An 81,189-nucleotide genomic window follows, 5' to 3' on the forward strand; every position below is an offset into this window, starting at 1 on the left:
CGTCCGGCTCGGCCTCGGCGTTGGCCACCGGGGTGACGTCCGCGGGGTCGACGATGCCGATCAGGCGGCCCTTTTGGTCGTAGACGACGACCACGGGCGGCTTGTCACCGTCGGCCTTGGCCAACGGCTCGCCGTCGGTCTCAGGCGCGTCGGTCTTCTCGACCTCGGTGGAGTCCTCGGAGGGGGTGGGTGTGGCCATGTCGGGCTCCTCGTGGGCGGTCTTGGCGACCGGGGCTTCAGGTAGCGAGGCGAGGACCCGCTGGAGGTGCTCGGTGGCGGTGCGGATCGCGGTCTCGTTCGCGGCGGACAGGACCCGGCCGGCCTTCGTGACCTGGCCGAGGGCTTCGACGGTGTCCAGGGCGGCGGGGTCGAAGCCGCCGAGGGCCTTGCCGACCTGGGCCATGGCCTCGCCGCAGAGTTCGGCCTCCGCCTGCTCGCCGACGGCGAAGCTGGCGAGGGTGTCGATCACGTAGTCGAGGGCGCACTGCGCGTCCTGGAGGTCCCATGCCGCCTCGGCGTCGTCAGGGTCGGCGCTGGCGGCTTCGAGTAGTTCCCGTTCGGCCAGCACGCCGAGGGCGTTCCGCAAGCGGACTGCGATCGAAGTCCACTTCTGGGCGGTGGCGGCGTCGATGGCCTCCCACGCCGGGCTGCCGGGATCGTTGGGGTCGCCGGGCGCGTCGTCGTCGGGGGCGGCGAGGACCATGGTGGGGTCGAGGCCGTCGTCGCTGTCGTCAAGGTCGGCGCCGATTCCGGCGTCCTTGGCGACGTCGGCGCGGTGGCGTGCGCGCTGCGCGGCTTCGTGCATCAACTTGGCGATGGCCCCGGGGCTGCCGGTCATGGTCACGGTCTCCTCTTGGGGCGTGGGCTCGGGTGTGGACTTGCCGATCAGGTCCCGCACGAAGCCGGGGTCCATCAGGCCTCGGCCCTCGTCGGCGTGCTTGGCGATGATGAAGCGGGTGCCGTTGGCGGCCTTGTCAACAAGGTCCACGCGCGGAATGTTGGCATCCACGAGCTGGGTGAACTCGTCGTCGGGTGTGGTCATCAGCTGCTCCGGTTGGGGATGCGCCGCGCCGTGCCCTGCGGCGAGAAGCCGGTGATCCGGCCGGACTTGTAGAGCTGCCAGGCGGGTTCGTCGAGGATCGCCCCGACGAGCCAGTCCCCGGCCTTGACGACCAGGCCATCGCCGATGTCCCAGTCCGGGCCGCGGTAGATGTACGACTCCACGACCGTGGCTGCACCGGTCGTACCGTCGGTGTGGAACAGCCCGACCTCGGCGCCCAGGGGGAGGTAGCCCCATGCGGCCTTCTCCAGCTCGTCGGGGGAGAAGTAGTCGCGGCCGCCGTCGGCACCTCGCTGGATGCGGGGGTCCGGGCCGGCCTGATAGGCAACGCCGAGGACGTAACGCTGCTCGGACACGGGCCACCTCCTATCCGGGGAGAACGGCGCAGCGGCACCGGGGGTGGGCGGGCGGTGTGGTGTCACCGCTGGGGTAGGCGTGGCCGATGGGAACCGGCCCGGCCGTGGCGTTGGCATCGCAGACCGGGCAGACGCTGCCATCGGGCTCGGTCTGCCACCGGCCGAGCGCGATCCCGTTTCGCCGGTAGTTGTCGGCTGTGCCGGAGGCGATGCCGCGGGTGGTTTCGGTGATGGCGGCGGCGTAGGCCCGGTCGGGGTCGGTCATGGCCGCGTGCATGGCCGCGCCGATGGTGTGCGGCGTATCCCCGGCCATGACTCCGGTGGAGAGGGCCTTGGCCGCGTCCTTGATGCGGGATGCGGTCAGGGCTGCTGCGGCGGCCGCGGCGCCGGCGGTGAGCACTGCGAGGGCTGGGCCTGCGCCGGGCTCATCGCTGCGGCTCTGGACGGCAGCCGGGTCGCCGGGCTCCCAGCCGTCAAGGCCGGCTGGCTCGCTGCCGGTCACGACTGCTGCGGACGCCGTGCCGACGAGGTAGGCGTCTGCGTAGAGGCCGGTGAGCGTCTCCGCGAGCGCGGGCCCGGCGGTGATGCCCTGTCCGGCGAGCCAGGTGACGGCGGCCGCGGTCAGAGCCTGCTGGTCCACGCTCCGACCGCTGTTGCCCGCACTGAAGGTACGGGCAAGCCGGGTCGCTGCCGTCGCGGTGAGGGCCGTGCCGAGCGCGGCGGCGATCACCGGTGCCCAGTAGCGGGCGGTGCGATCATCCTGCTCCCAACCTGGCCAGTCAGGACTTTTGGGCCGACATCACCGGCCTTCGCCACGTCCGCCTGCTCGTCCTGGCCGAGCACGGCAAGGACGTCGGACAAGCCGGCCAGCAGCTCCGGCCGCACCGCGGGGTTCCCAGCGAGAAGCGCCGGGTCCCACCATGCGATCGCCTCCACCTGGTCGCCGTCGGGGTCGTCCGGGTTGTCGACCCGGTCGCGGCCACTGGCGACGGGCACCATGTCCTCAGAGTCGACCGCCCACACGAGGCCCTGGTAGATGCCGTCCGCACTGATCCACGAGCCTGCGGAGGATCCCGGGGGAGGGATGCATCCCGTCTCCTCGGCCCACTCACGCCACGCGCCCTGAAGGGGCGTCTCGGCGCCTTCGAGGTGGCCGCCGGGGAACTCCCACATGCCGGCCGCGGGGTCGTCCGGGTCGAGGGCCCGTTGGATCATCAGAACCCGGCCGGTGTCGACAGCCTGCACGGCGAGCCCGGCGACGGCGACCTCGCCGGCGGTCTTGCGAACTGCGAGGCGACCGCTCTGGTTGAGCCGCCGCGCACGTGACGGCACGACGTGCTGGAAGGCGAAGTCCCGCCAGCGGCCGTCTCGGCGCCTCGCACGGGCGAAGCGGTGGAAGGCTGCCAGCTCCTGCTTGGCCAGCTGCGCCCGGTCGTCCTCTTCCTCGTCCTCGCCGGTACGTACGAGGTCGTAGCCGGTGATGCCAGTGGCCGAGGTGATACCGGCCGTGGGCGCCGTCGGTTCCGCGGCTGGGCTGCCGGCCTCGGCGTCCTTGGCGACGTCCGAGGCGTGAACCAGCTTGTTGTACTGGGCCTGGTAGGCGTCCTCGGCGGCCGCAGATGCGGCCTGGTCGGTGGTGCCCGGCGCCGGGACGGTGCCTGGCGGAGGAACGAACGGCTGGTCGAGGATCCGCTGATCCTTGGCCGGCCCGTACGTCTCGGGATCGACCTTGCCGGCGATGCCGTCGATGGCGAGGAGCGGGATCGGTCCGACACGGGGCGTGGAGAAGAACCGGGGGGTGGGCCGGGTCGGGTCAGCGGGCAGGCCGAGCAGGGCTTCGCGGCCCTCGTCGGCGGAGGCCATGCCTGTCTCGATGTACACCTGCCAGGCCTGAGCCAACACCAAGCGGTCTTCCTTCTCCTGGCCGGTGTCGAAGGAGAAGCAGACCGGCAGGCCAAGGTCGTCCCGAAGGAAACTGCTGAGGACCGACTGGATGTGGGCGATCAGCGGGAGGTCGCCGACGCGGTGTTGGACGTCGCCCTGGGACTCAGACGAGCTGAGGTTGACGGTCTCGGTGAACCCGAGGTCCGAGGGGACGACGTGGTAGGCGGCGCAGGTCTTGCGCATCAGGAAGAGAGAGAAGGTGTCGGAGAAGTCCTTCTCGTTTGACCAGGTGATGCCGGAGCCGCCGGGCATCCACTTGATCTGGTGCTTAGCGGCCTGGTCACCCATCATCAGGGCGTCCCAGGCGACCTGCCATTCCTCAATCTGGTCCGGGGTCCACGTCTCCGGCGCGGACGCGAACGCCTCCGGCACGTTCCCTTCCGTGAAGCGCTGCAGGAAGTGCGCCTGGAACCGAAGGTCAGTGTTCGCGTTGAGGAGGATCGACTCCAAAGGGGCAGTGCCGTACGGGCTGTTGGCCCGCGGCCGGAACGGCTCGTAGATGAGGTCGTTGCGTGTCAGCCAGTTCCACGGCAGGCCCTGAACGTACTGGACGTACGCCTCAGCCTCGGTAGGGACGTTGCCCCAGTAGTCGAGCAGCGGGGCGATGGTGGTGCCGTCCACGACCATGAGGCCGATCGCGTCGCCTCGCCGGTTTCGCATCCTGTAGAGGGCGCCAGCGTCGTAGGCGAGGACGTCGTACAGCCACTTGGCGAGCCAGTTCGCGAACGGCGTCTGACGGTCGGGCTTCTCCAGGACGACCATGCCCTGGGCGATGGCTGCGGTGGCGTCGCCGTGGAATCCCGGCATGGGGGTCAGGGACCAGTCGAGGGCGCGGATGGAGTCGATCCGGTGCCAGATGCAGGTCTGCGCGACGTCGTAGGCCTCGATCAGGCCGCGCAAGGTGGGGAAGGAGACGCGTTCGTGGAGGCGGGGCCGGGAGGCGATGTTGACGCCGGTCTGGAAGTCCCGGGCGCGGGGCTGCCGCGAGTAGCCGTCGAAGGGCAGCTGCGGGGTGCCCGGCGAGAACGGGGACTGCGGGGTCATCTGGGCGGCCTGTTCGGCGGCCACGATCTGCGCGGGCACCTGGTTTCCGCTTCCGAAGACCTTGCTGATGCGATCCCGGATGCCCACGCCGCCTCCCATCAGGGGTTATTGGCGTTGCTGGCGGATCGCGGCGTCGCGGGCTCGCTTGCGTGCCGCGGCTGGGTCGTCGGTCACCTGTTGGGGCTCGTGCGCGGGGCTTTCCGCCGCGGTGGTCGACTGGGCTTCGGCTGCCTTGCGGCGGCCGTAGGCCAGCCAGGCGTGCGCGTCCATGCCGCTGCCGCTGTAGAACGCCAGGAGCAGGGCGTCCGCGTTGTCGGGTGAGCGGCCGATGCGCTTCTTCGTTTCGGCCTTCGGTTCGACGACGATTCGGCCGGCGGCGTCGGTTGAGTACTTCGGCGCGGTGAGCTGGGAGACGAGCCGTTCCCGGTCGTCCGGGTCGAGCTCGGACAGGTCCCAGCCGCGGTCTTCGGACAGCTGGCGGCCGATCTGCCACCAGATCTGGGATCGCAGTCGGGCGAACCGGGCGGGCTCGCTGCTGGCTTCGGACACGTTGACGCCGATGATCTCGGCGTCGTGCTCGCCGCGGGCCCGGCGTTCCCGCAGGGTCCCGACGATGCCCCAGCCGATGCCGATCGAGTCGACCTTCACTTTGACGGCTTTCGACTCGCGGATCGCCGCCACGATCGCATTCACGGACTTGGTGGGGTCCTTCTCGCGGCTGCGCCACTCCCTGCCGACCCGCATGCCGCGGCGCTCGCGGATGACGGTTTCGTCGCCGCCGGCGCCGAGGTCGACACCGAGCTCGACCGGCGCGAGGTCCGTGTACTTGAGCGCCTGCTCTGGCGGGAGCACGCAGGCCCGGATCGCGGACAGTCGGACGACGCCGTCCTCCGCATCGGACGGGAACTCGCCGAGGACTTTGGAGATGTACGTGGGGGACTGCTCGCCGAACTCGGCCCGCATGTCCGCTTCGTAGGCGCTGGAGACGAGCATGGGCCGCAGCTCGTCTGGAACGGGCTCGCTGGTGAAGTTCGGGGTGTCGAACGCCGAGATACGGATGACGTTCCACCGCTCGGTGTTGGCACATACCCGGGCGAATTGCGACCCGGGATCGTCGGGGTTGCCGATCGCGAGGATCCGGCAGTGCTCGCCCGTGGCGATGGCGTTCGCCGCGGTCCAGAACTGCTTGTTGATGCCGCAGGCCTCGTCGAGGATGACCAGGACGTATTTGGCGTGGATGCCCTGGAACGCGTGCGGGTTGTAGTCGCTCGGTTTGCGGCCGAAGGCGATGAGCCGCTTGCCGAGCTTCCAGTCGGTCTCGTTGATCCGCCCGGGCAGCGGGGTGCCGCGTGCGGCGGCGGTGGAGAACGCCGCGTTGATCTCGGACCACAGAATGGCTTTGACCTGGTCGCCGGTCGGGGCGGTGGTGACCACCCGGGCCTCACCAGGTGGGTGGATGTCCAACCACCACGCCGTCAATCGTGAGGCTACGAACGACTTGCCGACGCCGTGACAACTCTGCACGGCCGTCAGCCGGTTGTCCCTCACCGAGGAAGCGATCGCCACCTGCTTCGACCACAGGTGCTCGCCGAGCTTCTCCCTCGCCCACAGGGCAGGGTCTGCGGCGTACTCGTCGACTCGCGCGTGCTGCGCACCATGTTCTTCGAGCCTTTGAGCGGCGAGAGCGAGAGGGTCGGCCCGCACCGGCCACCTCCTCGCCGCCTACACGGAGCGCAGGTGCCGTGCCGCGATCTTCTTGGCCTCCGCTGCCTGGACGCCCGTGACACCGAGGTGCGCAAGAAGCGCATCGATCGCGCTGAGGACCCGATCGGCTTGGGCCTCAGAGATCGCCGCCAGCCTCGCTTCGATGTCGAGGCGGGCGATGGAGGACAGGACGGTGTTCGCCCGGTCCATGGCTCGTTCGTAGAGCTGGACTTCGGCGCGGAGTTGTTCGGCGCCGGCGTGTCCCTCGTAGCGGATCTCGTCACCGATGCGATTGACCAGGGCGGCGGTGGCGGTCTGCCAGGCGACGACCTGGCCGGCGAGCTGCATGAGGGCTGTGAGTGGGTCGTCGACCGGTTGGACGTCGAGTTCGGCGAGCACGGCCCGGACCTCCCGTTCGGCGGCCTCTTTAGCTGCCTTGACTCGCTGGCCTGGGGTGTTCCCGCCGTGCAACTTGCACGTGCCAGTACCGGGGTGGTCGGTGCCCCAGCCAGCAGGCAGGCCGCAGTGCTCGGCGGACTCCTCTTGCCGGGTGGCCGCCCCGCAGACCGGCTTGTTGCCTTTGGCCATGGTCAGACCGTCGGGCTGGGCTTCTCGACCTGCTCGGCTACAGCCTTGGCGTCGGCAACGGCCTCAGCACCCATGGCCTTGGCCTCCTGCGCGACGTCCTCGCCGATGGAAGCGGCGTCGGCCTTGACCTCGGCGACGACGGGGCCCGCAGTCACGGCGATGTGCCGGGCGTCGGCGCCGACCTCCGTGGTGAGGGCGGCCTCGTCGCCACGCAGGCGGGCCCACAGCTGGTGGGCCTCGTCGGCGAGGTGGTGGCCCTCCTCGCGGAGCTTGGCGGCAAGGGCGTGGAAGTCGTCGGCGATGGACATGGGGTTCTCCTTGCGATGAGGGCAGTTGTCAGCGCGGGTCGGGGATGAACTCGGCGGGTACGGGCGCGGTCAGGCGGTCGGTGCGTCGCGCCCGGCAGGGCGGGCCGTCGTGCCACCAGCGGCGTTCGCCGAGCCAGGCGGCGCGTCCGCAGCGGGAGCAAGTGCCGGGGATCGGATCCCATTCGTCCGGGGCCGTGAACGGGGCGTCGAGGGCGCGCCACGTCTTGGGGTCCAAGGTCACCTCCGAGCGGGGCCCGCGGCCTGGCGGATGGTGGGGCCAGGCCGCGGGACTGGGGCCCGCCGCCCTCAGGGCGGGCCGTCCCCGCCGGCCGGCTCGCGCGGGCGGCACACGGCGGGGAGTTCAGGGGGTCAAGCAGCCTGCGCCCGGGCGGTGCGCATCTCGGCTTCGACCTGCAGCACTTCGGCGGCCCGGTAACGGGGCCTGGATGCGTGGGGGTTGACCGGGCGGAGTTTGCCGCGGTGCGCCCAGATGCGGATCCGGCCGGGCGGGACCCGGGCGGCTTCGGCGGCCTGCTGGGTGGTCCAGGTGAGGGTGCGGAGGTCGGCGTCGAGGTGGATCACGGCGGCGGCCTCTCCTCCGGGAATGACGAAGGCCCCGTGCTGCGTGGGGCAGCCGGGGCCTAGTCGAAGACATGGGGGTACGGGCAAAAGTGTTACACCGATTTCGAAAAGGTCAAGCCGCGTTCCGGTTCGGTGCGTTCGCGGCGACCTCGCCGGCCCAGTCCTGGTACTCGGCGGGGGTCATCAGCAGCCCACAGTTTCGGCACTCGACGTAGTCGGCGCCGTCGGCGTATGCGAGGGCCCGCCAGTCGCAGCGCTTGCACGGCGCGGCTTTCTGCTCCATGCGGTTGTCGCGGGCGGTGAATCGTTTCGCCGTCCGCGCGTAGTGCCGAATCTGGGCCGCCGGGTTGCCACTCTGCCGCTCGTGAGTCTCACCGGCCGCGGGGTGGTGTTCGAGGATCCAGTCGAGATGGGCGGCCAGGAACCGGACGGTCGCTGTGATGGTGGCGCCTTCGCGGACCGCGGCTGGGCGTGGGGCGAGGCCGCGCAGTTCACGGACGTCGTCCTCGATCTCGGTGAGCCCGCCGAGGATGTGGTCGACCAGGAGGCGGGACGCCTGCCCGGGCCAAGGTGCGACGCCTGCGGGACGGCTGGTGATGACGTCCGCAGGCCGGGCGGTGCCGTGAACCGCCTCTAGCTGTATGGCGGCGAGGAGTTCGGGAAGTTCGACGAGGTCGGCCCGGGTGCGGTCCTGGCAGGTCTGGCAGTGGACGGGCTGACCCCAGGTGGGGGTGTAGTCGTGGGGGAGGCCGGTTTGTTCGGCGTCGCGCCAGGCGCGGTTGCACGGTCCGGGGCAGGGGGTGGGGGTGGTGTGCATGCTGGTCCTCCCGGGGCGGCGGGGTGATCAACCCAGTGTGGCACCGATCATGCAGGAGCCCCACCCGCGTTGTTGACGGGTGGGGCCTTGCTGCTACTCGGTCTCGGTGCCGGGGATGAAGAACTGCTCCGCGCGTCCTTCCTTCCGGACCTGGATCCCGTGAGTCAGCCAGACGTCGAGCGCCCGCCGGACAGTGTCGCGGGAGCCGAACGGGCCGTTGTTGACGAGGTCGTCCTTCGTCGCGTGGCCCTGCTCCTCGCAGAGCTTCGTGAACACGTAGAAGAGGTTGGGCCATTCGCCGCGTGGAACCGATTGCCCGTCGGGGTAGCGGAGGAGGTTCTGGTTCGAAGGCACCGGGCGGGGACTGCGAGGAGCGGTCGGCCTGTGGGTGGCGATGAAGTCGGCGACCGGACCATCCAGGGTGAACCACTCAGTGTTCTTGATCCGCACGTCAGCGAACCGTCGGTGCAGTGCCTTCTCCAAGTCCATGCCGCCGTGAAGCAAGAACACGATGTCGTCCTCGCGGAGAGCCAGAGCGCTGATCCGCTCCTTGAGGTTGGTCGAGTAGCCGATCTTCACTCGGGACCCATTCGCCAGGAAGTAGACGGCTCCGTCGTGGCGGCCGCCCAGGAATGCGGCTGGGGACAGGACCGTGGCCCTGCGGATGAGCTGCTCACCAGCAGGGCCGGACGGCGTGACCCCCCTTGCTGCGATGAAGGTCTGCGTTGCCTGGTGCACGACCTCGGCCAGGTGGCGCCGGCACAGCGGGACCGGCTTCACGATCACCGGCCCGGACGTGCACGGGGCTCCCCGGTCGGCCGCGAGGCAGTCGAGTCCGTTCATGATCACGCCGCCTTCAGGTGACTCGCGACGGCAAAGATCTTGGAGCGGTCCTCCGCCACTCCGACCTCGACCACCCAGCCGCGCGCCTTCCACGTCTGGACCGGGTCGGAGATGGAAGTCCGAGTGTTCAACCCAGTCAACCCGTCAGCGAGAAGTCCGTTGATGGTGACGCCGGATGCGCCGCGCCGGTCGATCGCCTGCCACAGCTCGACCCGGTTGTCCGGAATCCTGGTGCCGTCCGGGTATGCGGGTACTGACTTGAGGAACCGGCCGCCCGGGCCGCCGTTCGGCGGGGTGGGCCGCATGCCGGTCTTCGGGTGCAGCCGGGATGTGGCCAGGATCTGCGCGTCCGAGATCCAGTAGCAGCGGCCCTCGCGGGGCCTCTTGTGCGTCTTGTTGGAGATCATCAGCTTCCCGGGCTTGTCGAGGTCGTCGAGCGTCCAGCCAGCACCATAGGAGCCGGGCCCGAGGATCAGGTTGACGGTGATCGGCTCGTTCACGCCAAGGCCGATTCGCGTGCCGTACTGCTGCCGGGCATCGGTGCCCTGGCCCCCGAAGGCCTTCTCCGAGGGGGACTGGGTGGCCGCGATGATGCGAATGCCCAGGGCGCGGGCGACCTGGTTCAGGGAGAGCAGTTCCTTCACCAGATCGGGGGCCTGGCGGAACAGCTCGGCCAGCTCGTCGATGATCAGGTACCAGAACGGACCATGCCCCCACTCGGCGGAGTCCGTCGGCGCTTCCGGGTCGCCGGCCACCCACTTGCGCACCCGCTCGCCATCCGGGCCGGTGAGTGTCGCAAGGTACTTACCCCGCCGGATCATCTCCGCCTTGACGGTGGAGAAGACCTCGGCGGCCTGGTCGGCATCCTCGGCGAGCATCATCATCGTGCTCTCCCAGGGGCCGAGTTCCAGCGCGCCCGGCTTCATGTCGATGCCGAGGACCATCGCGTCGGAACAAGCCGCCAGGTTCCCGAGGATGGCGTTCTCGACACCGGACTTGCCAGCGTCAGTGGCACCACCGATCAGGATGTGATCTTTCGCCAGGTCGAGCAGGATCTCCTCGCCGTCCTCGAAGAGGCCGAGCGACATCGGCTCCTTCACAGTGGTGATGGAAGGGCCCGGCCAGGGGATCGGGTCCGCGAGCGCGTCATGCAGATCGACCTTCACGAGGAGCTGGTTGCCGCTTGGGCCCGTGCTGAGCCGAAGGCGACCGGACAGGCCCATGTTGTTGGACAGCTGCTCGCGCTGCGCCTTGACGGTGGCAGGGCTGGTGCTGCGCCCGGCTGGCAGGGTGACGAGCGCGGACCAGCCGTTGGCATCGGCGGTGTAGTTGTCGACTGCCAGTGGCGCGATGCCGAGTGCTGCCAGGGCGTCGCGAAGGTTCTGGGTTTCGCGGATGCCAACGGGGCTGTCTGCCAGTGCCAGGCCTTCTGCAGCCTCCAGCTCGGGGCTGCCAGTGCCAGGGGTGACGACTGCCAGCGCGGGAGCGTCAGCGCCAGCCGGGGTTGCCGCCAGCGCGCCAGGGGTGGCTGCGGGTGCCAGCTTGCGGCGGCGCTCCAGCAGCCACGGCCAGTAGAGGGTGTAGCTGCCAATGGCTGCCACAGCGGTGGTGACGAGGCCGGTGGCACCGGGACCGACGACGGCGTTGATGCCGGCCTCGGCGACCGCGGCGGCAGCCGTGCCGGTGCCGACGGCGAGCTTGGCGTGGCCCTTCTGGAGGGCCCAGCCGGTCGCGCTTCCAAGCGCGAGCGTGCCGAGGGTGTAGGCGAGGCCGACTCCCGGGGTGACACCGGCGAGGTGCTGCGCCCAGGCGAGTCCGGTGATGGTGGCGTGGGCGCCTGCGGGGGCGATCTCGTATCGGCGCCGGGTGCACCAGGTGCACAGCCGGGCGATGGTGGAGGGGGTTTGGCCTGCGGTTTCTGTCTTGACGGGACGCGACGTGACGCGGCCCTGCACGGCCGCCTGCGGGCCGTTCTCGGCGATTTCGGCGCGGATGGTCAACGTCACGTCACTGTCCTTAGGATGCGGCCCGGAGAGGCTTTTCGAGGTCGGTGTGGCCCGCCTTGATGGCGGCAGTGCGGAGCTGCTGGGCGCGGGAGCGGCCGACGCCGAGCTCGTCGGCGAGGGCCTGGTCGGAGGGGTTGCGGCCAAGCCGTTCGCGGAGCCCGCGGAAGGTGTCGGCGACCTCGTCGAGGTCGCGCTGCTCGCCGCTGGCAGAGGCCTTGGTGGCGGTGGCGCGCGGCTTGCTGGCAGGGGCTCCCGGAGCGTTGGCAGGGGCAGCGCTCTCGCTGGCGGCCGGGCCGGTCTCGTTGGCACTGGCAGCCTCGATGGGCTCCGGCAGCGGTTCGGGGCTGGCACTGGCAATCGGGGTGGCAGCGGGCGCGCTGGCACTGGCAGTTGCGGGGGTGGCAGCGCTGGCAGGCTCCAGGGTGGGCCTGGCAGTGCCAGGGCTGGCAGCCTTGCGGTGGCTGGCAGGTCGGCTGGCAACGCCGGTCTCGTAGCGGCTTGCCAGGGTGTCCCGCACGGGTGTGCCAAGGCGTGCCAGCCGCAGCGCGAGAATCTCGCGGTCGTCGGCCTCCTTCTTCCACTTGCGGCGGCCATGCCGGGTCTTGAGGGTGGCCCGCAGGACTTCGGCCTGGCGTTCCATCTCGACGACCTCGATGTAGGAGCGAATGCCCCACAGGCGCATGCGCCGCCAGATCCGGTAGGTCGGCCATGGAGCGAGGAACCAGCGGGAGACCGGCGGGTTCTCGTAGTGGGTGTCGGCGTGGAGCTTGGCGAGGCGGCCGACGGCGTGGCGGGCGGCTTCGACGACGATGGCGAAAAGAGCGGGGATGGCGGCGTGCATGGCAACGGCAAGGTCATCGCCCCATGCGGCTGCGGCATTGAAGGCGATGGTGGCGCCGGTGAGGGTCCACGCGGCCTGCCGGAGGAGGGGGTAGGGGATGCGGAGCCAGGTGAGGAGCAGGTCGAGCGCGAGGAGGACGCCGATACCGGCGTCGATGCCGATAGGGAACCAGGTGGCGAAGTCGCCGAAGTGCTTTTGCTCGGCGAGCTTGGCGACGGCCTGGTAGGAGCCAGCGAAGCCGATGCCGGCGATGGTGATGGCTCCGGCGAAGACGGCGCCGATCAGGCCCTTCTGGGGGCGGTTGAGGACGAGTCGGGGTGCCTCGGCCGGGGCGGCCGGCTGGTCGGGTGTGGCGGTCACGGCTGGGCTCCTTTACGTGGTTAGCGGTGGGCGGGTGGCTGGGCGGGGGCTACTTGGTGGGCGGTTTGGGTGAGGGCCCACAGGATGGCGGTGGTGGTGACGCGCAGTGCGAGGGCCGCGGTGAGGAGCAGTGCGGCGGCGGTGGCGCGGAGTTGCCGGTGGTGGCCGGCGAGGAGATCGGGGAGCCGGAGCCTGAGCGCGGCGGCGGCGAGGGCGAGGACCGCGTACTGGGTGAGGACCGCGGTGAGGAGGGTGGTGACCGCCGCCCCGGGGGTCAGGTTGGCGGTCAGCAGGGCGAGGGCCACGCTGATGGTGGTGAGTGCCTGTTGTTCGGATGGGGCGGCGGTGCGGGCCATGGTGGGCTCCGGTTAGTTGGTCCGGCGGTAGTAGGCGGACGTGACTATGGCGGCAAGGAGGGACAGACCGGCGAGGTGGGCAAGGCGGAGGGCTTCGCCGTTGGCGTCGCGCTGGGGCTTGATGAGGAAGATCAGGTAGTCGGTCATGTCGGCCCTTTCAGTTCAGGTCGTAGGGATCGTGGGCGTGCATGTGGGTGCCGTGGATGGTGGTGGAGACGTAGTCGCCACATCGGGCGCAGTCGCCGCTCATGTAGGCGTCAACTAGGCCTTTGCCTAGGTCACGGCGTTTGCTGGCTGGGTGGTAGACGGTGGCCATGTTGTGGAAGCCGTATGAGCCGCAGGGGCAGCGGAGTGCAAGGTCTTGGCCGGGCTCGACGGTGGTCATGGTGTCCTCGCTGAGCTCAGGCTGCGGCGTGCGCAGCAGAGTGGGACGTGGTGTTTCGGGTGGAGCCGCTCGCCAGGGACGGGACTCAGGAGAGTCCGCGGCGGAGAGTGCCGCAGTCCCGGCAGTGGTACTCGGTGAACCAGGGCCGCATGAGTTCCTTCTCGGCGTGGATGTCGGTACTGCCGCAATCGGGGCAGGTGGTGAAGTCGGCGTCGGCGTCGGTGTCGTGGGTGGCCCCCGTCAGGCGCGGGCTGCGGCTGAGCGCAGCAAGTGGTGGACGTCGTGCTGGGTGGTGCTGGGCTGGTCGTTCCAGGTGTCGACGTGCATGAAGTGGCCGGCGTAGCCGAGGGTGTTGCCGATCAGGAGGCGGGCTTGCCACGCGGTGGCGGCGTCGCCGTAGCCCGCCGCGAGAACCCGGATGTGGGCGCCGAGGACGCACACCGCGCCGGTGTCGTCCCACAGTTGGTGCTGGGTCCAGCCGTGTTGGCGGATGTAGCGGTCCATGAGCTGCAGGTGCTGGCGGGCAGTGACGTGGGTGACCGGCTGGCGGCGCAGGATCCGGTCAGTGAGCGTCCGGGTGGGTGCGGCCGGTGCCGCGTGCCACCACGGTTGGTTGTCGCCAGCGTTGGTGCCGGGTGTGGCCGGGCCCGGCAGGTGGGCGTCCGCGATGGCGCTGCGGAGCCGGGTACGCCAGGCGGGTTCGGGTGCGACGGTGGCGAGGTAGGCCTCGATCTCGCGGACCAGGAGGGGGCCGTACAGGTCCGGGTCGAGGTCGAGCGCGGCGGTGGCCATGTACGGCCTCCCTTCGAGGTCTAGCGGCCGGCAGGTTCGGGGCGATTGGCGAGCACGGTGGCGTTGATGCCGACGCTGTACCAGCGGGTCTCGGGGTCCCGGAACTCCACGTACGTCGCGCCGATGTGGACCGAGGACACGACGATCTGGCGGCCGTTCCACAAGACGGTGTCGCCGGCAGCTAGCTGGTCGGCGCGGATCTGCTTCACTGGTTCTCCTTTCATGGCGGTGCGCTCAGCGGGGTGCGATCTCGGCGGTGGCGGGGTCGAGGGTGACCTCGTGTCGCGCGGCGAGTTCGACGGCGACGATCCAGGCTTTCTCCCTGGCCAGCTCCTCGGTGAGGGCCCGGACCGGGATGACGTAGCGGCGGCTGTTCTCGGGGGATCCGGCGACACGGAAGGCGACCTGGTAGCCGTGCATGTCAGCTCCCGTGGTGGTTGCAGCGGCGGATGGTGATAGGCCCGTAGTCGGCGATGGAGGTGACGGTGCACCAGCAGGTCTCGCAGATGGCTCCGGCGACCGGCAGCGTCTCGGTGCTGTGGGCGACGCGGACAGGCTGGCCACAACAGGTGAGAGTGTCGTAGGCGTCAGCCGACAAGGCCGCGCCGTCGGTGAGCCGACTGATGGTCTGGTTCATGAGGCAACCCTTTCGTGCGTGGAGTGCGAGGTGTCGGCCTCCTCTGCCCGCAGGGCCGGGTAGGCGGCCAAGCGGTACTCGTCGAGCAGCTCGCCATCGCGGTGCAGGTCGACCGCGAGCGGCAGGCTGGCCTCCAGGTCGTCGGCCGCGGCACGCAGCCCCGCGATCACGGCAGCGACGTCGGGGCGCTGCGGAAGGGTGATGGTGGCTCGTCGGAACATCGTGTCCTCCTCGATGAAGCGGGCTATGCGGTGTCTCGCACGGCTCGGAAGCGGACAGGCCTCCCGTCAGGCGAACAGGGCGCCGGAAGGGCAAGGTCGTGCGCGGCGGTGGTGGCTACGCCGTCGGCCGGAGGGTCAGCTCGGTGACGTCGGCGACGTCGATGCCGTGCCGCTCGGCGACCCGGCCGGCGACCGTGCGCACCAGGACGGGGGCGTGAGTCGTGAGCGTGCCGCTGTAGATGGGCTCGCACTGGTCGGCGGGGGTGATGCAGTAGGTCCAGGTGCCGGGCGGCATGACGTCGTACGGATGGGCCAGGTCGTACATCTGGTCTCCTCGGCAGGGGTGCGAGGGGTGCGACATGTGCGGTGCGCTGCACCCCTCGCGGCTGGCGGGCGGTCAGGCCCGGGGTGAGCGGCCGGTGAGGAGCTGGCGCAGCGCGTCCATGCCGTACTCCTCGCCGACGATCTCGATGGTGTCCTCCAGGCCGTCCCGGCCGTCGAGGGTGCCGGTGCGGCCGGCTTCCTCCTCGGCGTCGCAGGCCTGGCTGAACAGGTCGTAGATCCGGGGCCAGTTGCTCATCTGTTCTCCTGTAGGTGTGGGTGGTCGAGGGTTTCGGGGACGGCTCAGGCCGCGAGGGCGGCGACGGTGGCCGGGTACTCATGCTCCAGGCGGCGCATGCGGGCGGCGTACTCCGGGGAGGCCTCGAAGCGGGCCAACGCCTCGTTCGCGGCGTAGCCCAGGAAGTCCGCCTCGATCTTCGCTTCCAGCAGGTTCTGGTCCGCCTGCGTGAACCGGGGTTCGAGGATGAACGGCCCGCACTCGCGCCACAGTGACCAGGACGGGGAGTTGCTGCCAGCCGCCAGCCACTGGCCCGCCAGCGGGCCGAACGACGAGCGGCGGTCGAACACGAAGCTGGCGTGGATGTTGGCCCGGATCGGTAGCGCCGCGTAGTACCTGATGCCGGGCTTCACGGTGTCTGCCCACTTGTTGTGCTCGCGGCGCATGTCGTCGAGTGCCCGCTGGGACGGGGAGCGATGGACGCTCGTGGCGGCCTTTCCGGCACGCGTGAGGAACTCACCGAGGCGCATAATGGGTACTCCTTCTACTCAGTTGGGTTGATAGGGCCCGGGGCGGCCGGCGTGCTTGGCGGCTTAGACGGCCGCCCCGGGGCGTAGTCAGTTGCTGCTGAGGCCGAGGCGGCGCGCGGCGGCGTTCAGGGCCCGGAGGGTGCGATCGGTGGCGTTGGGACCCGTGAACTCGGACTCGGTGACCGTGGCGACGGTGAGCGTCGCGGCGCTGTCGATGTCGCCTCGGTCCTTGGCGCTCTTGATGTCGAGGAATCGCTGCTCGTAGAAGCGGTCGTCCTCGGCGTCGTTTGTGCGGGCCATGCGGTTCCTCTCGGATTGGGGTCGGACTGCCACGGCGGCAGGATCGGGCTAGTTGAACGGGACAGGGCGAGTGTGGAAAGGGTCGTTCTCGCACTCCGAGGCCCAGCACTGGTGGGTCCAGCAGGTGTTTCGCTCGTCGGGGTGCATGCCGGCGTCCTCGGCGTCGTCGTCCCGCTTCAAAGCTGCGGCGAGCTTCTGCTCCATTCGGCTCCTCAGGTTCGTGCGGGGAGGTCAGGCGAAGAGCTGCTGAAAGAGGTGGCCTTCGCCCTTCTGGTGCTTGACGCTGCTGTAGTGCTGGACCTCGGCCGTGAACCGGCGGTTGGTCTCCCAACTGCGGTGGGCGTCTTCGATGTTGGTGGCAAGAATCGCGGCGGCGTCGGGGTCCTTGTTGATGAGGTCCTGCCGGTTGGCTTCCATGCGGCGCGCGTCGTCGAGTTCGAACGGCTCGCACTGCATCCGGTCGCGGCGGGTGATTCGGTCGAGGAGTCCCATGCCGGCGGCTTAGGCGGCCTGGACGCGGTAGACGTCGACCTGCCCGGCGGGCAGGTGCAGCTCCTGCTCGGCGAACGCGCAGATCTCCTCGTCACTGACCGGCCCGTACGTGTGGACCGGCTTGTACAGCGGGTCCTGACCGTCGGGGTGGCGCAGGATCAGGTAGGCGGGCTCGCCGAGGATCTTGTCGATCGCGGGCATAACGGGTTCCTTCCTGGTGAGTCGCGGCTGTCAGCCGCGGGTCTGCTCGACGTGATCCGAGGCAAAACGCCTCGCGTCGGCGAGGGCCGGGATGAAGCGGTCGCGACCCTCCTGCGTGAGGTGGTAGAGCCTCTCCAGGGCACGAGCGGCCCCACACGTGAGGCATTCGGCCCAGATGTCGACGACCTGGTCGGGCATCGTGCTGATGTACCGGGTGACAGCCACGTGGCTGCCGTCCCCGTACGCCCGGAACACCCCGTCGGTGTGCTCGGGGAGGCCATCGGGCCACTGCCACTTCTCGACCTCATGCGGCAGAGGCCACTCGTAGTTGCTGGACGGCATCTCAGGCCGCGGCCGGGTAGTAGTCGCCCGCGCCGAGCCGGTGGAGAAGCTCGGTGGCGTGCGCGTCGACCAGGTCCTCGTTCGCGTCGAGGACGGCGTTCACCGCGGCCTCACGCTGCGCCTGGGTGGCGTTGGCGGGCAGCCGGCCGAGGGCGATCTCGACGCTGGCGATGCCGTCGTAGCGCTCCTGCATGGTGGACATCGGATTCTCCTTTCAGGACTGGCTGTTACTGCGTTTGACCTCAGTCAGATGGGTGATTGCCGCACGGACCTCTGCGTCGAGAGCCCGGCGGACGTGCGGCGGTTCGTTGTAGCCGTCCGCGTAGGCGGTGTACGCCTTGTCGAGGCGAGCCTCAGCGGCCTGCAACTCGATGCTGGCGGGACCGCCGTCACTGGCGAGGATGATCGCGACCGGGTCGAACCCGGGATCCTCGAAGCTGGCGGTCACCTCTCGGCCAGCGGGGTGTCGAGGTTCGCCTTGTACAGGGCGGCCAGCTCACTGCCGTCCGTGGTCCGGGTGTTGAACCTGTCCGTGACCTCCTTGACGATGGCCTGGCACAGCGCGTCGTCGCCGGCGCGGCGGGCGGCACGGTAGGCGTCCGCGGTCTCGTGGGGCTCCATGGCGGGCTCCTTTCAGAGTTGAGCGGCCGCCTTACGGACCGCCTTGACGGTGTCGAGCGGGGAATCCTCCAGCGCGAAGACCTCCGCGCCGGGGAGAGCGGCCAGCATCCGAGCCGCGTGAGCAACACACCCGGAACCGTGAGACGGGGGCGTGCGGCAGGTGACGTGAGCGACCACCGGGCCGTCGCAGTCCGGCTGCGCCAGGCGGCTATGGTGTGCGGCAGCCCGCGCCGCGTCACAGAAGAGGCGGCTCACTCGGAGCCATCCTCGGCCTCCAAGAGGATGTCGAGATACGGAGTGCCGTCCGCGGCGGTCATGCCAGCGAGGAGCTCGGCGAGGTCCCGGCCGGTCGGGTCGTACAGGTCCAGCGGAACGACCTCGGCGTCGAACGGGTCCTCGAACCCGGCCATCAGCCAATGTCCAGCTGGGCCCGAGAACGTCCATTGCGCTGCGCCTTGAGCCGGTTCAGCTCGTTGCGCTGCCCGACGAGCTCGGCGTGGAGACGCTTCCGCTCACCCGGGTCGTGAGCCGCCTCAATGAATCGGCCGGCGGTGTCCAAGGCCTGGGCCTCCAGGACAGCGATCTGCTCGTCGAGGTTCACTGGGTCGGCTCCTGCGGCGGCGGGGTCGTGATCGGCTGGTGGCCGTAGCCGCCATTCGCCGAATAGTCACCCTTCGGATCGTCATTCGCGAGCACGATGTCCTCCTTGCAGATGGAGTGGCGCTGGCCGATGTCCGGCGCGCCGAACGCGGGGGTAGGGCGAGACGGCTGCGGGCCAGACTCGACAGGGTCGAGACCGTCCCACAGGCGGGGGTTGAGGCCGGCCATCAGGCGGCCTGGCTGAGGCGGAAGTCGTCCTCAAGTGCGATCACGTGGGCTTCGTCGATTTCGATCGATCCACGTACGTTGCGCTTGGGCTTGACCGCGCTGGGCTTTCTCTTTCGGGTGGCCGGGAGGGCGCCGTCGTCGACCCACCGGTAGACGGTGGACGGGCTGACGCCGAGGCGGTCGGCCACCTCCTTGACGGTGAGCACAGATGTCTCCGGAGGGGTTGTTTGGTGCCTTCCAACGCTTGAACCTTACCGCCTTACCGCTATGGACACAAGGGCGCAGCGCTATGCCGCTTCCCCGGTTAGGGCACAAGGGGCTACCTTTGAACGCACGAGCGAGGGCGAAGGGGTGTCGTGACCAGGGCAGATAGTCAGTGGGTAAGCAGTTCGACTGCCTACCTGCGACCGCAAACAGGACCCGACGCGTGGACGGTCGAAGCGGAGCAAGTGGGTGGCGTCGGCACCCAGGCCCTGCTGGTAGCGAATCTGGCGTCCCCGCCACAGCACATACGTCGAGGTCTCCGTCTCGGAGATGTCGATCAGGCCGTGCTTCGGCGCCGGCTCATCTCCCTTGATGGGCGCCCGGTGGAGCTAGCGGATTCCTGGTATCCAGCGCCAATCGCCGAGGGCACCGGCCTGGCGGAGCTTCGGAAGATTCGCGGTGGCGCGATACGGCTTCTGGCCGACCTGGGCCACCTGATCGCCCGCGTCACGGAAGACGTGGAGAGTCGCCTGGCGGCCAGCGAAGAGGCAAGTCTTCTAGAGCTGGACGAACAGGCCCCCGTGCTAGTCCTAACTCGCCTGGCGTACGACAAAGAAGACAGGCCGATCGAGGCCAGCGTGATGGTCACGCCAGGCAGTGAGCGGCGCCTCCGATACGAGATGAAGGTCGACTGACGTGGGACTGCGAAAGACTCCTGAGGATCGGCAGCGGGCTGTTGACGGAGACCTCCGGGCGGCGAGTCAGCGCATCGCTGCATACATCCGAGACAAGATCCTCTCTGGTGATATCAAGCCCGGAGAAGACATCTCCTCAACCAGTAGCCTCGTCGAGAAGTTCGACGCCTCCACGACTGCGGTGCAGAACGCTATGCGCACCTTGCGGGAAGAGGGTCTCATCACGAGCCAGAAGGGGCGGGCAACGACCGCCAGGGAGAGCCGGGTTAGGGTTGTGAGGCCGGCTGAATTCTTTGCTCCGGCTGAGCCTGGCCAGCCGTACCGCTGGATCGCCGAGGCCCAGAAGAAGGGCATGGCGGCCGCAAGCGAGCTGCTTGACGTCGAAGAGGTCGTTCCTCCGGCTTCCGTGGCAGAGGCATTGGGGATCGCGCAGGGCGAGACCGCCATGCTGCGTCGGCAGCTGCTGAAACTCGACGGTGAGCCGGCCGAGCTGGTGGAAAACTACTACCCGATCGAGATCGCGCGGGGCACTCCGATCGCGGAGGGGAAGAAGGTCAAGGGGGGAGTGCCGACCCTGCTCTCCGAACTGGGCTATCCCTTCCGGCGGTCGGTCGACCGAGTTTCAGCCCGCACCCCCACGCCGGACCAAGGCGTCCATCTCAAGATGCCGGTCGGTGAACTTCCTGTACTGCGTACATTTCGGACGGTGTACAGCGACAATGACAGGGTGATTGAGGTGACCGTCATGGCCAAGGCCAGCCACCTGTACGAGCTTGAGTACGAGGTCACGAGCGATCAACTTCCTCATTGAGTTCAGCGGTGACTCTTGGAGAGTCACGCCCGCGGATCGAACGGATGAGTGTGATGACCGACCTTGCTCAGAGGCGCACTGCCGTTTACCGGCTCTACGACACCGATGGCAGCCTGCTGTACGTAGGCATAACGCACAACCTTGAGCAGCGCTGGGCAGACCACCGCCACTGGAAGAGGTGGTGGCACCTCGTTCACCGGAGCGACATTCAGTGGTTCCCCAACCGCGCCTCGGCACTTGCAGCCGAGCGCGCGGCAGTGGAGGCCGAGAGTCCTCGATTCGACAAGACCCATCGCCTTGGGCGGGGCTGGCGTGACCATCCGCCTGTCACCTTCATCGACCCTGCCGAAGCAGACGTGAAGCGCGCGCTTCGAGTAGCTGTCGAGGGCGAGCGCTTCCCGCATGGCCGGGCCCTCCCGTGTCGACGCGACCTGGCAATCGAGTTCGCAACGTCAACTCCGATCATCACCACAGCGCTGGACGAGCTGGTAAAGGAAGGCCTCCTGGAGTCCACGGCTCGGAGCTACTGGCGCAGGGGCGAACGCCCTGGTCCTCGCGTGCCAAAACCCCGCCAGTGGCAGCCCGATGGGGAGGGCCGCTAGCTTCGCTGACCCAAGCGGCCGGTACGGTAGGTTGACCGCCCCGCCTCGAAGGAACGTTCCCGTGCGCCCTGCCCATTTTCAGCAGCTCCTGCTCGCCGCCGGCAGTGCATTGCCCGGCGCCACGGCGAAGCCGTTCGAGGCCGGCGGCAGGCACCCGTATGGCGTCACCGTCGACGTGGCGGCCCGGACCAGCCGCTGGCAGGTCGTGGTGGTGAGCGCCCCCGGCGAGAAGTGGGACGGGGATTCGGACGCGGAGCCGGTTCTGGGTGAGAAGCCGGCCGGGCCCGCGATGCCGGTGGAGCTGAAGGATCTGGCCGCGGTCGAGCACGGGCTCGTCGCCGCGCTGTTGGCCGCCGACGAGGGTGAGATTGCCGCCGTCGACGTCTACTCGGCGCGGCCGACTCCGCCGGCAGTCGGTCACGGCGCCACCATCGACCTGCACGACGGGTCACGGATGTTCATCAACCACGTCCGCTGAGCACACTGCCGCGCCCCACCCAGGTGATCTCTGGGTGGGGCGCGGCAGTGCATCGTTCAGGTGTTCTTAGAGCCCGGCTCACTGAGTATGCCGCAGGGCGCTGGCAACCTGCGGACATGACTGCGCCCCGCTGGATCAGACCCGGCGGGGCGCAGGGAGGACTGGGAGTCAGCCGGCGAAGGTGATGCTGGCCAGGGTGACGCGCATGGCCTCGTCGTTGACGACAAGTACGGCGATCGTGTGGGAAAGCACCAGCATTCGCGTGACGCCGTCGTCGATCCCATAGGGCTGAGTGCCGCCCTTCGGGTCCGCGAGGATCGTTCGCAGTGCCAGCTTCAGCTCGTCAGCGGCCGCCTGGGGCAGGCTGTCGCGCACTGCGCGAACGGTCCGGTCCAGATGGAGGCGGTAGATCATGATTCGTGATCCTGTCCTACGCTGGCGGGGCCCGCACGGGCTCCTCCGGACTCATGATTCAAGTCCGGTCACGGGTTTGTCGCGGCCAGCCTAGTGAACACGCTTCGTGAAGATGCAAGAAACAATGAGTCACGCAGCATTGCGGGCTCGAAGCCGCTCCGCATCCTCAATGACCTGCTCGGTTACATCCTCAAACTCGCCGGGAACGGGGCTGCCGGCGGCCTCCGCAGCGGCAATTTCGCGCGCTCGTTCGACCCCCGCACGAATGGACTCGGCGATTCCCTGCCACCTCGCAAAGACGGGCAAGAGATCCGCGGCCGACGCCTTGTTGATTTCCCCGAGGAATCGCTTGGTCAGGTCGGGAGACCCCAGCGCCTCGCTGATGCGCTCGATGGTCCACGGCTGGTCAGTCATTGAACACTTCTCCCGGTGGCGACGGGTGCATGGCAGGGTTGGCCTGGCAGGGCCATCCAGCGCCGTCGTGGCAGAAAACGGCGCTCAGCCACCGTAGCGCTTGATCGTAGGAGCGCGCCCGCGAGTCACCCAGACATACGAAATTTCGCACCTGAGGGCCCGCGGCCCTAAGGATGCGGCTCCCGCTGCCAAGGCGACCGATCGCGTGTTTGTCCGATGAGCGGGTCGGCGCAGAAGTCCCGCCGGCCCCGCGACGCTCATCCGCGATCGCGGGGAAGGCCAGCGGCGGGGGCGGCCAAGGCCAGGCACCAAAGGGTTGGCTCGCCTGGGCCCTGCATGAGTGGCCGCGCATCCACGAGCCAACTCAGGACCGCCTACCAGATCCGGTAGGTGGTAGCAGGCGCTCGAATGCCTGCGGGTCAGCTCGGCGCCTGTCGCGCGCCACTGGGAACCGTGCCGCTTCTCACGTTCTCACCTTGTATCCATTCCGCATAGGCGGTAATGTCTGGAGTGCTCCAAAACGCAAACGGCCCCGCGTCTGCGGGGCCGGCGACTTCACCGTGCGCGCCCCCTGGCCTGGTAACCAAAGCGCGCACAGATCGGAGACTCCATCATGGCATCTTCCGTTGCCGTTCCCAAGCCCGCTCCGGCTGCTCTGGCCGGCATCCTGCCCGACGACGCCTCGCACCCCTTGAAGTTCTTCCCGATCCCCGAGGGCATCATCGCGATGTTCTCTCCGGCGCAGATCACGCGGTCGGAGGCGTGGTCGCTGCTGACGGCGCTGTTCGGCCCGCTTCGTGACGTGACGCCGGAGGTGGCTCGGTGAGCGCGCTCGTTGCCCGGCCGACGGAGAACGCCGGGATCGACCTCGCGCTGTACCGTCCCACTCCGGCCCGTTCCCGTGCTCAGCTGCTGCGCCTCATCGCATGGGCGAAGCGGGTGGGTGACGAGCACGGCCGGCGTCTGTTCGAGGCGCGGCTTCGGCGCCCGGTGGGCGGCAGCACGGTGGGGGAGTGGTCGTGATGGAGCTGCAGTCTCTTCACCAGGATCAGCCTGGTGCCGCGGCCCGTATCGCTGCGACGGCCGAGGATGCCCGCCAGCTCGGCTTCGAGCGGGTCGAGACCCGGTACGAGCCGCAGACCGGGTTCCACACGGTGTCCGGTGAGCTGCCGGCTGAGTCGGCGCAGCGGACGGTCGACCGGATCCTCGGCCGCTGAACACCTCTTGGGCCGCCCCGAGGTGGGCGGCCCTCTCCTTTCACCTTCACGTCCAGCTGGAGAAGCCGTGTACCTGCGTACCCCCGTTGCCGCGTCGGCGGTGTCGTGATGGGGATCAGACTGATGGTCGAGGTGCTGGACCACTGGCAGGACGCCGGCCTGACTGCCGGGGAGCGGTCGGATCTCCTTGTCGTGGCGGAGAACGCCAACGAGGTAAGCCGGGAGACCGTGGGTCCGATGCATGAGCCGTACCTGCTCAAGCGGGCGGGGAAGGCGTCGCCGACCGCGTGGCGTAACGCCCTCGGCAAGCTGATGAAGAAGGGCGTGCTGGAGTACGCCGTCCACGATGGCCGGCAGATGTCCGGCTTCCCCGGGCGGTGGGCGGTTTACCGGCTCGTCGAGCTCTGTGGCGAGGCTCCGCATGATGGTCTTCACGGACGGTGCTCGCGCACGGATTGGGTCACCTCTCAGGTGACCCAATCGGCCCCAGACGGCGACGAATTGGGTCACCTCACAGATGACCCAATCGCCGAAACGGGTAACCCGCCAGGTGACCCAATCGGGGAAACGGGTCACCTCTCAGGTGCGAACGGGTCACCTGACAGGTGCGAACGGGTCACCTCTCAGGTGACCCCTAACCCTCTTACCCCTCTTACCCCTCCCTCCCTACCGACCGTCGACGACGATCGAACCGCCGATGGGCGGGAGGGCGGGGGGACCGCCTCACGGCGGCAAGACAACCCCGCCGCGTACAACGCCCTCGCCCGGATCGCCGCCAAGCACCCCCAACTCGCCCTCGGCGAGACCGAACTCGCCGAACTCGCACCCCTCGTCGAACCCTGGCTGGAGCGCACCACCGAGACCCGCATGGGGCTCGCCGTCACCGCCGGCCTGCCCGCCCAGGTCGCCAGCCCCGCCGGGTTCCTCCGCCGCCGGCTCGTCCAGAAACTCCCCCCGCTGCTGCAGACCGTCCCCGACGAGGAGCGCTGCGGCCGCCCGAACTGCGACCCGATCACCCACATGGTCACCCTCCCCGACGGCGACCAGGCCTACTGCGCCGTCTGCCACCCCACCGGGCGTGCCATCGCCCGCCGAACCCAAGGAAGCGCCGCATGAGCGACCACGAGCCCGACTTCGACCCGAGCTTCGAGCGGCAGCCGCCCCAGGACTTCCACGCCGAACGCGCTAGCCTCGGCGCCCAGCTGATCTCCGCCCAGGCGATCGCCGACGTCCTCGGCACCGGGCTGCGCCCCGCCGAGTACTACCGGCCCGCCCACGAGAAGATCCAGGAGGCGATCACCGCCCTGTACGCGGCCGGCGACCCCGCCGACCCGATCACGGTGGCCCGGCAGCTGACCGTCAGCGGCGACCTGCAGCGCTGCGGCGGCCCCACCTACCTCCACGACCTGGTCCAGGCCGCCCCCGCCCCGTCGAACGCCGAGTACTACGCCCAGATCGTCCGGGAGAAGGCCCGGCTGCGTTCGGTCGCGGTGGCCCTCAATCGGGGCTCCAACATGGTCGCCTCGGCGGAGGGCGACCCGGCGGAGGTCATCGAGGCGATCCAGGCGGAGATCATCGCTGCGGCCGGGGCCGGCGACACGCCTGGTGCGAGCATCGGCCTCGCCCCGGTCGCCGCCAGCCTGGAAGCCACCCTCGACGCCATCGAGGCCGTCGACCAGGGCACCGTCCCCGTCGGCGCCCCGTGGGGCTTCAAGGATCTCGATGCGCTCACCGGCGGCATGCACCCCGGCCAGATGATCGTCATCGCGGGGCGGCCCGGCATGGGCAAGTCGACGGCGGGCATGGACATCGCCCGCTCCGCCGCGATCAAGCACGGCCTCGGCACCGCGTTCTTCTCCTTGGAGATGTCCCGCACCGAGATCATGAAGCGCATCATCTCCGCCGAAGGCCGGATCCCCCTGCACCACATGCAGGCCCGCGGCGCCATGACCGACGACGACTGGAACCGCACCGCGAAGACCCTGGAAAGCATCGCCAAGGCACCGCTGTACCTCGACGACTCCCCGGACCTCACCATGACGTCAATCCGCACCAAGGCCCGCCAGATGGCCGCCGAGACCGAACTCAAGCTGATCGTCATCGACTACATGCAGCTCCTGCGCTCCGGCGGCGGCCAGCGCTACGAGTCCCGCCAGCACGAGGTCTCCGACCTGTCCCGGTCGATCAAGCTCCTCGCGAAGGAACTGGAGATCCCCGTCATCGCCCTGTCCCAACTCAACCGCGGCCCGGAGCAGCGCACCGACAAGAAGCCCATGGCTGCGGACCTGCGCGAGTCCGGGGCGATCGAGCAGGACGCCGACCTGATCCTGCTGCTGCACCGCGAGGACGCCTACGACAGGGAGTCCGTGCGGGCCGGCGAGGCGGACTTCATCGTGGCGAAGAACCGGTCCGGGCCGACGTCGACGATCACGGTGGCGTTCCAGGGGCACTACGCCCGTTTCGTCGACATGGCCGCCGAACTTCGAGCAGCCTGAGCTGCAACACGAAAGGATCAGCATGGACCGCGAGTTGAACATCATCTGCCAGGCCTGCAAGCGCTCCCTCGGCGACGACGACAACGATCTTGGGAGCCTATGGGTCAGCCCCGGCGAGATCACCGTGCGGCAGGCGGCCGTCAAGGACTGGGAACGCCAGCACCTCACGCCGGCTGCTGACGGCTCCGGGCTGCCGCTGGTCGGCTTCAAGACAATGCTCAGCCGTCCCGACCAGGTCTGCTGGCATGCCACGCACGCCGCGTGCGACGACCCTGAGGGCGGTGACGCCTACGCGATCACCTCGCGTCAGCTGAGGACCTGGGCCGACCTCGTCGAGTGGACATCGCACCTCATGGCCAAGGCCTGGATCAACGACACGAACTGGGCGACGCTGCTGGGGGAGGTGGCCGGAGGCCGGTCGCCTTTGATCACGAGGGCCGATAGGTCGAGCTGAACGAACGGGAGCGCCGGCCGCTGCGCCGCAGCGGCCGGGGCAGCCATCCACGAAGCACCAGCAGGAGGACACGTGAACGCTAGACCGATCGAAACGCGCTACGCAGGATGCCGCTTCAGGTCCCGCCTGGAGGCTCGATGGGCGGTCTTCTTCGACCACCTCGGCATCGCCTGGGAGTACGAGCCGCAAGGGTTCGACATCAACGGCAGGGCCTACCTCCCCGACTTCCTGCTGACGGACTGCGGCACCTGGGTGGAGGTCAAGGGCGCTGAAGCCGACCTCGATGGAAACCTGATGAGGCAGGCGGCACTTCATCTCCCGCGGCCGCCGCATCGGTATGAACCAGGCCCGAATCTTCTCATCCTGGGCCCGATACCTGAGCCGCCCCGGACGGGCGAGCTTGGCTGGGTCAGCCTCTCGCGCTTCGCCGACGAGGACGGAACCCTTGAGCTTGAGGATGGGTACTCCGGCTTCGGAAGCTACTCAAAGAACTGTCGGCCGTGGAGGCTCTACAACACCAGCACAGCCACTCCGTTCGAAGCAGGCTCGGGAGCCTACCTCGTTCCCCAGACCGACCCCTACGAGGACGGCCGGGACGCTGCAGGTGCCTACCGCGCTGCCCGCAGCGCTCGGTTTGAACATGGCTCCGCAGGTTGGCGCGCGTCAGGTTTCGCGTTCCGGAGGCTGGCTGTGATGCCTCCGACCGGCCGCCTGCCGTCACGGTAGGCGGCGCCGCCGGCGTGGAAGCCTCAGAGGGCCCCTGTAGGCGCTGAATTGCCTGTATTGGCCCCCGAGTGGGAGAAGCCTCGCGAGGCCCTTCACGCCCCCGCCATGGGCCTTGCGTGCCGTCTGCAAGGAGTCTGCCAGGGATCCGTTGCGGCGACTGCGCCGAAGTCCACCCCGTGACTCTGGCTCAGCGACTGAAGCGACTCAACTGCAGCACCCGTTCAGGCCCTGCTCCCGCACCCGGAAGACGCCGGCCGACGTCACCTGGTCCAGCCCCGACGACCTGCATCTGCTGCCCCACGGCACTGCCGACACGTGCGGCTGGCAGTGCCGCTACATCGAGCAGGCCGCCGCCGGCCACCGCTTCCTCTTCCACTCCCACCCCGACCTCGGCCCCACCACCTACGCCGCCTGGTCCGCGTTCATCCGCCGCCCCCACGTCGGCGTCCGCGCCGAGTACAGCTACGACCTCACCCCCGAGCAGATGGACAACGTCATGACCGAAGCCCGCGACAACCAGGGCTGGCCCCTGCGCCCCCGCGAGGCCGCACTCAAGGGCCACGCCGGCTACCACCGCGACGGCCCGCACGCCTTCCTCAACGCCAACTTCTTCTAGGGAGCGCAAATGAGTCATCTCGCGAAGGCCGACTGGCACCCGTGCGACTGGATCAGCGTCGACGAGTACACGGACGGGCGTCGCCTCGTCGGCGCCATCGTGAAGGGCGCCCGCGCCGCCATCAACCGCGCAGTCCGCACCGCCCCCAACCGCACTACCGAGCGGGCCGTGCTCAACCTTCGCGCCACTCTGAACGCCGCGAACAAGTACGCCACCGCGCTCTACCAGCGAACCGACGAACTCGCCCAGGCATGGGCCGACATCATCGCCGTCGCCCACGCCATGGGCGCCACCCCGGATGAGGCCGACCGCCTCGCCGTAATCCGCTCCACGATGCTCAACAACCGCGCCGCCGAACTGGGGAACCCGTGACCAACCTGCCCACCGACCTGCTCGACCGCCTTGCCGACATCGGCAACAAGGCCCTCAACGACCACTACCACGAAGACCTTTGTGGCTGCCGCCAGTGGCCCCACTCCTGCGCCTCGGGATACACCGCTGGCAGCTGGGACACCGGCGCGTTCGACATCGCCCTGCCCGCCATCATCGCCGCCTACGAACAGCACAAGGGGCAGCAGTGAGACTCCGCCAGGCCCACGCCCTGATCGCCACCGCCGCCGAACTCGAAGCCGCCGGCATCGGTATCGAGATGTTTCCCTTCGACGCCGAGGCGTCGCACATCACCACCGACCACATGACCGGTGTCGTCGAGTACAGCGATCCCGACAACCCGCCCCGCAACACCCGGTCCTACAACATCGACATCTACCCCGGGACGACCGACGACGAGATTGGCGTCTACGTCAGCTTCGGGTTCGCTCTCGACGGATCACCCGTACTGGACCGCACCTTCGAGGTGTTGAGCAAGGCCGAGGACGCCGACTCGTACGAGCATGGAACCAGCGAGATCGCCAGCCTGGTCGTGGCCGCAATCCGCGAGCACGAGAAGCCGTTCGAGACCGCGTATGAAGCGCGAGCCGGGAAACGCTGCCCGGTCTGCACCGGCACGGGCGGCGACCACCAGATCGGCTGCGGCGCGGAGAAGCAGCAGTGACCGACGAAGCCACCCCGTACTGCACCGACGAGCAGTGCATCGAGGACGAGTGCAGCCCCCAGGACCCGTGCTGTATCAGCGTCTGCAGCTGCCCCATCGCCGAGGACCACTGTGTCTATGCAGGCAAGAACGGCGAGGAGTTTGAAGACCTCGACGGCGTCACCCGGGACGTCTGGTACTGCCCCGAACACAAGACGGAGTGGGTCAGACCGTGAACATCGACCACGACCAGCTCTACGACGAGTCCCGCGCGGAACCCGAACTGGACGACGTTGACCAGCCATTCGACCACGGCGGCTGCTACCAGCCGCACGTCCGCGGAGGCGAGTACTACAACTGCGACGGACGACCTCTCTAGGAGCAGCGGCGATGACCGACGAAGACCGCGAGCCGGTGTACTGGTTCTGCAACTCCTGCGGCGAGGAAGTCGACGGCCAGTTCGACGAATGCTGCGACGACGGCGAGATCGAACCGTCCTGGGACGAGTAGCCCTGGGCCCGGTGCGCCAATCCCCGACGCCCTATCCGGGCCGGACGGAAGGAGAATGCCATGTTCAACGCCAACGACAAGGTCTACATCAAGGCCTGCCAGGACGACCCCCGCGCGGTCGGGCGCACCGGCTACATCGTCGACGAGGTTCCACCCGGCCCGCTCACCAAGCACCGCTGGACCGTCAACCAGGTCGGCTTCTTCACCGGGCCGGTCCTGTGCCACGCCCACGAGCTGAAGCTGCTGGAGGCGGCCCGGCGGTGAACTCCTCAGGGGGGCCGCCGAGAACGCGCTGTGTGCCGCTGCACGCGAACATGCTGGCGGCCGGTCTGCCGCGAATGTGAGCAGACCGGCAACCAGCATCCGTTGCTACCGCTGCTGGGCGGGCCAGGGAACCGACGTCTCAGCCCCGGCGGCGTAGTCGATGCCCGGAACGTCCCAGCCGTACAGCTGCCGGAACTGGTTGTAGAACCAGGCCGGTGCAGCCGGTTCAGCGCTGAGCGCCGCCTCGGGGTCGGCCCACAGTTTCCGCACCTGGTCCTGTACGGCGGGGTTGAGCTCCCAGCCGTCCAGACGGATCCGGCCCTGCCCGTCCAGCGTGAGCGCCTTCGCGCCGCTCAGCTGCTCCCACAGGTCCACGGCCTGGTCTGCGGTGGTGCGCCAGCCGTCCTCACCCAGGACGCCTCGCAGCAGGGAGGTGTAGAGGGCGATGGAGGGGATGGCGGTGGAGGCCTGGGTGACGGCGGCACCGGCGACGACGGTGAACGCCCGGCCCCGGCCGGCCAGCACGGTGGTCTGCAGCTGGCCGGCGGTGGCTTCCAGGTGCTCCTTGGCGGCGCCGATGGTGCCCTGCCGGTAGACCGGCGCGGTGATCTCGGAGCCGACGTAGGACAGCGCGGCGGTGGTGAAGTCCTCGCCGAGGAGTTGGTTGTCGGCCAGGGCCTGCACCCACAGCTGCCAGTCCTCACCGCCCATCACCTTGACGGTCGCGGCGGCCTCGGCGGTGTCGGCCGGGGTGAGGTCGACGGCGCCGATCTGCGGGACGCCGTCCTCGAAGAGCAGGGACGGGGAGGTGTAGGGGCGGCCGAGCGGCTTGATCACGGAGTGGTGGACCTCGCCGGTCGCGGGGTCGGTGCGCCGCGGCGAGGCGAGGGAGTAGATGAGGTAGTCGACGGGGCCGTAGCAGTCGGCCAGCAGCTTCATAACCTCGTCGCGGGTGGCGTCTGCGTAGGCGTCGGCGTTGACGAACGTGAAGTCTCCGCCTTCCTGCTCGACCAGTGCGGCGCTCGCGGCAGTGCGGTACCAGCCGGCGGTGGCGCTGCGCCGCTCGCTGGCCGGCGTCTCGTAGGCGACGCCGACACCGCGGATGCCGTGGCGGCGCAGCCCGGCCAGCAGGATCGCCAGCCCGTACCCGGCGCTTGAGCCGAGCACGAGGGCGACTGGGGCCCGCCCGGTGGGCGCGGCGGGGGTGATGGACTCCCACAGCCGGTGCACGGTGGCTTGGCTGCCGGTGGGGTGGGAGTTGACGATCAGGTAGCCCCGCTGTTTGGGGGTGATCTGCTGCATGCTCACGCGGTGGTGCCCTCTCCGGTGGGGTGGTCGTGCCGAGCGAGGAGGTCTTCCAGGTCGCCGACGGTGCGCAGGCGGCCGACCTCCTCGTCCGGGATGACCACGTTCAGGCGCGTCTCCAGGGTGACGACGAGCTCGTGGAGGGCGAGGCTGTCGATCCCGAGATCGTGCTGCAGGTGTGCGTCGGTCGCGATCGTATCGGTGTCGGTGACCGCTGCTTGTGCCAGAGCGTGACGGAGTATGTGCGCTGCGGTTGTAGAGGTCGTCATTGCGGTCGGTGTCCTTCGTGGGCTACCCGGCCGCTGGCAGGCGCCGGAGCAGGTCCTGGGTGGGGATGATCGGCAGCGGCGTCGCCGGCGGCAGGCCGCGCTCGGAGCGGAACTGGTCGGACAGCAGGCCGCAGGAGTCGCAGAACCCGCCGCAGGTGGTGTTCTCGGTGAACTCGGCGGACACCTTGCCGTGCAGGCCCTTGAGGCCGCCGCCGTCGGCGATCGCCTGCAGGTACTCGGAGTCGTTGGCCCGTTCAAGGATTGCGCGCAGCGGCTCGGTGAAGACGTTCCCGAAGCCGAGCGACTCGGGGACGTCGAAGCTGGCGCAGGCGTAGAAGCGCCCGTCCTGCTTGAGCAGTGAGCTGGGCAGGATGTAGGTGCCCACCGTCGGCGCGAAGCAATCGAAGCACGCGTCCATCCACCGCTTCACCGTGGTGTGCCCAGGCCGGTCGACCTTCTTCTGCTCCGGCAGCCGTTCGTTGTCGAGGTAGACCCGCATCGTGGAGTGCACCCGGTCGTGCGGGAAGGCCCCGTACTGCTGCTCGTAGGCGTCGATCAGGTCGTAGACGCGGTGCTCGCGGCTGGCTGGGTCAGCGAGAGAGGAGACGGCGACGTTCAGCTCACGGTCGCTGTAGTGGGTGACGGCGTGGTGCAGTATCCGGGCGACCCACTCCAGTGGCATCGTCTGCTCGCCGACGCTGAGCATGATCAGCGGCACTACCAGGCGACTGTCGAAGAAGCCAGCCTCCTCCAGCCGGGCGAAGGTGCGCGTCATGCGGCGCTCGCCGGCTCCCCACACGCCGTTGCTGGTCAGCTTGCTGATGTCGATCCGGCGCCCGTTCAGCGCTTTGATGAGGGGCAGGAGGGCGTGGGTGGCGACGAACGGCTCGCCTCCGGTGATGGCGACGGTCGGCAGGCCGACGGAGTCGAACTCGTCCACCAGCCGGGCCCGCTGGTCGGGGGTGTAGGTGACCCCGGAGGCGAGCGGCAGGGCGCCCATCCCGCACGACGGGCAGGAGTCGTTGCACTTCGTGGTGATCTCCACCTCGATGCGCAGCGGCCGAAACCGCAGGCCCTGCAGGCCGGCCGCGGCGAAGCGCTGCTCGATCACCTCGAAGACGTCCTCGCGCTTGGGCGCGTACTTGCCCAGGAACGGCGTCACCGGGCCGTGCCCGGCGATGAAGGTGTGCGCGCCTTCCTTGATCACAGCAGCCCCCTGCCGTCGTACGCCTCGACCGTGATCCGACGCTCCACGACGTCCAGGCCCTCCCTGTACCAGACGCCGCAGATCCCGTCGTCCTCGGCGCCGTACAGATTGTGCAGCGAGGTGTACAGCCCGGCGGTGGCGAGCTGCTCGCGGGTGATCGGGGTGACGTGGGTGGGGTCCATGGCCAGCACGTCAACGACCTCGGGGTTGGGGGTCGTCACGACGACCCCCAGGGTCGCGCTCGCCATCAGGTCGAGCAGCAGCCGGAACGGGTCCTGCAGGTGCTCCAGTACCTCCAGCGCCGCGACCCACTCCCAGCGCACCGGCGGCACCCACGTCTCCAGGTCCACATCACCCGTCCACCGGTCCCACGGCACGTACCGGCCGCGCCAGCGGTGCACGGTGCGCAGGCATACGTCCAACTCGGTGTGCCCGGCGCCGACATCGGCCAGAGCGTGCCGGTCGGACAGGCCGCCCGTCATTAGGCGGTCTGCTGCCACCTCGTAGCGCGCGGACCGCTCGCCATACGGTCGGCGCACGTACCGCTCCACCGGGGCCGGGTCGAACAGGCCCTGGGTCTGCGTCATGTTCAGCTCCTCTCCACGTTGAGCGGGGGAGGACCAGCAAACGCCTCAACGCCCGGCCAGGGCAGGGCTCACAACGGGGAATCACAATCGCGAAACCCCGCTCACGAGCATCGAGTTGGGGCTAGTCTCGGCTCCCGGGGACAGGCGCCGCCCCGGGATCCACAGGTCCGTTCGGGACACCCAAAGGGGGCACCATGGCCAAGCGGCGGGAGCCGAACCATCGCCTCGCCCGGCTCATCGAGGACAGCGGGGCCAGCAATGCCGCCCTCGCGTACCGCGTGAACGAACTCGCCGCCCGCCAGGGCGTCAACCGCGCGTACACCCATACCTCGATCAGGAACTGGACGGCCCGCGCCATGGTCCCGGAAGCGCCCGCACCTGCGCTTCTGGCACTCGCGCTGGGCGAACGGCTCGGCCGAACGGTGTCACTCGAAGAGATGGGGATGGCCAGCGCGCCACCGGTCACCGTCGAAACCGGCTTGAATTTCCACAGAGACCCCGATCAGGCCCTGCAACTCGCGGCCGAGTATTGGAGCACAGTGGACCGCCGGACCTTCGTCAAAGCCAGCCCCTTCGCCCTCACCGCTTACACCACCCCGTTCACTCGCTGGCTGTCCGTCCCCACCGACCCACCCCTCGCCCGCGTCGCCGGACGCCGCGTCGGCCGCGCCGACCTCGACGAACTCTGGAACGCCGCCGAAGAAGCCCGCCGCTGGGACTCCAAGTTCGGCGGAGGCAACTGGCGGGCCTCCATGGTCACCGACTGCCTCAGCCAGCGCGCCGCCCCGCTGCTGAGCGGCACCTTCACCGACAAGATCGGCACCGAGCTGTTCGCCGCCACCGCCGAACTCGCCCGCGTCGCCGCCTGGGCAGACGTCGACATGGGCCACCACACCAGCGCCCAGTCTCACTTCGTCCAGGCCCTGCGCCTGGCCCGCGCCTCCGGCAACCCCGCCGTAGGCTCATACGTACTCGCGACCATGAGCCTGCACACCTACCTGCGCGGCTTCACGAGCGAGGCCGTCGACATGGCCGAAGGGGCGTACGAGCGCGCCAAGCACGACGCCCCCGCGAGGGTGCTCGCCTTCGCCAAACTCGCCGAAGCCCGCGCCCACGGCCGCGCCGGCGACGCACCCGCCGCAGCCGCAGCCCTCATCCGCTGCGAACAACTGGTCGACGCCGCCGACACCGACCCGCGCGACCCCGACTGGCTCGCCTACCTCACCCGCGCCCGCGTCGCCGCCGACGCCGCAGAGATCTACCGCGACCTCAACCGCCCCGACGACGTCCTGCGCTGGGACCAGCAGGCCGCCGCCATGCCAGAAGGCGTCTTCAGCCGCGCCGTCGGCATCCGCCAGACCGTCATCGCCACCGCCCACCTCCAACAGCGAAACCTCGAACCCGGCCTTGAAGCCGGCGAGCGCGCCCTCACCATCCTCAGCAGCGTCCACTCCACCCGCAGCCGCGGCTACCTGCGCACCCTCACCACTGCACTCGATGCTTGGCGCACCGAATCTGAGGTCGCAGACTTTCTCCACCGAGCCGGACGCGTCCTTGCCGCTGGCTGAAGCTCGGCAATCCGCCAGCTGGTGGGCGCGGCTGCGTAGCCCAGGGCGGCCTTTGCTGGTCCACCGGGCATCTCGTTCTGGCAGTGCGCCGCTGAGCCGAAATGACGCTGCGCCCTGCCGCACTTGGGAAGCGGCAGGGCGCAGCGGTGTCGGCGGCCAGGCGCGACCGCCGACGGGGGCCGGGCGGGGTTGGATGCCCGGGTTGACCCCCCTACTGGCGAGGAACCTACGCCACCGGAATGACGGAGTCCAGATGCTGCGCAGCGGAATCCCTGGCAGCCTGTTCCACCGGCTGCAGCTGGCAGTCCCGCCACACCGCGAACCACCGCCGCCACTCCCGCAGCTGCGCCCCGCGGTCGGGCCACGTGCCGCCCTCCATCGGCGGCCGGCACTCCTCCACCACAACGCCCGGCGAGACGTTGCAGGCCGGCTGCTCCCGGTGGATCGCCGCGTACTCGGTGCGCTTCGACTCAGGTAGACCGCAGGGCAGCCACTCGACCTCGATCTGGGCGACCGCAGGCCACCAGCCGAACCACTTCGCGTGCTCCCGGAACCGGCGTTTTGGATCCAGGCTGGTGCCGATGTACAGCAACCAGCCGTCTTCGTCGTAGCAGCGGTACAGAGCGGTCGGGCCGGAGGCCGCACGTTGGCGGCGCAGTTCGAGCTGGGCTTCCCAACAGGGCCGGCAGCGGCCGCGGGGCCACAGGCCGGGCCAGTGCTGGCCGCAGTCCCGGCACGGCCCAGGGCCGTTGCTGCCGACGTTGACGGGATCCATGGGCACAGCGTGGCATGCAGCACCAGGATGCGATCAGCGCCACGGGCCGCTGGACTAGGTAGGGGAGCCGGTGGGGGCAAGCGTCTGGAGGCACCGTGCCCGCCGTGATCGCCAAGAAGGTGCTGACATTCAGCCTGGTCACCATCCCGGTCGGAATCGTGGCCGCCACCAGCGAGCACCGAGTCCCGCTCCATGAAGTCCACGCCAAGGACGCTGCCAGGGTCCGCCGCCGCAAGGTCTGCGAGGCTGAAGGGATCGAGATCCCCGAAGCCGAGATAGCTCGCGGCTACGACCTGCCGACCGGCCAGACCCTCGTCCTCTCCAAGCAGGACCTCGAAGCCCTGCCGATGGCCGACAGTCGCGAGATCCGCGTGCTCGGGTTCATGCCGGCCGAGCGGGTCGACCCTATCCACTACCACCAGTCGTACTACCTCACCGCGGCCGGGCCCGGCGCCAGTCGGCCCTATGCCCTACTTCGGGCCGCGCTGGAGGAATCCGGACAGGTCGCGATCGCCCGCACAGCAATCCGGACGAGGGACTCGCTCGTCGCTATTCGGGTCCGCGGCGACGTCCTGGTCATGACGACCCTGCTCTGGCCGGACGAAGTGAGGCCGACCGAGGGCCTGGCCCCGGAGACTCCCGAGTTGCGCCCGCAGGAGATCGCTCTGGCCAGACAGCTCATGGACGCCTATTCTGCGGATTTCGACCCGGCGGCCGAGGAGGACGAATACACGACGGCGCTGATCAAGGTAGTGGAAGCCAAGACCGCGGGCTTGCCGGCCCCGCAGGCACCCGACGCGCGGGTCCTGGAGACGGCCCCGGTGGTTGACCTGACCGCGCTCCTGCAGCAGGCCATCGCCCGAGCCGAGCAGGAACACCCGAAGACCCGTGCGGGCCGTCTGACCAAGCGGGCGACGAAGCCCGCGTCTGCGAAACATTCCACCGACGGAACCGGCCGACGGCGCTCCGGCGGGGGGAAAGCCGGAAAGGGGTGACCAGCTCGCGTCGTAGTAGGCCGCCTACGGCTGACGGGGACTGTCCACATCGGGCCCCTGACCCTCCGCCGGTGGCACCTGATGCCATCCCTGCGCGGCCAGGCCCTCGTACATCCACGCAGCCGTGAACTCGCGAAACAAGTCGAGCGGACGCTCGCCGTCCGGGAGACCCAGGATTGCGACGAGCCTGCCGCCAGCAGTAGGGCCGGTGTCGCAGTGTCGGCACAGGTGGAGGTCGACGTCGCCGCCGAGGGGGATGCGGGCGACAAGGAGGACGGGCCGGTCGCAGCGGGGGCAGGGCGGCAGGTCGCCGGTTCTGATCACCTGGACGTGGTTCACGTGGGCTCCTCCCTGGTGGGGGTGGCCAGGATCTGCCCGCGATCTTCCGGAGTCAAGGGTTCCGGCAGGACTGATCCCGACCGCGCAGCTCGAACATGCATTCGACTAGCCTGGGATGCATGAGCACGACCCTCCACCCCACCTGGTGCGACCCCGCCCACTGCGACGTCCCCGACCAGCAAGCCAGCCTCAGCGCCCGCGGCGGCGCCCACCGCTCCAAACTCGTCCCACTCAACCTGGAAACCGAAGCCCGCGGCGAGGTCGGCTGGGTCTACGCCGGCCTCTCACAGTCCGCGAAGACCCGCGCCGGCGTCTTCCTCAAGTGGATCATCAACGGGGAGATCGTCGGCCACATCCCCATCAACGACGCCGAACCCCTCGCCTGGCTCATCGCCGACGCCCTCGCCAACCTCCGCGGCGACGACCAGCCCGTCGAGCACGAAAGAACGCCCGACCAGTAGCTCAGGCATTTCGCGCCCCATGGAGAGCCCGGCGATCCGGACGCGCCGAAGTCTGGCGCGCGGTTCAGCGGCATGCGGCGGCTGACAGCATCAGTCGCGCAAGTGTCCGGCTTGCCGGCGGCGAAGTAGTGAGTGGCCGGGCCGACGGTGGGGTAGTTCTCCGGCCATGGAGGACAACCCCGAGCAGCACACCTGTGCCGAGTCCACCGCGCTCAGCCGCACGGAGGTTGCACAGCGCTTAGACGCGCTGCCGTTCACGGTCCGCGCCACAGCGGAGCTCGTCTATGAGGACGGGTGGCCACTCCAGGAAGTAGCCGAGGTGTACGGCGTCACGCCGGGCCGAATCCAACAGCGACTGCTACAAGCGCGACGGGCGCTCGGTGTCTCCAATGCTGAGGAATGGCAAGCGGCTGTGGGGAGTCTCGGCGCTCGGCACGACGGCGGCTGAACTCGGCAGCCCTCTTTGCTGGCGTTCCGGTCGGCGGCGGTCGACGATCGGGGCGGGAAGCATCACGGTCTCCTGGTGCGCTGTGCTGGGTGGGCGGCTAGCGGATGGTCACGACGCGTCTCTGGGGCGGAGGTGAACGTCGCCTGGGCGGGCGAGGCAAGCGGGTTGCAGTGGTATGCCGAGGTAGGTGGTGATCTGGTTGGAGTCCAGGCCGAGCAGGTCGACCGGTCCGAATAGGTGCTCGCGAAGGCGCCGGAGGGTCTCCGGTTCGGCGGCGATCACCTGGGCGGGTTCGGTGATTATTGTGGCGAAGCCAGCCGCCCGGAACCGGGCAGCGAGGAATTCGGCGGGGTCGTCCGAATCGAGGCATGCCCGGGTTACGGCTATGGCTTCGTTGCAGGTCAGGCCTGGGTGGTTATACCAGAGGCATCGCCAGCAGGAAGATCTACTCACCGCTGGCCTCCGTCCAGCCGTAGCCCTCCGCGAGCGACCGGATCGTTCGGCACGGCCACGGCACTCCGTACTCGTCGTAGGTGCCGCAGCTGGTGCAGGCGTCCATCGCGACGCAGCGCGTGCCGTCGAGCCCTGCGCCTGGGATGGATTGGTGCTCGTCGATGATCTGCCGGTCGGTGGCTACTCGGCGCAGAACCTTCGCCGGGTCCCACAGGGCGATGTGCCGGGCCTGCTCGCCTGTCGGCGTGCCCTCGTCGTACACCAGTGGGTGGCCGCTCTCCCCAGAGATCAGCCAGTGGTCGCCCGGGTTATGGGTCCACGTCGGACCGTCCGGCGCCGCGGCCGCCTGGGCGGTCTGCTCGACGCGGTCCAACTCGGCCCGCAGCCAGTCCACCAGGTCCCCGCTCATTCGCTTACCCTCCAACAGGCGTCCGTGCACTGTTCGTCCGCGTCATGCGGGTAGCCGACCTCGTCCAAACGGTCGCCGAGACCGCTCGGACCGCCGAGTTGCTCGACCGCCCAGACCACCCAGCGGCCCCGGTCTGTCGCCGATGAGCCGCCGAGGCTGCTGCTGTGCACCATCAGGTCGGCGTTGGTCAGCATGCTGATGAGGAGCTGGAAGGAGCCAGCACCGCCTGCGAGTGCCTCGGCCTGCTTCCACCGCCGGTCCTCGTAGTACGGGGTGATCCGCAGGAGTTCGTAGACGAGCGTGACCGCGGCCTGGGGCATGTAGCAGCCGCACATGTCCAGGTCTCCGTAGAAGACCTGGTAGAGGTGGCAGAGCAGGTTCTCGGCTTGCTCGTCGGTCATGCGGCTCTCCGGGGCTGGTAGTCGGCGAGGTCGCGGATCACGTCGCGGATGGGGCGGGGCGGCGGGAGGGAGTCCCATTCGTCGGGGTCGAGGTCGTCGAACAGGGCCGCCTCGTTCCAGCCGTCCCACTCGTCGTCGGGGCAGGTCACGGCGCGGGCTTCGGGTGGGGCCGGAGGTGGATCTCCCCGGTCGGCAGGGTGCTGTCCGCGATGGCAGGGATCCCCGTGAGGTTGCCGATCTGCCCGGGGTGTCTGCCGAGCTGCGAGGGCAGGGTGCTGGTTAGCCGCTTGTGGAGCTGGCCGAGAGTGGCGGGCTCAGCGGCGATCTGCTCGACGGGCTGGGTTCGCACGACGGTGAAGCCAGCATCCGTGAGGGCCGCGCTGATCCCAGCCTCCCGCGTGGCGGCCTCAACCCGCGCCTGGGCTGTGATGGTGGCGTACAGGTCGGCGAGTTGGGGGATCGACGCCGCGGGCAGTTGGGTCGGGGGCGCCCCAACCTGGCGGAACTGCAGCGGGGTGACGTTCCCTGCCGTATCGGTGGTGACACCGTCGAGGGCACGGATGGTGGGGCAGGGCCACGGGGTGGCCATGCCCTCGGCTCCGCAGGCCGCGCAGGCCGGGTCGACGAGGCCGTAGGCGCCGTCGTTGCGGGTGCCGAGCTGCCGGCCGTCGGGCTGGTGGAGTTCCCGGACGGCGGCGATGCGGGCCTCGGCCTGCCCGGCGCAGGTGGTCAGTGTGGCGAGGTGCTCGGCCCGGTACCGCTCGACGATGGCGTGCTGCTGCCGGGCCCGGCGGCGCGCGTTCTGCCAGGCGGCGCGGTACCGCTCGGTGCGGCGGCCCTGCCGGCGCCACTGGCCGAGTTCGTCTTCGGCGGTGGCGAGCTGCTTTACGACCTGCTGGTGGTAGGTGCCGAGCGACGGTCGGCCGAGGGTGGCGCTGAGCGTTGCTTCGAGAGATCCGGCGAGGATGGCTCGGAGTGCCCGGATGCCGTCGCGGAGGAGGGCGTGCTCGTCGGGGGTGAGGGCGCGGTTGGCGGTGTGGCCGATGAGGTGGTCGAGTTGGTCGGCGGTGGGGGTCATCGGCTGGCCTTTCGCTGCTGGCGCTTGAGGGCTCGGCGGGTGGCGCGGTTCGGGCGGGGGTCGGGTGCGTCGTCGGGGGCGACGGTCTCGACGCGGGCGACGGTGGTGTCCCAGGTGCGGCCCGGGCGCGGGGTGTGCTCGGAGGTCACGGCTGACGCTCCAACTGGGCTTCCAGCCCGGCGATCTGCTGGTCGACGTAGTGGTCGGTGATGGGCGGCGGCACGTAGATGCGGACGTGGGCGCTGGTGGGGTGGTGGCTGATTCGGTGGAGCCACCAGAGGCCGATGAGGGCGGCGGGTCCGCAGGTGGCGAGGACGGTCCAGGCGGTCACTGGTCTTCCCCGCAGTTGGTTGCCTTCCGGACCCAGGTGACGTCCATCGCGAAGTGCTTCACCCGGCCGTCGGGGTGGTGCTCCTGGTCGTACCTGCTCGGCGGTTCATATCCATCAGGCGTTTCGGCCGCCGGACCGCTCCAGTAGCGGGTGACGGTGCCGTCGTATTGCTCGCTGGTGGCCCAGGCGTGGTCCATGCCGACCAGCACCGACCACCTGCCGCGGTACTGGTTGTAGGTGATCTCTCCAGCGATGCCGGTCTGTCCGGGAGCGAGGGCCTCGCTGTAGTGCGCCCATCCGCCGCCGCTTTCCGATGGCTCGTTGCTGGTGATGACGACGCGGTCGCCGGGCTGGTAGTCGAGGTTGAGCTGGCGGAGGGCCCACTCGCGGATGGCGCGGAGGTTGGCGAGCTCGGCTCGGATGGTGTGGGTGTCGATTGCGGTGATGGCGTCGAGGGCGGAGTCGGCGGCGGTCAATGGGGGTCTCCGTTCCGTTCTGGTTGGTTTCGGCGGCGGGGGTGGAGCGCGAGGAGTGCTGCCCCGAGGCCGGCGCCGTAGAGGGCGCCGGCCAGGACCAGCCAAGGGGAGACGGTCACTTGGCGTCGCGGACGAGTCGGTAGCCGGTACGGCGGGGCTTGCCGTCTCGGGTAGTGGCGCTGTCATGGAGGGAGCGGACGAGGATCTGGCGGGGGCGCTTGCCGGTGGTGGCGTCGACGACGTCGGCTCGGTTGCTGCCGGGGGTGTAGTCGGTGATGCGGATGGTGGCTCCGCCGCGGGGGTCGCAGTCGGTGTAGACCTGGCCGGGGCGGATGGCGTGGTCGGTCACGGCGTGCTCCTCGGTTGGGGCCTGCCGCCGGGCGGCGGCAGGCCGGGGCGGGGTCAGTTGGCGGGGCAGGCGGCGGCCCAGTGCCACAGGAGGCAGGGGGACTTGTGGCCGTGGTCGGGGCAGGTCGGGTTGATCGCGTCCCAGCCGACGCCGCCGCAGGGGTGCTTGGGGCAGGTGCAGGTCTGGTAGGTGGGGTTGCCGTGCTTGACGCCGTGGGAGGCGGTGATGACGGCCGCGGTGATGGCCTGCTGGTCGGCGTCGGCGGGGAGGCCGAGGGCGGCGGTGAGGATGCCGACGGTGACCTCGTCCGGGCTGGCCTGGTCGGTGGCGAAGTTCCGGAGCTCCTCGTTGCTGCCGTTCGGGCGGAGGGAGGCGTGGACCCAGCCCCTGGCGGGCGCCCAGGCGACGAGCAGGCCGTGGGGGTGGTGGTCGGTGTTGATGAGCGGGTGTTCGGCGGGCCAGGTGAGGACGGCGGAGGGGATGGTGTCGCCGGTGTCGTCGTACTCGTCGTGCTCGTGAATCTCCCAGTCGCCGGGGCGGAGGCCGGCGGAGGTAAGGCGGTCCTCGACGGCAGTGATGTAGGTCTCGGCCTGCTCGGTGGTGATGTCGGTCATCGGGTCCTCGGTCGGGTTGGCCGCCCGCGGTCACGGGCGGCGTCGGCGGGTCAGCGGTGGCCGGCTGCCCAGCAGTCGGGGCAGATGTCCCGGCCGCCGGGGCGCTGGTGCCAGCCGTCGGCCTTGCGCCAGGCACGGACCTCGGCGACGGTCCTCGCCGCGTGGTGGTGGATCTCGGGCTTCTCACAGCCAGGCGCGTCGCAGTGGACGATCGGGATCATGTAGAAGCTCACGCGGCCGCCTGGAGGTCTTCGCCGGTGATGGCCTCGACCAGGGCGGACATCAGCACCTCGGCGGCGGGCGGCGTGACGGCGTTGCCGTACTGGCGGACCTGCTCGCGCTTGTTGCCGAGCACGGTGTAGTCGGTGCCGAAGGCCATGGCGGCGCCGATCTCGGTCGGGCTGAGCATCCGGAACAAGCACTCCTCGACAGCGGGTTCCGTCGTGACGAGGGCGTGCCGGTCGACGCTCGTCACGGTCGGCGTGGGCTGCCCGGTCGGGCGGGCGGTGCCGTTGCCGTAGTACGGCACGAGCAGGGCCTCCGTCTCCCGGGTGGTGCGGGCACGGAAGGGCTCGTCGATGGGGCGGGCCTCCTCGTTCCAGGTGCCGCCGGCGGGGACGAGCATGGGCGGCGCGACCAGGCCGTGGTGGTTGCCGGAGGCGCACACGGTGGCGAGCGGGTCGGAGGCGGGCCGATGGTCGGAGCCGCCGCCGCGGAGCTCGGCGAGGAACGGCTCGAACCAGGCGACGCCGGTCTCGTTGCGGGTGGTCATCGTGCGGAGCGGGTCGTCGGCCGGGGCCGCGGACTTCCCGTCGCGGCCCTCGACGGGGACGGCGAGCGGGCGGGCGTACTTGGCGAGGCCGGCCCGGATGCGGGCGAGGGTCTTGGCGGCGAGGGGCTTGGTGCGGTCGCCGATGCGCTGGCCGGGCTGGGTCCAGTCGATCGCGGCGGCCGCGGGGAGGGCCCACGGTTCGACGACGGTCCAGCAGCCGGGGATGGGGCAGCGGTAGACGTACTGGGCGCGGTAGCGGCCCCATTCGCGGTCGGGGTTCTTCCACGACTGGACGGCCTGCACGCGGCCATGGTTGGGGCAGTGCGCGTCGGGCCGGGTCCACTTCTCGATCTGCGGGGCCCGGTTGCCCTTGAGCCAGTACAGGACGTACATGCGGTCGCGGGACTGGGGTGCGAGTGGCGTACCGAAGCGGGGCCGGGCGTGCATGGAGTTGAGGTAGACGATCCGCATGTCGTAGCCGAGGGCGCGGATGGCCATGCACCAGGCGTCGAAGAGGGCCCAGTTGCGGGCGTCGACGACGTTCTCGACGGCGCCGCCGAGGACGGGCCGGCCGCGCAGCGACATCGCTTCGAGGTAGCGCGGGACGTCCCACATGGTGGCGCGGGAGCGGACGGCGGCTTCCTCGGGGAGGACTTCGCCGAACAGGTCGGGCTGGCGGTCGGCGCCGCGCTTGACGCCCTTGGCGACGGAGTGGTTGGTGCACTCGGGGCTGGCCCAGAGGAGGTCGGTGCGGGGGTAGCGGCGGAAGTCGATCTGGCTGATGTCGGCGCAGTCGTGGCGGACGTCGGGGAAGTTCTCCTGGTGGGTGCGGACGGCGAGGTCCCAGTGGTTGGCGGCGGTGGCGACCTGGAGGCCGGGGATGTTGTGCATGCCCTGGCTGGAGCCGCCGGCCCCACAGAAGAAATCGGTGACGGTGAGAGTCATGGCGGGTCCTCAGTTGGTCGTGATGTCGTCGAGGGCGGTGGCGGCGTGCCGGAGGGTGTCGAGATCGAGGGGGCGCCCGGTGGTGGTCTTGTCGGCGGTGGAGCGGAGGAGGGTGGCGGCGGCCTGGGCGGCGATGCGGAGCCGGCCGATCTCGCCGAGGAGGGCGGCCACGTCGTCGCGGCTGAATCCGGTCCAGGGCTCGGCGAGCATGGCGCGGAGGATCTGCTCGTACGAGGTGGTGAGGGGCGGCGGGGTGCCGGTCACCGGGCACCGCCAGCGGTGGTCAGCGCCTCGGTGGTGAAGCTGCCGCCGTTGTTAAAACCGGCGAGGATCCGGCCGCGGCCCGCGTCGAGGTCGACGGTGATGTCGATGTCGTCGGAGAGCAGGTACGGGCTGACGTCGCTGGCGATGAGCCGGGCGAGGTGGTCCGGGCTGACGGCCCAGGTGGTGAGCGGCGCGGGCGGCTGCGAGCCGTCGCGGCCTCCTCGGCGGCCGACGCGCTGGTAGGTGACGCGGTAGAGCGTCTGGGACGCGCCGGGGTTGGCGGCCATGTCGTCGAGGCTCGGGGTGATCAGCTCGTCGGCGGTGTCGCGGACGGGCAGTGGGGTGCGCTGAACGCGGTCGACGGCGGCGCGGAATGCGACCTCAGCGGCGATGAGTTCGGCGGCGTCGGGGTGGCTGGCCATGCGGGTCTCCGTGGTCGTGTGACGTGGCGGCCCGTCTGGGGGCCTGTGGGCTGTCGGGTGGCACTCGGGGTGCCTGGGGCCGTGCGCGGCCGGTGGTGGTCCGGTCCTGGCCGCGCACGGGGCCGTCAGGTGGCGGGGCTACAGGCGCGGGTGGGTGACCTCGTACGCCTCGCTGGCCTCGTACGCCTCGGCGTAGGCGACGGCACCCTCGGCGTCGCCGGCCGCGAGGAGGGCCCGGCAGTGGGCGTTGGCGCGCTCGCGAGGCGTCATGGCCTGTTCGGCGGCGTAGTGCAGGGCCGCCTCCCAGGGGCAGTTGCCGATCGAGTGCTCGCCGCGGACGTCGATGGGGGCGACGATGGCGGCCAGGCGGTCGGCGCAGTCGGTGGCCCGGTCGCGCTCGTCGATGGTGCTGCTGTGGGCGGCGCGCTCGCGGCGGAGCTCGGCCTCCAGCTGCCGGACCCGGGCGAGGAACTGCTCGACGTCGGTTCGGGCGGCGGCGACGAAGGTGGCGTTGCCCTCGCCATGGTCGGGGAGGTCGACGTTGCAGGTCTCGCCGACCCAAGGGGCGTGCAGGGTGTGCATGTCGGGGTCACCGGCGTAGATCTCTGACCCGTCGGCATACCACGGCCCGGGGGTGGCAGCGTTGAGCCGGGCCTGGATGGCGTCGAGGTCGAGGACCGGGGTGCCGGCGGCCTGTTCGCCGGTGCCCCGGCAATTCAGGCAGGTCGAGCTGTCGTAGCCGTTGCAGTTGGCGCACTCGGCCACGGGCTGGGGCTGGCTCATCGGGGCTTCCTCGGTGCGGAGGTCGATGTGTTCGAGGGAGATGCCGCCGGCGTAGTCGTCGACCAGGACGACCGGCTCGCCGTGGCCGAGGTTCCAGGCGGCGGAACGGGTGCGGGTCTCCAGGCGCTTGGACCTGAACTCGGCGAAGGCGGGGTGCTCGGGCCGAAGGCCGGGGTAGGCGGTCACCGGGGTGCCGACCGGGTAGCGCTCGTTCCAGGCCTCGGCGGTCAAGGTGCTCATCGGGTGGTCTCCTCGGTGGCGGTGAGGCGGTGTGCGAGGTCGGCGGCCTGCCCGGGGGTGATCAGGTACGTGGCGGCCTGACCGGCGGTGAGGTCCCGGACGGTGATCTCGTGGCTGAGGGTGCCGTGGCTGCCGGCGGCGTGGGCCGAGGCCTGCTCCCAGGCGGCAAGTGCGGTGGTGAGGTCGGTCATCGGGCCATCTCCTCGGGCTGGTTGGCGAGCTGCAGCAGGACGTCGGCATGGCAGGGCTGGCCGAGCGCGCACCGGCAGACGAGGTCGCGGCCGGCCAACTCGCGGCGGGCGTCGACGACGGTGAGGTGGGGACTGCAGTGCTGCCACAGGCGGACGCTGCTGGTCGGAGCGGTCAGCGCGGCCCGGTACAAGTCGACGCTCTCCTGCCGGGTGAGGTACCGGATGGCGTGAGGGGTGACCCGGCCGTCGGGGTGCAAGTACGGGTGAGTGCGGCCGGCGGAGCTGATGCGGGTCTCCAACTCCCACTCGGAGCCATCGAGGGCGGGGACGCGGGCGAGGGCGTGGCGGGTGCGCCAGCTCCAGGGGTTGGCCCAGCGGCTGCCGGGGCCGACGTAGATGGCACCTTCGGGGGCGCGCCAGCCGGCGGTACGGCGGCGCTGGACGCGGGCCGGGCTCATCGGGTGGTCTCCTCGGCAGTGGCAAGCTGCTGGCGGCGCTGGTAGCGCATCTCGCGGAGCTCCTCGCACAAGCGGTCGAAGTGGTCGCGGGCGAGGTTGAGAGCCCTGCGCGCATCGGCGATGTCAGCGTCGAGACGGCGCTCCCGCTCGTCCCACTGCTCGGCGGTCAAGTTCATCGGGAGGTCTCCTTGGTGGCGAGCAGGTCCGCGGCGGCGTCGCGGATGCGGGCCGGGGTGAACCAGGCCAAGGCGGCCGGGTCGATCAGATCGGCGACGGTGCGGATCAGTGGGCGGGCGGCGGTGAGGTGTTCGGGGAGGCGGTTCGCGGCGGCTTGCTGCTGAGCGGCGGCCTCTTTCAGCACCTCGGCCCGGTAGGCGTCGAGGAAGGCAGCGGCCTGCTCGGGGCAGAAACGCGCGTTCTTGTCAGTGATGACGGCGAGCAACTGCTCTCGGACGGTTCGCATTGGTGGTCTCCTCAGGCGGCGGGTTGGGTGGTGAACTTGGCCTCGACGTGCACGGTCAACGCGTCCACGTCGATCCCGAGGGCAACCGCGTCGAAGTACGCCGCCTCGTGCGCGTCGCCCATCTCCAACTCCTCGCTGATGTCGTCAAGCAACGCGGCGAGGGTCTCCTCGGGCATGACGTTGGCGAGCGCGTTGAGCAGGCGGTGCGCCCACCAGGCGTTGACGGACGCGTCGGCGTGGGCACCGGTCGTTCCGCGCGGACCGCGAACAACACCGACGCCGTGCGCGATGGTCTGGCGGAGGAAGATTTCGTGCCGGGAGCGGGTGATGTCGGTGGAGGGCTGGGTGTTCATCGGGTTCTCCCTAGGCGGTGAGCTTGGCGAACAGGTCCATGAACCAGGGGTCGTAGTCGATGGGCTCGGACTCCCGGGCCGGCACGTCCAAGGCCCGGGCGAGGAGACACTCCGCGCCGATCCGGGCAACAGCGGCCTCCCGGTGCTCGCGGCTCCCCCACTCGGTGGCCTCCTCGGCGGCGGCGGCCTCGTCCCGCTTGTCCAGCAGCTCCTGGATGTCGTGGTCCCAGCCGTCGTGCGGGCCGGGGGTGCAGACGTAGACGATCGCGGCGGCGAGGATCTGGGCGGGGGTCATGTAGGCGTCCCTCCTGCGGTAGGTGCGCGGACGGGTGGTTGGTGGGCCCGGTGGCCGGGGTGGACATGGCCGCCGAGCCAGTACGGGGTCAGCCACGCGCGGCGCGGCGAGTCCTCATGCGGCCGAGGATCTGCGCGTCGGTCGGCGGCTCCCACTGATGCCAGCCGGCCTCGCTGCTCCACTGCTGGTAGTGCTCCCGCTCGGGGATCCCGCAGTGCCGGCACGCCGACGGCTCGGCAATCGCACGGTCAACACACATCAGACGGCCGGGGCGAGGTCGAGGCGGATCAGGTCCGCGGCACTGCCGTGCAGCACGCACTTCGCGTTGCTGGCCACGGCGGTGTGCACGACCTGCTGCGGGCCGAGCTCGCGGCACAGGACGCTGACGCGGCCGCCGATCTCGCGGACGGTGACGCCGAGTTCGGCGGCGAGGTCGGCGACGGTGATGGTCTGGGTGGTCACGTCAGTCCTCCAAGGGCAGAGCTTCTGGGTGGATGGTTGGTGGGTTTGGCGGCCGGTGTGGTCACGGCCGCCGAGCCAGTCATGAGGGTTAGGCGCATCGAGTGCGGAAGCGGTCAGGCGGGGACGGCCCAACCGGTCGCGCACAGCGTCACCGTGATCTCACCGCACAGGCCGACGCCGTACCGGTCGCCGTCCTCGACGGTCACCACGGCCGAGGGGAGGCCAAGCCGCCGGACGCCCTCGTCCCACAGGGCGGCCATGGCGTGGCCGCTGCCACCGGCGGTGGTCGACGGGTAGGCGATGAAGACCTCAGGTCCGAGTACGGTGACCTTCGCACTGTGCCCGAGGATCTCGCGGGCAGTCTGGGCGAGCTCACCGGCGAGGTCACGGGCCTCGGCGAGCCGATCGCGGGCGGGAACGCCATAGGCGACGAGCAGCTTGTCCTCCAGCCAGCTCCGGTCGATGCGAGCGGGCTGCGCGAGCTCATCGATCTGGGCGAGCAGGTCGGCGATTTCCGGATCCATCCACATCGGCGCGTCGGGGTCGATCAGCCTGTGGGCTTCGCGGACGGCGGCCGGGTCGATGGGGGCGAGGGTGACCAATGTTCCGGTGACGGTCGCGGCGAGGGCGAGGCTGGGGGTCACGGGGGTCTCCGATGCGAGGGTGGTGCGCGGGCTGGTGGCGTGGGTGGCGGCGAAGTTGGTCTACGCGGCCTCCGTGAACGAGGCCTGCGAGATCAGGTCGGCGGTGGCCTTGTAGGTGCGCAGGCCGGTGAGCAGCGCGGGGTCGTTGGCCGCGTAGACGAAGACGTGGATCCACCGGCCGGTCGTGCGGTGTCGGACCCAGGCCTTCGGCGCGTCCTGTCCGTCGTGGGCGGCGCGGTAGGCCTTGGCGACGTGCCGGCCGTACCAGGACGACTGTCCGTCGGGGAGCTGGATGCCGAGTCGGTCGAGCATGTCGCCGGTGCGGATGAGGCCGTTCAGCTGGCCGTTGAGGATCGCGAACGCCGCGTCGACGGTGATCTCGGCGGCAATGCGGATCGCTGTGATGGTGCGGCGGATGAGCTTGCGGGCCTTGGCGGTCATCTTGGCGCTCCCCGATATGGGTTGGGCTGCTTGGTGCTGCCCTGATGACTCCAGTATGAGGCCAACACGTTGGCCATGCAAGAGGCCAACGCGTTGGCCTTCAAGATCTTTCGTGAGACCAACACGGTGGCCTTCCCGATGGCCAACCCGCGTGAGACCATGACAGGCATGACCAGCTACGAACCCGACCCCGCGACCGCCAAGACCTTCGCCAGCTACAAGCGCGCCTACGAAGCCGAACGCGACCTCAAGCCCAAGATGCGGCAGCAAGCCGAAGAAGCCATCCGCGCCGGCGCCAGTAACCAGGAACTCGCCGCCCTCACCGGACTCACCCCCGAGTACTTCCGCAAGCTCGCCACCGCGATCGGCGTCGACAACCGCCGCCGCGCACCCACCGTCGGCCGCGAAGTCGAAGCCGCCCGCAAGGCCGCCGAAGCCACCCAGTAGTCCACGCTGCTCCGCCAGCCGCCGGCCCACCGCGCCGAGCGGCCGTTCGTGCTGCCCGGGCCCGCTCACAGCTCCGCCTCGAACCGCCGCACCGGAATGCCCGCCGCCTCCGCCCGCCGGATACAGTCGAGCGTCCCGCGCGACCCCGGCAGCACGAACGCCAGACAGAACCGCGCACCCGCGGCCACCATCGCCGCATTCCGCAACGGGCCAGCAGCCCGGCCACACCGAGCCCAATCAGCCGGCCACGCCTCCACCTCCACCCCAGCCCGCTGCGCCCACGCGGCCGCCATCGCATCCGCGCCCGTCGGGCAAGCCCCGTGCACGATCACGATCGGCCGGAACAGCCCGAACGCAACGCCAAGCGCGTGCTCCACCGCCGCACGATCCGACCAGGCGCGCGAACCGGTCACCAGAATCCTCGACGGCCCGATCACGACAGCACCCCCGCGTCCACCAGGCGCGCCACATGCAGCGTCCGCGCCACCTCGCCATCCACCGGCCGACACCACACACCGACCGCGGCCCCGCACCGCCGGCACTCCACCCCGAGGCCAGGAGTCCGAAGAACCCGCAGCTCCGCGGCGTGCTCCTCCTCGACCCGCTCGGCATCGAGGATCGATTGGCGCAGCTGCGCCCCGGCGCCCGCCAGGCAGACCGTCAGGTGCTCGACGCCCCGGCGGAGGTCGGCAACCTCGACCGGGGTGAGACGGCGCCGCTCGACGGCTTCGAGGAGCCGCTCAAGGCGTGCCCGGGAGGGTGGGGGAGTCGGCGAATGAGTCGCCGGTTTCGGAACCGCAGTGGCACTGTTCGCCATGATGGCCTCAAATCGGGGCGAGAAGGGGGTGAGAAGTGGCCCGTGGGGCAGGGCTGGAGTGATGGGCTCAAGCGAGCCGTGCGGCGCTCCTGGCGGCCCCTGAGCGCCTTTCGGCAATGCAAGGCCGCCAACCGGTGCATCAGATCGGGAACGTCATGACCGTCCGGCCGACGGGTCAACAGTCACGAAGCTCGTCGAACCCGTCGTCCGCGTACGCCGCGGTGAGGTACTCGGTGTCCCACTGTCGGAAGCAGCGGGAGCAGGCCCACGTCATGTGCGTGTGGGTGCCGTCGTCCTGCTGGGCGACGATCCGGGCGCGGGACAGGCAAGCAGGGCAGTGCTCGGTCAGGGTCATGAGAGCGCTCCAGTGGGGGAGTGGCCGGTGAACGGGTCGGCGTCGACGGGCTTGTAGGTGCGCCACGGCCAGGAGCCTTCGTGGCCCTGGCAGATGAACCGGGGCCACTGGCGTTCGTCGCGGGCACCGCGCCAGGGCAGCACCCGCCGGGCGCGGTCGTCCTGCGCGGAGCGTGCGTCCTCAACGGGACGCAGGCCGAGCCCGAATTCGGGCCAGCGCAGCCACAGGGAGCTGCCGACGGGGCGCAACGTCCGCGGTCCCATCGGCCCGCCCTGCGGGGAGTGCGCCTCCATCGAGAGGGCGCAGCCGGCGGTGGCGCGGGCGTCGTCCAGGACGACGGTGATCTTGCGGGCGAGTTCCTCCGAGTTCGGATCGCCGTTGTGCAACCGGTAGATCGGGCCGACGATCAGCAGGTCCGGCATGACCGCCTCGACGCGGCGCATCAGCCACGCCCTGCCTTCCCCGCGGGTCAGGTCCACGCCCTCGGGCCGCAGGTCGATGTGCAGCTGCCCGCGACCCACCGGCGCGCCCGTGTGCTCGGCGACCTGGACCAGGCCCCGGTAGTGCCGCCGGGACTGCCGGTGCGAGTTCTCGCAATCCAAGATCAACACCTTCTGTGGGCCCAGCGGGTTGGCGTCCCCGAACGGCAGCAGGCCGGCGGACGCGGTGACGCCGAGCTGGCGCTGGAGGAAGGACTTGCCTCCGCCCTCGCCTGCCGTCCACACGATGCGGTCGGTGCGCTCCAGGTAGCCGGGCAGCGTCCAGTCGTAGTCGGGGTCGTCTCCGGCGAGGAAGTCGTGGATGTCCTGGACGGGGGAGTCCTCGACGGCCCGGCCGGCGTCACGGACCTCTCGCAGCCGAGTGACGGCATGCTCGGCGAGTTCACTGGGCTCGCCCTCAGCCGCGTAGCCGAGTTCACGGATCTCGGTGCCGGCATGGACCAGGGCGCGGCGCAGGGCCAGGCTCCGGAGACGGTGGTTGAGCCAATCGAGGCTGGGCCCGTGCTGGGCGGCGTCTATGCAGGTGTTGATGTAGTCGCGGCCGCCGCACCTGGCGAGTTCGCCGCGGGCGTCGAGGGCGGCGACGATGGTGATCGGGTCGATGGGGTCGCTGGTCTCGGCGATCGCCGTGATCGCCCGGTGCATGGAGGCGTGTGCGGGCCGGTAGAAGTCCTCGGCGGTGACGGTGGTGTCCCGCAGGGCACGGCGAGCGTCGCGGCTGAGCGTGATGGTGCCGAGGAAGGCCTGCTCGGCGGTCAGGTCGTTGGGTTCGGTCCGGCTGAAGTCGGCATCGGTGGTCACTAGAAGACTCCCTGGTCTGCGTAGGCCTGGTAGTCGGTGGGATGGCGGCGTTGCTGCTGGGCTTGGGCGCGGAGCCTGAGTTGGGGGTACTTCTGGCGCAGCTTCGGCATCGAGAGGATGTTGCTGCGCCAGAACTCGTCGTTCTGGGACCAGCGGATGGCGCCGAGGACATCGGGGAGGGCGACCTTGTCGGCGTCGATCATGAGCCGGGCTGCGTCACGCCAGCGCTTGGTGATGTTCGGGCGCTTGGTGCCGTTCGCAGCGATCAGGTCCGCGAGCAGAGTGCAGGCCTCCTCCACGTCCGGCCGCTCCGAGCGGGCGGACCGGATGTCGACGACATCCGCGACGAGAAGAGAAGGGGAATGGGGTAGGGGTAGGGGAAAACGCCCGCGCGCGCGCGTTGAGCCTGCCTCCACCCCTTCCGGAAGGGGTTCCGCAACCCCTTCCCCACCCCCTTCGGGAAGGGCCGCCGCAGGAGGTTTCGGATCCGGCTCGCGGAACGCCGCCCGCAACGCCGCGATATGCCGCGACACCTCCTGCAGAGGCGACAGACCCTTGCGGCCGGGCTCATCGCTCAGCTCGTCCAGCGGGATCCGCTCGACCTCCGCCAGCAGCGCTGCCCGCAGCAGGCGGGACGAGATCTCCAGAGCGCCCGACACCATCGCGCCCATCACCTGCGGCTGCTTCCATACCCCGTCGTTCCGGACGAACGAGCGCACCAGAAGCTCCTCGGTGTCCTCGTCGACCACGACGAACCTCCGCTCGGCCAGCACCCCGAGCTGGCGCCGCAGAACCTCGGGGTTCAGACCGTGGGCCCTGGAACTCCACCGCTTCAGCGTCAGCGGCAGCAGGCCCGCGTGGTTGAGATTCGGCTGGCTGATGAGGAACAGGTACAGCCGCTGGATCTCCCCCGGCAGAGCGGTGAAGTCGGGGTCGTCCCAGATGCGGGTGAGGACCCGTCCGTGACCGCGTGCCATGGTGCCGTGCTCCTTCAACGTCGCAATTCAGTGGAGTAGTTGAGCGCCGAGATGATCTAGAACGGAGCCTCTTGCTGCGAGGCACCCCAACCGGCCTGCACGGGCGCCTTGGACTGGGACCACGGGTCATCGCTTCGCCCCGCCTGCTGCGCCCCGCCCTGCCCACGGTGCGCCCGGGTGACCTTCGCGGTCGCCGACCGCAGGGACGGGCCGACCTCCTCGACCTCGACCTCGAAGACGGTTCGCTTCTGGCCGTCCTTCTCGTACGACCGCTGGTTGAGGCGGCCCTGAACGATGACGCGCATGCCGCGCTGCAGCGACTCGGCGACGTTCTCCGCCGGCTGGCGCCAGACGTTGCAGGTGAGGAAGAGGCTTTCGCCGTCCTTCCACTCGTTGCTCTGACGGTCGAAGGTGCGGGGGGTGGACGCGATGCGGAACTTCGCGACCGGAACACCGGACTGGGTGAAGCGCAGCTCCGGGTCATCGACGAGATTGCCGACGATCGTGATCAGGGTCTCTCCGGCCATGGCCGTCCTTCGGGTCGAGGGTGAGGGCCTGCTCGGCGCAGACCTTGTGGGAGGGGCGGCGGTCTTCGTCGCGGAGGTGGGTGAGGTCGCCGCAGTGCTTGCATGGTTTGGCCTGGGTGGCCCAGTGGGAGCGGTCGCCCCAGGCCAGGACGGTCATGCCGCGGGCGCGAGATTTCGCTGCTTCTTGCTGAGGAGGTAGCGCTCACGGGGGGTGAGGCCGCCGCAGATCCCGTGTCGGCTCTTGGTGTCCTTCTGGCCCTCTCTGTCGAGGGCGTCCTGCAGGCAGGCGGCGGCGACGGGGCAGCGACCGCAGACCTTGCGGGCTTCCTCGACCTGGTCCCTGCCCGCGGGGCTGGTGTAGGAGACCGGGTAGAAGAGGTCGCCGTCGACCTTCTCGTCACAGCAGGCGCCGAGGGCTTCCCACCTCATCGGACCGCACCCCCGAGACGAATCCCATCGGGCCACACAGCCCTTGCCAACGCGGCCCGGTTCGCGGCCGGCATCACGGTGATCGGGTGGTCCAGGTAGTCCCGGCCGGCGGCCATGAGGACGACGGCGTCGGCCTGGTTGTCGTCCCCGCCGGTCGCCCATGCGGGCCATCGGCGGGCCACGGCGTCCACGACGGCGGACTTGGTGGCCGCACCCTTCCCGGTGGCGTACAGCATGCGCTGCCGCGGATCCATAAGGGCCACGGGGATCTCGGAGTCCGTGAGGTACTCGTACAGCCGCCACCACAACCAGCCGCGCTCGTGGCTGCCTCCGCCCGTGCGGGACAGGGCCGGGGTTTCCATGACGACGAGGTCGGGGCGTCCGAGGTTCAGCAGGACGGCGGCGGAGACCTTGCGCATCGCGGTGATGCGCTCGGGGTGGGGGAGCTTGGTGATCGGGCTCTTCTTGTCGGTGTGGCCGACGGTCTCGCACCAGCCGAGGGAGGAGGCGATGCCGGTGGCGGTGAGGCTGGTGTCGAGGCCGATGACGGTCGGACCGTGGGTGAGAGTGCCTCCCGGGGGCGGGAGGAGCGCGGTGTCAGTCATCTCGGGTGCTCCATGCGGTGATGGCGAAGACAACGAGGGCGAGGGCGGTGCCGGCCAGGATGGCCAGGGCGAGCGCGTATCGGGTGAGCACGGGCCGTTTCTGGACGAGGTGGTGGTAGGCCTGGACTGCGCTGACGCCGGTGTGGGTGCACCACAGCAGCGCCAGGCAGGCGGCGAAGGTCACGCGGCGATGGGAGGGATCGGCGCGGCTGCTGCGGCGGAGTCCTTGTAGTGGTTCTCGTTGGCGGCCTGGAGCGCGTTCAGCCGGTCTTCGAGGGCGATCTGCCGTTCGGCGAAATCGCGGCGCGCGGCGCGCAGTTCGCGGCGCAGCTGTTGGTTCTCGGCCCGGTAGCGGGCGCAGCCGCGTATGAGCCGGGCGTGCCGGGTGAGCAGGTTCTGGTGGCCGGCGACCATGTCGTGGAGGCGGGCGTTCTCGCCCCAGCACAGGGCGTGGGCGTCCGAGAACTTCCCGGCGATGAGCCTGATGACGTAGTGGGCACGGTCGGCGCGGCTGTGGTGGTAGTCGCGCTGCTCGGTGCGCCGCCGGACGCGCGTCTTCAACTCGGCGTTTTCCTGGCGCGCTTGTCTACCGAACAGGTCCATCGTGTCCTCCGGGCTTCGTGGCGGGATTGGTAGCGACGTCGGCCGGCAGTAGCCCGAGTCCGATGGCGAGAGCGACGGCGTGCGCGGCGTTGCTGGCGCCGAGCTTTCGGTGGACGGCCTGGTTGACCGTGCGGGCCGCGTTGACGGTGATGTCGAGCGCCTTGGAGATCGCGGGCATGTCCCAACCCCAGGCGACCCGGGCGAGAACGCTGGTTTCCTGCGGTTCGAGCTCGATCAGGCGCTGACGCGGCTGGCGGACGGTCTGGTTCTGACCGCACGCCTTGACATCGGGGTCGACGTTGAGGCCGGCGGCGTCCATCTCGGTGGCCAGCGCGAGGGCCTGGTTGCGGACGGCTCCGGAGGGATGACTGAGGCCGGTGACAATGTGGTCAACGACCACCCGGCGAAACGTGTCGGCTTCGCTGAGGGCCGACTGCAGATGAAGATCGGCAGACACGGGGTCTCCTGGGATGTCGAGGGTGAAACGATCGGAGGGGGCCGAGCCTGCTGCGGACGGGCTCGGCCCCGCGCGCTGTCAGAACGGGCAGTCGACTTCGATCTCGACGGGCGACTTCGGAGGAGCGGCAACCGTGTTGAGGGGCCCGTACTCGCGGATCAGCTCAGACAGGACCATCGAGTCGCCGTCCGGCTCATCCCGGCGCATGATCGGGCCACCCACGTCGGACCAGCCGCCGGTGTGCTCCCAACGCTTCCCGCGCCGGTCGATCCACTGCTTCAACAGGTCGTAGCGCTGCCCGAACATGTCGCACACGAGCGGCCCGCGCCCCGTCCTCTCGGACCACTCGTCGACCAGCCGGTCAATCTCGATGCCGGCCCCGTCGAGGTCGCGCATGAACTCGGTGGCGGCCTGCTGCAGCGATGGCTCCCAATGCGTCGCCAGCTTCACTGCATGCTCGACGACCACCTTGAGCAGCGCCTGCATCCGCTCCTGTGCGAAGACTTGCTGCTCCGGAAGATGCGCCAGGGTGGCGTGCGCCTGGGCCATCGATGCGAGGATCGCGGCGGTTCCCGGGTCGGTGAAGCTGGCGTTCGCTTGGCCTCCGGTCCGATAGGAGGCCTGCGACAGCAGCCGGGCGGCCTCCCTGGCGTGGTCGATGCTCATGCCGCCCCGCCCATCAGGTGAGCGTGGAAGGCCCGGAGGGTGTCGAGGGGCGCCAGGGCGGCGGGCACCCCTACCGAGCCCTTGAGGAACTCGCTCTCCGTCTTCTCCGCCGACCATCCGTGCTTGTCGTCGGCGGCGTCGAGGATGTCGTCCCACAGCTTCGCGGCCTCGTCGTACACCTCACCGTCGACCGGCTCAACATCGCCGGGGCCGTCTGTGCCAGTGGCATCCCCGGACTCCGCAGCGGGCGCGATCTCCTGCGGGGCCGGGCCGCGACGCGACAGGATCTCCGTCGCCGTCACCGGCGCGCCCGCCTGCACCGCCGTGATCTGCGGCCGTGAGTCCCGCAGCTCCTCCACGGTGTACGGCACGCCATGCAGAGCATCCGAGGCGACCAGGCGGCAGATCTCCCCCGTCGCGCGGGCAACCAGCATGTTCGCCGGCTGCGACGTGTAGTTCGAGTTCTTCGCCACGAAACCGGCCATCTTGGCCCGGGCGATCGTCCACACGACCTCCTGCCACGCCTCCGCACCGTTGCGGCGACCGCGCATCCGGCACACCGTGTCACTCGACTCGATGAGCTCGATCTCGTGGCCGCGGGACTGCAGGAGTGCCCGCATGGCGTGGGCCCGCAACCCCGGGGTCCCGTGGATGACATCCATGGACTTGAGCGCGGCCATGGGCGGCAATCCGAGCTCGTTGCCGGCCAGCAGGCAGGCGGTAATGTCGCCGACCTTGCCGCGCATCGTCGAGGGAACGAACGACGTCTTCGACAGGCGATCGGCGAGCTGGTAGGCCAGGTCCGCCTCGTGCGCCCAGTCGGCGATGGATCGCGCGGCCGACGCGTACGTGGCAGGCTGCTGGGCGATCGACACGGGGGAGGGGGACTCGGGGATGGCGATCTCGGTCATCGAACGGTCCTTCACGTGAGGGTCTTTGGGGTCGGTCACGACCGGTACTCGCGCTCATGCAGGGCCAGCAGCCAGTCCGGGGCGGAGGCCATCGACACCTCAGTCCCGTAGCCGGGCCAGACACCGGACGCGGTGCACTCGGCGTAGATCTCGCGAGCCCGCTTGTTACGGTCGGCAGCCATCAGCAACCACGGCGTCGCCAGCTCGATGACATTCACCAGGTAGGGAGGCTGCTTCTCCTGGACCACGAACACGAAGCTCACGTCGTCCGCGAGTCCGAGCTGCAGCACGGCGTCCATGTAGAAGTCGGCCTGCTGGTCGTAGCGGAAGTCGAGGACGGACTTCTCGAACTTCGCCGTCGAGGCATCGGTCGCCGTCTTCAGATCCGGCAAGAGCAGCCGGCCGCCGCGGGCATTGTCGAGCCAGTCCAGACGCGCCCGGCACGGAACTCCGGTGGCCTTGTCAGTCCAGAACAGCGACTGCTCAGGCTTGCCGTAGTCCGGGTCGAACAGGGCCGCAGCGAGCGGGTGACGGCGCAGCTCGGCGGCCATCGCGTGAACCTGCTCCCATTCGTCCCGCTTCAGCGGCACGGCCCCGGCCTCGCGAGCCTCCGCAACCTCAGCCTTGGCCAGCTTGGTGTTCCACACCGGGTGGTCGACCAGAACGAGGTCGGGCCCGTCGCCGAGTACCAGACGGTGAGCGGCGGTGCCGATGTCGAACGCCTTCTTCGGTGGCTCCGGGTAGTCGAGCTCGTGCTTGAACTTCGCGGGCGTTGCGCTGAGAAGCTTTCGAGCACCGGTCGAGGACAGCGATGTGCGGTCGGCGTGGTACACCTCGGCCGGGAGGTCGTAGACGCCTGGCTCGGTGACGATGGGCCCGGCGGCCGGGGCCATGTGCCCCGGCAGCTCGGTGGTGGTCATCGGCTGTCCTCCTCGGTGTGGAACGTCGCGTACGGGACCCGCTCCAGTTCGGACGCCCGGACCGACCGCACCCTCTGGCGCGACCGGGACTCAGCCACCGCCCCGAGCGCCACCAGAACCGCCAACGCCAGGACGGCAATCACCGTCGCCGCCATCACGCCGCCCCCTTGCGCTGCCGCGGGATGTGGTTCCCCGTGGCAACCAGCAGCTGCGCCGCGAGATCCTCGGCGTCCACGCTCGCCAGCAGCATGTTCGCGCCACCCAGGCGGTCCAGGAGCTTCTGCAGCAGGTCGTCGCGCTCCGGCCCGGACGCCGCGTACAGGTCCGCCAGCTCCTGGCCGACGCCCTCCGGGTCCTCCGCAGCCTCCGCCGCCAGCGACACGAACAAGGCGGACGCCAGCGACGTCACGTCCAGCTCGACGCCGATCTGCCGGCGCCTCACCCACACCGGAAACGCCGCGTTGATCCGGGCCGCTGCGTGGGAGAGCAGGCCCTCACGGTCCAGCAGGGCGGCGACCGAGCGCGCCAGCGGGGCGCCGTACGTCTTGGCCAGCAGCCGGGCAGCCCGCCCGGCCACCGGGCTCGGGAAGTCGGCCATCACGCCTGCTCCTTCGTCCTCGCGTCGTGCTGGTGGATTGGGCCACAGCCGCACGGGCAGGTCAGCTCACCGCGAAGGGCGGCCACCACCCAACAGGCCGCGTCCTGAACCGACTTGCCGTGCCAGGCGACCGTCCTGACGGCCGCACCGGCAGAACCGTCGAGCGACAGGGTCACAACCCCGACGGGGACCTCGGACGGCGTGGACAAAGCCCAGTACAGGCCGTGCTTGTTCTGACCCGGCGACACCCACAGCTCTTCGCCGTCCACCACGATCTCGGCCTCAGCGGTGACCGTCCGGAGATCCGTCACGGTGCTCATGACGCCACCGCCGACAGGGCAGCGACCGCAGCCTCGCGGATGCGGATCGCCCGCAGCCTGGCTTCCCACGGGCACATGTGCCGCACGAGCCGGGTGTCCGGCAGTTCCTCGTTCTCGCCGCTTTGGGTCGAGACCGTGACCCGCACGCCCGGCAGGTCGGCGAGCGCTGGCAGGAACACCTTCCACTGCATCCCGCCGAGCGCGTACAGCTGGTTGTCCACGCGGCGCTCGCAGCGGCTCGCGGCCGACGCTGTCGCCTTCGGGATCGAGTCGTACCAGACGCTCAGGTCGTCGACCGTGCGAACGCACAGCTCGACTGTGGAGCGGTCTGCCGAGATGGCCGTGTCCGTCACCGTCGAGTTCGGCACCCGGGCGATCAGCGCCCGAAGGGCCTCCTGCAGGCGGTAGTCCGCCATGAGCTGCCGAGTCTGCGGCGACCACGCCGGCAGGTCGTCGACCTCGGCCAGCACCTGGAAGCGGGCGGGGATCCGTCGGTAGACGGTGGGGGAGGGTGTTTGGGTAGGCTGTGTGATCACGGCCTGCCTCCTGTCTCTGAGTGTGTAGTGGGCAGGCCGGAGGGGCTGCTGTGGACTGGCCTCCATGTGCGGCCCCGGCCCTCGGGCTTGCTGCTATGCGGCGGCCGGCATCGACAGGGCGGGAAGCTTGCGTTCAGCCGCCTTCACTCGCTGCTCGATGATCAAGTCCCGTATCGCTTCGACGGTTCCGAGTTCGTGCCCCGGATACCAGGCGGCCTTCGCGGCTTCTTCGGGGGAGAGTGCATCGCGTTCGGCGCGCGCGGCGGCGAGGATCTGGCCGGCCGCGGCGATAGCCTGCTGGCGCGCGGCGCTCATGCCGCGGCCTGCTCGGTGGATTCCTCGACAATGAGGAGGGTCTCCATCAGAAGCTGGTAGGCCTCTGCCAGGTAGAAGACAGTGGTGATATCCGGCCCATTTTCGTGCCGCGTGACTCGGCTGAGCACAGCCGGGTCGACACCGGAGTGGCGGCTGATTTCCGCGAGGTGGAGCTTCCCGTTGGGACGGACATGCTTGGCCTTCGTCGCAGCGGACGTGAGGGCTGCGGTGTTGAAGCGGAGCTTTGCGGGCATAGGGGTTCACCTCCCTGTTTGCGCAGGACAGCGTGGGTGTGGACACACATTCCGTGTGCTCGCACATCAACGATAGCGCTGAAACGGGTGTGTGCACAGCCACGGCGAGAAATCGGCGTGCGGTCCTGGCGTAAAGATGCGGTGCGCGCCATCCTTGCTATGCCCTGGTCAAGCCACCTCAGGGTCACTGACCAGCAATGATGTGCAAGCACACGGACAAAACCTGCACTCCAGGACCGATAGCATCAACCGTGGGCCCACACATCAGCGAAGGAGGCGCCGTCATGGACCACCAGCTCCAGGAGTTCGCCGACTGGCTACGAGAGCAAGCCGCTGCTGCCGGCTACGACCCCGCCACCCGCGGAGGAATCTCCGAGCTCGCTCGCGCCGCAGGCACCGACCGCGGGCAGACCGGACGCGCCTTCCGCGGCGAAGTGCGGCCCTCCATCGATAGCCAGCGCGCATGGGCCCGTGTCCTCGACGTCCCCCTCCACGAGATGCTCGTACGGTCTGGAACTCTCCAAGCCGACGACATCCCGACCGACGTCACCCCGCCGAAGGCCGCCGACCTCGACCTCTACGAAGCCGCCCGCCGGTACGGAATCCCCGAAGAGCGCCGGCACTTGTTCGTGGCAAGCGTCGAAGCTGTCGCGAAATCCTTCGCTGAAGAGCCCAAGGGCGGTACGATCATCCAATCGCAAACGGGTGGACTGTCTGCGAAGAGGTGAGCAATGCCGTCGTCACCGTCACTCTCCCTCAGGGTGCCGATACTCGGCACCATCGTGACGGCCGTCGGACTGGCCGCAACCGCCGCGGGGGTGGCTACCAACACAACCGTCGTCGAGCCCTACGGGCTCACGGCGACGATGCTAGGAGTGGTGCCACTGGTCGCTGTCGCCCTCACCAGGAACCAGACGCGTGAACAGATCCAGGGCGAAGCCCTGGCCCTGGCGCTCGAACTCATCCGTGAGCGTCAACTCGACCAGAAGACGCCAACGAACAGCAGCAGCTGCACGTACGATCTGTAGCCGCATCAGGAACGCCGCCCGGCCCGCGAGCCCAGACTCCGGATGTCGAGGCGGCGTCCTCTTTTCCCCAGGGGACGGAGCCATGGCAACCCACGACGCCCTCATTCCCGTGCAGCGGGGTCGCGTAGATCAAGAACCGGCCGCGGCGATCGGCTACATCAGGGTGAGCCTCGCCCGCGAAGAGATGATCTCTCCCGAGCTTCAACGCAAGTCCATCGAGGAGTGGTCGGCTCGCACCGGACACAAGATCGTCGACTGGGTCGAAGACCTCGACAAGACCGGCCGAAACTTCAAACGCCGCATCATGAGAGTCATCGAGCGGGTTGAAGCCGGCGAAGCCACCATCATCGCAGTCTGGAAGTACAGCCGATTCGGCCGAAGCCGCACCGGATGCGCCACCAACCTGGACCGCGTCGAAAGGGCGGGCGGCTCACTCGTCTCCGCCACCGAGTACGTCGACACGGCCACGGCCGAGGGCAAGCTGCAGCGCGGCATCATCTTCGAGTTCAACGCCTACGAGTCCGACCGTGCCGGAACGCAGTGGCGTGAGACGCACGCCCACCGCAGGGAGAGTGGGCTCCCCGCGACCGGAGGCCACCGGCTGGGATACATCTGGTACCCGCGAAAAATCTTCAGGCCGGACGGATCGGTCACGCTCCAGGAGGAGCGTTACGAGATCGACCCAGCAGTCGCCCCGCTGGTAGGCGACCTCTACCAGCGCTACATCAATGGTGAAGGATTTTTGCCCCTCTGTCAGACGCTCAACGAGGCCGGCCATCGCACGGTACAGGGGAACCCCTGGTCGATCTCGGCACTCAAGCGATACATGGACGGTGGCTTCCCTGCCGGCTACCTGCGCATCCACGACCCGGACTGCCGGCAGCCCTACAAGGCCGACTGTCCAGCCCACAAACTGGTCCGACACCCGACGCTTCACCATCCGGCGATCATTTCGGACGAGAACTGGGCCCTCTACCAGCAGCGGCGCAAGCAGGTCTCCCAAGCCCCGCCTCGCGCGCGACGGGCGTCCTACCCGCTGTCCGGCCTCGTCCGATGCGGCATCTGCGGGGGCACCACGACGCGAGGAAAGAGCAAGAACGCCTATCACAACTATCGCTGCAAGACGCGCCACAGCCAGGGGCGCGCAGTCTGTGAGGGCTGGAATCTGTCGGAACGCAAGCTGCTGGCTGCCGTCAAGACCTGGCTCGAGGGCATCGTCGAGGAAGTGGAAGCCAGTGCCCGACAAGCCGACTCCCGCGCGCGAGAGTTGCGGCTTCGCCAGCCGAGCACCGGCCCTAGCCGGACAGCAGCTCTGGAGGAACGCATCGCGAAGCTGGACAAGGCCATCGCTCGACAGATGCAGACCTTCGCAATGCTCGAGGAGGATGACGACGATGGAACCCTGGCCGAGGGGCACCGCCAAACCCTCCTGGCACTCAGGAACGAGAAGGCGCAGGCTCGAGCCGATCTCGACGACGCCAAGCCCGGCGATCGACACGAGGACCCCGACGTGCGCCGAGACGCCGCAATCGCGGTCGCGCTCGGACTACTGGAAGAATGGGGGACCCTTGCGCCAGACCGGATGAACGCCCTGCTCAGGCGTGTGGTTGAACAGGTCTCGGTGACGAAGGACCGCCGCGTGGTGATCACCCCGAATTGGTAGTGCATTAGAGGCATTCATGCAGAACGACTACGGCGTTTACGCCACCCACGCCATCGTGCCCGCCCGCGCCGCCGTCCACCGCCCGGCGCACCTGAGCGCCGTCCAGGGCGCCGCCACCTGGATGCCCTACCTGACCGCCTACGGCGCCCTCGCCGAGGACGGCCACCTGCGCCCCGGCGACCACGTGCTGCTCACCGCCGCGGCCTCCAGCGTGGGACTGGCCGCGATCCGCATCGCCCGGCGCGTCGGTGCCGTACCGATCGCCACCACCCGCACCCGAGCCAAGACACGCCGGCTCCTGGAGGCCGGCGCCGCCCATGTGATCGTCACCGGCGAGGAGGACCTGACCGCCCGCGTCCTGGACATCACGGGCGGCGAAGGCGTGCGCACCGTCTTCGACGCCGTCGCCGGCCCCGGCGTGAACACCCTCGCCGAGACGATCACCCCCGGCGGGCGCCTGATCGTCTACGGCCGCCTGGACCCGCGCGACACCCCCATGCCCGGCCAGGCCACCTTCGCCCCCATCACCAGCCGCTTCTACACCGTCCACGAAGTCAGCCGCGACGCCGAGCGGTTGCGCCGCGGCCACGCGTTCATCACCGCGGGTCTGAAGGATGCGACTTTCGTCCCCGTCGTCGACCGCGTCTTCGAGGGCCTCGACAGCATCGTCGAGGCCCACCGCTATCTGGAGGCCGGCACCCAGGTCGGCAAGATCGTCGTGACCGTCACCGACTGACCCGGACCGCCGAGTACCAGCGGAAGGCCTGGCGGGCGGATCAGGGGGCGGCTTGGGCTTGCGCTTCGGCGTCGGCGGCGGCGACCACCGCCGTCAGCAGACCGGGGAAGCGTCGCTCCAGTTCCTCGGTGCGCAGTGTGTTCATCTTGGTGGTTCCCACGTAGTACTGGCGCAGCACCCCGGCCGCGCGGAGCACGGAGAAGTGGTGGCTGGAGGTGGAGCGTCCGACCGGCAGGTCGAAGGAGCCGCAGCTCAGGTCGGCGCCCGCGTGTGCCAGTGTGCGTACCACTGAGCGTCTCGCCGGGTCGGCGAGGGCTTCCAGCACCTGCTGGACGCTGACGTCCTCCACACCGGGGTGCACGATCACCCGCGCCGTCACGCGTGCTCGTCCCACACCCACCACCCCTTCCCAAGCCCGGCCCCCGTCCCGTGGCACTCGTCGCCAACGTCCGCGCACCATGCGCGACTTCACCCCCGACGCTACTACGGGACGGCCCCCCGCCACGCCCGCTTCGACACCTGTGCAACACCGATCGCACACCACGCCTGCACGAGCGCGCCCGTCGCCCGCCGGTTTCGCCCCGTGACAGTGCCCGTGAAACAGGCGGTCGTTGGCCGAACGCCCCCGCCCCCGCCCCGGTCTGGCCGCTGCCGTCAGGGCAGTTGGGCGGACAGTCCCGCGGTGAGGAAGGCGAGTCCGGCGGTGAACGCGTGGTCCGGGTCGGCGGGTTGTCCGGTCTGCCATTCGGCGAGGTGGGGGTAGCGTTCCGGGTCCACCGTCGCCGCGGCGTTGTCGCCGGCCCCGGCCTGCCTCGCCCGTCCGGTGTGTGCGGCCTGCTCCTGCAGGACGAAACCGATGACGTAGCTGGTCACCGCGTGTCCGAACGTGGCGGCCTGGGCCAGGGTGAGTCCTTCGGCGCGCATCCGGGCCAGTCCTTCCTCGACTGTTTCCAGCGTCCCGGTTCCGGGGGTGAGGTGGCCGGAGACCAGGCGCGCTCCGTCGCGGTGGGCGAGTAGTGCTTGCCGTAGCCGGTGTGCGAAGCGCGTCGTGCGTTCCGCCCATCCCGCCGCCTCGCCATCACCCGTGTCGATCGCGGTGAACGCCCGCGCGACGACGGTGTCCGCCATCGCCCCGAGCAGCTCGTGTTTGCTGCGTACGTGCCAGTACAGGGCGCCGCGTTGGACACCGAGCCGGTCGGTCAGTGCCCGGGTGGTCAGTCGTTCCAGGCCGACTTCGTCCAGTAGGTCGAGTGCGGCGCGTACGACGTCCTCGCGGTGCAGTGCCATGGGGTGGGCGCGGTCCTTCCGGCCGGGGGATTCCAGTGACTTGAGCTTAGCTCAGGTCGCCCGGCTATGATCGACCTGAGCATTGCTCAAGTACGGTGAACTCGACTGCCGGGCAGGCCGGTTCGCCGCTGTCGACGACGGAAATGAGGGGTGGGCATGGGTGAGTATGTGATGGTCGAGGGGTTGCGTACCTACTGCGAGGTCCGTGGTGAGGGCGAGCCGGTGGTGCTGTTGCACGGCGGCGGGGTGACCGCGGACAGCTGGTACGCCCAGATTCCCGCGCTCGCCGAGCACTTCCGGGTCCACGCCCCCGAACGCCGTGGTCACGGCCGTACCCCCGACGTCGAAGGCCCCGTCACCACCGACCTGATGGCCGGTGACACCATCGCCCTGCTGGAAACCCTCGCCACCGGCCCCGTTCACCTCGTCGGCTGGAGCGCCGGCGCCACCGTGGCCCTGCGCCTGGCGCTGCGCCGTCCGGACCTGGTGCGCAAGCTCGTCCTCATCAGCGCCGGTGTCAGCCGTGACGGTGCCACCGAGGCGGATGCGGCGATCCTCGGGGACACCGCGCGGCTGGAGGCGATGTTCCGCCCGCAGTACGAACCGCTGTCTCCGGACGGTCCTGGCCACTTCCCCGTGGTGTTCGCCAAGTGGCTGACGATGTGGCGCGAGGAGCCCGACATCGGCCTGGCGGCCCTGACCGCCCTGGAGATGCCCGTCCTGGTCCTGCAAGGTGACGACGACGGCGTGCGGGTCAGTCATGGCGCGGCGATGGCCGCGGCCATCCCGAACGCCCAGTTCGCGGTCCTGCCCGGCACCTCCCACACCGCCCCGCTGGAGAAGCCCCACCTGGTCAACCGGATCCTGCTCGACTTCCTCGCCGACCACCAGGCGCCCAAGCTCATGCCGCTGGGCGCCCTCGACCGGACGCCCCCGGTGCCGCCGGCAGCGCGAGCCGCGGGCTGACGGCCTCCCGTGCGGTGCCGGTGGCCCCCGCAAGCGTCGAGGAACGGCCGACGGGGCATGGCCGGCGGATCAAGCAGGGCGCGGCACGGGGCCGCGACGCCCTGCGCTCCGCTGCCGACCGCTGAGGCCCGGGCGGCAGCGGGGCGGAGAGCGCCTGAGCCCCTGCCGTGCGCCGCTTGTCGGCGGCCCCGGCGTCGACGGTTCCTCGCCCGTGGCCCGGCCGCATGCCGTGCCCGTGCCGCCGCGCCCGCGGATTCCGGTCCGCACTCTCGACGGATACCTCTTACTGAGAGATAAAATTGGGGGTGTGACGACACATGCTCCCCGCCACATCGATGCCGCACTCGCGGATGAGTTCTCCGCTCTGCTGGTCGGTATCCAGCGCATGCTGCGGCGTCGCCTGCGTCACCAGAGTCAGCAGCCCAGGCTGCGCGGGGCGCAGGTGGAACTGCTGCGTCTGGTGATGGACAGCCCGGGGCTGCGGGTCCGCGAGGCCGCCGAGGAGTTGTGTCTGGCCGGGAACTCGGTGTCGACCCTGGTCAACCAGTTGGTCGCGCAGGGCCTGCTGCGCCGCGAGGTGGATCCCGGTGATCGGCGGGCGGCGCTGTTGTACGCGACGGTGGCGGCCGAGGAGCGGATCGAGGCCTGGCGTCGGCGCCGCAGGGTGCTGATGGGCGAGCTGGTGGCGGGCCTGTCCGAGCAGGAGCAGGCGGCGCTGGCCGCCGCACTCCCCGCGCTGCACCACCTCGCCGGGGGCCTGCGCGCCCTGCCGGACGGGGAGCGGTGATGGACCGGGAGGATGCGGTGGTGTGCCGGGGGCTGGAGTACACCTTCCGTCACGGGCGTGGGAAGGCGACGCGGGCGGTGGACGGTATCGACCTGACCGTGCGTGCCGGTGAGGTGTTCGGTCTGCTGGGCCCCAATGGGGCGGGCAAGACCACGGCGATCCGGGCGATCACCACCCTGTTGCCGGTCGGTGCGGGCATGGTGCGGGTCTTCGGTCACGACGTCGCCCGCCGCCCGATGCAGGTGCGGCGTCTGCTCGGCTACGTGCCCCAGCAGCTGTCCGCCGACGCCGGGCTCACCGGCCGCGAGAACGTGGCCCTGTTCGCCCGGGTCTTCGACGTCCCCCGCGCCGAACGCACCCGCCGCGTGGCCCAGGCCCTGGCGGCCGTCGACCTGACCGGGGCCGCCGACCGGATGGCCGCCACCTACTCCGGCGGCATGGTGCGCCGGCTCGAACTCGCCCAGGCCCTGGTCAGCGCCCCGCGCTTGCTGGTCCTGGACGAACCCACCATCGGCCTGGACCCGATCGCCCGCACCGGCGTGTGGGAACGCGTGGACGCCGTGCGCGACGCCACCGGCATGACCGTCCTGGTCACCACCCACTACATGGACGAAGCCGACCGCCACTGCGACCGCATCGCCCTGATGGACCGCGGCCGCATCCGGGCGCTGGGCACTCCCGCCGAACTCAAGGACCGGGTCCGCCAGGCCGCCGGAGCCGGAGCCGACACCGGAGCCGGAGCCGATGCCGGTGCGGCCCAAGCTGAGCCGACCCTGGACGACGTGTTCCGTCACTTCGCCGGCCGTGAGCTGGCCGACGCCACGGAAGGAGACTTCGGTGATGTCCGCCGTACCCGCCGAACAGCCAACCGCGTCGGCTGAACCCTCTGACCGCGGAGCCGAGTTGGACCTGCTGCTGGTGGCCCCGCGCGCCCGCACCGGCTGGCGTGTGATTCCCGCCCGCATCGCCGCGATGTGCGCGGTGGAACTGCAGAAGCTGCGGCACGACCGCACCGAGCTCTACACCCGGGCCGTCCAGCCCGCCCTGTGGCTGCTGATCTTCGGCGAGACCTTCACCCGTCTCAAGGCGATCCCCACCGGCGGCATCCCCTACCTGGACTACCTCGCGCCGGGCATCATCGCCCAGTCCGCGATGTTCATCGCGATCTTCTACGGCATCATGATCATCTGGGAGCGGGACTCCGGGGTCCTGACCAAACTGCTGGTCACCCCGACCCCGCGCGCCGCTCTGGTCACCGGCAAGGCCTTCGCCGCCGGTGTGAAGGCCGTTCTGCAGGCGGTGGTCGTGGTGCTGATCGCCGCGGTCCTGGGCGTCGCGATGACCTGGAACCCGTTGCGCCTGGCGGGCGTGGTGGCCGTGGTGTTGCTCGGCTCGGCGTTCTTCTCCTGCCTCTCGATGGCGATCGCCGGGATCGTGCTGACCCGCGACCGTCTGATGGGTATCGGCCAGGCGATCACCATGCCGCTGTTCTTCGGCTCCAACGCCCTCTACCCGCTCGGCCTGATGCCGGGCTGGCTGCAGGCCGTCAGCAAGGCCAACCCGCTCAGTTACCAGGTCGACGCGCTGCGCGGCCTGCTGATCGGCACCCCCTGCCACCTGCCGCTGGATTTCGCCGTCCTGGCCGCCGCCACCGGTGCCGGCATCGCCGCCGCCTCCGCCTTGCTGGGGCGCCTGGCACGTTGAGGTACCGCCCTGACGGGACGATCGAGGGCCCTGACGGGAAAGACGACAGAAGGTGTCGGGTTTCGCCGGGACCGTGGGGAATACCGACCGGCACCGTGGTGACGTGATGACGTTGTGGGTGCCGGCTGGGACGATTACGACAAGGCAAGGATCCCCATGCGCGAAACACCTGACGAGCTCCACCGTCTCCAGGCCCTCCTCGACACCTCGCTCTCCCGCTCCACCGCGCACCTGCGCTCGATCATCACCAGTGAACGCGCCCTCAGCGCCGGGCAGCTCACCGGCGTGCTCACCGGCATGTGCACGCTCGCGCTGTCCACCGTCACCGCCACGGGCGAGCCGCGCGTCAGCGGCGTGGACGGGCATTTCCTGCACGGTGCATGGCACTTCGGCACCGCGCGCACCTCCGCCAAGGCCCGCCATCTCGCTGAGCGTCCAGCCGCCAGTGCGGCCCACCTGCGCGGGGAGGAGCTGGGCGTGTTCACCCACGGCACCGTGGAGGTCCTCAACCCGCACGGCACCGAACCCGCCGCCGACTGGCCGCAGTTGCTCGCCTACTTCCGCGACTTCTACGGCGATGACGCCTTCGACTGGGACAACGACGTCGTCTACTACCGGCTGCGCCCGCACTGGATGGCCGCGTTCGCCCACGACCCCGACCGGATCGGCGATCCCGGCCTGCCGCTTCCGGATGCCCTGCGGGACCCGCGGCACTGATCTGCGGCTCCGGCGTACGGCTCCGGTGTACGGTGCCGGCGCCGGGCTTTCGGTGTGGGGCTCCGGTGTGGGGCGACAATGGTGTGCGGCCGTGATTCGAGGGTCCCGGCCGCGCACCGGGCGCCGCCCGGGTACGGCAGGCGGACGGACACGGCGGCGGGCGAGACGGCCGGCGGCGGAGGGGGCGGGATGCGGGCGAGCCGGGCGATCGCGTTGTTGCTGCTCCTGCAGAATCGGCGCACGATGACCGCCGCGCAACTCGCGGCCGAGCTGGAGGTGTCCGAACGCACTGTGCAGCGTGATGTCGCCGCGCTGATCGAGGCGGGGGTGCCGGTGTATGCCGAGCGCGGTCGTGGTGGGGGTTATCGGCTCGTCGATGGCTACCGTAGCCGGCTGACCGGCCTCGAACGCGCCGAGGCCGAGGTTCTGCATCTGGCCGCGCTCCCGGGCCCGTTGCGTGAGATGGGCCTGTCCGGGCAGGCCCTTGCCGCACGTGTGAAGATCGCGGCCGTGCTGGGGGACGCGCCCGGGGCTGCCGCGCAGCGTTTCCATCTCGACGCGCCCGCCTGGTTCCGTGACACCCAGGCTCCTCCGCTGCTCGCCGAGGTCTCGCGTGCGGTGTGGCAGGAACGCGTGCTGCACGCCCGCTACGCGGCGCGCGGTGGTGGCACCCGGCAGCGGCGGCTGGAGCCGTACGGGCTGGTGCTCAAGGCGGGGCAGTGGTACGTCGCGGCGCGCGGGCCCGGCGGGCGCATCCGTTCCTATCGCGTGGACCGGTTCGAGAGTGCCGAGGCGGGCGAGGAACGTTTCGAGCGTGACCCGGACTTCGATCTCGCCGACCACTGGGCCACCGCGGCGCGGGAGTTCACCCGGGCCATGCTGCGCGAACGCGCCTTGGTGAGGTTGAGCCCGCTGGCCGTTGAGCACCTCGCCGTGTTGCTGGAGCCGGTCGCCGCCGCCGACGCCCTCGGCACTGCCGGTCCCGCGGACGCCGACGGCTGGATCACCGTGACCCTGCCGCTGGAGAGCTGGGAGATCGGCTACTTCGAACTCCTGCGGCTGGGCCCGGAAGCCGAGGTCCTCCACCCACCCGAACTGCGTGCCCGCCTGGCCGAGGCGGCCCGCCGCGCCGCCGCTCTCTACGCCTGAGCGTCGGCACGCCTGAGCGTCGGTACACCTGAGCGGCCGGCCCGGCAGGGCGGCCGCCCCGGGAAAGGCGGACCCGGCGCCCCGACACGCGGTGCGGCGCGCACCGTTGGGCCGCGGACCGGGTGCCGGGGTTCCGCGCGGGTCGGGGGTGGGGGTTTCGAGCGCGCGTGGGGTCAGGTGTTGTGGATGTTCTGGCCCGGGGTGAGGATTCCCGCCGGGTCGTAGCGCCGCTTGGCCCGTCGCACTCGTTCCCACTGCTGCCCGTAGTGGCGGATCCAGTCCGCCCGGGCCATCCCGGGGATCGCGCCGATCAGGTAGCGTTTGCCGCCCAGCTCGACGGCCCGTTCGTACAGGTGCCGGTTGCGTTCCAGCATCCGGGTGGTGTCCGTGCCGGGTGCGGGGAAGGCGAGCAGGTCGAAGTGCCAGCCCACGTCCTCGGTGGGCAGCACTGCCAGTGGTGTGGTGATCTTGTGGCGCGCGTAGGGGTAGAACAGCAGCAGTCCGGCGCCCAGGTCCGCGGCGGTCAGGACGTCGGCTGCTTCCCGCATGAACACTCCCGCCGTGGACGCGGGCAGGAACAGGCTCAGCCATGGCTTGGGCAGGCCCCAGAAGCCCGCCGTCCGCAGGTACGCGGCGAAGGCGTCGACCCGGAACGCGTACTCGCGCCAGCTCTGTTCCACCACCGTCGTCTCACCTGCCACCGGGTTCAGCCCCGCCAGGAGCTCCTCGCTTTCCCCCGCGCGTCCGGTGTCCCCGTAGGCCACCAGTTCTGCGGCGTACCGCCACCGCTTTCCGTCCGAGCTGCGCACCACGTTGCCGACCTGCAGGTCGAAGCGGCCGTCGGCCAGGATCTTCTGTTGGTCGGTGAGGTAGGTGTCCAGGTCGTCGTAGGCGAGGGTGAACACGGTGGAGCGTTCGCGCGCCGGCACCAGTGCCAGGGTCGCCTGCACGATGATTCCCGCCTGTCCGCCGCCGGCCAGTACCGCCTCGAACAGTTCCCGGTTGTTCTTCCGGGAGGCCGTCACCAGTTCACCGGTGCCGGTCACCACCTGCAGCTCGCGCACCGTGTCGGTTTGCAGGCCGTGGTGCTGCACTGCGCCGCCGATGCCGCCCACGCTCAGTGTCCCGCCCACCGACAGGTGCAGGTAGTCCGTCAGCGCTGGCGGTATCCAGCCCTTGGCGAGTGCGGCGTCGGTCAGCTGCGCCCAGGTGGCGCCGGCTTGCACCACGGCCTCGCCGGGGCGGACGGAGACGATCGTGTCCAGGCCACGGGCGTCGATGGCGATGCCGCCGCGCGGGTTGGCCTGACCGTAGCTGGAGTGCGATTCGAGTCCGGAGCGCCCGAGGAGCGCCGCGTCGCCGCTCTGTCCGTTGACGGCCACCGGGATGCGGTGGTGCCGGGCGAATGCGACGATGCGCTGCACGTCCCGTACGGAGGCGGGGCGTGCCACGGCGCGGGGTGCGGCGGTGATCAGGTGTCCGAAGTCGCCGGCGAACCGTTCCAGGTCTTCGCCGTTCAGGGTCACCGTGCCGTCCAGGGCGGGCAGTTCGGCGACGCCTGGGTCAGGTGTGGTGGCCCAGGTGCGGGTGGTGGCGTTCCACCCGAGTACGGCGGCGCCGACGCCGGTGATCAGGGCGCGGCGGGACAGTCCTGGCCTGCTCATATCAGGGTATCTCCGATCGGTCGTCACATCGGGGTTGTTGTACCGCAGTCATCTCGTCGGTCGCCTACCGGCCGTCCGGCCCGTAGAGCTTCCAGTCGTTGCAGCTCAGCAGGTGCACCCGGCCCGCAGTACCAGACCCTCGTCCACGCGCGGGGGCGTCACTGACCCGCCTGGCCGAGCCGACGCTCGATCTCCCGCAGCTGCGCCATCGTGTGGTCCCACATGTGGCGCTGGTAGGCGGGGGCGTCGGCGGGAATGAGGGTGCTGGCGGCCCGTGCCTCCTCCAGCAGTGCCTGCCGGGCCTGGGGCAGGCGGGCCACCCGCGCGCCACTCTCGCTCAGCTCCCGCAGCACGTAGGCCAGTTTGTAGGCGTAGGCGCGGGGGCTGACCGTGAACAGGATCCGGTAGGCCCGCATTCCCTCCTCGCCGGTCAGGATCCGGTCGTTGTGGCTCATCAGCCGTACCCGTGCCGCAAGCAGCAGGTCCATGTGCACGTTCATGTGTCGTTTCCCCCTTGGTCGTTGCTCTCGTGGTGCACACCCCCAGCCCCCTGGCGACGGCGCCGGGGCGCGACGGCTCGCGCGCCGCCGTCCGGACAGGCGGGCGGCGGCGCGTGGGCCGCGAGAGAGGGGGAGTGGGGTGTTGCACGAGTGTGCGGCGCGGACGCGGGGTGCGGCAAGGCGAAGAAAGGGTGGGCTGCGTCCTACCGCAACCCTTGCCTGACCTGGCAGGATTGGGGTCGGCACCCTCCCGGGCCGGGGCCGGAAAAACCCGTTGCACCCCCGGGGCGCCTTGCGCAAGAGTGGTCGCGCACAGAACGCCGCACCACCGCACCACAGCGAAGGAGGGGAGTGCGCCATGAACGGCACAGCAGCCCGAGCCGCCCGTGGCCGTGGCTATCGCCGCCCCCGCTGTGGCACCTGCGCCGGCGCCGCCTGGCCCCGGACGCGCTGAGCCGCCGCGCCGCCCTGCCCCCGGCGGGCCGGTCGTGTCGCGCAAGCTCTTTGTGGAGCAATGGTGTTGACGCTCCCCGAGGGCGACGGCGAGGGTGAGCTGGGCATGGGAGAGCCCAAGGGCCTGTAAAGCCCCCGCTTCGGCTGTGGCGGTTCGAATCCGTCCTCGCCCACCCCTGCCGCAGACCGGTCCCCGGCGGCGCCGGCTGACGGCGTGTTCATTCTGGAGCTGATCTGCACCGTGCTGGCTGGACCGGATCGAGGAAGTGCCGGCGCAGTACGCCGCCGTTACCACCGCCGGTGTTTCATGTCTCTTGCCGGCGGCTGCTCGCGGTCCGTTCCGGCTGACCGCCGCGGCCCGGCACGGTCACGCAGCTGTCGGCGTCCCGGGGATAGCCAGGCCCCGAGGTGGCCCAGTGGACCGTACGGGAATTGGCCCAGATGCCGGGTCAATTCCGCACTACCGTAGGCAGCATGACAACGGGATCCACCACGACCGGCGACCGGTCTGTCTCCACCTCCCCTTCCTCGGCCCCGGCGGCGATGCGTCAGGCCCGCGGCTCGGCCGCGTTCTGGAGCGCGATCGGCCGAAGCCGGGGGCACGAGGTGATCCGGCGCCGCGGATTCGTCGCGGTCGACGGCGACGAGCGCGCGGGCGTGCGGATCCTGATCCAGGAGCCCGGCCTCGATGCGGGCGAGGTGGCCGAGTTGAGCGAGCTGGCCCGCCGGGCCGTGGGCCCGGTGAACGCCGAGGATCCGTTCAACGCCACCGACCTGAGCCAGCTGGGCATGCGCAACTGGCAGATGCCGATCATGGTGCGCGCGCCCGGGCCCGTGGGCGAAGCGGCGGGTGAAGCGGCGCTGCAGGTGGTCCGGGTACGGCGCAGCGAGGATCTGCAGGCGGCCGAGCGGGTGGTGATCGAGGGTTTCGAGCTGACCGCGTTCGAGCCCTACCGCGGCGGTGAGTTGTTCCCGATGGCGCTGATCGGGCAACCGGGCGTGGATGTGTTCGTCGCCTCGTACGACGGTGTGGCTGCGGGGGCGTGCGTCAGGGCGGTGCACGAGGACGTGGTCGGTCACTTCTGGGTCGGTACCTCGCCGGCCTTCCGCTCGCGCGGGGTGGGTCGGGCGGTCATGCTCGCCTCCCTCGCGGACCTGGCGCACCTGCCGGCAACCCTCACCGCTTCGAAGCTGGGCAGGCCGCTGTACGAGTCGCTGGGCTACACCGCCGCGGCACCTTCGACCTGGTGGGCCTCTCAGCGGGTGAGCGCGTCGCGGTGAAGCCCTGGCGGCGGCCCCGGTCCGGATGGCAGGCGAACACGGGGATAGCCTGACCGCATGTTCATCCTGGAGTTGACCTACACCGCCGAGTTGGAGCGGATCGACGAAGCGCTGGCGCAGCACGTGCGGTGGCTTGAGTCCCACTACGCGGCCGGCACCTTCCTGGCGTCGGGGCGCAAGGTGCCGCGTGATGGCGGGGTGATCCTGGCGGTGGGGCAGGACCGGGCCGAGATCGAGGCGCTGGTGGCCACCGACCCCTTCGTGCGCCTGGGGCTGACCCGCTACCGGGTGACGGAGTTCCTGGCCACCGTCACCGCCCCGGCGCTGGAGGCCTACCGCCAGCAGCTGGCCGCCTGAACCCGAGGCCGCAAGCCGCCGCAGGCCGTAAGCGGTAAGCCGCGTGCCGCGTGCCGCACGCCGTGCGCCGGAGGCCGCCCGACGCTGATGCGAGTGGTGCCCCGGGCCGGCCCGAGCTGTTCGGGGCACGGTCGCGTTCTGGCTACGATCGGTGAGCGCGGGGCGGAGAGGCCCTCGCGCTTGTCGGGAATTCGGCGGGAGTGGACGGATGGCACACGCACGAGCCGGGCAGCCGGCACAGCCCGGGGACCTGGTGGACGTGGCACGGCTGGTGACGGCGTACTACGCGCTGCGCCCGGATCCGCAGGAGGTGGCGCAGCGGGTGGCGTTCGGGACGTCGGGGCACCGGGGTTCCTCGCTGGACGCGGCGTTCAACGAGGATCACATCGCCGCGACGACGCAGGCGATCTGCGAGTACCGGGCCGGGCAGAAGGTGGCAGGCCCGTTGTTCCTGGGTGCGGACACCCACGCGCTGTCCGAGCCGGCCAAGGCGACGGCGCTGGAGGTGCTGGCCGCCAACGGCGTGCAGGTGCTGATCGACGCCGCCGACGGCTACACGCCCACTCCGGCGGTCTCGCACGCGATCCTGGTGCACAATCGGCGCAGTCCGCAGGCGCTGGCGGACGGCATCGTGGTGACGCCCTCGCACAATCCGCCGCGTGACGGCGGTTTCAAGTACAACCCGCCCAGTGGGGGGCCGGCGGGTTCCGAGGCGACCGGCTGGATCCAGGACCGGGCGAACGAGCTGATCCGCGAGGGCCTGCGCGGGGTCAAGAAGGTCCCGTACGCGCGGGCGCTGGCCGCCGCCACCACCGGGCGACACGACTTCCTGGGCGCCTATGTGGAGGATCTGCCCTCGGTGGTGGACCTGGACGCGGTGCGGGAGGCGGGGTTGCGCATCGGTGCGGACCCGCTGGGCGGGGCGTCGGTGGCCTACTGGGGGCGGATCGCGGAGTCCCACCGCCTGGATCTGACGGTGGTCAACCCGGTGACCGATCCGACGTGGCGGTTCATGACGCTGGACTGGGACGGCAAGATCCGCATGGACTGCTCCTCGCCGGCCGCGATGGCCTCCCTCATCGGCCGCAAGGACGAGTACGCGATCGCCACGGGCAACGACGCGGACGCCGACCGGCACGGCATCGTCACCCCGGACGGTGGCTTGATGAACCCCAACCACTACCTGGCGGTGGCCGTCGACTACCTCTACCGGCACCGTGCCGACTGGCCCGCTGACGCGGCGGTGGGCAAGACGCTGGTGTCCTCCTCGATGCTGGACCGGGTCGCCGCCGACCTGCGCCGCGCGCTGGTGGAGGTTCCGGTCGGCTTCAAGTGGTTCGTCGACGGCCTGTTGGAGGGCTCGATCGCCTTCGGCGGCGAGGAGAGCGCCGGCGCCTCCTTCCTGCGCCGCGACGGCGGGGTGTGGAGCACCGACAAGGACGGCATCCTGCTGGCGCTGCTCGCCTCGGAGATCACCGCCGTCACCGGCACCACCCCCAGCGCCTACTACCGTGACCTGACCGCCCGTCACGGCGCTCCCGCCTACGCCCGCCTGGACGCCCCCGCCGACCGCGACCAGAAGGCCCGCCTGGCCCGCCTGTCGCCGGAGCAGGTCACGGCCGGGGAGCTGGCGGGGGAGAAGATCACCGCGGTGCTCTCCCACGCGCCCGGCAACGGGGCGGCCATCGGCGGCCTGAAGGTGTGCACCGACAACGCCTGGTTCGCGGCCCGGCCCTCGGGCACCGAGGACGTGTACAAGATCTACGCCGAGTCGTTCCTGGGCCAGGAGCACCTGACGCGGGTGCAGCAGGAAGCCCGCGCCCTGGTCGGCGAGGTACTCGGAGCCTGACGCACGTCCGGTGCCCCGGCCGTCTCTTCGAGGTGGCCGGGGCACCGGCGGCGCGGGGGCCCGACCCCCGTACGGGCCTCCTGGGTGGACGGCGTTCGGCCCGCCCCCGAGCGGACGGCCGCGTGCCGGTGCCAGCCGGTCGGGCGGGTGCCGGGGTCGATGCCGGTCAGCGGGTGTCCGGCGCGGCGATCGCTGTCGACGATGCCGGGCCCGCTCTGGCGTACGGTTCCTCAGGCGCGTACGGCTTCTTGCCCGCGCGTCACCGCCGTCGGCGCCATCGCGGCCGGTGCCTCCGCCGCAGTCGGCGCCCCCGCCGCCACCGGGGCAGGTGCCTCCGCCGCAGGGGCCGCGTGGGCCGGGGCGTGCGCGCGCTGGTCGCGGGTGGTGGCCGCGGCGATCGCGCACGCCACCAGTGCCAGCACCGCCGCCGCCAGCGGGAACCACCGCTCGCCCAGCAGCGCGATCGATGCCGACCCCGCCACCCCGCCGGCCGCCGTGCCCAGGTACAGGGCGCTGCTGTTCAGCGAGATCAGCAGCGGCGCGTTCGCCGGGTCGATGGAGGCCAGCCGGTGCGGCAGCGCGACCGACACCGCCCACCCGGCCAGCGGCACCACCACCGAGTACGCCAGCGCCCCCGGCATGCCGCGCCCCAGCCACGGCAGGGCGGCGAAGGCGCCGGCGGCGACGGCGGAGCCGGCCAGCAGCACGGTGCGCACCCCGGCGCGGTCGACCAGGCGCCCGCCCAGCCAGCTACCGGCCACCGACATCACGCCGGTGGTGAGCAGGATGAGGCTCAGCCGGTCGGCGCTGCCGCCGGTGGCGCCGTGGACGGCGGTGGCGAGGTAGATGTAGACGCTCTGGAAGGCGAGGAAGAAGGCGAGCGTGGTGGCGGCCGCGCCGAGGACCTGGCGCCGGCCCAGCGGGGCGAGGCGGGCGCTGAGGGTGGGGGCGGCGGCGGGGGCGGGCAGGCCGCGCAGCAGGGCGGCGAGTCCTGCGAGCGCGGCCAGGCCGAGCGCGGTGACCAGCCACATCGTCAGCCGCCAGTCGGCGCGTCCGACCCAGGTGCCCAGCGGTACGCCGAGCGCGGTGGCGACGGTCATGCCGCCGAGCACGGTGGCGATCGCCCGTCCGCGCCGCTCGGGGGCGACCAGGGTGGTGGCGACCGCGTTGGCGGTGGGGGTGTAGAGGGCGGCGCCGGCTGCGGCCAGCACCCGGGTGGCCAGCAGCAGTTCGTAGCCGGGGGCGAGGGCGCTGAGCGCGTTGGCGGCGCTGAAGACGGCGAGCGCGGTCAGCAGCAGGCGCCGGCGCGGCCAACGGGCGGTGGCGGCGGCCAGTGGCGGGGCCAGCAGGGCGTAGCCGAGCGCGAAGACGGTGACCAGCTGGCCGGCGGCGCCCACCGACACACCCAGGTCGGCGGAGATCGGGCCGAGGATGCCGGCCACGACCATCGAGTCGGTGCCCATGGCGAAGGTGCCGAGGGCGAGCAGGAGCAGGCGTACGGGCACGGGAAAGCCCCCCGAGGCTATTGTTGGACGACCATGCAACGGTTTGATGCTCGCCAAACAATCGAGGATTGGTGGATGATTGTCAAACCATTCACCGCCGTCGTACCCCCGAGGACCGGAGCCAGCCCGTGACCACCGCGCCCATGACCACCGTGCCCGTGACCGAGGATGAGCGGCTGCCCCAGCCCGCCACCGCCGACATCGACCTCGTCACGGTCCTGCACGCCCTCGGCGACCCCGTCCGCATGCGCCTGCTGCTCAGCTACGCCGACGGCGCCGAGCACTCCTGCGCCCCCCGCGACCTGGGCCTGGACCACCTGCACAAGTCGACCGTCTCCCACCACATGCGCGTCCTGCGCGAGGCCGGCGTCACCACCACCCGCGTCGCCGGCCGCAACCGCTTCGTCAGCCTGCGCCGCACGGACTTGGACGCCCGCTTCCCGGGCCTGCTGGACGCCCTCCTCGCGGCGGCCCCCGCCCCCGCGTCCGCTTGAGGCCTGCGGCCACGGGCCTGCCGCCGCAGGCCCGTGGCCCGCGGCGGCGTCAGCGCGCCAACCTCGCCACGGCCGCCGCGGTGACGGGCGTGAAGAAGTTGACCAGGTTGCCGTCGGGGTCGCGCACCAGCAGCGACCGGTTGCCCCAGGGCATCGTGGTCGGCCCGGCGACGACGTCGGTGACGAAACCCGCCAGGTCCTCGGCCACGCGGTCCACGTCGTCGACCAGGAACTCGGTGATCACACTGCGGTTGTCCGCCGGGTGGGCGGAGCCCGGGGCGAACAGTGCGACGGTGCGGGTGGCGGCGATGGCCAGGGTCGCGCCCGCGGTGCGCAGTTCGGCGAAGTCCTCGGTGGCCCACACCGCCCGCGCGCCCGTGGCCCGCTCGTAGAACCCGACGAGGCGGGCGACGTCGCCGGTGATGATGCGGATCGAGACGAAGTCCATGGAATCTCCCTGGTCGTACGTGCTGAAGACGTTGCGCAACGCAGGCTAGGAGCAATACCGGACAGAACCGGTCCCCTATCGGAGGTAGCTTGTCCGCATGCCCCGACCCACCGCACGCGTGCTGACGCTCCTGGAACTGCTCCAGTCGGGCGGCACCCGGACCGTGGCCGAACTCGCCGACCGCCTCGGCGTCCAAGGACGCACCGTGCGCCGCTACGTGGACCGGCTGATCGAGCTGGACGTGCCCGTGGAATCGGTGCGCGGGCGCTACGGCGGCTACCGTCTCGCCCCCGGCTACCGCCTGCCCCCGCTCATGCTCGGCGACGACGAGGCGCTGGCCGTCCTGCTCGGCCTGCTCACCGCCCGCCGCACCGCACTGACACCCACCCAGCGCACCGCCAACGAGACGGCGACGGCGAAGATCCGCCGGGTCCTGCCCCGGCCCACCGCCCGCCGCCTCGACGCCCTCCTGGAAACCCTCGCCCACACCGACCAGTCCGACACCCCCGGCGCCCCTGCCACCCCCGACACGCCCGACGGCGCGGTCCTGCTCACCGTCGCCGACGCGGTACGCCATCACCGCCCCCTCGCCATCCGTTACACCGACCGCGACGGTCGGCCCAGCGAACGCACCCTGCACCCCCACGGGATCGTCGCCCACGGCGGCCGCTGGTACGTCACCGGCACGGACACCCGGATCGACGAAGCGCGGACCTTCCGGCTCGACCGCGTCACCGACGCCAGAGTCCTGCCCGGCACCTTCGACGAACCCGCCGGCCCCGATCCCGCCCAGCGCGTACTCACCGGCTTCGCCACCGCCGACTACCGCCACCGGGTGAGCCTGCGCATCCACGCCACGCCCGAACACGTCCGCACCCACCTGCCCGCCGCCGTCGCCGAGCTCGCGGAACACGAACCCGCGACCGGCCAGGACCAGGACCAGGCGGCCGAGCGCTGGCTGCGCGTCGAACTGCGGGCCCAACGCCTCGACTGGCTGCCCCCGCTACTCGCCGCACTCGACCGGCCGTTCACCATCGACCGCCCTGACGAACTGCGCGAACTCGTCACCGCACTCGCCCACCGTCTCGCCTCCGGTGCCCGCAACGCCGACACGTAGGGTCCCTACCGCAGCGCAGCACACCGCGGCGCAGCACACCGCAGCACACCGCAGCACACCGCAGCGCACCGCAGTGAAACGGAAAGGACGGTTCATGCCGATCAGGGGCGTGCTCTTCGACGTCGACGACACCTTGTTCGACTACTCGGGCTCGGAGGAAGCCGGCATCATCGCCCACCTGCGCGACATCGGCCTGCTGCAGCGCTTCCCCTCCCCACAGGCGGCGCTGACCCTGTGGCGCAGCGTCATGGAGGTCCAGTACGCCCGCTACCTCGCCCGGGAACTCACCCTGCGCGGCCAGCAGTACGAACGCACCCGCCAGTTCCTCGCCCAACTCGGCGAGGACGGTGCCGAGCACCTGAGCGACGAACAGGCCGCCACCTGGTTCGCCGGTTACGCCGCCCACCGCGACGCCGCCTGGACCGCCTTCCCCGACGCGAAGCCGACCCTGCGGCAACTCGCCCCCCACTACCGGCTCGGCATCGTCTCCAACTCCGACACCGACCACCAACGCCACAAACTGCGCACCATCGGCCTGCTCGACCACCTCGGCGACGTCCTCGTCTGCTCCGACCAACACGGCGAAGCCAAACCCGCCCCCGGCATCTTCCACGCCGGCTGCGCCGCCCTGGGCCTGCCCCCACACGAAGTCGCCTACGTCGGCGACAAGTACACCCTCGACGCCGAAGGCGCCCGCAACGCCGGTCTCCACGCCTTCTGGCTCGACCGCGCCGCCACCAACACCCCCGTCGCCCAGGGCATCCACGTCCTGCACTCCCTGGACACCCTGCCCCAAGCCCTCACCACCTGACGCCACACCCCCACCCAGCAACCCGACCCACCCGACTCGCCCCCCACAGCGCTGCCACCGCCCCCGGACGTGGCGGCGTACCATCCCCGTGGACCGGCCCTCGGCGCCTACGCACGAGAAGTCGGCCGGCCCGACTTCCTGCGCACAGGGGAGTTGCGGGCCCGGGGCGTTGGAAGCCGCTCCTCCCGCGGACTCGCCCGCGTGGCCGACTTCCTGTGCGCGGGCCTACCGATCCGGCGAGGCGGGGGTGGTGGCGCCGAAGAGGGTGAGGCAGGTGGGGGTGAGGCCGGTGACGGTGACCGGGACGGGTGGGCCCTGCCAGTGGTCGCGGGACAGGCGCAGGCGCTGGGACTCCACGACGTGGCCGTCGAGGGTGTCGCGGTCGATGCCGTCGGGGCGGTAGCCGAGCTTGCGGGAGACGGCGAGGGAGGAGTGGTTGTCGGTGAAGGACACCGATGTCGCCGAGACCGCGCCCAGCTCCGCGAAGGCCAGCTGGAGCATCGCGGCGCGCATCTCGGTGCCGAAGCCCTGGCCCTGGTGCTCCAGGCCGACCCACGAGCCGGAGGAGATCTCGCGCCGCACCGTGAACTCCTTGGCCCGCATGTCCTGCACGCCCACCGGATGTCCCTGGTGGAAGGCCACCAGGTCCAGCGCCCAGTGCTGCGCCGTCCAGCGCCCCATCCGGTGCCAGTGCATCTGCAGGACGTGCCGGGCGCGTTCGGCGGGCGGCAGTGTTCCCCAGGGGGTGAGGAAGGGGCGCTGGGTCGGCAGGTGGATGCCACGGGCGGCGAGGTCCGCGACCTCGCCCAGTTCGTCCTCGGTGGGCAGGCGCAGTTCCAGGCGGGGCGTGGTGACGCGCAGGCCCTTCAGCGGCCAGTAGTCGGTGATCATCCGGGACAGTGTGCCGAAACCGCCCGCCCGCCGCACCACGGTTTCCCGTTCGACCGCCGGCCCGGACCAGCCGGTGGGCGGCCACCGGCTCCGGCTAGGGTGGGAACATGGTTGCCCCCTCCGCACAAGAAGTGGCCACGACTAACCGGGAGTTCGTCAGCGCACCCGCCTTGATCCTGCGCTCCCTGGCCTCCCGGCCCGACCGGCGGGCCATCACCACCGCCGACGGCGTCGAGATCACCGCCGGCGACTTCGCCGCCGCCACCTACCGCCTCGCCCACGAGCTCCTGGCCCGG

The 81,189-nt window shown here is 70.3% G+C and carries 131 protein-coding genes, 1 tRNA gene and 1 pseudogene (1 of these 133 only partly in view); 40 read left to right on the forward strand and 93 right to left on the reverse strand.

The genetic code is table 11. The features are described 5' to 3' along the window. The 36 genes and pseudogenes from ACWCYO_RS04765 to ACWCYO_RS04940 form a co-directional block, all read right to left on the reverse strand. Positions 1–1,042 carry the 5' portion of a hypothetical protein gene (locus ACWCYO_RS04765; protein WP_449783346.1) on the reverse strand. 545 nt of this gene lie to the left of the window's left edge, so 1,042 of the gene's 1,587 nt are visible here — the first part of the coding sequence; the start codon lies at positions 1,040–1,042; the stop codon falls past the left edge of the window. Then, on the reverse strand, positions 1,042–1,416 hold the full coding sequence (locus tag ACWCYO_RS04770) for an XkdF-like putative serine protease domain-containing protein (RefSeq protein WP_449783347.1): 375 nt from the start codon (positions 1,414–1,416) through the stop codon (positions 1,042–1,044). Before ACWCYO_RS04770 ends, ACWCYO_RS04765 begins: the two co-directional genes overlap by 1 nt. A gap of 10 nt (positions 1,417–1,426) precedes the next feature. Continuing rightward, positions 1,427–2,056 carry a phage minor head protein gene (locus tag ACWCYO_RS04775; protein WP_449783348.1) on the reverse strand — a complete coding sequence of 210 codons (630 nt, stop codon included), beginning with the start codon at positions 2,054–2,056 and terminating at the stop codon, positions 1,427–1,429. Positions 2,057–2,142: 86 nt separating this feature from the next. Beyond that, on the reverse strand, positions 2,143–4,491 hold the full coding sequence (locus ACWCYO_RS04780) for a phage portal protein (protein ID WP_449783349.1): 2,349 nt from the start codon (positions 4,489–4,491) through the stop codon (positions 2,143–2,145). Positions 4,492–4,509: 18 nt separating this feature from the next. Then, complete coding sequence (locus ACWCYO_RS04785; protein ID WP_449783350.1) at positions 4,510–6,108, reverse strand: hypothetical protein; 1,599 nt, start codon at positions 6,106–6,108, stop codon at positions 4,510–4,512. Between the two features lie 18 nt (positions 6,109–6,126). After that, positions 6,127–6,696: a hypothetical protein gene (locus tag ACWCYO_RS04790; RefSeq protein ID WP_449783351.1), complete on the reverse strand. Its 570-nt coding sequence runs from the start codon at positions 6,694–6,696 to the stop codon at positions 6,127–6,129. Positions 6,697–6,698: 2 nt separating this feature from the next. Beyond that, positions 6,699–7,004 carry a hypothetical protein gene (locus tag ACWCYO_RS04795; RefSeq protein WP_449783352.1) on the reverse strand — a complete coding sequence of 102 codons (306 nt, stop codon included), beginning with the start codon at positions 7,002–7,004 and terminating at the stop codon, positions 6,699–6,701. Positions 7,005–7,032: 28 nt separating this feature from the next. After that, positions 7,033–7,239, reverse strand: a complete 207-nt coding sequence (locus tag ACWCYO_RS04800) for a hypothetical protein (RefSeq protein WP_449783353.1) — start codon at positions 7,237–7,239, stop codon at positions 7,033–7,035. Positions 7,240–7,373: 134 nt separating this feature from the next. Further along, a complete protein-coding gene (locus tag ACWCYO_RS04805) occupies positions 7,374–7,586 on the reverse strand; it encodes a MerR family transcriptional regulator (RefSeq protein ID WP_449783354.1) in 213 nt (70 codons plus the stop codon). A 112-nt stretch (positions 7,587–7,698) separates the two neighbouring features. Then, positions 7,699–8,403, reverse strand: a complete 705-nt coding sequence (locus tag ACWCYO_RS04810) for a hypothetical protein (RefSeq protein WP_449783355.1) — start codon at positions 8,401–8,403, stop codon at positions 7,699–7,701. A 93-nt stretch (positions 8,404–8,496) separates the two neighbouring features. Further along, entirely contained in the window at positions 8,497–9,246 is a 750-nt protein-coding gene (locus ACWCYO_RS04815; RefSeq protein WP_449783356.1) for a GIY-YIG nuclease family protein, read from the reverse strand. Between the two features lie 2 nt (positions 9,247–9,248). Further along, positions 9,249–11,252 (reverse strand): FtsK/SpoIIIE domain-containing protein, encoded by a 2,004-nt coding sequence (locus tag ACWCYO_RS04820; protein WP_449783357.1) that lies wholly within the window; start codon positions 11,250–11,252, stop codon positions 9,249–9,251. Between the two features lie 10 nt (positions 11,253–11,262). Then, the gene (locus tag ACWCYO_RS04825; RefSeq protein WP_449783358.1) at positions 11,263–12,453 is read right to left on the reverse strand and encodes a DUF2637 domain-containing protein; all 1,191 of its coding nucleotides are present in this window, start codon (positions 12,451–12,453) and stop codon (positions 11,263–11,265) included. A 20-nt stretch (positions 12,454–12,473) separates the two neighbouring features. After that, positions 12,474–12,809 carry a hypothetical protein gene (locus tag ACWCYO_RS04830; RefSeq protein WP_449783359.1) on the reverse strand — a complete coding sequence of 112 codons (336 nt, stop codon included), beginning with the start codon at positions 12,807–12,809 and terminating at the stop codon, positions 12,474–12,476. A 12-nt stretch (positions 12,810–12,821) separates the two neighbouring features. Then, a complete protein-coding gene (locus ACWCYO_RS04835; protein WP_449783360.1) occupies positions 12,822–12,956 on the reverse strand; it encodes a hypothetical protein in 135 nt (44 codons plus the stop codon). Between the two features lie 10 nt (positions 12,957–12,966). Further along, positions 12,967–13,194: a hypothetical protein gene (locus ACWCYO_RS04840; RefSeq protein ID WP_449783361.1), complete on the reverse strand. Its 228-nt coding sequence runs from the start codon at positions 13,192–13,194 to the stop codon at positions 12,967–12,969. A 240-nt stretch (positions 13,195–13,434) separates the two neighbouring features. Further along, entirely contained in the window at positions 13,435–13,986 is a 552-nt protein-coding gene (locus ACWCYO_RS04845; RefSeq protein WP_449783362.1) for a DUF6197 family protein, read from the reverse strand. Positions 13,987–14,006: 20 nt separating this feature from the next. Beyond that, complete coding sequence (locus ACWCYO_RS04850; protein WP_449783363.1) at positions 14,007–14,195, reverse strand: hypothetical protein; 189 nt, start codon at positions 14,193–14,195, stop codon at positions 14,007–14,009. A gap of 25 nt (positions 14,196–14,220) precedes the next feature. Beyond that, positions 14,221–14,406, reverse strand: coding sequence for a hypothetical protein (locus ACWCYO_RS04855; protein ID WP_449783364.1), 186 nt, complete (start codon positions 14,404–14,406; stop codon positions 14,221–14,223). 1 nt (position 14,407) lies between these two features. Further along, a complete protein-coding gene (locus tag ACWCYO_RS04860; protein ID WP_449783365.1) occupies positions 14,408–14,623 on the reverse strand; it encodes a hypothetical protein in 216 nt (71 codons plus the stop codon). Then, positions 14,620–14,844, reverse strand: a complete 225-nt coding sequence (locus ACWCYO_RS04865) for a hypothetical protein (RefSeq protein ID WP_449783366.1) — start codon at positions 14,842–14,844, stop codon at positions 14,620–14,622. Before ACWCYO_RS04865 ends, ACWCYO_RS04860 begins: the two co-directional genes overlap by 4 nt. A gap of 115 nt (positions 14,845–14,959) precedes the next feature. Then, positions 14,960–15,169 (reverse strand): hypothetical protein, encoded by a 210-nt coding sequence (locus ACWCYO_RS04870; RefSeq protein ID WP_449783367.1) that lies wholly within the window; start codon positions 15,167–15,169, stop codon positions 14,960–14,962. A gap of 72 nt (positions 15,170–15,241) precedes the next feature. Then, positions 15,242–15,424, reverse strand: coding sequence for a hypothetical protein (locus tag ACWCYO_RS04875; protein WP_449783368.1), 183 nt, complete (start codon positions 15,422–15,424; stop codon positions 15,242–15,244). Between the two features lie 44 nt (positions 15,425–15,468). Continuing rightward, positions 15,469–15,933, reverse strand: a complete 465-nt coding sequence (locus tag ACWCYO_RS04880; RefSeq protein WP_449783369.1) for a hypothetical protein — start codon at positions 15,931–15,933, stop codon at positions 15,469–15,471. Positions 15,934–16,020: 87 nt separating this feature from the next. After that, on the reverse strand, positions 16,021–16,233 hold the full coding sequence (locus ACWCYO_RS04885) for a hypothetical protein (RefSeq protein ID WP_449783370.1): 213 nt from the start codon (positions 16,231–16,233) through the stop codon (positions 16,021–16,023). A 48-nt stretch (positions 16,234–16,281) separates the two neighbouring features. After that, positions 16,282–16,437 (reverse strand): hypothetical protein, encoded by a 156-nt coding sequence (locus ACWCYO_RS04890; protein WP_449783371.1) that lies wholly within the window; start codon positions 16,435–16,437, stop codon positions 16,282–16,284. A 27-nt stretch (positions 16,438–16,464) separates the two neighbouring features. Further along, positions 16,465–16,725, reverse strand: coding sequence for a hypothetical protein (locus ACWCYO_RS04895; protein ID WP_449783372.1), 261 nt, complete (start codon positions 16,723–16,725; stop codon positions 16,465–16,467). Positions 16,726–16,734: 9 nt separating this feature from the next. Beyond that, positions 16,735–16,926: a hypothetical protein gene (locus ACWCYO_RS04900; protein ID WP_449783373.1), complete on the reverse strand. Its 192-nt coding sequence runs from the start codon at positions 16,924–16,926 to the stop codon at positions 16,735–16,737. 30 nt (positions 16,927–16,956) lie between these two features. Further along, positions 16,957–17,268, reverse strand: coding sequence for a hypothetical protein (locus ACWCYO_RS04905; RefSeq protein WP_449783374.1), 312 nt, complete (start codon positions 17,266–17,268; stop codon positions 16,957–16,959). Position 17,269: 1 nt separating this feature from the next. Continuing rightward, on the reverse strand, positions 17,270–17,470 hold the full coding sequence (locus ACWCYO_RS04910) for a hypothetical protein (RefSeq protein WP_449783375.1): 201 nt from the start codon (positions 17,468–17,470) through the stop codon (positions 17,270–17,272). Between the two features lie 12 nt (positions 17,471–17,482). Continuing rightward, the gene (locus ACWCYO_RS04915) at positions 17,483–17,716 is read right to left on the reverse strand and encodes a hypothetical protein (protein ID WP_449783376.1); all 234 of its coding nucleotides are present in this window, start codon (positions 17,714–17,716) and stop codon (positions 17,483–17,485) included. Continuing rightward, positions 17,713–17,889 carry a hypothetical protein gene (locus ACWCYO_RS04920; protein WP_449783377.1) on the reverse strand — a complete coding sequence of 59 codons (177 nt, stop codon included), beginning with the start codon at positions 17,887–17,889 and terminating at the stop codon, positions 17,713–17,715. Before ACWCYO_RS04920 ends, ACWCYO_RS04915 begins: the two co-directional genes overlap by 4 nt. A 251-nt stretch (positions 17,890–18,140) precedes the next feature. Continuing rightward, positions 18,141–18,299, reverse strand: coding sequence for a hypothetical protein (locus ACWCYO_RS04925; RefSeq protein WP_449783378.1), 159 nt, complete (start codon positions 18,297–18,299; stop codon positions 18,141–18,143). Next, entirely contained in the window at positions 18,299–18,490 is a 192-nt protein-coding gene (locus ACWCYO_RS04930) for a hypothetical protein (protein WP_449783379.1), read from the reverse strand. Before ACWCYO_RS04930 ends, ACWCYO_RS04925 begins: the two co-directional genes overlap by 1 nt. Further along, entirely contained in the window at positions 18,487–18,717 is a 231-nt protein-coding gene (locus tag ACWCYO_RS04935) for a hypothetical protein (protein ID WP_449783380.1), read from the reverse strand. The genes ACWCYO_RS04930 and ACWCYO_RS04935 overlap by 4 nt, the downstream gene beginning before the upstream one ends. After that, positions 18,717–18,926: pseudogene (locus ACWCYO_RS04940) on the reverse strand (helix-turn-helix domain-containing protein); the annotation flags it as partial. The pseudogene ACWCYO_RS04940 and the gene ACWCYO_RS04935, both read right to left, overlap by 1 nt. A gap of 147 nt (positions 18,927–19,073) precedes the next feature. Here ACWCYO_RS04940 and ACWCYO_RS04945 point away from each other — a divergent pair. The 4 genes from ACWCYO_RS04945 to ACWCYO_RS04960 all read left to right on the forward strand — a co-directional run bounded on the left by ACWCYO_RS04945 (position 19,074) and on the right by ACWCYO_RS04960 (position 21,507). After that, entirely contained in the window at positions 19,074–19,616 is a 543-nt protein-coding gene (locus ACWCYO_RS04945; protein ID WP_449783381.1) for a UTRA domain-containing protein, read from the forward strand. Between the two features lies 1 nt (position 19,617). Beyond that, positions 19,618–20,427, forward strand: a complete 810-nt coding sequence (locus tag ACWCYO_RS04950; RefSeq protein WP_449783382.1) for a GntR family transcriptional regulator — start codon at positions 19,618–19,620, stop codon at positions 20,425–20,427. A 53-nt stretch (positions 20,428–20,480) separates the two neighbouring features. Beyond that, positions 20,481–21,029, forward strand: coding sequence for a GIY-YIG nuclease family protein (locus ACWCYO_RS04955; protein ID WP_449783383.1), 549 nt, complete (start codon positions 20,481–20,483; stop codon positions 21,027–21,029). A 61-nt stretch (positions 21,030–21,090) separates the two neighbouring features. After that, a complete protein-coding gene (locus ACWCYO_RS04960; protein WP_449783384.1) occupies positions 21,091–21,507 on the forward strand; it encodes a hypothetical protein in 417 nt (138 codons plus the stop codon). Between the two features lie 168 nt (positions 21,508–21,675). Here the strand turns inward: ACWCYO_RS04960 and ACWCYO_RS04965 are convergent, their stop codons facing one another. Beyond that, complete coding sequence (locus tag ACWCYO_RS04965) at positions 21,676–21,921, reverse strand: hypothetical protein (RefSeq protein ID WP_449783385.1); 246 nt, start codon at positions 21,919–21,921, stop codon at positions 21,676–21,678. 129 nt (positions 21,922–22,050) lie between these two features. Continuing rightward, a complete protein-coding gene (locus tag ACWCYO_RS04970; protein ID WP_449783386.1) occupies positions 22,051–22,335 on the reverse strand; it encodes a hypothetical protein in 285 nt (94 codons plus the stop codon). Between the two features lie 613 nt (positions 22,336–22,948). On the opposite strand from ACWCYO_RS04970, the gene ACWCYO_RS04975 reads away from it, so the two are divergent. From ACWCYO_RS04975 to ACWCYO_RS05040, 14 genes are all read left to right on the forward strand, one after another. Continuing rightward, positions 22,949–23,161 carry a hypothetical protein gene (locus ACWCYO_RS04975; protein ID WP_449783387.1) on the forward strand — a complete coding sequence of 71 codons (213 nt, stop codon included), beginning with the start codon at positions 22,949–22,951 and terminating at the stop codon, positions 23,159–23,161. After that, positions 23,158–23,358, forward strand: coding sequence for a hypothetical protein (locus ACWCYO_RS04980; RefSeq protein WP_449783388.1), 201 nt, complete (start codon positions 23,158–23,160; stop codon positions 23,356–23,358). Before ACWCYO_RS04975 ends, ACWCYO_RS04980 begins: the two co-directional genes overlap by 4 nt. Then, entirely contained in the window at positions 23,355–23,552 is a 198-nt protein-coding gene (locus ACWCYO_RS04985; protein WP_449783389.1) for a hypothetical protein, read from the forward strand. Before ACWCYO_RS04980 ends, ACWCYO_RS04985 begins: the two co-directional genes overlap by 4 nt. A gap of 627 nt (positions 23,553–24,179) precedes the next feature. Further along, complete coding sequence (locus ACWCYO_RS04990; RefSeq protein ID WP_449783390.1) at positions 24,180–24,668, forward strand: hypothetical protein; 489 nt, start codon at positions 24,180–24,182, stop codon at positions 24,666–24,668. Next, positions 24,665–26,047, forward strand: a complete 1,383-nt coding sequence (dnaB, locus tag ACWCYO_RS04995) for a replicative DNA helicase (protein ID WP_449783391.1) — start codon at positions 24,665–24,667, stop codon at positions 26,045–26,047. The genes ACWCYO_RS04990 and dnaB overlap by 4 nt, the downstream gene beginning before the upstream one ends. 22 nt (positions 26,048–26,069) lie before the next feature. After that, the gene (locus ACWCYO_RS05000) at positions 26,070–26,501 is read left to right on the forward strand and encodes a hypothetical protein (RefSeq protein WP_449783392.1); all 432 of its coding nucleotides are present in this window, start codon (positions 26,070–26,072) and stop codon (positions 26,499–26,501) included. 72 nt (positions 26,502–26,573) lie between these two features. After that, complete coding sequence (locus ACWCYO_RS05005; RefSeq protein WP_449783393.1) at positions 26,574–27,227, forward strand: hypothetical protein; 654 nt, start codon at positions 26,574–26,576, stop codon at positions 27,225–27,227. A gap of 148 nt (positions 27,228–27,375) precedes the next feature. Next, positions 27,376–27,843 carry a hypothetical protein gene (locus ACWCYO_RS05010; RefSeq protein WP_449783394.1) on the forward strand — a complete coding sequence of 156 codons (468 nt, stop codon included), beginning with the start codon at positions 27,376–27,378 and terminating at the stop codon, positions 27,841–27,843. Between the two features lie 9 nt (positions 27,844–27,852). Next, a complete protein-coding gene (locus tag ACWCYO_RS05015; RefSeq protein ID WP_449783395.1) occupies positions 27,853–28,215 on the forward strand; it encodes a hypothetical protein in 363 nt (120 codons plus the stop codon). Then, positions 28,212–28,424: a hypothetical protein gene (locus ACWCYO_RS05020; RefSeq protein WP_449783396.1), complete on the forward strand. Its 213-nt coding sequence runs from the start codon at positions 28,212–28,214 to the stop codon at positions 28,422–28,424. Before ACWCYO_RS05015 ends, ACWCYO_RS05020 begins: the two co-directional genes overlap by 4 nt. Continuing rightward, positions 28,421–28,897: a hypothetical protein gene (locus ACWCYO_RS05025; RefSeq protein ID WP_449783397.1), complete on the forward strand. Its 477-nt coding sequence runs from the start codon at positions 28,421–28,423 to the stop codon at positions 28,895–28,897. The genes ACWCYO_RS05020 and ACWCYO_RS05025 overlap by 4 nt, the downstream gene beginning before the upstream one ends. Beyond that, positions 28,894–29,112 carry a hypothetical protein gene (locus tag ACWCYO_RS05030; RefSeq protein ID WP_449783398.1) on the forward strand — a complete coding sequence of 73 codons (219 nt, stop codon included), beginning with the start codon at positions 28,894–28,896 and terminating at the stop codon, positions 29,110–29,112. The genes ACWCYO_RS05025 and ACWCYO_RS05030 overlap by 4 nt, the downstream gene beginning before the upstream one ends. Further along, positions 29,109–29,255: a hypothetical protein gene (locus tag ACWCYO_RS05035; protein WP_449783399.1), complete on the forward strand. Its 147-nt coding sequence runs from the start codon at positions 29,109–29,111 to the stop codon at positions 29,253–29,255. The genes ACWCYO_RS05030 and ACWCYO_RS05035 overlap by 4 nt, the downstream gene beginning before the upstream one ends. A gap of 191 nt (positions 29,256–29,446) precedes the next feature. Next, the gene (locus ACWCYO_RS05040; protein ID WP_449783400.1) at positions 29,447–29,650 is read left to right on the forward strand and encodes a hypothetical protein; all 204 of its coding nucleotides are present in this window, start codon (positions 29,447–29,449) and stop codon (positions 29,648–29,650) included. Between the two features lie 105 nt (positions 29,651–29,755). Here the strand turns inward: ACWCYO_RS05040 and ACWCYO_RS05045 are convergent, their stop codons facing one another. The 4 genes from ACWCYO_RS05045 to ACWCYO_RS05060 are packed head-to-tail and all read right to left on the reverse strand — an operon-like array spanning position 29,756 to position 33,018. Then, the gene (locus ACWCYO_RS05045; protein WP_449783467.1) at positions 29,756–30,952 is read right to left on the reverse strand and encodes an enoyl-[acyl-carrier-protein] reductase FabV; all 1,197 of its coding nucleotides are present in this window, start codon (positions 30,950–30,952) and stop codon (positions 29,756–29,758) included. 2 nt (positions 30,953–30,954) lie between these two features. Next, a complete protein-coding gene (locus ACWCYO_RS05050) occupies positions 30,955–31,224 on the reverse strand; it encodes an acyl carrier protein (protein WP_449783401.1) in 270 nt (89 codons plus the stop codon). 22 nt (positions 31,225–31,246) lie between these two features. Continuing rightward, entirely contained in the window at positions 31,247–32,431 is a 1,185-nt protein-coding gene (locus ACWCYO_RS05055) for a 4Fe-4S cluster-binding domain-containing protein (protein ID WP_449783402.1), read from the reverse strand. Next, complete coding sequence (locus tag ACWCYO_RS05060; RefSeq protein WP_449783403.1) at positions 32,428–33,018, reverse strand: hypothetical protein; 591 nt, start codon at positions 33,016–33,018, stop codon at positions 32,428–32,430. The genes ACWCYO_RS05055 and ACWCYO_RS05060 overlap by 4 nt, the downstream gene beginning before the upstream one ends. A 194-nt stretch (positions 33,019–33,212) precedes the next feature. On the opposite strand from ACWCYO_RS05060, the gene ACWCYO_RS05065 reads away from it, so the two are divergent. Next, on the forward strand, positions 33,213–34,586 hold the full coding sequence (locus ACWCYO_RS05065) for a sporulation protein (protein ID WP_449783404.1): 1,374 nt from the start codon (positions 33,213–33,215) through the stop codon (positions 34,584–34,586). Positions 34,587–34,812: 226 nt separating this feature from the next. Here the strand turns inward: ACWCYO_RS05065 and ACWCYO_RS05070 are convergent, their stop codons facing one another. Continuing rightward, positions 34,813–35,361 carry a GIY-YIG nuclease family protein gene (locus ACWCYO_RS05070; RefSeq protein WP_449783405.1) on the reverse strand — a complete coding sequence of 183 codons (549 nt, stop codon included), beginning with the start codon at positions 35,359–35,361 and terminating at the stop codon, positions 34,813–34,815. Between the two features lie 104 nt (positions 35,362–35,465). Between ACWCYO_RS05070 and ku the strand changes: the two genes are divergently transcribed. After that, on the forward strand, positions 35,466–36,356 hold the full coding sequence (gene ku / locus ACWCYO_RS05075; RefSeq protein WP_449783406.1) for a non-homologous end joining protein Ku: 891 nt from the start codon (positions 35,466–35,468) through the stop codon (positions 36,354–36,356). Between the two features lie 24 nt (positions 36,357–36,380). Here the strand turns inward: ku and ACWCYO_RS05080 are convergent, their stop codons facing one another. Continuing rightward, entirely contained in the window at positions 36,381–36,695 is a 315-nt protein-coding gene (locus tag ACWCYO_RS05080) for a DUF6300 family protein (protein ID WP_449783407.1), read from the reverse strand. 119 nt (positions 36,696–36,814) lie between these two features. On the opposite strand from ACWCYO_RS05080, the gene ACWCYO_RS05085 reads away from it, so the two are divergent. Continuing rightward, complete coding sequence (locus ACWCYO_RS05085) at positions 36,815–37,156, forward strand: hypothetical protein (RefSeq protein ID WP_449783408.1); 342 nt, start codon at positions 36,815–36,817, stop codon at positions 37,154–37,156. A 166-nt stretch (positions 37,157–37,322) separates the two neighbouring features. Next, on the forward strand, positions 37,323–37,604 hold the full coding sequence (locus ACWCYO_RS05090; protein ID WP_449783409.1) for a sigma factor-like helix-turn-helix DNA-binding protein: 282 nt from the start codon (positions 37,323–37,325) through the stop codon (positions 37,602–37,604). Positions 37,605–38,049: 445 nt separating this feature from the next. Here the strand turns inward: ACWCYO_RS05090 and ACWCYO_RS05095 are convergent, their stop codons facing one another. The 23 genes from ACWCYO_RS05095 to ACWCYO_RS05205 form a co-directional block, all read right to left on the reverse strand. Next, positions 38,050–38,466 (reverse strand): DUF6221 family protein, encoded by a 417-nt coding sequence (locus ACWCYO_RS05095; RefSeq protein WP_449783410.1) that lies wholly within the window; start codon positions 38,464–38,466, stop codon positions 38,050–38,052. Beyond that, positions 38,463–38,867: a hypothetical protein gene (locus tag ACWCYO_RS05100; RefSeq protein ID WP_449783411.1), complete on the reverse strand. Its 405-nt coding sequence runs from the start codon at positions 38,865–38,867 to the stop codon at positions 38,463–38,465. The genes ACWCYO_RS05095 and ACWCYO_RS05100 overlap by 4 nt, the downstream gene beginning before the upstream one ends. Next, positions 38,864–39,016, reverse strand: a complete 153-nt coding sequence (locus ACWCYO_RS05105; RefSeq protein WP_449783412.1) for a hypothetical protein — start codon at positions 39,014–39,016, stop codon at positions 38,864–38,866. The genes ACWCYO_RS05100 and ACWCYO_RS05105 overlap by 4 nt, the downstream gene beginning before the upstream one ends. Next, complete coding sequence (locus tag ACWCYO_RS05110; protein ID WP_449783413.1) at positions 39,013–39,945, reverse strand: hypothetical protein; 933 nt, start codon at positions 39,943–39,945, stop codon at positions 39,013–39,015. The genes ACWCYO_RS05105 and ACWCYO_RS05110 overlap by 4 nt, the downstream gene beginning before the upstream one ends. After that, positions 39,942–40,094, reverse strand: coding sequence for a hypothetical protein (locus ACWCYO_RS05115; protein ID WP_449783414.1), 153 nt, complete (start codon positions 40,092–40,094; stop codon positions 39,942–39,944). The genes ACWCYO_RS05110 and ACWCYO_RS05115 overlap by 4 nt, the downstream gene beginning before the upstream one ends. Then, positions 40,091–40,276 carry a hypothetical protein gene (locus tag ACWCYO_RS05120; RefSeq protein WP_449783415.1) on the reverse strand — a complete coding sequence of 62 codons (186 nt, stop codon included), beginning with the start codon at positions 40,274–40,276 and terminating at the stop codon, positions 40,091–40,093. Before ACWCYO_RS05120 ends, ACWCYO_RS05115 begins: the two co-directional genes overlap by 4 nt. After that, positions 40,273–40,752, reverse strand: coding sequence for a hypothetical protein (locus ACWCYO_RS05125; RefSeq protein WP_449783416.1), 480 nt, complete (start codon positions 40,750–40,752; stop codon positions 40,273–40,275). Before ACWCYO_RS05125 ends, ACWCYO_RS05120 begins: the two co-directional genes overlap by 4 nt. A gap of 115 nt (positions 40,753–40,867) precedes the next feature. Next, complete coding sequence (locus tag ACWCYO_RS05130; RefSeq protein ID WP_449783417.1) at positions 40,868–41,101, reverse strand: hypothetical protein; 234 nt, start codon at positions 41,099–41,101, stop codon at positions 40,868–40,870. A 53-nt stretch (positions 41,102–41,154) separates the two neighbouring features. Continuing rightward, positions 41,155–41,715 carry a hypothetical protein gene (locus ACWCYO_RS05135; RefSeq protein ID WP_449783418.1) on the reverse strand — a complete coding sequence of 187 codons (561 nt, stop codon included), beginning with the start codon at positions 41,713–41,715 and terminating at the stop codon, positions 41,155–41,157. 50 nt (positions 41,716–41,765) lie between these two features. Beyond that, on the reverse strand, positions 41,766–41,948 hold the full coding sequence (locus ACWCYO_RS05140; protein ID WP_449783419.1) for a hypothetical protein: 183 nt from the start codon (positions 41,946–41,948) through the stop codon (positions 41,766–41,768). Further along, positions 41,945–43,432, reverse strand: coding sequence for a DNA cytosine methyltransferase (locus ACWCYO_RS05145; RefSeq protein WP_449783420.1), 1,488 nt, complete (start codon positions 43,430–43,432; stop codon positions 41,945–41,947). Before ACWCYO_RS05145 ends, ACWCYO_RS05140 begins: the two co-directional genes overlap by 4 nt. A gap of 9 nt (positions 43,433–43,441) precedes the next feature. After that, positions 43,442–43,696, reverse strand: a complete 255-nt coding sequence (locus tag ACWCYO_RS05150; protein ID WP_449783421.1) for a hypothetical protein — start codon at positions 43,694–43,696, stop codon at positions 43,442–43,444. Continuing rightward, complete coding sequence (locus tag ACWCYO_RS05155; protein WP_449783422.1) at positions 43,693–44,118, reverse strand: hypothetical protein; 426 nt, start codon at positions 44,116–44,118, stop codon at positions 43,693–43,695. The genes ACWCYO_RS05150 and ACWCYO_RS05155 overlap by 4 nt, the downstream gene beginning before the upstream one ends. 138 nt (positions 44,119–44,256) lie before the next feature. After that, the gene (locus ACWCYO_RS05160; protein WP_449783423.1) at positions 44,257–45,141 is read right to left on the reverse strand and encodes a hypothetical protein; all 885 of its coding nucleotides are present in this window, start codon (positions 45,139–45,141) and stop codon (positions 44,257–44,259) included. Beyond that, a complete protein-coding gene (locus ACWCYO_RS05165; RefSeq protein WP_449783424.1) occupies positions 45,138–45,332 on the reverse strand; it encodes a hypothetical protein in 195 nt (64 codons plus the stop codon). The genes ACWCYO_RS05160 and ACWCYO_RS05165 overlap by 4 nt, the downstream gene beginning before the upstream one ends. Next, on the reverse strand, positions 45,329–45,790 hold the full coding sequence (locus tag ACWCYO_RS05170) for a DUF4326 domain-containing protein (RefSeq protein ID WP_449783425.1): 462 nt from the start codon (positions 45,788–45,790) through the stop codon (positions 45,329–45,331). Before ACWCYO_RS05170 ends, ACWCYO_RS05165 begins: the two co-directional genes overlap by 4 nt. Then, the gene (locus ACWCYO_RS05175) at positions 45,787–45,966 is read right to left on the reverse strand and encodes a hypothetical protein (protein ID WP_449783426.1); all 180 of its coding nucleotides are present in this window, start codon (positions 45,964–45,966) and stop codon (positions 45,787–45,789) included. The genes ACWCYO_RS05170 and ACWCYO_RS05175 overlap by 4 nt, the downstream gene beginning before the upstream one ends. Next, positions 45,963–46,253: a hypothetical protein gene (locus tag ACWCYO_RS05180; protein WP_449783427.1), complete on the reverse strand. Its 291-nt coding sequence runs from the start codon at positions 46,251–46,253 to the stop codon at positions 45,963–45,965. Before ACWCYO_RS05180 ends, ACWCYO_RS05175 begins: the two co-directional genes overlap by 4 nt. Positions 46,254–46,264: 11 nt before the next feature. Continuing rightward, positions 46,265–46,606, reverse strand: coding sequence for a hypothetical protein (locus ACWCYO_RS05185; protein WP_449783428.1), 342 nt, complete (start codon positions 46,604–46,606; stop codon positions 46,265–46,267). 10 nt (positions 46,607–46,616) lie between these two features. Continuing rightward, complete coding sequence (locus ACWCYO_RS05190) at positions 46,617–46,901, reverse strand: hypothetical protein (protein WP_449783429.1); 285 nt, start codon at positions 46,899–46,901, stop codon at positions 46,617–46,619. Positions 46,902–47,159: 258 nt separating this feature from the next. Further along, on the reverse strand, positions 47,160–47,363 hold the full coding sequence (locus ACWCYO_RS05195; RefSeq protein WP_449783430.1) for a hypothetical protein: 204 nt from the start codon (positions 47,361–47,363) through the stop codon (positions 47,160–47,162). A gap of 113 nt (positions 47,364–47,476) precedes the next feature. Then, on the reverse strand, positions 47,477–48,007 hold the full coding sequence (locus ACWCYO_RS05200; RefSeq protein ID WP_449783431.1) for a hypothetical protein: 531 nt from the start codon (positions 48,005–48,007) through the stop codon (positions 47,477–47,479). Between the two features lie 60 nt (positions 48,008–48,067). Further along, positions 48,068–48,448 (reverse strand): hypothetical protein, encoded by a 381-nt coding sequence (locus tag ACWCYO_RS05205; RefSeq protein ID WP_449783432.1) that lies wholly within the window; start codon positions 48,446–48,448, stop codon positions 48,068–48,070. A gap of 75 nt (positions 48,449–48,523) precedes the next feature. Between ACWCYO_RS05205 and ACWCYO_RS05210 the strand changes: the two genes are divergently transcribed. Continuing rightward, a complete protein-coding gene (locus tag ACWCYO_RS05210) occupies positions 48,524–48,895 on the forward strand; it encodes a hypothetical protein (protein WP_449783433.1) in 372 nt (123 codons plus the stop codon). Positions 48,896–48,960: 65 nt separating this feature from the next. Here ACWCYO_RS05210 and ACWCYO_RS05215 read toward each other — a convergent pair whose 3' ends face one another. The 19 genes from ACWCYO_RS05215 to ACWCYO_RS05305 form a co-directional block, all read right to left on the reverse strand. Then, entirely contained in the window at positions 48,961–49,308 is a 348-nt protein-coding gene (locus ACWCYO_RS05215) for an SLOG family protein (RefSeq protein WP_449783434.1), read from the reverse strand. Positions 49,309–49,328: 20 nt separating this feature from the next. Then, positions 49,329–49,712, reverse strand: coding sequence for a zinc finger domain-containing protein (locus ACWCYO_RS05220; protein WP_449783435.1), 384 nt, complete (start codon positions 49,710–49,712; stop codon positions 49,329–49,331). Positions 49,713–49,887: 175 nt separating this feature from the next. Further along, the gene (locus ACWCYO_RS05225; protein WP_449783436.1) at positions 49,888–50,067 is read right to left on the reverse strand and encodes a hypothetical protein; all 180 of its coding nucleotides are present in this window, start codon (positions 50,065–50,067) and stop codon (positions 49,888–49,890) included. Continuing rightward, positions 50,064–51,368 carry an AAA family ATPase gene (locus tag ACWCYO_RS05230; protein ID WP_449783437.1) on the reverse strand — a complete coding sequence of 435 codons (1,305 nt, stop codon included), beginning with the start codon at positions 51,366–51,368 and terminating at the stop codon, positions 50,064–50,066. The genes ACWCYO_RS05225 and ACWCYO_RS05230 overlap by 4 nt, the downstream gene beginning before the upstream one ends. Then, positions 51,368–52,345, reverse strand: coding sequence for a hypothetical protein (locus ACWCYO_RS05235; RefSeq protein ID WP_449783438.1), 978 nt, complete (start codon positions 52,343–52,345; stop codon positions 51,368–51,370). Before ACWCYO_RS05235 ends, ACWCYO_RS05230 begins: the two co-directional genes overlap by 1 nt. Before the next feature lie 56 nt (positions 52,346–52,401). Next, a complete protein-coding gene (locus tag ACWCYO_RS05240) occupies positions 52,402–52,872 on the reverse strand; it encodes a single-stranded DNA-binding protein (protein ID WP_449783439.1) in 471 nt (156 codons plus the stop codon). A gap of 153 nt (positions 52,873–53,025) precedes the next feature. Beyond that, complete coding sequence (locus ACWCYO_RS05245; protein ID WP_449783440.1) at positions 53,026–53,301, reverse strand: WhiB family transcriptional regulator; 276 nt, start codon at positions 53,299–53,301, stop codon at positions 53,026–53,028. Continuing rightward, positions 53,298–53,906: a hypothetical protein gene (locus ACWCYO_RS05250; RefSeq protein ID WP_449783441.1), complete on the reverse strand. Its 609-nt coding sequence runs from the start codon at positions 53,904–53,906 to the stop codon at positions 53,298–53,300. Before ACWCYO_RS05250 ends, ACWCYO_RS05245 begins: the two co-directional genes overlap by 4 nt. After that, positions 53,899–54,090: a hypothetical protein gene (locus ACWCYO_RS05255; protein ID WP_449783442.1), complete on the reverse strand. Its 192-nt coding sequence runs from the start codon at positions 54,088–54,090 to the stop codon at positions 53,899–53,901. Before ACWCYO_RS05255 ends, ACWCYO_RS05250 begins: the two co-directional genes overlap by 8 nt. Beyond that, the gene (locus ACWCYO_RS05260; protein ID WP_449783443.1) at positions 54,087–54,467 is read right to left on the reverse strand and encodes a hypothetical protein; all 381 of its coding nucleotides are present in this window, start codon (positions 54,465–54,467) and stop codon (positions 54,087–54,089) included. Before ACWCYO_RS05260 ends, ACWCYO_RS05255 begins: the two co-directional genes overlap by 4 nt. Before the next feature lie 25 nt (positions 54,468–54,492). Further along, positions 54,493–54,966 (reverse strand): hypothetical protein, encoded by a 474-nt coding sequence (locus ACWCYO_RS05265; RefSeq protein WP_449783444.1) that lies wholly within the window; start codon positions 54,964–54,966, stop codon positions 54,493–54,495. Positions 54,967–55,044: 78 nt separating this feature from the next. Continuing rightward, the gene (locus ACWCYO_RS05270; RefSeq protein WP_449783445.1) at positions 55,045–55,632 is read right to left on the reverse strand and encodes a phiSA1p31-related protein; all 588 of its coding nucleotides are present in this window, start codon (positions 55,630–55,632) and stop codon (positions 55,045–55,047) included. Then, complete coding sequence (locus ACWCYO_RS05275; RefSeq protein WP_449783446.1) at positions 55,629–56,543, reverse strand: hypothetical protein; 915 nt, start codon at positions 56,541–56,543, stop codon at positions 55,629–55,631. Before ACWCYO_RS05275 ends, ACWCYO_RS05270 begins: the two co-directional genes overlap by 4 nt. Positions 56,544–56,578: 35 nt before the next feature. After that, positions 56,579–57,463, reverse strand: a complete 885-nt coding sequence (locus ACWCYO_RS05280; RefSeq protein WP_449783447.1) for a PD-(D/E)XK nuclease-like domain-containing protein — start codon at positions 57,461–57,463, stop codon at positions 56,579–56,581. A gap of 154 nt (positions 57,464–57,617) precedes the next feature. Then, positions 57,618–58,061 carry a hypothetical protein gene (locus tag ACWCYO_RS05285; RefSeq protein WP_449783448.1) on the reverse strand — a complete coding sequence of 148 codons (444 nt, stop codon included), beginning with the start codon at positions 58,059–58,061 and terminating at the stop codon, positions 57,618–57,620. Beyond that, the gene (locus ACWCYO_RS05290) at positions 58,061–58,381 is read right to left on the reverse strand and encodes a hypothetical protein (protein ID WP_449783449.1); all 321 of its coding nucleotides are present in this window, start codon (positions 58,379–58,381) and stop codon (positions 58,061–58,063) included. Before ACWCYO_RS05290 ends, ACWCYO_RS05285 begins: the two co-directional genes overlap by 1 nt. After that, entirely contained in the window at positions 58,378–58,917 is a 540-nt protein-coding gene (locus tag ACWCYO_RS05295) for a hypothetical protein (RefSeq protein ID WP_449783450.1), read from the reverse strand. The genes ACWCYO_RS05290 and ACWCYO_RS05295 overlap by 4 nt, the downstream gene beginning before the upstream one ends. Positions 58,918–59,010: 93 nt before the next feature. After that, positions 59,011–59,232, reverse strand: coding sequence for a hypothetical protein (locus ACWCYO_RS05300; RefSeq protein WP_449783451.1), 222 nt, complete (start codon positions 59,230–59,232; stop codon positions 59,011–59,013). Further along, positions 59,229–59,486, reverse strand: a complete 258-nt coding sequence (locus ACWCYO_RS05305; protein WP_449783452.1) for a hypothetical protein — start codon at positions 59,484–59,486, stop codon at positions 59,229–59,231. Before ACWCYO_RS05305 ends, ACWCYO_RS05300 begins: the two co-directional genes overlap by 4 nt. A gap of 284 nt (positions 59,487–59,770) precedes the next feature. Here ACWCYO_RS05305 and ACWCYO_RS05310 point away from each other — a divergent pair, with 284 nt between their 5' ends. The 4 genes from ACWCYO_RS05310 to ACWCYO_RS05325 all read left to right on the forward strand — a co-directional run bounded on the left by ACWCYO_RS05310 (position 59,771) and on the right by ACWCYO_RS05325 (position 62,913). Further along, positions 59,771–60,214 carry a helix-turn-helix domain-containing protein gene (locus tag ACWCYO_RS05310; protein ID WP_449783453.1) on the forward strand — a complete coding sequence of 148 codons (444 nt, stop codon included), beginning with the start codon at positions 59,771–59,773 and terminating at the stop codon, positions 60,212–60,214. A 33-nt stretch (positions 60,215–60,247) separates the two neighbouring features. Further along, positions 60,248–60,514 (forward strand): hypothetical protein, encoded by a 267-nt coding sequence (locus tag ACWCYO_RS05315; protein ID WP_449783454.1) that lies wholly within the window; start codon positions 60,248–60,250, stop codon positions 60,512–60,514. Between the two features lie 82 nt (positions 60,515–60,596). After that, entirely contained in the window at positions 60,597–62,177 is a 1,581-nt protein-coding gene (locus ACWCYO_RS05320) for a recombinase family protein (protein WP_449783455.1), read from the forward strand. Between the two features lie 16 nt (positions 62,178–62,193). Beyond that, a complete protein-coding gene (locus ACWCYO_RS05325; protein ID WP_449783456.1) occupies positions 62,194–62,913 on the forward strand; it encodes a zinc-binding dehydrogenase in 720 nt (239 codons plus the stop codon). 40 nt (positions 62,914–62,953) lie between these two features. Here ACWCYO_RS05325 and ACWCYO_RS05330 read toward each other — a convergent pair whose 3' ends face one another. Both ACWCYO_RS05330 and ACWCYO_RS05335 read right to left on the reverse strand, forming a co-directional pair. After that, on the reverse strand, positions 62,954–63,307 hold the full coding sequence (locus ACWCYO_RS05330; RefSeq protein ID WP_449783457.1) for an ArsR/SmtB family transcription factor: 354 nt from the start codon (positions 63,305–63,307) through the stop codon (positions 62,954–62,956). A gap of 260 nt (positions 63,308–63,567) precedes the next feature. Further along, positions 63,568–64,200, reverse strand: coding sequence for a TetR/AcrR family transcriptional regulator C-terminal domain-containing protein (locus ACWCYO_RS05335; RefSeq protein ID WP_270150062.1), 633 nt, complete (start codon positions 64,198–64,200; stop codon positions 63,568–63,570). A 156-nt stretch (positions 64,201–64,356) separates the two neighbouring features. On the opposite strand from ACWCYO_RS05335, the gene ACWCYO_RS05340 reads away from it, so the two are divergent. From ACWCYO_RS05340 to ACWCYO_RS05365, 6 genes are all read left to right on the forward strand, one after another. Beyond that, positions 64,357–65,166: an alpha/beta fold hydrolase gene (locus tag ACWCYO_RS05340; RefSeq protein WP_270150065.1), complete on the forward strand. Its 810-nt coding sequence runs from the start codon at positions 64,357–64,359 to the stop codon at positions 65,164–65,166. Between the two features lie 385 nt (positions 65,167–65,551). Further along, positions 65,552–65,953: a MarR family winged helix-turn-helix transcriptional regulator gene (locus ACWCYO_RS05345; RefSeq protein ID WP_449783468.1), complete on the forward strand. Its 402-nt coding sequence runs from the start codon at positions 65,552–65,554 to the stop codon at positions 65,951–65,953. Beyond that, the gene (locus ACWCYO_RS05350; protein ID WP_270150067.1) at positions 65,953–66,834 is read left to right on the forward strand and encodes an ATP-binding cassette domain-containing protein; all 882 of its coding nucleotides are present in this window, start codon (positions 65,953–65,955) and stop codon (positions 66,832–66,834) included. The genes ACWCYO_RS05345 and ACWCYO_RS05350 overlap by 1 nt, the downstream gene beginning before the upstream one ends. Beyond that, a complete protein-coding gene (locus ACWCYO_RS05355) occupies positions 66,794–67,657 on the forward strand; it encodes an ABC transporter permease (protein ID WP_449783458.1) in 864 nt (287 codons plus the stop codon). The genes ACWCYO_RS05350 and ACWCYO_RS05355 overlap by 41 nt, the downstream gene beginning before the upstream one ends. A 156-nt stretch (positions 67,658–67,813) precedes the next feature. After that, a complete protein-coding gene (locus tag ACWCYO_RS05360) occupies positions 67,814–68,374 on the forward strand; it encodes a pyridoxamine 5'-phosphate oxidase family protein (protein ID WP_270150073.1) in 561 nt (186 codons plus the stop codon). Between the two features lie 189 nt (positions 68,375–68,563). Then, positions 68,564–69,523 (forward strand): helix-turn-helix transcriptional regulator, encoded by a 960-nt coding sequence (locus tag ACWCYO_RS05365; protein ID WP_449783459.1) that lies wholly within the window; start codon positions 68,564–68,566, stop codon positions 69,521–69,523. Between the two features lie 173 nt (positions 69,524–69,696). Here the strand turns inward: ACWCYO_RS05365 and ACWCYO_RS05370 are convergent, their stop codons facing one another. Together ACWCYO_RS05370 and ACWCYO_RS05375 are read right to left on the reverse strand one after the other, a co-directional pair. Beyond that, entirely contained in the window at positions 69,697–71,187 is a 1,491-nt protein-coding gene (locus ACWCYO_RS05370; RefSeq protein ID WP_449783460.1) for an FAD-binding protein, read from the reverse strand. Between the two features lie 158 nt (positions 71,188–71,345). After that, complete coding sequence (locus tag ACWCYO_RS05375) at positions 71,346–71,687, reverse strand: hypothetical protein (protein ID WP_449783461.1); 342 nt, start codon at positions 71,685–71,687, stop codon at positions 71,346–71,348. A 546-nt stretch (positions 71,688–72,233) separates the two neighbouring features. Between ACWCYO_RS05375 and ACWCYO_RS05380 the strand changes: the two genes are divergently transcribed. The 4 genes from ACWCYO_RS05380 to pgm all read left to right on the forward strand — a co-directional run bounded on the left by ACWCYO_RS05380 (position 72,234) and on the right by pgm (position 75,627). Beyond that, positions 72,234–72,313 (forward strand) — tRNA-Tyr (locus ACWCYO_RS05380). A gap of 268 nt (positions 72,314–72,581) precedes the next feature. Next, positions 72,582–73,421 carry a GNAT family N-acetyltransferase gene (locus tag ACWCYO_RS05385; protein ID WP_449783469.1) on the forward strand — a complete coding sequence of 280 codons (840 nt, stop codon included), beginning with the start codon at positions 72,582–72,584 and terminating at the stop codon, positions 73,419–73,421. Positions 73,422–73,478: 57 nt separating this feature from the next. Continuing rightward, positions 73,479–73,778, forward strand: coding sequence for a YciI family protein (locus tag ACWCYO_RS05390; RefSeq protein WP_270150087.1), 300 nt, complete (start codon positions 73,479–73,481; stop codon positions 73,776–73,778). 208 nt (positions 73,779–73,986) lie between these two features. After that, on the forward strand, positions 73,987–75,627 hold the full coding sequence (pgm, locus tag ACWCYO_RS05395; RefSeq protein ID WP_270150088.1) for a phosphoglucomutase (alpha-D-glucose-1,6-bisphosphate-dependent): 1,641 nt from the start codon (positions 73,987–73,989) through the stop codon (positions 75,625–75,627). 230 nt (positions 75,628–75,857) lie between these two features. Here the strand turns inward: pgm and ACWCYO_RS05400 are convergent, their stop codons facing one another. Then, positions 75,858–77,132 carry an MFS transporter gene (locus ACWCYO_RS05400; protein WP_449783462.1) on the reverse strand — a complete coding sequence of 425 codons (1,275 nt, stop codon included), beginning with the start codon at positions 77,130–77,132 and terminating at the stop codon, positions 75,858–75,860. Between the two features lie 143 nt (positions 77,133–77,275). On the opposite strand from ACWCYO_RS05400, the gene ACWCYO_RS05405 reads away from it, so the two are divergent. Then, positions 77,276–77,626, forward strand: a complete 351-nt coding sequence (locus ACWCYO_RS05405; RefSeq protein ID WP_449783463.1) for an ArsR/SmtB family transcription factor — start codon at positions 77,276–77,278, stop codon at positions 77,624–77,626. Positions 77,627–77,675: 49 nt separating this feature from the next. On the opposite strand, the gene ACWCYO_RS05410 is transcribed toward ACWCYO_RS05405, so the two are convergent. Continuing rightward, positions 77,676–78,074 carry a VOC family protein gene (locus ACWCYO_RS05410; protein WP_270150094.1) on the reverse strand — a complete coding sequence of 133 codons (399 nt, stop codon included), beginning with the start codon at positions 78,072–78,074 and terminating at the stop codon, positions 77,676–77,678. 97 nt (positions 78,075–78,171) lie between these two features. Between ACWCYO_RS05410 and ACWCYO_RS05415 the strand changes: the two genes are divergently transcribed. Further along, positions 78,172–79,191, forward strand: a complete 1,020-nt coding sequence (locus tag ACWCYO_RS05415) for a helix-turn-helix transcriptional regulator (RefSeq protein ID WP_449783464.1) — start codon at positions 78,172–78,174, stop codon at positions 79,189–79,191. A 94-nt stretch (positions 79,192–79,285) separates the two neighbouring features. After that, a complete protein-coding gene (locus ACWCYO_RS05420) occupies positions 79,286–80,002 on the forward strand; it encodes an HAD family hydrolase (protein WP_270150097.1) in 717 nt (238 codons plus the stop codon). Positions 80,003–80,227: 225 nt separating this feature from the next. On the opposite strand, the gene ACWCYO_RS05425 is transcribed toward ACWCYO_RS05420, so the two are convergent. Next, positions 80,228–80,893, reverse strand: coding sequence for a GNAT family N-acetyltransferase (locus ACWCYO_RS05425; protein ID WP_270150098.1), 666 nt, complete (start codon positions 80,891–80,893; stop codon positions 80,228–80,230). Between the last annotated feature and the right edge of the window lie 296 nt (positions 80,894–81,189).

It is taken from the genome of Kitasatospora sp. NPDC001683, from assembly GCF_053596495.1.

Coding starts and splice junctions, on each gene's coding strand:
- ACWCYO_RS05350 (WP_270150067.1), top strand. CDS start 65,953: ATGGACCGGGAGGATGCGGTGGTGTGCCGGGGGCTGGAGTACACCTTC.
- ACWCYO_RS04790 (WP_449783351.1), bottom strand. CDS start 6,696: ATGGCCAAAGGCAACAAGCCGGTCTGCGGGGCGGCCACCCGGCAAGAG.
- ACWCYO_RS05235 (WP_449783438.1), bottom strand. CDS start 52,345: ATGGCACGCGGTCACGGACGGGTCCTCACCCGCATCTGGGACGACCCC.
- ACWCYO_RS05355 (WP_449783458.1), top strand. CDS start 66,794: ATGTCCGCCGTACCCGCCGAACAGCCAACCGCGTCGGCTGAACCCTCT.
- dnaB (WP_449783391.1), top strand. CDS start 24,665: ATGAGCGACCACGAGCCCGACTTCGACCCGAGCTTCGAGCGGCAGCCG.
- ACWCYO_RS04815 (WP_449783356.1), bottom strand. CDS start 9,246: ATGAACGGACTCGACTGCCTCGCGGCCGACCGGGGAGCCCCGTGCACG.
- ACWCYO_RS04890 (WP_449783371.1), bottom strand. CDS start 16,437: ATGGAGCAGAAGCTCGCCGCAGCTTTGAAGCGGGACGACGACGCCGAG.
- ACWCYO_RS05385 (WP_449783469.1), top strand. CDS start 72,582: ATGCCGGGTCAATTCCGCACTACCGTAGGCAGCATGACAACGGGATCC.
- ACWCYO_RS04895 (WP_449783372.1), bottom strand. CDS start 16,725: ATGGGACTCCTCGACCGAATCACCCGCCGCGACCGGATGCAGTGCGAG.
- ACWCYO_RS05425 (WP_270150098.1), bottom strand. CDS start 80,893: ATGATCACCGACTACTGGCCGCTGAAGGGCCTGCGCGTCACCACGCCC.
- ACWCYO_RS05225 (WP_449783436.1), bottom strand. CDS start 50,067: ATGACCCTGACCGAGCACTGCCCTGCTTGCCTGTCCCGCGCCCGGATC.
- ACWCYO_RS05300 (WP_449783451.1), bottom strand. CDS start 59,232: ATGAGCGCCGCGCGCCAGCAGGCTATCGCCGCGGCCGGCCAGATCCTC.
- ACWCYO_RS04965 (WP_449783385.1), bottom strand. CDS start 21,921: ATGATCTACCGCCTCCATCTGGACCGGACCGTTCGCGCAGTGCGCGAC.
- ACWCYO_RS05180 (WP_449783427.1), bottom strand. CDS start 46,253: ATGCGAACCGTCCGAGAGCAGTTGCTCGCCGTCATCACTGACAAGAAC.
- ACWCYO_RS04875 (WP_449783368.1), bottom strand. CDS start 15,424: ATGAGCAACTGGCCCCGGATCTACGACCTGTTCAGCCAGGCCTGCGAC.
- ACWCYO_RS04920 (WP_449783377.1), bottom strand. CDS start 17,889: ATGGAGCCCCACGAGACCGCGGACGCCTACCGTGCCGCCCGCCGCGCC.
- ACWCYO_RS05375 (WP_449783461.1), bottom strand. CDS start 71,687: ATGAACGTGCACATGGACCTGCTGCTTGCGGCACGGGTACGGCTGATG.
- ACWCYO_RS05220 (WP_449783435.1), bottom strand. CDS start 49,712: ATGGCGAACAGTGCCACTGCGGTTCCGAAACCGGCGACTCATTCGCCG.
- ACWCYO_RS05165 (WP_449783424.1), bottom strand. CDS start 45,332: ATGACCGACCTCACCACCGCACTTGCCGCCTGGGAGCAGGCCTCGGCC.
- ACWCYO_RS05065 (WP_449783404.1), top strand. CDS start 33,213: ATGGCCAAGCGGCGGGAGCCGAACCATCGCCTCGCCCGGCTCATCGAG.
- ACWCYO_RS05045 (WP_449783467.1), bottom strand. CDS start 30,952: ATGCAGCAGATCACCCCCAAACAGCGGGGCTACCTGATCGTCAACTCC.
- ACWCYO_RS05345 (WP_449783468.1), top strand. CDS start 65,552: ATGCTGCGGCGTCGCCTGCGTCACCAGAGTCAGCAGCCCAGGCTGCGC.
- ACWCYO_RS04870 (WP_449783367.1), bottom strand. CDS start 15,169: ATGTACGACCTGGCCCATCCGTACGACGTCATGCCGCCCGGCACCTGG.
- ACWCYO_RS05070 (WP_449783405.1), bottom strand. CDS start 35,361: ATGGATCCCGTCAACGTCGGCAGCAACGGCCCTGGGCCGTGCCGGGAC.
- ACWCYO_RS04975 (WP_449783387.1), top strand. CDS start 22,949: ATGGCATCTTCCGTTGCCGTTCCCAAGCCCGCTCCGGCTGCTCTGGCC.
- ACWCYO_RS05360 (WP_270150073.1), top strand. CDS start 67,814: ATGCGCGAAACACCTGACGAGCTCCACCGTCTCCAGGCCCTCCTCGAC.
- ACWCYO_RS05110 (WP_449783413.1), bottom strand. CDS start 39,945: ATGACCCCCACCGCCGACCAACTCGACCACCTCATCGGCCACACCGCC.
- ACWCYO_RS05405 (WP_449783463.1), top strand. CDS start 77,276: ATGACCACCGTGCCCGTGACCGAGGATGAGCGGCTGCCCCAGCCCGCC.
- ACWCYO_RS05420 (WP_270150097.1), top strand. CDS start 79,286: ATGCCGATCAGGGGCGTGCTCTTCGACGTCGACGACACCTTGTTCGAC.
- ACWCYO_RS05190 (WP_449783429.1), bottom strand. CDS start 46,901: ATGACCCCCGCCCAGATCCTCGCCGCCGCGATCGTCTACGTCTGCACC.
- ACWCYO_RS05240 (WP_449783439.1), bottom strand. CDS start 52,872: ATGGCCGGAGAGACCCTGATCACGATCGTCGGCAATCTCGTCGATGAC.
- ACWCYO_RS05410 (WP_270150094.1), bottom strand. CDS start 78,074: ATGGACTTCGTCTCGATCCGCATCATCACCGGCGACGTCGCCCGCCTC.
- ACWCYO_RS04880 (WP_449783369.1), bottom strand. CDS start 15,933: ATGCGCCTCGGTGAGTTCCTCACGCGTGCCGGAAAGGCCGCCACGAGC.
- ACWCYO_RS04835 (WP_449783360.1), bottom strand. CDS start 12,956: ATGACCGACTACCTGATCTTCCTCATCAAGCCCCAGCGCGACGCCAAC.
- ACWCYO_RS05145 (WP_449783420.1), bottom strand. CDS start 43,432: ATGACTCTCACCGTCACCGATTTCTTCTGTGGGGCCGGCGGCTCCAGC.
- ACWCYO_RS05310 (WP_449783453.1), top strand. CDS start 59,771: ATGGACCACCAGCTCCAGGAGTTCGCCGACTGGCTACGAGAGCAAGCC.
- ACWCYO_RS04905 (WP_449783374.1), bottom strand. CDS start 17,268: ATGCCGTCCAGCAACTACGAGTGGCCTCTGCCGCATGAGGTCGAGAAG.
- ACWCYO_RS05245 (WP_449783440.1), bottom strand. CDS start 53,301: ATGAGGTGGGAAGCCCTCGGCGCCTGCTGTGACGAGAAGGTCGACGGC.
- ACWCYO_RS05365 (WP_449783459.1), top strand. CDS start 68,564: ATGCGGGCGAGCCGGGCGATCGCGTTGTTGCTGCTCCTGCAGAATCGG.
- ACWCYO_RS04810 (WP_449783355.1), bottom strand. CDS start 8,403: ATGCACACCACCCCCACCCCCTGCCCCGGACCGTGCAACCGCGCCTGG.
- ACWCYO_RS05170 (WP_449783425.1), bottom strand. CDS start 45,790: ATGAGCCCGGCCCGCGTCCAGCGCCGCCGTACCGCCGGCTGGCGCGCC.
- ACWCYO_RS05060 (WP_449783403.1), bottom strand. CDS start 33,018: ATGACGCAGACCCAGGGCCTGTTCGACCCGGCCCCGGTGGAGCGGTAC.
- ACWCYO_RS05205 (WP_449783432.1), bottom strand. CDS start 48,448: ATGACCGCCAAGGCCCGCAAGCTCATCCGCCGCACCATCACAGCGATC.
- ACWCYO_RS05305 (WP_449783452.1), bottom strand. CDS start 59,486: ATGCCCGCAAAGCTCCGCTTCAACACCGCAGCCCTCACGTCCGCTGCG.
- ACWCYO_RS05275 (WP_449783446.1), bottom strand. CDS start 56,543: ATGACCGAGATCGCCATCCCCGAGTCCCCCTCCCCCGTGTCGATCGCC.
- ACWCYO_RS05155 (WP_449783422.1), bottom strand. CDS start 44,118: ATGGCCAGCCACCCCGACGCCGCCGAACTCATCGCCGCTGAGGTCGCA.
- ACWCYO_RS04900 (WP_449783373.1), bottom strand. CDS start 16,926: ATGCCCGCGATCGACAAGATCCTCGGCGAGCCCGCCTACCTGATCCTG.
- ACWCYO_RS05090 (WP_449783409.1), top strand. CDS start 37,323: ATGGAGGACAACCCCGAGCAGCACACCTGTGCCGAGTCCACCGCGCTC.
- ACWCYO_RS04855 (WP_449783364.1), bottom strand. CDS start 14,406: ATGCACGGCTACCAGGTCGCCTTCCGTGTCGCCGGATCCCCCGAGAAC.
- ACWCYO_RS05135 (WP_449783418.1), bottom strand. CDS start 41,715: ATGACCGACATCACCACCGAGCAGGCCGAGACCTACATCACTGCCGTC.
- ACWCYO_RS05175 (WP_449783426.1), bottom strand. CDS start 45,966: ATGAACTTGACCGCCGAGCAGTGGGACGAGCGGGAGCGCCGTCTCGAC.
- ACWCYO_RS04935 (WP_449783380.1), bottom strand. CDS start 18,717: ATGGCCGGCCTCAACCCCCGCCTGTGGGACGGTCTCGACCCTGTCGAG.
- ACWCYO_RS05320 (WP_449783455.1), top strand. CDS start 60,597: ATGGCAACCCACGACGCCCTCATTCCCGTGCAGCGGGGTCGCGTAGAT.
- pgm (WP_270150088.1), top strand. CDS start 73,987: ATGGCACACGCACGAGCCGGGCAGCCGGCACAGCCCGGGGACCTGGTG.
- ACWCYO_RS05185 (WP_449783428.1), bottom strand. CDS start 46,606: ATGAACACCCAGCCCTCCACCGACATCACCCGCTCCCGGCACGAAATC.
- ACWCYO_RS05160 (WP_449783423.1), bottom strand. CDS start 45,141: ATGAGCACCTTGACCGCCGAGGCCTGGAACGAGCGCTACCCGGTCGGC.
- ACWCYO_RS05040 (WP_449783400.1), top strand. CDS start 29,447: ATGTTCAACGCCAACGACAAGGTCTACATCAAGGCCTGCCAGGACGAC.
- ACWCYO_RS04840 (WP_449783361.1), bottom strand. CDS start 13,194: ATGACCACCGTCGAGCCCGGCCAAGACCTTGCACTCCGCTGCCCCTGC.
- ACWCYO_RS05100 (WP_449783411.1), bottom strand. CDS start 38,867: ATGACCGACGAGCAAGCCGAGAACCTGCTCTGCCACCTCTACCAGGTC.
- ACWCYO_RS04865 (WP_449783366.1), bottom strand. CDS start 14,844: ATGTTCCGACGAGCCACCATCACCCTTCCGCAGCGCCCCGACGTCGCT.
- ACWCYO_RS04830 (WP_449783359.1), bottom strand. CDS start 12,809: ATGGCCCGCACCGCCGCCCCATCCGAACAACAGGCACTCACCACCATC.
- ACWCYO_RS04970 (WP_449783386.1), bottom strand. CDS start 22,335: ATGACTGACCAGCCGTGGACCATCGAGCGCATCAGCGAGGCGCTGGGG.
- ACWCYO_RS05335 (WP_270150062.1), bottom strand. CDS start 64,200: ATGGCACTGCACCGCGAGGACGTCGTACGCGCCGCACTCGACCTACTG.
- ACWCYO_RS05210 (WP_449783433.1), top strand. CDS start 48,524: ATGCAAGAGGCCAACGCGTTGGCCTTCAAGATCTTTCGTGAGACCAAC.
- ACWCYO_RS05370 (WP_449783460.1), bottom strand. CDS start 71,187: ATGAGCAGGCCAGGACTGTCCCGCCGCGCCCTGATCACCGGCGTCGGC.
- ACWCYO_RS05270 (WP_449783445.1), bottom strand. CDS start 55,632: ATGAGCATCGACCACGCCAGGGAGGCCGCCCGGCTGCTGTCGCAGGCC.
- ACWCYO_RS04845 (WP_449783362.1), bottom strand. CDS start 13,986: ATGGCCACCGCCGCGCTCGACCTCGACCCGGACCTGTACGGCCCCCTC.
- ACWCYO_RS05095 (WP_449783410.1), bottom strand. CDS start 38,466: ATGAGCGGGGACCTGGTGGACTGGCTGCGGGCCGAGTTGGACCGCGTC.
- ACWCYO_RS05280 (WP_449783447.1), bottom strand. CDS start 57,463: ATGACCACCACCGAGCTGCCGGGGCACATGGCCCCGGCCGCCGGGCCC.
- ACWCYO_RS05285 (WP_449783448.1), bottom strand. CDS start 58,061: ATGGCCGACTTCCCGAGCCCGGTGGCCGGGCGGGCTGCCCGGCTGCTG.
- ACWCYO_RS04955 (WP_449783383.1), top strand. CDS start 20,481: ATGACCGACCTTGCTCAGAGGCGCACTGCCGTTTACCGGCTCTACGAC.
- ACWCYO_RS04795 (WP_449783352.1), bottom strand. CDS start 7,004: ATGTCCATCGCCGACGACTTCCACGCCCTTGCCGCCAAGCTCCGCGAG.
- ACWCYO_RS05250 (WP_449783441.1), bottom strand. CDS start 53,906: ATGACTGACACCGCGCTCCTCCCGCCCCCGGGAGGCACTCTCACCCAC.
- ACWCYO_RS05390 (WP_270150087.1), top strand. CDS start 73,479: ATGTTCATCCTGGAGTTGACCTACACCGCCGAGTTGGAGCGGATCGAC.
- ACWCYO_RS05015 (WP_449783395.1), top strand. CDS start 27,853: ATGAGTCATCTCGCGAAGGCCGACTGGCACCCGTGCGACTGGATCAGC.
- ACWCYO_RS04860 (WP_449783365.1), bottom strand. CDS start 14,623: ATGAACCAGACCATCAGTCGGCTCACCGACGGCGCGGCCTTGTCGGCT.
- ACWCYO_RS05340 (WP_270150065.1), top strand. CDS start 64,357: ATGGGTGAGTATGTGATGGTCGAGGGGTTGCGTACCTACTGCGAGGTC.
- ACWCYO_RS05415 (WP_449783464.1), top strand. CDS start 78,172: ATGCCCCGACCCACCGCACGCGTGCTGACGCTCCTGGAACTGCTCCAG.
- ACWCYO_RS05000 (WP_449783392.1), top strand. CDS start 26,070: ATGGACCGCGAGTTGAACATCATCTGCCAGGCCTGCAAGCGCTCCCTC.
- ACWCYO_RS05050 (WP_449783401.1), bottom strand. CDS start 31,224: ATGACGACCTCTACAACCGCAGCGCACATACTCCGTCACGCTCTGGCA.
- ACWCYO_RS05325 (WP_449783456.1), top strand. CDS start 62,194: ATGCAGAACGACTACGGCGTTTACGCCACCCACGCCATCGTGCCCGCC.
- ACWCYO_RS04885 (WP_449783370.1), bottom strand. CDS start 16,233: ATGGCCCGCACAAACGACGCCGAGGACGACCGCTTCTACGAGCAGCGA.
- ACWCYO_RS05290 (WP_449783449.1), bottom strand. CDS start 58,381: ATGAGCACCGTGACGGATCTCCGGACGGTCACCGCTGAGGCCGAGATC.
- ACWCYO_RS04910 (WP_449783375.1), bottom strand. CDS start 17,470: ATGTCCACCATGCAGGAGCGCTACGACGGCATCGCCAGCGTCGAGATC.
- ACWCYO_RS04925 (WP_449783378.1), bottom strand. CDS start 18,299: ATGGCCGGGTTCGAGGACCCGTTCGACGCCGAGGTCGTTCCGCTGGAC.
- ACWCYO_RS05085 (WP_449783408.1), top strand. CDS start 36,815: ATGAGCACGACCCTCCACCCCACCTGGTGCGACCCCGCCCACTGCGAC.